The organism is Segatella copri (assembly GCF_002224675.1).
GTDB classification, from domain to species: Bacteria; Bacteroidota; Bacteroidia; order Bacteroidales; family Bacteroidaceae; genus Prevotella; species Prevotella copri_U.
In genome coordinates, this window is record NZ_NMPZ01000009.1 from 57672 (window position 1) to 152268 (window position 94597).

A 94597-nucleotide genomic window follows, 5' to 3' on the forward strand; every position below is an offset into this window, starting at 1 on the left:
GCAGATGATAGGCATCACCGATACCCAATTCATCATCGTAAGGCATCACAATACGGACAATCCACATTGTCATATTGTGTACAACCGCATCAATAACGAGGGCAAACTCATATCAGACAGGAATGATTATAGGCGTAATGAGCAAGTGACCAAGGCTCTAAAATCAAAGTATGGGCTGACTTACGGAACGGACAAGAGCAATACTAATACTCGCAAGTTACACAATGCTGAGCGTGCCAAATACGAGATTCACAATGCAGTCAAAGATGCCTTAAAAGTTGCAGATAGCTGGCAGAAGTTCAAGAGTGGGCTTGAAAAACGAGGTGTTCGCTTGGAGCTTGTCTATAAGGACAAGGAGAGAACCAAGGTACAAGGCATCCGATTCAGTAAGGACGGATATAGCTTCAAGGGTACGCAGATTAGCCGAGGCTATAGCTTTGGCAAACTGAATGCAAGGTTTGAGGGAATGGAGAACCATGTATCACCAAAATCCAACTCTACTCTGCAATACGAGCAAGGCTATCACAAGAGCAACCATGAACCATCCATGTCGGATAGCAGCCAGGACCCTTGGGACGGTATTTCTTCCATCGGCTTGTTCGCTCCGTCTAATGCCCAAACTTATGAGTCATTCCCAGAGGATGAATCCGCCAAGAAGAAAAAGAGGAAACGCAGAAAGGGCTTCAGCCTTTGATGCAAGTCATAAACTTAAAATTAGAATCGAACATGAAAGAAGAAATGTTAGAAGCCATCTACGGCACAGTTGAGAGATTGGAGCAAAAAGTCAATGAACTTTCTGCCTCACTAAAGAATACAGAGGCGGAAAGCACTCCGGTCTCTGTAAGTGTTGATACAAGCAAACTTGAAAAAGCTATTCTTGCTATGGCTGTAAAAGAAGGGGAAGCTATTGACAAATTGGTAAGATTAAGAGAGGCTATCTGTATTTTTACCGACCTTACCAAGAAAGAAGCAAGCAAAGATGAACAGCGAAGCAAACTCTTGTTTGATACCATTAATCAGGTGAAACAAGAGCTGAATGCCACATCAAAAAATGTGCAGGACAAACTTCACGCAATGGATAACACACCTCTGAAGAAAGTAGTGACTCATCGCTTCGAGCCAACTTCAAAGTATGTTCTTCTTTTAATTGGAGGCTTGGCTCTATCTCTTGTCATCTCCATTTGGGGTAATCTCACCCAATGGCAAGAGCATCAAGCTTTGGAGATTGCAGACTTGAAATATCGGGCATTGAAGATGGTTCTTCCATCTGATGATCGAAATGTCCGATACATCGAAAAGAACTTCTCCGTATGCCCAAATAAAGAAGTTATTGAGAATGTGAGAAATCGTGTTACTGCTTATGAGGATTCTGTTCGCCACCATTATGAAATGATAGAAATAGCAGCAATTAAAGATAGCATTGCTAATAGCCTATTTAAAGAGGCGAATGAAATTAAAAAGAAAATTAATCAGAAATAATAGACAACGACCATCTTGGTACAAGCGCATCCTTCGTTTCGACAAGATTAAGACCAACGGCATTCGCATTGTCTACGACAGCGCAAGAGCTTGTCCGTGCATCAATAATGTTTCAGCATACTAACTTTCATTAAACTCTCAACTATTCATCCGTGTCCGTGATGCTACACGTTTGACATTGCGGACACATTTTTACGGCTATGAAATAGAAAATGGTAATTATAGCAGTATTGGTTATTGCATTTGTTACGTCTTATAAATATGCGGCACAGGACAAAATGATGCAGGTATTGATTCTATCAAGATTGAAGAATATACGGCAGTTTTAGAAAACAAAGTCAGCTTGGATTCCATTGCTGGAACATATTGCAGTGTATTACCGCCTAATGTTGAAACAACGCTCACGTTAAATGCTGATGGTACCTACTTGTTGATACGGACATTCAAAGAGAAACAAATTGAACAAAAGATAAGAGGTATTTCCCAAGTGCTTGACGGCAACATATTGATACTTGTACATCCTTCGAGTAATGACAATATATTATATAAGGTGAGAGGGGATAAAAGCGTTTTTTTACAGGATTCGTTTGGCAACGAACCTAAAAAATAGGATAGTAAGAGCTATACTCTGAAGAAGAAAGGATAAAATGCAAATATGCGAGAGTGTAAAATAAACTGCGTCAGGTTATAATTATTATAGCCTGACACAGTTTATTTATATGCTCACTGCCCGTTCAGGAGGACACCCGACACGATTATCCTCTCGCTCTGTTGTATAGAGCGGTTTGAAAATGTCTTCGTCAACCTTGGAGGTTACTTCCTTGTAGAACTTGTTATGCCAAGCTGACTCATCGTCGTACATACGACTCTCTCGCTTGCACATCAGCCCTGAAGGAGAACTGAACAAGTTGAATTGCTTTGTCTTTGGACTCTTTTGGAAATTTCAGTGATACCTAAAAATTTCTTTGCGGTTTTTCGTGCCCTAATCAATATCTCCTAAAAAGACTGGTTATTTCATAACCATAATGTTATGATTTTTTAATTAATTTGCGTAATATTTTTTCCCATTTTTTTTCAGTTACAAATGATTCTGGAAGATTTGGTAAAAAAAACAAAAAAACATTTAAATAATCGATAAACTCATAAATGACGAAGAAAAAAAACAAATTATACTTGATAATATTTTTATTATTTTGTCCATAACAATATTGTTAAATTTTAGTAAAGGTATGTAAGCATGATAACTTACATGCCTACACACCTTTTGTCTATTACTATTCCGTATCGTTATTTTTACTTTTTTTGGATACAGTATTTGCTGTAGAAACAGGTATTTGAGGATTGTTAAGATATTCAATTCCTTTATTATACCAACGATTCAAAAAACCTCTTACTTTTGGAGAGAAGCCAGCAAAACTCTTATTGAAACTTGAGCTAAACTGTGCTGCATTTAGTTTATTAAAACTACTCATCACATTCTTAGCTACTTTTCCCATATTTTTTTCTGCAATATCACCTAAGCCTCCTACGCCTTTTGTAGCTAATGTTGGTACTATAGCATCCGCAGGTTTATAATTTGGACTTCCATCAATATTATAAAATTGAACTTCAGCACCTGTAAGAGGATTGGTTGCTCCAGAACCAGCCCAATTACCAAAGTCGAAAATTTGCGCTGTAACAAAGATATCATTGGCCATTCCATATAAAAGTTTGCCTATACAATTGTCTGTTTGAGCCCATTTTTCCCTAAAGTTCAGTTCATCACAGTTAAAATATGCATTATTGTTGACAATGGTACTTCCAGCCGGTGTACTAATTTGTCCTGCAATATATTCACCAGTATAGGTATCTTTTACATGACCTCCAACGTCCAAATCATAAGAATATGCTCCACTCTTTGCAAATAGAGTTCCCGCTGCAAATAAGTATTTGGTTTCTTTTCCATACTTATTAGTTGCATCTTCTTGACTTGTAACTAAAGGATCATAGAAATATTTTTTATCTGTTTTAAGCCAATCGTTACCATTTGGGTCATTTAAAATAATAGGATTATTCCCAACATAGCAATAAGAAGAAAATTCTGCATACTTTTCTTCTGAATTATCAGTACTAATCCACAAACTAATCCTTGGGTCATAATACCTTGCCCCATAGTAATACAATCCCGTCTCCTCGTCGAATTCCTTCGCATTGAAAAGATAAGGCGTATTCCAAATGTTATTGCGCTCCTCAACGAACACTTCACCAAAAGGAACATACTCGATATGCTGCACCACCTCGCCATCAAGGTTGGTGATGTAACTACTGCTACCCAAATGGTCTGGGTGGTAGTAGAACTGCATCTTCTCGTATGTATCGCCTTCTTGGAAGTTGTTCTTTGCAGCTCTCGCTAAAGCTCGTGTCTGAGCTGCCTCCAAGCTGCCGTCATTGCAGCAGAAGCCCTTGCCATCGACATAATCGTTGTTGTCCTCGCCATTGTACGGTACTGCAAAGGTTGCATAATTATCCTTGATAACCTGCAACTGCTGGACATATTTTTGCTTATAGTCAACAGAAAGTCCATCAGTCTCGCTACCTGCATACTGGATGCGGCGTGGATCTGAGCCGTAAGAGTCGAAGTCACCAATCTTGGAAACGACACGCAGACTACCGATATAGATATGCTTGGTGTAACGTCCGCCTTGGTTGGCAACGAGGTAAGGAGATACATATAGTGAGAACTTGGCAGTGTTCGTGCGACCTCCTGCAAACTCTGAGTTCACATAAACTTGGTCACTCTCACCTGATGTCTTCACCGTACGCTCACCATCAGCATCATACCAATAGTTGGTCACAAAGCCATTGTCGTCGGAAGCAAGGAGACGGTTCTCCTCATCCCATTTGAGTTTACGCTCTGCGGTCTTCTCGTCAGCCACGCCATCCTTCTTTGTACGGCTTGTATTGACATAAATGAGGTTTCCGTTGTCATCATACTCGTAGGCATGACTATTGTTCACATTCTCGCTCTCCGAAGGCGTCTCCTCTGTGCGGTAGTTAACATCCTTTACATTGGCGAGTTGGAACCTCTTGCCTGTCTCTGTTCCATAGGTGTATGACAAATCATAACCTGCATTCAATGTTCCATTGAACTGCACATTGTTCTGTGTAAGGATTTGACGCTTCGATGTGATACGGTGCATATTGTCGTAACCCATCGCAAGAGTGTAGCTTGCGGTCTTGTTGTCAGCACCAGTATAAGTGCCAGTTGCGCTGACAAGACGATAGAGCGCATCGTATGTATAGGCATGAGCCATCTGTCCGCCAGCCTTGCCACTCTGTGGAACTGACGCACCGTTTACCACACTGAGCACATTGCTTACCGCATCATAAGTGTAAGCGTTATCCATAATGGTGTTGCCACCACTGTTCACGGTGAGGTTCTGCAATCTGCGACGCTGTGGGTCGTAGGTGTAGAAGGTCTCAGCACCGTTGCAATATTTCAAGTATGTGCGCTGCTCGAACTTGTCATAGCCAATCTTGCTCACATAGTCGTAGCCGTATGACTTGTAGCCATGAACCTTTTCAAGCTGACCACCGAGATTGTAAGAATATGTTATTTTCTCCTCATCAGGATAAATCATCTCCAACAGACGGTTGTGGCTGTCATAAGTCCATTGCGTCACGTAGGTTGCTATCGCCTGGTTAGGCACAATCAGCGTGCGGCGGGTCTTGGTGACTTCGCCCATCTTGCCATAGAAGTATTCAATGGCACCTGTTCCGTCCTCGCGGAGCATCAAGCGACCGATACGGTTCTGAGAGGCATTGCGACCACCGTAGTAATACTTCACGTTGTTCTCCGGATGATCTGGGTAGTTGATACCCGTCAGACGCTGATAGTCGTAATCGTAGGTGATGAACTTGCCTTCCTTTGCAAGGTTGGCAGTCTGCTTGGTCAGCACATTGCCGAGCGCATCGTATGTGAAGCTGGTGATGCCGCTTGCAGGATGGTTCACCTCAGTACGGCGGTCGCCCATGTCGTAAGTGGAGGTCGTTACATTGCCCTCCGTGTCGGTGACACGAACAAGGCGCTGTATGCCGTCATACTCAAACAAGGTGGTAATCTCACCGTCAGGACCGCTCTTCTGGATGGTCTTCAAGGTCTTGCCACTGCCATTGGTATGGGTAGCCTGTACATTATGAAGCGCATCCGTTACGGTTGTAACGAGAGTATGACTACTATTGTCAACTGTATATGCCGTAGTTGTCGTAGAGTTGTCCGGCAATGTCACTGAGGTAGCACGGTCGAGCACGTCATAAACAGTAACCGTTGGAGAAACATTGTCAAATGACTTGCTGAATGTGGACTTCGATCCGGTTCCTTCCGTTGTAGGATAGAAAGCCTTTGCCACACGTCCGAAAGCGTCATACACGGTTCTTCCGCTGACTATCATCACGTTCTCATCCTTGGCAGAGTTTCCCTTGGATGCACTTGTCACAACACCGTCCTTCTTCACCTGCACGGCTCTTCCGAAACCGTCAACGAATGTAACGGTCTCCAAGTCATCGTTAGGGTGCTGGATGTCGTAGTGCTTGGTCACTGCGTATGCAGGAGCGGTAATGCCACTCTCATTGAATGTAGCCAAAGGCTGATATTCAAAGGCGATGGCATAAGGTACGCCCGTAGCCAACTCATTTGGACCACGCACGCCAGTGATGCGACCGAGGTCGTCAACATCAGTCTCATAGTAGAAATTGTTGAGGTCACGATGCTCCTTGGCTATACCATAGCGATAGTCAAAATTGCCTTGCTCGCTGCGGTAGCCCCACGCATCGTCAATGCGCTCAACATACATGTTCATCTCAGGCTCATAGCGGTACTTGTACCACATACGCTGTCCCTTGCCGTTGGCAGGGAGAGTCTTCTGGATGATGTTGCCGTAAGAGTCATACTTGTAATCAGTCACTGCCTCACCATCATTCAACTGCTGCGTAATCTGGGTGATGTGGTTGGCGTAGTTGGTATTATACTTCGCCGTCACATGGTGATAGAGTGAGCCGTCACCGCCTGTAACAGTCACATCAACAGGAAGTCCGAAGATGTGCTTGCTTGCATTGTCGGTATATTTGATAGCAGTCGCATAATCGAACTTGCCGTTTCCGTCCTCGCCAAGACTGCCCTTGTCGCTGTACTTGTAGGACTTCAACTCACCATGATAGCCATTGAGGTAATACTCATTCCATGCCTCGGATGTAACCACACCGTTTGCCGCTCCCTCATACTGCAAGTTTGCCGTATAGCGGAGAGGTACGAATGCAGATGCACGGTCACTCCAAAGGTTCACGTCACGCTTTGCGAATGTGTACTTGTCACCGTCGGCAGTCATATAATAGCTGTCGTAACGGTTCTTTGTCTCCGTGTACTTGTTGCCGTTGGCATCCTCTACGGATGTGGCGGTAACATTGCCCTGCGTGTAGTAGTTGGCTACATCGTAGTTCTCAACAGCCTGTCTGTAAACAGAATTGCCTTTCTCCGTGTCAAGGTTCTTGGTGATAACCTCACCAAAACCGAGGAACTCACGTTCATGGCGGTCACGCTTGCCGTCCTTGTACTCAAAGGCGGTAGTCATGACAGGTCCATCGTCATGGATACCATCATCAACGGTAAGGGCAGACATTACCCACTTGCCACCAGGAAGTCCGTAGGTAGGAGTGGTATGCGCATAGTCGAGTGTGAAAGTGCCGCCCAAGGAGTTGGTGACAGACTTCAACATGTTTGTCCTGCCAATGGCAGAGCGTGTAACCTTTAACTCGCTTTCCTTCTCAGACTCAACGATGTCAAGATAGCCGTCACCGTCCACATCCTGCAAAGAATATGTAGGGCGGTTGATGCTATGAGAGGTAGAAGCACCAGGATTGGTTGAAATCTTGATGCTTATGACAGGAATGTTGATGGTCAAAGTGAACGCTGCATTTGCTGACTCTGATGTTGATGCAGATTCACTGAGCGCACTTGCACCCTTCCAACTGATAGGCTCGTCAAAGCCGTTACCAGTGTTGAGGGCAACAATGATACCATGGTCGCTCTTCCATACCTTGTCTGGAAGGCCATCGGAGTTGATGTCGATAAGATTGTATTCCTCCTCACTTTCAGAGGTTACGATGCCAAAGCCTGCTGAGAAACTGCCGGAGGCCTTGTTTATCGACTGCTTTGTGCTCTTATTTTGGGTAGTTCCCCAACCAAAATCTTCCCCTGCACCTGCACCAAAATTATAGGAAAGAGACTTACCGCCTTGGATGCGGTCCAGCCCCCAGTCAACAGGCTCAGTGAAGGCATAGCCAAGGTTCAGTTTTACTTTCTTGTCTGAAAGAATCTTGTCGGGAAGTCCATCGCCATTGATGTCAATGAAAGATTCAACTGCCTCATCCGTATTCTTTGGCGCACTGCCAGAAATGGAGAATTGAGCCAGCCATGCAGTCTGCTGGTTCAGTATGGTTGCCTTGCCCTTGGAGATTAGATTTGTGATGCTTGACGCTGAAGCCACAGGGTTACCGCCATATCCCCATGCCTGTGAAGCATTGTCGGAGTTGCTGGAGCCGATGCCCTTATAGATTTCGCCGCTCAGTCCACCAAGAGAGTTGGTGTATTGAATCGTACCACCAGCGATGATGTCCGGGAAACCATCACCATTCATGTCCATCATGGTGACCTCTGTCTTGGCACTACCGCTCGCATCGTTGTGTGTGATACCAAGCGCACCGCCTTGCACTACCGTGCTCTTGCTGGACATCACTTGGCTTACTGCCGCAGCACCAGTACCTTGCAAATACTCACCTGCAAGTCCTGCTACCTCGGTATCGTTCTCCAACGGATTGGAGAGAAGAACATCCTGCTCGGTCAGTCGGGCTGTGCTTGCCTCGGTTGCAGTAAGATAGATGTCCTGTCGCTGACCGACCCACTTGTCCATAGAAGTCTGGTCTGTACCCAATGGAGTGAATGCCATCGTGAGAGGGTCAACCTTGTCGTTCTCGTTTTCAGGCAATTTCAGCAATGACTCGTCAATAGGCTTTGCATATCTGCCCTCTGCCGAGTTATAGACAAAACCTCCCCAGCCACGGTAGAGCATACCGAAGCCAAGATTGTCATTCTCTGCATAGAATCCTGCAAGCACATTCTCTGTTACGAGACCTGCCGCATCTTTCAGAATGGAAACAGAGGCTGAAGTAACAGTTTCATTAGAGATTGCTGCCGGATAGCTGTATTCAAACCAGATGTTCTTTCCTGCAGTAGTTGCAAATCGCAGAGTATCGGCTTTCAAGATGCCATTCTCGATATTGAAAGACTTCTTGCCGATGAGTGCATCCTCTGTCTTGGCGGTCAAAGTAACCTGTCCATTGATGGAATTGTCAGAAAGGGTAAGCACTGGCGACACAACCAGAATTGTATCAGTCGCAGTGGTCAAGTATGGCTTGCCCTCTGCCAAGGCTTTTGCGAAAGTCTTGTAATGTGCAGGAACTGCCATGGTATGCTCAACATTGGCAGAATCCTTGTAAGTTACGGACGCTTGCCAACCTATATTCTTCCAATCAACATTTGAGGTGGATGAAATCTCAAAGCTGAAATTGGTCAGTTTTTCTGTATTCTCCAGACTGATGTTGAGTGAATCGCCATTGAAAGTCTCATTAGCCTTCAGTGTACGAGCAAAGACAGTCTTCTCGATATAGTTCGGGTTGTCGTTCCCGTCACTGTCTTTCTTTTCATTGCTGCCGATGATGCTGAGAACAACATCGTCGGTTGTTACAGGCTTGTGGAAGGCACTGCGAACTTCCACACTTGAACCATTCTCCACATTAGCGGAGGTGTTCACATCGTAGATGGCACCATCCTCAGGTTTGTACTCTGTTGAAGAAAGCCCGTTAGGCAATATATTTGACTCGCCAGCGTAAGTAATGGTAGGTGACCAATTCACCTTATCAAATGAGCCGTTGCTTGTTTCCTCAGAGCCAGACTGGACACGGAAATAGATTCTGTCACCACGCTTGACGGCAACAGATGATACGGCTGCGCTGTATGGACTGTTGTCACCCTTGGCTATCGTCTTGTTCCAAAGTTCATTGCCTCCCTTTTGGATGGCAATTCTTACGCCGTCTGCCTTCTGATACCCGTCAGCATCATAGTCATCTGTTGGTGCAATGAGGCTAACTTGACCAGTTACGCTGACAGTTCCGTCCTTTGGAGCCTGCCATACACGCACTATGTCCTCCATCGGTGAGTTCTTGATGGCTTCCGCCTGCTCATCCTTACTGACCTCCATGACGGAAGTGTCAACCTTGCCACCATAGATAATTGGGCTTGGCGTGTCGGCACTGCTCAATGTAAATGTAGGCACGGCATTGCCAGATCCGTCAAACTCCAAGTGGTTGAAATAGACCTTGCCATTGGAAACGAGGTCAACAAGTCCGTCACCATTGATGTCGCTGAAATACTGAGTGGTCTTGGTCTTAGTGGTTGACTTGTCCGTTCCGACAACGGCAGTCAGGACATCCCAACCGACAACGGCATTCGCACCGAAAGTGTTGGTAGAACTTTTGGTTGTCGAGAAGTTACTGATGCCCTTTACCTTGATAGGCTCACCATATACGACTTCTCCGTTGTCTGTCTTAATCTGTGGACGATAATAAACAGAACCACCGGACTTGTACACCTTGTCAGGAAGTCCGTCACCGTTCAAGTCAACGAGTGCGGAAAGTCCCTTGCTCGTGTCGCTTGAATAGCTGTATGAGCCACCCATGGTATTGCTTTTCCAAGGACTTCCGTCCACGACACCCACACCTGCATAGAACGAACCGCTCACGGAAGAGCTTGCCGTTCCGCCAAGTGCAGTTGGCTTGTCGCTGAAACGCTTGCTGACAGCCTTTAACGGATTGATGAACCCTGCGTCAAGTCCATCATCATGGGTGTTCCATTTTTCGGAATCATCCTTGAAAGGAACATAGCCCTTGTCTGCCTGTACGTCATCATAGTAGTCGAAGTTTTGGAAGGAGACCTCCTTGCCGTTGTTGTCATACTGTCTGACACCAGTGAGCATTTCCTTGTGGAATGCACCTTCCTTATAGTCGAAGGCATAGCTGCGCAGGGTCTCGCCCTGGAAATTCACGGTCACTTTCTCCAACAGCTTGTTGGAGGAGGCGAGGAATCCATAGCGGGCATTGTTGGTCTTTACCTGCTTTATCTTGTTGCCTTCAAAGAGTACAACGGTGTGCGGTTCCTGTCCTGCATTACCTGCGTGAACCTCCTTCAGATATGCAGCCTTGGCCTTCAAGCCGCCACGCACATCCTCATCCACGATGTCATACACATATTCTATATAGTCACCGTGGAGTTCCTCGACACGTTTCAGCTTCCATTCGGCAATCACCTCACGGGTATTGCCCGAAGCATCGGTGACATTGCCCTTTACAACAGCTCCGTCACCACCATAGATGTACTTGACACCCTGCTTGTCTGTAACCTCCCAATAATAGTTGGCAGGACTGTCACCCTTGCGGATGATACGGCTGAAATCACCGCCTTGGCGGGTGTAGAACTGGCGGTCAGCCTTTCTGTTCATCTTCTCGCCACGGTGTGCAACTCCCATCTGTCCGTTGTCATCCATAGTGGAGAGCATTGAACCGGACAAGAGATAAGTCTCCGTCTCTTTTGACATGTCATAACGAGGCACGCCCCACCGGGTGTCAAGCGTAATGCTTGGCACGCTGACGTTCCAACCCTCGCCAAGCCAACCGCTACCGCCCTCGCTGCTGTACTGCAAGCCGAGGCTTGGCTGCATGCCGTTTCGTGCTGGCGGCATCTCGAACGGATACTGCAAGTTGGCAGAGCCACGGTTGTTTGCGCTTGGAGGCGCAATGACATTGAGCTTCGCCGTCGGGTCTGCCGCCTTGATGTCGTTCATCATCGTCGGGGCAAATCCTTCGGTCTGCGGTGACTCCGGGGCCTGTATCACACCGTTAATCATGTCGGTGAAGTGGGTCGTCTTTGAAACGACACACTCTTCCTTCTTGTCCACACGCACACGCTCCAACGCAACCCAATGCTTCTCGGCCGGGTCGTAGTAATAGGTACGGATGTCGTCCTCGGTATAGCCGCTTGGTATTCTCGTGCGGTCATACTTTATCTTGACTGTCGCGCCCTCGCCTGTGAAATGGGTTCCGTGAGGGAGAAAACGGTAGCCATGTCCTCCTGCCGTGACGTTGGTCATGGCAAAGTCAAGTTCAGGAACATTCTCCTCTCCGATGGAGTTCACGGAAAGGCTTCTGTTCCGAATGAGGTCTTTCTGAAGAACGACCAGTTTGCTACCTCCTACGGAGATACTGTCAGAGACACCCTTCTTGAAGAGTTTTCTCACGGCTGTCCCGTCCTTTGCCGAAAGGGACAGTGTGGCGGCAAGCAGTAAAACCAATGCCCACGCCACCTTCTGTATATAATTCTTCATGCGTATCTTCCTTTAAGTTACTTTACTGAGATTTTCCTTGTATGCTCCCCCTTCTCGGAGATTGCCTTTACGACATACACACCCGATGCGGGAACCTTGAAGTCGGCCTGCTTGACGCTTTCGCCTGTCATTTGGCGTGACACTACCAGTTTGCCTGATACGTCAAACACCATCAATGTGGCTGCAGCAGGCTTGTCCTGTGTGAGTTTAGCCTCGTAGATGCCTGTCGTAGAACCGTTGCCCTTGACAGTGAAATTCTCGTCTTCTCCAGAAATGAAGGTATTGTCAGCCTGTCTGTCCGAGCTGCCCACATGGTTCTCCCTTGCCTGTGTTCCGTTAGGCATACTTGCATCACACTCGCTGCCGACATAGACGGTCATCGTTGTCGTACACTTCTTGGGTGTTTCTATCTGCACGTTGCCCCTTGTGGTGAATGAGGTTACAGGCGTACCGTTTACGGTAAGGTCTGTGATATGTGTCTCGCCCTTTCCGTACTTGATGCAGAACCGCCATGCACGAAGTGACCAGATATATTCATGATGCACGGTCTGTCCGTTCAACTTGTATGTGACCTGCATATTGCGGACTGTTACGCTAAGCACATCGCCCGGCTTGATGGTGACATATTTGGTTAGGCTTGTATATCCACCGGTTATGATATGCGCCTTGTCGCCCCGCACGTCGAAGCCATATTGGGTGATCTCGTCCGTGAGGCTTGGCTCCAAACCCACACGGTAGTTTGATTTTGTATCGTTCACCGTCCATGAGATGTCACCGGACAGATAGGTCCTGGTGTCATGTGAGTATGAGGTGTAGAGTGCGTTGCCAGTGGCATAAATCTCGTTGCCTCCACCTTGTGATACGGACAGCGCATAGGCGCCGGGGGCAAGATTCGTGATTCTATGCGTGTCACCGAAGAATGTTCCTCTGGCAATGGTTTCTCCTTTTACTTTTCCTGCAACGGTGTCAACGCTGAGCACATAGGAATAGACTGGTGTACCGATGTTGATGCCGATGTCGATATACCCGTCATTGCGTGGAACTCCATTCTCGCAACTTGACGGCGTCGGAGTGGCATCATAGGAAATGCCGTCATAATAGGCGAATGTGAACACATCGCTTCCGCTTCCGTCTGCATCCCATAGGATATTGCGGAATATGGTCTTGCCCCTCGTCATATCAGGCTTGGAGCATCTTATGTTACTGTTGCTGTTGATGTCGAAATCACCTTCACCGCTTGGGTCTATGAGCATGACGGTACGCTTGCGGCAATAGTCCGAGAACTCCCTGTCCGGTGTGAGGTCATAGCTCAACTCTGCCATATAACCGACATCATCTATTCCTCCTGTCCTCAAGCCTGCCATGTTCAAGGCGGACTCTGCTCCTTCCGTTCGGATAATGCCCACATTTGTGTCTGTGTCAGTTGCATCCGAAAGGGATATGGTTCTTGTCGCACTTCCTGTTCCGTCAACACGCAGATAGATGTTTTTGCCTTCCTTGCGGATGGAGATGTCCGTTCCGTCAACATCCGTGGCGATGTATGAATTTGAGACCGCTCCGTTGATGATCGGATAAACAACTCCAGCATTGGTGAACCGGAATCCATACTTGCATGTGCTGCCACCGATGCTTCCGAAGCCAACGTCAAAAGTCGGGTGACTTGTCGGACAGGTGAACTCAAAAGCACCGCCACCTCCAACAAGGGCTGGGGTCGTGGCATAAGCTCCGGAAGCGGCTTTCTCTTGGATGATATTGTCAGTAAAGCCATTCCTTGACACTTCAAGTCCTTGCGCAGTCCATCTTGCCACTGTACTGTCGGGCTTTGACGGCACGTTGGTCTTGACCATCCATGTACGTTTCATGACATGCCACAGGGAATCTGTAGGTGAGGTATATGTTGCAAGTGCCACATCATCGTCGCCCCAGAAAGTGAAGCCTCTGTCCGGCATCGGATTGCCGTTTTCACGTCCCATGACAAGCAGACGGGAAGCGGATGAAGGGTTGTATGGATTTGCGTCATGATAAGTTCCGTTCTCCTTCAAGGCCGCATACACCGGACTTTCCTCATATGATGTTGCGGAAAGCGGTTGGGAGAGACTTCCTGCCGTGTCGGTTCCAACAGCTGTGACCCTATGGTGGTAGGCTTGGTTCTCCGCCATATCCCAAGTCAGGTTTCCGTCGCTGTCAAGATACGAGCCTTTGAGGGTGATGCCGTACTTTACCGCCAGATAGCTCTCCACTTTTCTGCGCTCATCGGGTGTAAGCATCCTGCTGAAAACAATAAGCTCAGGGGCATATCCCCGGATGGAAGCATTACCGAAGAGCGAGGTCGGGAAATCCGTACCGAAACTGCCAGAGGTGGAAGGGGTTCCGATGAATAATGTGGTGTTGGAGTTGTCTCCCCACAATGTTGTTGAAGGATTGCTTACCTTGAAGTAGGACACAACGCGCAGAGCGCTTTCCTTAAAACCGTTCTCGGACAAAGAATCACTTGGTTGATAAAGCAGGTCTTCACCCGATGCTGAACCATAGTCCAATGGTTCAACACCTCTACCCCTTACGGCTTTGTCCTTGCTCAGAATGGCTCCGTCGCCCTTTCGGCCGTCAAGAGCATAGACAACCATATCCTTGCCGATGGTTGCCAGTTCCGGCGAAAAGACACCGATGACGGTAGCCTGTGAGAGGTCGCCGTGCTTGAGTTTGGCACTCAGACTACGGAATCCGTCTGCGAGCCAGAGACTCGGATTGAAATTGAAGTAATGGACTGAACTGTTCGGAAGAGTAAGTTCAGACTTGACGCCACGGCTGTCCAATAGCATCAGCCGTATGGAATCCCCAGAGAAATCCTGCCAACGGTAATAACCTTGCAGGTCTGAGTTCAATGGCGCAGTCTTGAACCACAGTTCGCTTCCGCTGACTCCTCCGGGCGTTTGTGCGAAACTGCCGAGAGCGAAGCCTAACAGTAACAAAGAAGTAAACTTTCTCATGCGCTGTCAATTTGGAGTGTTTGAAAAATATAAAAACGTATGCCTCTGCCGCGCAGGGAGAGACCAGTGAGAGAGAACGGACTGCTACTACGGAGAAGAATTGTGATATAGGCTTGCTCCGTAAAGTCCTATTGTCACGTGGCAGGCCAACAGGCTTTACCACCAAAATAATGCTGCAAATATACAAAAATAATCTTAATAAACAGATATAATCTTTAAGAAATTTGCTGGTTTGGTGTTTTTTTCTTATGATTTCGGTCGATTTTGCAGAAATCTTTTACATCTGTTGTATGTACTGGAGTCAGTTTGGCAAAAATACACAAATGGTCACGGCTTCAGTTTCTTATGTTAGAATGTAAATCATGGTTTGAAACTGTACACACTCGGGGTACAAACGAAAACAAGATATGCTTGTGTCGGAAAGGTATATATGAGCTGATGGTAGAGTCGTCATCAACAACAATGGACCTGATTTGATAAACTCAGCAGGAATACTTGCTATTCATTTAGCGATGGGGTTATGTTCACAAGTTTGAGATTTCATGTAAAAAAGTCCTAATTTCCATATTTCTCTTCTTGTAAATTATGGGATATTAAGAAAAATATCGTATCTTTGCCCCCGAATTGAGGCGTTCTTTGCATATTGCAAAATACAGAAACGAGCAGAAGTCCGCTCGTTTCCATATTGTTACCTATATAATATAGGCAAACGCCCAACTTCTTGATTTTCAATCAAAGTCCAATTTAGAGCGAGTTAGATTCGTTAACACTTCTCAAAGGAGTTCATCCCCCCATCTTCCTCCCCTATCTCATGGGGGCAGTTTCAGTTTTGAAAACGGACATTAAAAAGTGCGATAACACCGCCCTAACTACCTATTTTTATATAGTTAGGGCGGTGCTATCGCTAAAATTCGAGACCATTTACCGCAAAAACACAAAGTAAACTACCGTTAAAATACAAAGTAAAACGCCGCAAAAATATAAAGTAACTGTAGAAAACACGATTTACGACAAAGCCATATCAAGTGTAGATGGAGTAAAGGTTATACCTTTGGCTACATTAAAAAACTAAGAAAAAAGCTAAATTTTCGATAGAAAACTAAGAAAAAGTTTGTTTTCTATCGAAAATTTGACTATCTTTGTGCCCAAATGAGAAATATTCTAATTACATTAGGCAATATTCCAGTAACATCTTCGGTCATTGCTTCACTATATCCAGATGTAAAGACCAAGTTTGCAAAAGTTGCACAGCTGGAAAAGGCGGGTGAAATCATCCGCCTCAGGCGAAATCTGTTCGTTGTAAATCCACAAGAAACGGGACAACCACTCTCTTCCGGACTTATCGCCAACCATCTGTTGTCTCCATCTTATGTATCTATGCAGACGGCATTGAGATATTATGGTTTAATACCCGAAGCAGTATATACAGTTCAATCCATGACTTTTAAGACAGCAAAGGAATACAATACACCCATAGGCAACTTTTGCTACTATCATATTTCAAGACCCACCTATCCTATAGGAATTACGCAGATAAAGGAAGAAAACAATGTCTATATAATGGCTACTCCAGAAAAGGCATTATGTGATTTGATAGCCAACCTGCCAGGTATCAAACTGAGATACAAGAAGGAAGCATTAGAGTTTCTGGAAGAAAACCTAAGATTTGATATGGACAGATTCTACCAGCTCAATCCCAAGATATTCGAAGAATATGCAAATATAGGGAAAAAGGCAACATCCATACGCACAATATTAAAACTCTTACAACATGAATGAGATATACCAAAATATGTTATCAGCTTATGATCTTTCTACAGATCAGGCTAAAAGAAATGCTACTTTTGAGGTAAACCAGCAAATAATTCTTGCCGGTTTGTACCAAGGCGGCTTCTTCGAAAAGGCAGCTTTTTATGGTGGAACCTGCCTACGCATTTTCCACGGTTTAAATCGCTTCAGTGAAGATATGGATTTCTCTTTATTGAACAAAGATGAAAGTTTTGACTTCTCCCAATACTTCCAACCAATTATCGACGAGTTTGATGCCATCGGGAGAAGAGTGGACATACAGAAGAAGGACAAGAAGAATTTTGGAAAAGTAGAATCAGCCTTTTTAAAAGATACCACCGACGTTTATGACATTTCCTTTCAAACAGAAAAGTCCATCAAAATCAAAATTGAAGTAGATACCAATCCACCTCTCCATTTTACTACGGAGCAAAAACTTCTGATAGAGCCTCGTTCTTTCATGACAAGATGCTTTACCCTTCCCAACTTATTTGCCGGCAAAATGCACGCATTAGTTTATCGAGCATGGAAAAACCGGGTAAAAGGACGCGATTGGTATGATTTCGAATGGTACATCCGAAATAGAATTCCTCTAGATTTCAAACATCTACAGGAAAGAATCAAAGAATTTAATGGATGCGAGAAATCAAAAGAAGAATTCATTGCCGACTTGGAGCAAAGACTAAAATCTGCAGACATCAAACAGGTAAAAGCAGATGTGATGCCGTTTATAAAGAATCCTAAAGAAATGACTATCTGGTCCAACGAATACTTTCTGCAATTGGCAAAAATGATAAACTTTGAATAGTTAAGGTATCTCCCATCCCTATCACATGGGGACAGTATCAGTTTTGAAAACGGACATTAAAAAATGCGATAATACTGTTGCCAGACACTATTGTCGCTGCCTTGAGATTAGACATCGCACCTAGAAGCCCGACATCCAGGCCGAAAATCTTGAAGGCCGCCCGGTCTTCATAACTGGCAAGTGGCTGTCGAGAAAAGGGGCAGTATCAGTCAAAAAAAACGGACGCCGAGAAACAGAACCATCTATCTAGTTGATTATCAATACATTCACATCTTTTAAATACTTTTTTTTCAAAATATTGGCGTTTTTTTTGAAATTTTCCCTTCATATTACTATATTATAAAGGTATAACCAAAAAGAAAGAATAAAATGGCAAATAAAATGTCTTTATGTATCATCAAATACACCTATACTCGATATGTAGGGGTGGATATCGAAAAATATACTCGGGGACTATTCGAGTATGTGAAGGAAGAGTTTGGAGAGTTTCGACCACAAATGTCAGAGCCTGGAACTATACCTGATATGCCAGACTATCTGGACATCGTGCTCTGCAAGAAGGATGGCAGCATCTTCTACGAAAGCGACATTCTACGCCGTGCCGTCAACATTCCGCATGATTGTCAAATGGGTGGATTAGTATTGGAAATCTTTATCCAGAACTGCGATGGCACGAGATACAAAAAAAGACATGCATATCCCAAGCCTTGGGAGAACCATGAAGCTAACGGCAAGTCGGACATGAGAAAACTGAAAATTCATAAAACTATCAGCAAAAGGCATCTTAACAATCAAGAAGGCAAAGACTCTGAAGGCATCAGAATACCTGAACTTAGACCCAAGATTGACCTTCACTTCTTAAGATAGCCATCCTATGACATACGAAGAATTCAAGCAATTGGCTGAACATCCACAGCATCGGGATGTTCCTGCCATCTTCAAGCTCGAAGTTTTAGAAACAGAAGAGCTGGAGGAGAAAAAGCGTTCACACTATCCGAAATACAAGGTGAACACCTATTGTCCGCAAGCTTTCACCACAACTCTGGAGAAGGAGCGTATGATGGCTCAGATGGGTGGAGCTCCTCAGATGCCAGGCATGGGTGCTGCTGTTCCTCAGGTACAGTATTATATTGGCATCAATGGTCAGCAGTATGGTCCATGCGATTGGAACAAGCTCCAGCAGCTCGTTCAGCAGGGTCAGTTCACCCAGCAGTCATACATTTGGAAGAACGATATGGCGCAGTGGGAGTTTGCCGGCAATGTAGCAGAACTCGCTCCATTGTTCCAAGGCACCGCCCCACAGATGCCGGGAATGCCTCCTACTATGCCGGGGATGTAATTTCCCGGCAGCTATAATACAAACAAAAGTAAGAACATTAAATTTGTGATAATATGGAATTATTCAAAAAATTAGTCGGTGATATCGCAAAGACAGTAGGTGAAAGCCTGGAAGAAGTTTCAAACGAAGCCAAAAAGAGTTTCCAAGAGGCTCGCGAAGAGGTAAGAAAGAACATCCAGGAAGCAAAGCTGAATCAATTCAACTATGACGATGATGATGACGATGATGATGACAATTGGGATTATCCCTTAACAAAGTTATCAGATGATGACGATGATATACGAATCCAGTTAGGCCATTTTTAAAAATGGCGTTTTAACCATCGACGAGGGACATACAACTCTCGGCGAAGATGCCTTGGAGGGGTACAATAATATTAGAAAAGTCATTTTCCCTTCAACTCTTAGAGAAATTGACAAATGTTTTATCAAGTGAGTTGTAACATCCTCAATACATGAGCCACCACAAAGATATACGCACATCAGAGAACGTAGAATCTCACTATATTGATAACCAAACAATGTGCATCTCAATCCCAAGGTGGAATCTATGGTTTGAGCTAAAAGAGCATCAAATTGCTCCATAATAGAAAAAATTCCTCCAAAAGGAGTGAGTTTCTCAGATTTTATTTGTATTTTTGCCATGTCATTCAGAGTTTTATTTGTTTTTAAATGCAACACTAAGATAAGTGAAATTTCAGACATGACATAATCCTGAACAACTTATTGTTGCTTAGGTGCTTATAAAAAATATTAAATTATAGTGTTGCGGAAATAAGGAAAAAATGAAAAGAACTATAATTTACGTATTCGGTCCTAAGCGCCTTTCACCTCAGTATTCTTCCAATACAGAGTTGAAACTGCAGGAAGGTGGCTGGCTTAAGATCGGCCAGACTTCGGAAGAAAACGACAATATTGACAAATGGGAATCTGCTATGGTAAGAATCAATCAGGAAGTGCGTACAGGTATCCCAGAGGTTTGTCAGTTGTTTGAAGTTTTTGAATATCCTGAGCAAACAGGAAAAACAGATGATACTATCAGAAGTTTATTAACTGATGATATCTATAATCTAGAATGCTCAAAAGTCCATAATCAGAACATTGATAAATACGAAATTAGAGCTGGACGTGAGTTTGTTTATGGCGTAACAAGAAGCCAAGTACTGAATGCCATAGCCAAGTTTGAGCGTAATCTGATTTTAGACAATTACGGCAAAGAGGGGTTCGACAATCTGATGCAGATGATAAAAGACAACAATAGCGGAGATTCACCGCTTGAGATTAACCAAGACATGGATTCTTCTGCAGAGATTTCAACAAACAAGAAATCAGAGTGGTGTGACTATCTTTGGGACAGTGTTGTTGATAAGATCAAGGGTACTATAGGCTCCTCTATCAGCAATACAAAGGGCAGAGCATACATTAAATTCAATTCACCACGTCGCAAAGATTTCTTCTATGACTGTGGCTACAGCGTTCGTTATGGCATTACCACCGTAACAATCACTACGCTTAATGGTGAAGATGCAAAAAAACAAATGGATGAATTTATAGCCAAGAATGATGTCCTCACCCAATTACCAAACCTGAAGCTTAAACAAGGAACTAAGCAGAAGAACAAATGGGCATGGCTTATTACAGACACTTTGGACAAAACAGATGACGAGTTGGTGAATTGGTTTGCTGATACCATCTTAAAGTTTTATAGCATATTTGAAAATATAGAGGGTCAGTAAAATAACTATTTAATTTAACGACTCTATTCAAAGAACAATTTAACAAGTAGCCCTCTTTTCTAACAGACGCTAATTCAATAATCAAGCGCCAATACTTTTAAAAAAAATATTGGCGCTTATTTTTGAAATTTTCCCTTCATATTACTATATTATAAAGGTATAACCAAAAAGAAAGAATAAAATGGCAAATAAAATGTCTTTATGTATCATCAAATACACCTATACTCGATATGTAGGGGTGGATATCGAAAAATATACTCGGGGACTATTCGAGTATGTGAAGGAAGCGTTTGGAGAGTTTCGACCACAAATGTCAGAGCCTGGAACTATACCTGATATGCCAGACTATCTGGACATCGTGCTTTGCAAAAAGGACGGAAGTATCTTCTACGAAATGGATATCCAAAGACGTGCCATCAACATCCCGCTCGACTTTCAGCTGGAAGGACTGGTCATGGAAATCGACATCACCAACTGTGATGGTACAAAATACAAGAAGACACACCAATTCTTAAAATAAACATCCTATGACATACGAAGAATTCAAGCAATTGGCTGAACATCCACAGCATCGGGATGTTCCTGCCATCTTCAAGCTCGAAGTTTTAGAAACGGAAGAGCTGGAGGAGAAAAAGCGTTCACACTATCCGAAATACAAGGTGAACACCTATTGTCCGCAAGCCTTCACCACTACTTTGGAGGAGGCAGAGAGACTGATGCACCAGGATGTCCAGTACCGCAAAAAGATGAAGGAGGAAGACGACTATCCGCTGGATACCTTCTGCTATTATATCTCGGAGATTCCGCTGGGACTGTTGCACTACGACCGCGAATGTCTTTCTGAAAGAGTGTATGACGGTGAGGGAAAACTGATCGACCGGTCTTACTGCTGTTCGCGTTTCAGCATCTACTATCCCGGAGTCTGCGATTCGCCAGCATACGACCGTCATCCTGACGAGACCTTCCGAGGCAGAAGCGCTGAACAGATCAGATTCAAGAAGGGTGACATCGTAGAAGTATATCGTGGCGATGAGGTGAAACTTGCCATCGTTGTCGGAACTCCGCTTACCACCGAATGGATCTGGGAGAGAAACCAGGCTGCCAAGGATAAAAGGGGATTGGATGAACTGCCATACGATGAAACGGACGACAGCTATACCGTGATAGATGGTCCCGGCTACGAATACCACGACCACGTTCCGTCGCTGTATGTCTTCGCCCCTCACTATCATGTGCCGCTCTATCTTCAGAGACGATTCAAGGGGTATTTGGAAAAGGCTGAGAAAAAGCAGAAAGAAGAGGAGGAGAAAGACAGGATCTTCCGCCAGGCTCACGATTGCTGCTTCAGCAACAAGGAACAAATAGAAAAATCTGAAAAGTGCGGCTGTTTCTTCTGCGGCGAAATCTTCTCGCCATCCGAAATCACGGATTACCTCCCTGATGAGCCGCCTACAGCCGAATGTCCCTTCTGTTATACCGACTCCGTAATAGGTGATGCCTCCGGCTTCCCTATCACCAAGGATTTCTTGAAGAAAATGAGGAAGAGATATTTCTAGGCGATTTTTCAACGTTTTTCACCGAGCTGCCCCCTATCTCATGGGGGCAGTATCAGTTTTGAAAACGGACATTAAAATACCGTTTACCGCAAAAGCACAAAGTAAACTGCCTAAAATAAGTAATGCCCCTCTAGTATGCAGCCTTTCGGCGCGCCAGAGGGGCTTATTATCTTTTATTTGTTATTTTGTACGGAGATAAATCAAATCAAAATACATCAGCCGTGTTTTCATCGGCTCAACAGGAGTTGTAGGTTCTAGACCTTTATTGTGCAAGAACGTCCATTCCTCCTTATCTGACAAAAACAGAAATTTGAAACCATTTCGTTGATAATATTCGAACACTTTCGGATGGTTGACAGCATCAACAATGACATACCGGCATCCAGTCTTATTCAGTGGGTCTATAAACCATGATTTGATGAAATCCAACAATTCGTCTCCCACATGATGTCCACTGAATAAATCGCTTACTGCCAACTGTCCAACCAACACTGCTGGATACTGCGGTCTTCGCTTGGCATTCGGAATCTTTCTATTAAGCTTATTCCGAAGGTTTGAAGGAAGTGAATCTACTTTTACACTCGAATTAGCGACTGTAAATGCGCAGACTATTTCAGATGTATCTGGTTTAACAAAACAATATGATTTTCCAAGCAACTGATAGGCATACATAAAATCACATTGCTCTAACATTTTAAATGTACAGTTTTGAACGTTTTAATATAGCACGTGCCTTGGCTACTTGCTTGGAGAAGTCAATGGAGCCACGCTTTTCCAATGCCTCATCAGCTGCTTCAACGAAACGAGCTGCTGCCTCACCATGAAGGACAGGTATTGTTTTAATTTCTATTGCCATAATCTTCTTGTTTTTAATGTTATGTACTTATTTAATCTGCAAAAATATGCTTTTATTTTCACTTTACCAAACTTTTTGTTAACTTTCTGTTGAATTTTACCAAAAATTCCAAATTCACGCCTATCCTAGGAGTATAATGTATAAACTTGAGAAATCCCCAATCTGTAAAGTTCAACAGATTGGGGATTTACATTTTCTGAAACTCCATTAAAACCAAATAAGACAATGTCTCATAGGGACAGTATCAGTTTTGAAAACGGACATTAAAAAGTGCGATAACACCGCCCTAACTACCTATTTTTATATAGTTAGGGCGGTACTATCGCTAAAATTCGAGACCATTTACCGCATAGAGCGGTACGTTTGTAACCCAATCTCCCTGCTGATAATCATTCATGGAGATGCGATAGGCCTTCTTTGACCGGTTGTCTGCAACAAACTGGCGCAGGCTCTTTGCCTTGACATTCGTCTCGGCTTTCACCTCCAGCGGAACAATCTCATCCTCCTCATCCTGGAGCAGAAAATCAATCTCCTGAGTACTGTTGGTCTTGGCATAATAATACGGTTCATACCTGAGAACGAGCTGCTGCAAAACATACTGTTCCGTCAACGCCCCTTTAAACTCGGTAAAAATACTGTTGCCGTCCACTATTGTCGCTGCCTTGAGATTAGACATCGCACCTAGAAGCCCGACATCCAGGACGAAAATCTTGAAGGCCGCCCGGTCTTCATAACTGGCAAGTGGCAGTCGGGGAGCTTTCACATTATAAACCTTATATATCAGTCCGGCATCCAGCAGCCACTGCAAGGCCAACTCATATTCCCGGGCTCTTGCTCCCTCACGCACCACTCCATAGATAAACTTTCTGTTCTCCTTACTCAACTGGGCTGGCAAGGATTTCCACAAATCAGTAATACGGGGAATAATCTCAGATGGAGCATGCTTCGACATATCTCTCTGATAACTGCTCAGAATATCCTTCTGTATGGTTCTCGCCTCTTTCCAATCACGATTCTGACTAAAGCTTAATACAGCTTCAGGCATGCCTCCCACATAGTAATAATACTTTAAGAGTTCCTGAAACTTGGGAGCAAACATCGTTACCATATTCCAATCTTTCGTTTGCAGCAGCTGCGCCAGATTCTTCTCCCCCATAGCCATCACGAACTCGATAAAGTTCATTGGATAGAGAGAGAGAAATTCCACCTTACCCACAGGAAAAGATTCCCCCTGATGCAGTTCGATACCCAGAAGAGAACCAGCCGCTATGACATGATAGCCCGTCGCATTCTCTGCAAAATATTTCAGAGAAGTAACAGCATGAGGAGCAGCCTGAATCTCATCCAGGAATATCAGCGTTTCGCCCTCTGTGCAGGTTACATTCGTTGCAGCCCCAATAGCTGTAAGAATTCTAGGGATATTGAAGTCCTGTTCAAAGAGATTCTGCAGGATCTTCATCTCTTCAAAGTTCACATACGCCAGCTGCTTGTAATTCTGGCGGGCAAACTCCTTCACCAGCCAAGTCTTTCCCACCTGTCTGGCACCCTCTATAATAAGAGGTTTCCGATATTGTTTATTCTTCCATTTCAGAAGTTCATCGATAGCTAATCTTTCCATAATCCATATCTTTAAATCACATTTTATGAGGGAATAATCACTCTTTTACCCACATTTTATGAGGGAATAACACTGCAAATATACACATTTTATGAGGGAATCCTGCTACTTTCCCACACATTTTATAAAGAAGCACCCACTTTTTAACTGATTTTAAAGAATGATTCCTATCTCATAGGGGCAGTATCAGTTTTGAAATTACATTTTATGATTTAATTATTCACTTGTGATTGTAAATAAATAGCCTCACTCCTCTTGTTGGGAAATTCAGAGAATGCCGAAACGAATGCTGGTATTTCAAAAAATATCAGCATTTTTTTGAAATTTTCTCCCAAGATTACTATATTATATAAGGTATCACCAAAACAGAGTAATTATGACAGAGAAAGAAAAGAAGAGACTGGAAATGTACGAACAGCGATATGCTGAGAGTTGGAAGAAGCGAGAGATTAACGAGGAAGGTACGCTCAAACCTTTCTCCAAGGAAGAACTTGAGCATATCTTCATGCTCAACGACCACCTGAAAGAGCTCACTTCTTCCACTATCGACAAAACGCTTCGGGTATCGATACATCTCCTCGACGAAATAGAAAAAGTCATGTTTCGCTCAACTGGGCTTTCAGCCATTATTTCAACTATCTCTCCATCTTCACGGTGGAAGACATCATGAAAATCAAGCCCGAAAACTTCGAGATGAGTATTGAAATATCACTTTAACAAACAAAGGAAAGGGAAGAATATGGCAGCAAAAATGTCTTTATGCACTATCAGTTATAACTACGAGCATTACGCAGGTATCGATGTGGAAAAACTGTCCAACATTATCTATGAGTATGTCAAAAAGGAGTTTGCAGATTTCAATCCGCAGGTCTCTGAGCCTGGCTCTGACATGGAAATGCCAGACCATGTGGATATGCTGCTCTGCAAGAAGGATGGCAGCATCTTCTACGAAAGCGACATTCTGCGCCGTGCCGTCAACATTCCGCATGATTGTCAAATGGGTGGATTAGTATTGGAAATCTTTATCCAGAACTGCGATGGCACGAGATACAAAAAAAGACATGCATATCCCAAGCCTTGGGAGGACCATAAAGCTAACGGCAAGTCGGACATGAGAAAACTGAAAATTCATAAAACTATCAGCAAAAGGAATCTTAACAATCAAGAAGGCAAAGACTCTGAAGGTTGTCTCCCTGAACTTAGACCACAGATTGACTTTCACGATTTTTTAAGACAATTATCCCATGACATACGAAGAATTCAAGCAATTGGCTGAGCATCCACAGCATCGGGATGTTCCTGCCATCTTCAAGCTCGAAGTTTTAGAAATAGAAGAGCTGGAGGAGAAAAAGCGTTCACATTATCCGAAATACAAGGTGAACACCTATTGTCCGCAAGCCTTCACCACAACTTTGGAGGAGGCAGAGAGACTGATGCACCAGGATGTCCAGTACCGCAAAAAGATGAAGGAGGAAGACGACTATCCGCTGGATACCTTCTGCTATTATATCTCGGAGATTCCGCTGGGACTGTTGCACTACGACCGCGAATGTCTTTCTGAAAGAGTGTATGACGGTGAGGGAAAACTGATTGACCGGTCTTACTGCTGTTCGCGTTTCAGCATCTACTATCCCGGAGTCTGCGATTTGCCTGCATACGACCGTCATCCTGACGAGACCTTCCGAGGCAGAAACGCTGAACAGATTAGATTCCAGAAAGGTGACATCGTGGAAGTATATCGTGGCGATGAGGTAAAACTTGCCATCGTTGTCGGAACTCCGCTTACCACCGAATGGATCTGGGAGAGAAACCAGGCTGCCAAGGATAAAAGGGGATTGGATAAACTGCCATATGATGAGACGGATGACAGCTATACCGTGATAGATGGTCCCGGCTACGAATACCACGACCACGTTCCGTCGCTGTATGTCTTCGCCCCTCACTATCATGTGCCGCTCTATCTTCAGAGACGATTCAAGGGTTATCTGGAGAAGGCTGAGAAGAAGCAGAAAGAAGAGGAGGAGAAAGACAGGATCTTCCGCCAGGCTCACGATTGCTGCTTCAGCAACAAGGAACAGATAGAAAAATCTGAAAAGTGCGGCTGTTTCTTCTGCGGAAAAATCTTCTCGCCATCCGAAATCACGGATTACCTCCCTGATGAGCCGCCTACAGCCGAATGTCCCTTCTGTTATACCGACTCCGTAATAGGTGATGCCTCCGGCTTCCCTATCACCAAGGATTTCTTGAAGAAAATGAGGAAGAGATATTTCTAGGCGATTTTTCAACGTTTTTCACCGACCTTCCCCCTATCTCATGGGGACAGTATCAGTTTTGAAAACGGACATTAAAATACAAGAACTCCGCCCTAAACAACCACGAAAGGGGAGTTAGGGCGGAGTTATCTACAAATATCACTTCTTTTCTTCCAGATGCTTCTTCACGGCATCCTCGATATCAGCCTTGTAATTCAAGCCGTAGAGGCGGTAGAGATCCTGCATGTGGAGCAGTCTTGAGAAGAAGTTCTCCAGGTTGCGCTTATCCTTGGCAGTCCACTGCACCTCAGAAAGGGCGGCAAGTCTTGGCAACAGCTCCCACTCCATCTTCTTGGCATCCTTTACCCACTCGGTCCAGATACAACCCTCGGCACCGATGATGTTCTGCTGCTCGGCAGGAGTCAACTTATCAGAGCAAGGATCCAGATCATATACCCGCTGGATGCTAGGAATACCCTCTATCTTGTTGATGCGAGGATTGCTGAAATAGAAATTCGAAATAGGTGCCACGATGGTTGGATGACCTTCACGGGCTGAACGGATGCTGGCATTCACACTGGTCCAACCGCAAACGGTGATGTCCTTGGATGGAGTTCCTTCCAGAATCTCATCCCAACCCATCATCTTTCTGCCACGGTTTCTGATCTGCTTCTCTATCTCACCCATAAACCAAGTCTGGAGCTGCTCTTCCTTGCTGTGCTTAGGAAGCTCCTGGATGCCGAGCTCTGCAATCTTCTTCTGGCAGTTCTCGCAAACCTTCCAGCGGTTCTTTGGGCACTCATCGCCACCAATATGAATATACTCTGATGGGAAAATATCCATGATTTCATCCATCACGTCCTTGGCAAACTGGAGGGTCTGAGCCTTGCCAGCACACAACACATCCTCGAAAACACCAAAACGGGTAGCTACCTCGTAAGGACCACCGGTACAGCCCAACTCTGGATAAGATGCCAGGGCTGCCAGCATGTGGCCCGGCATATCCACCTCCGGAATCACGGTGATGTATCTGTCGGCAGCATACTTCACGATTTCGCGTGCTTCTTCCTGGGTATAATAACCTGATACGGGAACGCCATCAAACTCGTTCTTGTTGGTTGGCAGGATAGTCTCCTTGCGCTTGGACCCAATCTGGGTAAGCATCGGATACTTCTTGATTTCAAGACGCCAGCCCTGATCCTCGGTAAGATGCCAGTGGAAATAATTGATGTTGTGCATCGCAAAGACATCAATCAACTTCTTGAGATAAGGTACGCTAAAATAATGACGGCCCACATCAATCATGAATGCACGATAAGCAAAGCGGGGAGCATCGGTAACCTCGGCAGCAGGAAGAGAAACGCTCTTCACATTCTTGGTGATAGGCAATGCCTTCATCACACTCTGGATACCATAGAAGATACCTACATGAGAGGTGGCTGAAATGGTGATGCCATTCTTGTTGACCACCAGAGAATAAGCCTCAGACTGGGTATCGCCAGCATTCAGCGCCAGACGAATCTGACCCTTCGCCTGCTTGTCAGTAGTCTTTACCTCGATACCGGTTACCTCCTTGATATGAGATGCCAGGAACTCGGCGTCCTTCTTCTGCTTCTCATCTCCAGCAGCATAATAGATTGTAGTTTTGGCTGTGATGCGGAAAGGAGCACTGCTCATCTCCTTGACTTGCTGAGGCAATGGAACAATCTGCCAACTGCCCATGTTCACATCCTTGGCTGATAATGAAAGGCTAGCCAAAAAAGCCATAGTTAGAATGATTCTTCGTATCATAATTTTGAATGAATAGGTTTTAAATCACTGCAAAATTACGATTTTATACCGAAAGTACGGCATAATTTGAAGAAAAGCATCCTTCACTATGGCTTTTTTAACCTATTTTGGGTCTGGAAACTGCCAGATGGCGGTTTCTAGAAGAGATTCACGATACGGTCGATGTCAACCGAAAGTCCCACAGAGAAAGTGCGACCGGTGGTCATCGCCGAACTCCAATAATACTTCTCTGGTGTATAATCGAAGAGATTATCTACCGTGAAGTTCAGATTGACGGCATCCAGAAATCGCTGCTGAAGCGTGAACTTCCACAACTGATAACAGCTGTCATGCTTCTCGATGTTCGTATCTGGAGAGGACAGGTATCTGCCTGACAGAGCGGCATTGATGCGATAGAACGAACAGAGCTGGCGATCGTAGTCGAGACGCCAGGTGGCGGTATGAGGACGAGGCTGGGAGAACTGGGAATCTACACTTCTGCCACCCATATGGAGATAGCTGTAGTCGAGTTTCACACCTAGTCCCATATCCGAACGGTACTGGGCACTGAAGTCGATGCCGCTCACCTCTACTCCATCCTCGTTGCAATAACGGGAAGCCACATCCGGCTGACCGGTTCCCGGGGTATAATCGGCATAATCCTCGGTAGTGATGCGCTTATCATACTTATTATAATAGCCCATCAGGGTAAGACTATACTGACCGGTCAAGAAACCAGCATTCTTCACCCTGCCGGTATGCTCCAGCGCCAGGTTGAAGTTGTCGCTCTTCTCCGGCTTCAAATCCGGATTACCGTAAATCATCTGCATGCCTGCCATATCAAAGTTCATATACATCTCCTTGAGGGTTGGGGCACGGAATCCGCCGGCATAGTTGGCACGGATGGAAAAGCCCTTCCACTTGGTCATCAGAGCCAGACGACTGGTGGTGGCATGCTGGCTGGATGCAGAGAAGTAATCATGACGAAGACTTGCCACGATGTTCAACCACTGCAAAGGATTGTAATCGAACTGGGCGAAGGCATCGTATGAGTTCTGAGTCTTGGAACCATTGTTGGCAAACTGATAGGTGGTGAGATAATCGTTCAGAAAATCAGCACCTGCCGTCAATGTGTTCTTGCCGAAGATATGGGAATAGAGGGCACGGACGGTGTTCTGACGATTGGTATAATCGTGATCGTGAGTGCGCTCTTTGTTCACGAATCGGGCCTTGTCATACTGGTCAAAGCCGTAAGAAATCTCCAGATTATCATTCTCCGAGAGATTCATCACGGTCTTCAGTCCGGCAGAATAATCCTTATAGTGGTCATCGTAGTTGCTGCGATTACTGATACGATTGAAATAGCCGCCACGACCAATCAGCTTCACCTTGTTAGAGAGCTTGTAGGTAAGTCGCTCCTTCACATTGAAGGTCTCGCCACCATAGATATGGAGGATGTTGGATTCTGTATCGAAAGGACTGGTGAGCTGCACCTCATCTGATGTGGTGCGCTGGATGCTGGTCTGCGAATTCCACTTTCCGGCATTGAAGCTGAAGCTTCCGCCGTGACGCCACTCCTTGTTGAAGTCGTTGTAGCGGGTATTGACATTGGCAGTCCAAGGTTCGCTGTTTTCACGGGAGATGATGTTGATGACTCCAGCTACGGCACTGGCGCCATAGAGCGCCGAAGCAGCACCTTTCACAATCTCGATACGTCCCACATTATCCAGATTCAATCTGCTGTAATCTACGTTATCCATGGTTTCGCCAGCCAATCGCTCGCCATCTACAAGGAAGAGCACGGCGTTTCCACCGAAACCATTCATGTTGAGAGAAGTCTCCTGATTCATGGCATAGCCGAATTCCAGACCCGGCATCTGCTCGGTGAGGAGGTCCTGGATATTGGTAGCATCAGCTATCTTGATATCATTGGCGGTAATCAGACGGGTTACCACAGGAGCATCCTTCAGCGCCTTCGGAGTTCGGGTAGCGGTAACCACCACCTGATCGAGGGCTGTAGCATCCGGTTGAAGACGAAGGACATGCTGCTCACCTTTTCTCTCATCCGCTTTCAGTACGAAAGTCTGAGTCTGATAGCCCACAAAGCTCACCTTCACTCTCACCGCTCCCTCCTTGCTGTAAGGAATGCGGAAATATCCGTCTTCATCAGTTGTTACCCCTCCCTTGGCATTCACCATCTGGACGGTAGCACCCACCAGAGGTGCGCCCGAATCATCGAGCACTCTACCCACGACATCGCCCTGGGTTTCGGCTTTCAGATTCAGGCACAATCCGCAAAGGATTAGGAATAGTGCGAATATCTTTTGTTTCATCGAGTTATATCAAAGCTTATCCTGAAACAATCTTCTTATTTTGTACAAACAAACTTACCAATCATTGGCATAGGCATCTTGCCATACTGCACAGAATAGTTGACGGTCAGGGTTTTGTCCTTCAATGTACCCTGCAAAGTAACAGTGTACTTCTTCTCTGCACCATTCACGGTAATAGTACCTGCATAGTTCTCCTGAGCGAATGCATAAGCACCGTTAGAACCGGAAACCTTTACAGCAGGAACCTCCAGAGCAGGAAGAGCCATCATACCCTCTCCGCAAGCTGGCAATGTAACCTTGACTGTAGCATCATCTACCGCCTCAATCTTCATGGTAAGATTCTCGTATGTAGAAGCCTGACCCATTACGGTCATATCCAGGCTGCCGGTGTATGTACCAGCAATCTCCTTGGCAGCTGCCACTGTATCATCATCATCACTGCTGCAAGAGCTGAATGCTACACACATAGAAACCAAAGCCAACATCATGGCCATCATTGTCTTAAACTTTTTCATTTTTCTTTTCTTTTTTATTTAGTTACAATAATATTTTCTGTTTGAGGGGATTTGCAATCCCCGCTTATTTATCTTCCGGAACATAGATGATTTCACCATTCTCCAGCTGGTAAGCGATGCCCACCTTCTTTCCCTTGTTGCCAGATTTCTTGCTCTGGTCTTCAGAAGGAGTATAGCGATTGATCTTCTGTCCATCCTTGGTAATGATTTCCATATTCTCCTTGCCAGGGTTCTTCACCATCGTAAAGTTATCCTTGCTGAACATTTCCGTCATATTATAGCGCGAAACGAGGGCTACCATCAGGGCGAGGGCAAATACCATCGCCACATCGAAGAGGTTGCTCACTACGCTCATCGGATCATCATCCTCGCCATCATGCGAGAGACGACTTCTACGTCTTTGTCTCATATTCTTTTCAAGATGTTAAGGAGTTACTTTTTCTCATCAATCAGGTCTGCCATAAACTCGAGGTTGCTCATATCCTCAGTGTACCAGCGGTTCTTGGTCTGCTTGGTTACAAAACCGATGGCTGCAGAGAACAATCCCACTACGGTGGTAGCGAAAGCCACCTGCATATTGTAAGCCATCGAAGCAATATCACCGGTAGAAAGACCAACCAGAGCTGGACCCATCGGAATCAAGGTACCCATCAAACCGAGCATCGGACCCATCTTCAGAAGAGTAGATGGAAGAGAAAGATCCTTTTCAACAAACTGGGCATACTGGTCGAGGATGCGGTTCACCTGCGCCTTGCTCTGGCGGTTATCCACGAGTTTCTTCATATAGGAAACGATGACAGCCTGCTTGTTCTTCGGCAAGCGATCGCCCAGGGTATCGATATTATCGAGCGTCAGGGTGTTCATCTGTTCACGAATCTCCGCACCCGACTTGCGCTTTACAAGATACTGTCCGAAGAAACCTCCGAGGAGCAGCAAGGCTCTGAGGAAGAAGAAAATCAACAAAATAATCACAGGAACTAGCATGCCTGTGGAAATCCAAAACAATACGTCTGATATGTAATTCATTATACTCTATATTTTTTAATTTGATAATTGTAAATTGCCCATCCTATCGCCATTCCCACGATGACGATGGCGATGACGCCGAGAAGCGAGAGGGCATCGAAACTGTTGAAGCCTGCCACGGCTGTCCTGCCATTCACCGTACCGATGATGCCCATCAATCCGAGCAGCACCTCTACCAGGAAGAGCAGTTCCAAGCGGATTGGTCGCTCCGGCAAAAGCCATCTCAAGCCATAGGTGAATACCGGTATCAAGATCAGCAGCACTACGGCAAGCACCCATGCCACTACCTGGAACGATACGCCGGGAAGCAGGAAGATGGTCATCACCAGAACACTGAACAGCACTGGGAAAACCAGCAAACCAGGGAAGTACTTCAGGAAGATGAAGAACATCCATTTGCGGCGACTCACATGTTCTGAAGTCTTCACATCTACGTGGTGCACACAGAAAAGCATCGTGAGTGCCACGTCGATACTCAGCAGCACCGCCATATCGAGCATCAGCTTCTGGTCGGCTATCCAGGCCGCAATCTGCGTCTTCGATTGCTCGATGGCAAATGGCCAGGTCATTCCCACGAAGAAGGCTACGAGCACCGAGATGATCATAATCTCCTTCACTCCGTGGAAGGTCTGCTTCAGCACAAAACTGAAGCAAACCAATATCATCATTACTAAAACTAATGTCTCCACTATTAATATTATACTATTTAGTTTAGGGGGATATGTTATCCCCTTTACTATTCTATCATATTCTTTCTTCTTCTGCGAATCAGGATAGCGAGCATCACGAAAGCAACGATGACAATGACACCTACTACGATGCCGCTCACCACTGTGGTGGTCTTCTGGGCATCCTCATTCAGCGTCTCCTTCTTCATCACCATACCCTTGTCGCTGCTGTTCTTCGCAGCCTCAGCATCGCGGATCTGTTCTACATTCTGCTGATATTCCTTGGCAGAAGCAGCATCGGTCTTGCTGGCGATATAGTTGCGCAGCTTGGCATTGTCGCAGACGAAACCGGAGCATGAAGGCTTATACTTGTTCACGGTCTCGGTATGAAGCTTGGCAATGTCCTTGAGCTGCTGAGGAGTAGCCTTCCACATTCCCTTGCGGGCACTCTCCATCATCACGGCGGTCATCTCCATCAGCGCAGCCGGATTCTGCTTGTCGAAGAACTCCTTGGTTCCGAGATGGTACTTGTCCTTGACATATACATTATATATCTCGTCCCACATCTCCTTGTCGATAGCCTTAGGCTTCATCACATTCCAGCCGTAGGTATTGGTTACGATTTCTGCGAATGTGCTGGCACTGCTGGCTCCACCCTTCATCTTCTCCTTGATATAGGCTGGATTGAAGATGGTGGTTCTGCCCTCGATGCCGATAGCCTCCTTCACCTCCTGCATTCTCATATTGCTATGGTTGCGATAGTCGGCGAGATAAGCATCCGGATCCTTACCGGTTACGTTGCGCACAGCGAGGTTCATACCTCCCATGAATTCATATACATGGTCGAGACTCAAGGCACCCCAAGTGTTGCTCTGTCGTGGCTGAACTACCACATCGGTACGGGTCAATGCTGCCTCGAAAGCAGCCTTGCGCACGGTCTCCCAGTTCTTCTCATCACCGTAGTAGGCACCCATATTGTTCATATAGACCTCGGCAATCTGACTCTCCTTATCCCAGCGGTCGCCTGCGGTTACCATCTCCTGGATTCCGGTGCCATAGTTGCCGTTTACGCCACCAAACACTCGATACATACTTACCTCGCGTGCCTCCTTTGGCGACATGCCCTTCTCTACAAGCACTCGTTCCGATTCGGTAACACCAGCTTTCACCAGGTTGTCGTACTTGTCACCCTTGGCATTTGCTGCCATCTCTATCGCCTTGTTGATGAGGAAGAGACGGGATGCTGCCAGGTCGCGGAGCTGACCGGAAGTCTGAACCACGACATCGATGCGGGGACGGCCCAACTGCTTGGATGGGATGAGACGCAGATCGGTAACACGACCGAAAGCATCTCTTACCGGTTCTACACCGAGCATATAGAGAATCTGAGCAATGGTAGCACCCTCTGTTTCGATAAACTCGCTACTCCAGAGCGTGTAGCTCACCTTACGAGGATATTCACCCTTATGTCGCTCACAATACATCTTGATGGTATTGTCGCAAAGTTCCTTCGCCTTCTCCCAGGCATCCTCCGAAGGTGTATTCTCCACATTGATGGAGAAGAGATTCCTACCGGTAGGCAGGGTGTTCGGATTCACAATCAGATCACCACCTGGAGATGGAGCGGTAAAGCCGCCATTCAGGGCATTCATCAGAGAAGACATCTCGTTGAGCGGACTCTGACGGAGCGCCTCCGAATACTTGCCCACATTCTGCAAGGCATGCTCTACGGTAGTAATCGCCTGAGCCAGATGAATCTGCTGACGGGTATATTTTGGTGCCTTCGACATCATCATACCCTTATCTTTAGATTTTTTTCCGGTCTGAGAAGCCTTGCCGGCTTTCGCCATCTTCGCCTTCTTCAGATCCTCCTGATACCATTTCTGGCCCTTCTTGATGGCTTCCATCATCTTGTCAGGGAAGTGACCGGTCTGCTCCATCTTCTCAAAAGCCTCACGACTCATCTGCGGAATCTTTTTCTTATGAGAAACCTTGGCAGCACGGAGCTCGCTTACCGTACGGTGATCTACCTTCTTTGGCTTCGTCTCCTTCGCTCCACCCATCTGGTCTGCCATCTGCATCATCATCTGGATAGGATCCGGAGCTGCCTGCATCGCTTCAACCTTACGTGCCATCTGGAGTTCGGCAGGAGTGATTCCTACATAACGGCAGATGTATTCATCTGAAACCGAGGCTGAACCCAGAAGCTGGGTCACGGTATTGCGTGCCTTGCTCAGATAGAGACGGTCGAAAAGCTGCTTATGCTTCTCCACACCCTCCTGAGCACGACCTTTCAGCTTATCTACAGCCAACATTCCGTAGGCAATAGGATCTGTAGCCATCGCATAGACACTGGTGCGGATATCATCGTTATCGTATGGCACACCCAGAGTATAGAGCTTGCCGGTAATCTTCTCGTTTGCCAACTCTTCTGCAAAATTCTCTACTCTCGCAATTTCATCTGCAGAATAAGGCTTGTTCATCTGCTTGGCATCGAGCCCCAGTTCTCGGGCGATTCCCATCTTCACGGTCAGCGCCTTCACTTTCAGCGACTGTTCGGCAGATGCCTTCTTCTCGTATGACTGGATGGCATCACTCAACTGCTTGTAGGTCTGTCGCAATTCGCTCTCCTTGAAAGGAGGAGTGAGATAGCTCTGGGTCTGGGCATAGGTGCGGCGCTTGGCAATCATCGCCTCGCCCACATTGCCGATAGTATATATATAAAGATGTGGAACCACACCAATCAATCGGTCACTCCAGTCGTTGCTGCCGAGTGCCACCTGCTTTCTCGGAGTATATTCCAGCGAACCGTGGGTTCCGAAATGGATGAGTGCATCGGCACTGAAACCATAACGAGCCCAAAGATAAGAGGCAACATAAGTGTAAGGAGGTGCCTGGTCGGTGCCATGCACAATCTTGAAGGAGTCGCCTCCCACACCTGCCATCACCTGTGGAAGCAGAGCCACATTACCAAACTGCAGTCTTGCCACCGCCAACTTACCATCATCGGTAGCCATATATTTGCCAGGGAAGGAACCATAGAGCTGGTTCATCTCCTTGACCATCTTCTTAGACAAAGCCTTCTGGGTCCATCCGGCAAACTGCTGGGCGGTAACCAGGGCAGGATGTCCAGACTGGAGGAATTGGGTATAGGCACCCTCGGCATAGGTTCCGAAGACGGCACCCTGAGCCTGGATCATCTTTGCCAGTTCCTGAGGATTGGCTGGCAACTTGCCTACATTATATCCTTCATTCTTCAAGCGAACCAGGAGATTGTAGAGCGATGGAACCACTTCCATTCCCGAAGCAGTAAGTGCATTCTGACCCGGACCCTTGAAGTAGAAGATGGCGATGCGCTTGCTGCTGTTCTTCTTGTTCTTCAGATTCACATAGCCCTGCACGCTCTCTACGAAACTCTCCATTCTGTCTGGGATGCCGTAAACCTCCTGCAAGCCCTCCTTGTTGATGCGCTGACCGAAAACCACGTATGGACGGATGGCACCATCAATCTCCGGAGTCACGATGCTCTGCGACATGAAACCGCCGTTCATTCCCTGCTTGTCGTTCTCCCAATCGGTGGTCAAGCGGTTGATATTAAGGGGTGAGAATAGTGGAATATTCTTCTGCTTCAGGAACTCAACGAAGTAATCGCCCAGTCTGCCATGCGCCATATTCACTACGGCATTCGCCTGGATGCTGTCGGCATAATGACCGGCGATAAAGCTCTGAAGCTTATTGATGCGATACACCATGAATCCCTTCTTCTCGAAAGCCTTCTCCATATCAGGAGCCGCACCCATGAAACCAGTAAGCATGATGGTAGGAGCACCTTCTTTATATAAACCGTTCTTTGCCAGGAAGGCATTGTACTCGCGGATGCTGTTGAAGCCCAGTTCATCGCCCTTTTCATCCTTCGGGTCGAAATGAGTCAGGAGATAGTCTGGTCGCTCATTCACACGTTCCGGCTCTGGAGCCATGAACTTCTTTCCGTCGATAAACTTGCGGATGTAAGCGAGCATACTCTGATAGTTCTTCTTGCCGCCGTTCTCGATGTACTGCATCAGATAATCGGCATCGAAGTTATCTACAGATACGATATTGTTGGCTGGGTTGGTAGCTGCATGAGTCAGGGTTGGCACCTTGTAGGAAGCCTCTTCCAACTGCTTGCGCTGGTTCTCGTCGATTCGGAGGCCCATACCATTCACGATAATCATATCGTAATCATCCAGATGATCGAAATCATCGGTCGTGATTTCACTCAGTTTGATCATCGCATTGTCGTTGGCATGCGAAATCTGTCCCAGCGCAATAGCCTGATAGTTGAGGAAAGCGATGCGGGTAGTACCCACCCAGGCAGAGTAAGCCTTCGCCAAACCTCCCAGAACAATCACAGCCAATAAGGCCAGGAAGATGTATTTCTTTTTAATCTTTCTAATTTTTCCTAATCCTTTTCTCATATCTATTCCTTTTTTCATATCTATTCCTTTTATCGGGCTGCAAAGGTATAGCTTATTTAGAATTTGTACAATACCTAGAAATTGTGATTTTCACATTTTTTATACTTAGAAGTTGGTATCAGATTGAAAGGCTTTGCTTTCAATGTACCAACAAATAAGTAGTCTTTTTATGGTTTTACGGAGTTTAGTTTGGTAGTTTCACATAAAAGCCGTAACTTTGCAACATAAAATCAAACAGAAACTTTATAATAATGAAGAAACTGATTCTTAGTGCTGCTCTTCTGGCAGCATCTCTGGCATCCCAGGCCCAGCAGGGTCCGCTGTGGATGCGCTACCCTGCCATCTCACCGGATGGCTCTACCATCGCCTTTGCCTATAAGGGCGATCTCTATTGCGTTCCAGCCAATGGTGGCGAGGCACGCCAGTTGACTACCCATGCTGCTTACGACTCCCAACCTATCTGGAGCCCTGACGGCAAGAAGATTGCCTTTACTTCCAACCGAGAAGGCAGCCTGGATGTTTACGTCATCTCTGCCAAGGGCGGTGCGCCAACCCGACTCACCACTCACAGCGGCAAGGAGACTCCAATCGCCTTCAAGGACAACGACCATGTGCTCTTCTCTGCCAACATCATGCCTACAGCCCAGAGCAATCTCTTTGCTGCCAATGAATTCTCACAGGTTTACGAGGTAAGCACTGAGGGCGGTCGTCCTAAGTTGTATTCCGTTCTTCCGATGGAGAACATCAGCATCAACAAGAACGGTCAGGTGCTCTATCACGACAAAAAGGGTTATGAGGATGCATGGCGCAAGCACCATACTTCTCCTATCACCCGAGATATCTGGATGCTCGACAACGGAAAGTACCAGAAGCTTACTACCTTCAAGGGCGAGGACCGCAACCCGGTATGGGCTGCCGACAACCAGAGCTTCTACTATCTCAGCGAGCAGGATGGGTCCTTCAATATCTACCGCCGCAACATCGCAAGCGGAAAGGATACCCAGATTACCCAGCAGAAGAAGAATCCTATCCGTTTCCTCACTTCTTCTAACGATGGTTTGCTCTGCTATGGTTTCGATGGCGAAATCTATACCGTAAAGGAAGGTGCACAGCCTCAGAAGGTCAGCATCTCCATCACTACAGACAACGATGAACCAAGCCTCATCCGCAAGGTGCAGTCTTGGGGTGCTACCGAGATTGCCCTTTCACCAGATGCCAAGGAGGTGGCTTTCGTGATGCACGGTGATGTATATGTTACCTCTACAGAATACAAGACTACCAAGCGAATCACCGATACTCCCCAGCAGGAACGCAACTTGAGCTTTGCTCCTGATGGCAGAAGTCTGGTCTATGCTTCTGAGCGCAATGGCGTATGGCAGATTTTCCAGGCTAAGATCAAGAACGAGAAGGAGAAGAACTTTACTTACTGCTCTGAGATAGAAGAGGAGCAGCTTACCAAGACCAATATTACTTCTCAGTATCCTGCCTACAGTCCTGATGGCAAGGAGGTGGCTTTCTATGAGGATCGTGCTACCCTCCGCATCATCAACCTGAAGTCGAAGGAAGTACGCACCGTACTCGATGGCAAGTACAACTATTCTTACTCTGATGGCGACATCTGGTTTGAATGGAGCCCAGACAGCAAGTGGCTCATGTGCAGCTACATCGGTAATGGCGGATGGAACAATACAGATATCGCCGTAGTAAAGGCTGACGGAAAGGAAGTTCACAATATTACCGACAGCGGTTACAGCGACAGCAACGGTAAGTGGGTGCTCGGAGGAAAGGCTATTCTCTTCGAGAGCGACCGTGCCGGTTATCGCAGTCACGGTTCATGGGGTGCAGAATATGATGCCTATCTCATGTTCCTCGACCTCGAAGCCTACGACCGCTTCCGCATGTCTAAGGAGGAACTCGAATTAGCCGAGGCCAACAAGGACGAGAAGGAGAAGAAGGCTGACGAGAAGGAGGAGAAGAAGAAGGAAAACAAGAAGAAGAAAGAGGAGAAGACCGGAAAGATTGAGGTGGATAAGGTGAAACCTCTCGAACTCGACTTCGAGAACTGCCGTGACCGTGTGGTCCGTCTTACCGTCAACTCATCCAATATGGGTGATGCCATCATCGACAGCAAGGGAGAGAAGGTTTATTACCAGGCTGCCTTTGAAGGTGGCTACGACCTCTGGTGTCACGACCTGAAGGAAGGCAGCACTACCCTGATGATGAAGGGTATCGGTGGCGGCGGCTTCGTTGCCGACAAGGATATCAAGAACCTCTTCCTCTGCAATGGCAGCAGCATCAAGAAGATTGACCTGGGCAGCAAGGCTACTACCAACATCGACTTTGAGGCTCCATTCAACTACAAGCCTGCCGAGGAGCGCCAGTATCTCTTCGACCATGTATGGCGCCAGGTAGCTGACAAATTCTATGATCCAAAGATGCAGGGTGTGGATTGGGAGTACTACCGCAAGGTGTATGAGAAGTTCTTACCTTATATCAATAATAACTTCGACTTCGCTGAGATGTTGAGCGAGATGCTGGGGGAGCTGAATGCCAGCCATACCGGTTGCCGTTATTATGCTGGCGGCGCTTCTCTTTCTACCGCAGCTCTCGGTGCTTTCTTCGATCCTAACTACGAGGGTGACGGCTTGAAGATTCAGGAAGTCATCAAGCGTGGTCCTTTCGCCGTGAAGAAGAACGAGGTTACCGCCGGCTGCATCATCGAGAAGATCGATGGAGAGGCTATCAAGGCGGGTAAGGATTACAACGCATTGCTCGATGGAAAGGCTGGCAAGAATGTACGTCTCACCATCAAGAACACCAAGGGCAAGACTTTCGACCTGATCATCAAGGCGATTTCGCAGGGTGATCAGCAGGAACTTCTCTACAAGCGCTGGGTGGACAGAAACCGTGCCATCGTGGATAGCGTTTCAAAGGGTAGAATCGCATACGTTCATGTCAAAGCGATGAACAGCGAGAGCTTCCGCACCGTATATAGCGAACTCTTGAGCGACAAGAACCGCAACAAGGATGCCGTAATCGTGGATGAGCGTCACAATGGTGGCGGCTGGTTGCACGATGACCTCTGCACCTTGCTCAGCGGCAAGCAGTATCAGGAGTTTGTACCTCACGGCAAGGTAGTGGGCAAGGATCCATTCAACAAGTGGACCAAGCCATCCTGCGTTCTGATCTGCGAGGACGACTACAGCAACGGTCATGGTTTCCCATGGGTATATAAGGAGTTGGGCATCGGTAAGCTGATTGGTGCACCAGTGGCAGGAACAATGACTGCCGTATGGTGGGAGACATTGATGGACCGCAGTCTGGTATTCGGTATTCCACAGGTAGGTTGCCGTGATATGCGTGGCACCTTCGGCGAGAACACCACCCTCTATCCAGACGTCGAGGTGTATAACTCTCCTGAGGATTACATCACCGGACATGATACCCAGCTCATCAGAGCCGTAGAGGAAATGATGAAGAAGTAAGGAAGAGGAATTATTCCGTCGAAAAAGGTATCAAAAACAGGAATTATTCCGAGATTTCGATTAAATCAATCGATTGATTCAACATCAAAAGAGCGTGATCGCCAAATAAGGCAATCACGCTCTTTCTTTGTTAACATTAAAATATTCGAAGATGAAAGAAATCTAGCAAACTTTCTTCTTTCGCTCACAATAGCGTTCGCATTGAGCACAAATGTCATATCCCAGCATGGCACCCAGGATGAAATCCTCTTCCGGCGTAAGCTGGCATAAGGGTTTGGTAACAATCATGCGGATAGCATCCAGACATTCCTTCTTACCAAAGAAGAGATTCAGACGGTCGTTGCCAACCGGCTGGATGATGTAATCAATGTTCTGACGCTCTAATCTTGTTATGGCAAAAGACTCATATTTCCTGTTGAAGGTGTAGAGCACCAGACGGCGCACGCCCTTCTTATATTCATATATATGATTCATCAGAACCTTCAAATCTACTGGTGTTGCGATTTCCTGCTGCATACTATCCGAATTAATCTAGTTTCTTATCAGGAATCAGAGAATTCTATGATTTAAAAATCTATGAACCCAAAATGACTCAAGATTCTATAGTCAGAGATTTCTATGACTCCTGAAAAATTATTTTTTAATACTAAAGCGCTGGTTTGATAGCCTCAATCCAGGCATCGATACGCTCCTCAGTCTTATCTTCCTCGTTCACCTCGTCGAGTGCGAGTCCCAGGAACTTGTCGTCCTCAACAGCCTCACTGTCATCATAGGTGTATCCATCTGTAGAAACACCAGGCAAAACGGTAGCACCAGCCTCAACAGCGGCATCATAGAGTTCCTTCATGCCGCCGCAGAATGTATCAGGGTAAGACTCGCTGTCGCCACAACCAAACAGGGCAACAGTCTTGCCAGTCAAGCCGGCACTCTTCAGCGTCTTCACGCCATCATACCAGTCATCCTGCATCTCGCCGGCACCCCAGGTAGAAGTACCGAGAATGAGATTCTCATGACTTGCGATAGTAGCATCATCGATGTTAGCTACATCTACAGCTTCCACGCCCAACTTAGAGGCGATGGTTTCGGCAATCGACTGGCATGAGCCAGTAGAAGAGCCATAAATTACGATAGTTGTTTTCATTTGTCCTTAATCTCTTTTAGTTACATTTATTTTCGGGTGCAAAGATACAGCCTTTTCCCTTTATCTGCAATACCTAAAAATGATGGTTTCGGGAAAATACCTAGATATGGGGATAGGAGAAAAGGTTTAGGATGGTTGAGCCTAAAACTTCCGGAATCTGAGGACTTTTAAGACAATTCATCCTAAAACTTTCTTAAATCTTATACTTTTAAGATGATTGAGCCTAAAAAATAGTATCTTTGTACCTAAAATAAAAACATAAATACTTAATTCGATGAAAGATTTTGCAGCGATAGATTTCGAAACGGCCAACCAGCAGCGTACAAGCGTCTGCTCGGTGGGCATCGTGATAGTGAGGGATGGCGAGATAGCAGACAGTTACTACAGCCTCATCAAGCCCGAGCCGGAATATTACTCTTATTGGAACACCCGAGTTCACGGCCTGACCCTGGAAGACACGATGAATGCAGATGTCTTCCCGAAAGTCTGGGCAGAGATAGCGCCCAAGATAGAAGGCCTGCCCCTGGTTGCCCACAACGCCCCCTTCGACGAAGGCTGCCTGAAGGCCGTATTCCAGACGTATCAGATGGAATATCCCGGCTACGAATTCCACTGCACCTGCCGTGCCTCCCGAAGAAAGCTGGGCACTCTCCTCCCCAACCATCAGCTCCAGACCGTAGCCGCCTATTGCGGTTACAACCTCACCCAGCACCACAATGCCCTAGCAGATGCCGAAGCCTGTGCCTGGATAGCAAGAGAGCTGCTATAAATAATAGTCTATATCTTGCCGATAAAGTATAAAAAAGCATAATTTCGGCAGAATATAATATACTATATTTTGCCGCAATCGCTATTTTTTTGTATTTTTGCACAAAATATCAAATACAAGAAAATAATAGGAAAGGAAGAAAATATGATTGTAGGAAGAAAAGAAGAGAAAGACATTCCTTATCAAACAAGCACTGAAAGATCGCATCACCTTTCAGCATACAGGTGTGTCGCCTGTTGACCAAGATAACGACAGAAACAGACTGAAAACACAACTGGAAAGTTTCTATTATGCCCTTCTCAACCAAGGATTGGAAGGTTATAAGATGCCCAAGTCCTGGATGGAAGCGTTCTTCTTGCTCGAACAGTTGCTACAAGACCAAGACAATGGCAAACGACAAGTCATCTTTATCGACGAACTTCCGTGGATGGATACCCCCCGTTCCGGATTTCTTCCAGCCTTCGAGAACTTCTGGAATAGCTGGTGTAGTGGCAGGGACAATATCATGCTTGTGGTTTGCGGTAGTGCTACTTCCTGGATTCTCAGTAATCTATCAAGAAGCAAAGGAGGACTCTACGGACGCTTGACTGCAGAAATCAAGCTCTCACCCTTCACTCTGAAAGAATGCGAAGAGTATTTCGAGCATGCTAACATCCAAATGAGTCAATACGATATCCTGCAAAGCTATATGGTCTTTGGAGGAATACCTTACTATATGGGGTACTTCCAAAAAGGGTTAAGCTTCGAGCAAAATGTAGATAAGATTCTTTTTGGCAATAGACCTAGACTGAAAGATGAGTTTAACAGGCTTTTTGCTGCAATCTTCAACAATCCGGAAGATAGCAAAAAGGTAGTACGTTTATTGGCAACCCGCCATTCCGGTTTCACTCGTGAAGAAATCAGCCAAGCCACAGGTCTCCCTCTGGGAGGAGGTTTGTCTAACACCCTTGCAGCTTTGGCTGAAAGTGATTTCATCACAAGCTATTCGCCATACGGGATGCCCAAAAGTACAACATACTATAAACTGATAGACAACTTCTGTCTCTTTTGGCAGAAATACGTAGAACCCCATGGAAAGGAAAACGGTTTTGTAAGCGACAACATGACTTCTGATGTATTAAAAGCATGGCATGGAGTGGCCTTCGAAGAAGTTTGCTGGCAACATTTCCAGCAAATCAAGCAGGCTCTTGGAGTTGCTGGTGTAAAAACCTCGATCTCTGCATGGAACGTGAAAGGAACAGAGGAGAAAGAAGGCACCCAAATTGACCTGCTGATCAGCAGAAACGACAATGTAGTAAACTTATGCGAGATGAAATTTGCCAGCGCTCCTTATACCATCAGCAAGGAAGAGGAACAGCGCTTGCGCCATCGCATAGAATCCCTAAAAGCAACGCTTTCTCCCAAGCAGTCCATTCATCTCACGATGATTACAACCTATGGGGTGGCGTATGGCAAGCATAGTGGAATAGTTCAAAAGGAAGTTAAAATGGAGGATTTGTTTAAATAAAACAGACGCAGAGTCCTGCTGGCATCATTGCCAGTAGGACTCTACGCTTTTAAAATTATCGAAAATATCCATAAAAGAATACCTTCAAACACCACGAATCACTTATCTTACGAAGAAAAAGTGGCAATATTGCCAAAAAATCTTCGCAGAATTCTTATATTTAAGAAAAAAAGCGTATCTTTGCGAAGAAAAAATGGCAACATTGCCAAAAAATCTTCGTAAAGAGAAATAATATGCAAATAAAAAGAAACTTCTATTTACAGCAACTCATAGATGGAAAACAGAATGGGTTGATAAAGATTATCACAGGAATTAGACGATGTGGAAAGTCATACTTACTCTTCACACTCTTTCGGCAGCACTTGATAGCGACAGGTGTAGCCGACGATCATATTATCCGAATTGCATTAGATGATATTGAGAATACCGAATTACGTGACCCTCTTCGCCTCTACAGAAACATCAAGGCAAGTATGATAGATAGCGATTTATATTACATCCTTTTGGATGAAGTGCAGCTAGTACCTCGTTTTGAAGAAGTCTTGAATAGTCTTCTGAGAATAGACAATGCCGATGTGTATGTGACCGGAAGTAATTCTAAATTCTTATCCAGCGACATCATCACAGAATTCAGAGGACGCGGCGATGAAATTCATCTCTATCCCTTATCACTGTCAGAGTATTGCGAAGGAACCGGTCAGACACCTAGGGATGCTTGGAAAGATTATTATACCTATGGTGGGCTTCCTCAAGTATTATCATTAGAAACAGAGAAGAAGAAACTCGATTATCTGACCAATTTGTTTGAAAGTGTTTACTTAATCGATGTTATAGAACGAAACAAGATTAAGAACAGAGCTGAATTTGAGGAACTAGTACGCATTATTGCCTCAGGGATTGGTGCGCCTACGAATCCATCAAAATTGTCCAACACCTTTAAAAGCGTAAAGAAGGTAAACATCACTTCTGTAACGATAGATCGCTATTTGGGCTATATGCAAGATGCTTTTATCATAGAAAAGGCTATTCGTTATGACATAAAGGGGAAAAAATACATTGGCAGTTTAGCTAAGTACTATTTTTCTGATCTGGGGATAAGAAATGCGCTACTCGGATTGCGCCAACAGGAGGAAACTCACATCATGGAGAATATTCTGTATAATGAGTTGCGACGTCGTGGCTGCAAAGTTGATGTGGGTATGATAGAACAACGCTTTATTGACAAAGATGGTAAATGGCAACGCAAACAGTTAGAGGTTGACTTTGTGGTAAATGAAGGCAGCTTACGATACTATATACAGTCAGCACTAGCTTTACCTGATGAAGAGAAAAGAAAACAGGAAACAGCTTCTCTCCTTAAAATCAATGATACTTTTAAGAAAGTCATAGTTGTGAAGGATGACATTAAACCATGGAGAGACGAAAATGGCATTCTTACCATTGGTTTACTTGATTTTCTGATGGACGAAAATTGCTTAAACCATCTATAGGGAATAAAGCTATAGATAAACACCTGACTACTGATACACCTGTAGCAACAGAAGAGAACACCCAGACTGAGCAGCCAGCTACTGTTCAGGAAACTCCACAGGAGAATACTCAGAAGGAAGCAACTCAGCAGCAGGAGGCTACAGAGACAGAGCAGCAGATAAATGCTGAATAAAAAATTACTAGAGTTCTGTAGAGTTCAATAGAGTTCTATTTGCAGACGAAATATTTAAGAAATTAATAGGGAAAGCATAGAATCCTGCTGGCATCACTGTCAGCAGGATTCTGCGTTTTTTGATACAGAAGCATACACATGGATTTCTATAGAGCAAGCCAAAAGTTTAAATCTATTAAACATTCCCGTTTTTTGTCATTAATGACACTTTTCGGGAATGACTATGATTATAAAAAGAGATTATCATTAAAATCATATCATGACAACAATGACTTTTAAGATGTCAATGGTGCTGTACAGAAACCGATACAGCGCCATCTTATCAGACCATTGAGTAGAGATTCTGCACCTTGTTATGGAGCATAGAAGCATGGAGAAGACCACTTTTCCATTCTTCAGGAATTTGGTCTATTCCAAATTTAGCACCCAGGATAGCTCCTGCTACTGCTGCATTGGTATCCGCATCTCCTCCTGATAAAACTATCTTCAGGATACCCTCTTTGTACGAGGTTGCATGCCAATAAGCCCATAGGGCAGCCCCTAAAGTTCTGAGCGTATATCCCATACTCTTTTCATCATCCAGGCACAAAGAATCCAGACCTTCATGATATGCCAAGTCAACAAATGGAACGATTCGTTCATCATTTTGTTTGGCAATGCCAATCACCTCTTCATAATCCAATATCCTGTCTTCAAAGACAAGAGCATGTATGATAGAAGAAACGATAACGCAAGAGCCCACACAGCGTGGATCAAAATGAGTTAGCTTACAGATATTCTCAGCATTACTAGTCATATTTTCCTTCAGAAGCCCTACCACCGAAGTTCTCATAACAGCCCCATTAGCTGCAGCTTTTTTCTTTCCCATTTTCCAGATAATCTCTGCGGCCTTCTGTGGATTCGAAGTATAGTCGCCAAGAGCCATTACATTATAAGTATGCCGGCCAATTCCCATGCCTCCGTTCATCATCCATTCCTTAAACCTTCTGGCAATATCAAGAATATCAACCTTTTGACAAGCCACAAAGGAATCTAAGATGCATAGCATCATGTCGGTATCATCAGTCCAATCGCCTCTTTGCCAACGACGACGATGATCATCCTGCACGATTTGTGAATAGTCCTCTATCCCATTAGGATAAAGACGATCTACCTCTTGTTTGGACATAAACTCCGTGCTCAGACCCAAGGCATCTCCTACAGCTTGCCCGAAGATGGTACCGAGGAATCTTTCTTTTATAGTTTCATTTTCCATATTTTTTCTATTCATACAACCAACAAATCGTAAAGTCATCCATATCTAGCAATAGTGCTGTACCGATTACACAGCTCCACTTTTTTAACGACAACACTTATTCCCTTTCATGCTCCTTCAGATACAAATTAAACTCATTAAGAATCTGACGAAGATTATCATCAAGCACATTATTATATACACAATAAGCCAGTTCTTTTGGCATTTCCATCCCTCTTGTAGCAACAGCTATTCCTCCAGCCATACACGCCATAGTATCTGCATCACCGCCAAGAGAGATGGCATTACGGATAGCCGAAGTATAACTATCAGCTTCTAGATATGAGATGATAGATTCAGGAACACTCGACTGACAACTAACCCTAAATCCATAATCGGGACGTATTTCTGCAAGAGTACGGTGAAGATTGTACCCTTCAAAATGAGCCTCAACGTAATCGCATATTTGCTTCTTGTCTTTTCCTTGACGAGCCAGGAAGATACAAGCAGCTATAGCCTGCGCCCCCTTTATCCCTTCAGGATGGTTATGAGTCACCTCTGCAGAAATCTTAGCAAGCTGTAAAGCCTCATCCAATGTCTTGGCATAAAAGCCACATGGACTTACTCGCATGGCAGAACCGTTGCCATAGCTGTTATACGGTTCCGTTTTTCTACTAATAATCCACCGCAAGAACTTCTTCCCATAGCCAACAAACATATACTTCCGTCCCAATTCTTTCATACACTCCACGAGCTTCTCATGAGTATGTTCAGGATCAATCGTCAGCCATTTTGCAACAGCCAAGGTCATAACCGTATCATCCGTAAAACGAGGCTCTTTGTATATATCGAAGTCCCCATGCTTCACTGGATGAAATTCATACGCAGCCCCGAAGCAATCGCCAGCGATTGCTCCAATGATACCAGTTGTAGGAAAGGGCAACTCTTCCCTTTTAGTCTTGTGCTTTCCCATTTTACGAAAAAGTGCACTCCATAAATCCGAGAAATTCTTTAGTAACACCATGATTATTTTCCAAATAATGCCTTCAGAACCATCTTACCGATTTTTCTTTCCAATCCTGCCTTTGAGGTTGGAATACCTGTCTCACGAGCAAACTTTTGTTTTGCTTGCGTGATACCTAAAGCCCGATTTAAGGAGAATGACACTCCTGGTATTTTAAACTTAGACATATCTTTATAAATTTTAGAAATTGATAAAAAAGAGTTGCGCCTTCTATCTTAAAGAATAACGCAACTCCTTCTATTTTATTTTAGATTTTCTTTAGCAAACTCCAAATTTCACGAATCCAAAGTACAAGTGAAGAACCAACGATGATGATTACCCAATCCTCAAACTTCAGACCAGTTACATTGAAGAAATTCTGCAAACCAGGAATCTCTACCATAGCAATCTGACCAGCCAAAATGATAGCTGCAATAATCAACAAGCCCTTGCATCCCTTGAAATGAAGCGCACTCTTACCTGTCTCAAATGCTCTTGCACAGAAGAGATAGAAGAAGTGAGTCATCACGAAGATGGTGAAGAATAAGGTCAACTCGTAAGGAGTAAGACCATCAGATGCACCTAACTGAACGTTGAGTAAATCTGTTAACTGCGTAATATTCGAATGCTCAAAGACATAAAGTAATACAAGCAGCAACACAAAGAAGAATCCACCTACGCCCAAGATGTTCTGATACATCGCCTTATTCAGGATAAAGGCATTTCTATCTCTTGGCTTATCTTTCATCACGCTCTCTGATGGAGGCAAAGATGCCAATGCCATTGCAGCAAAAGTATCCATAATCAAGTTTACCCAAAGCATCTGAGTTACGGTAAGCGGACTTTCCTCGCCCATAAATGCGCCAAAAAGAACGATAAAGCAAGCAGCCACATTCACAGTCAACTGGAAGAGCAAGAAACGTTGGATATTCTGATAGAGTGAACGTCCCCACATCACCGCCTTACCAATACTACTAAATGAGTTATCGATAATGGTAATATCAGATGCCTCCTTTGCTACAGAAGTACCATCACCCATAGACAAACCAACATGAGCAGCCTTCAAAGCAGGGGCATCGTTGGTTCCGTCACCAGTAACAGCAACGACTTGGTTCTTTCTTTGCAAAGCCTCAACCAATCGTTTCTTATCCATAGGACGAGCACGAGAGATTATCTTCAAATCCAAGACTCTCTTATCCAACTCTTCATCAGAAAGAGCAGCAAACTCTGGACCAGTAATAATATTCTTATCACCATCCTTTGCTGTCCACAGACCAATTTGGCGACCGATTTCCTTAGCTGTACCAGGAGTATCACCAGTAACAATCTTCACATTGATACCGGCATTCATACATTCTGCAACGGCTGCAGGAACATCCTGACGAACAGGGTCGCTGATAGCCACAACACCCATAAAGGTCAAATTATCAGCCACAACCTTACCATCCTTGAATACGTCAGTCTTACTATCAATTATTTGATAAGCGAAGCCTAGGGTACGCATAGCTTGGTTCTGATACTCAACCAACTGATTCTCAATATCGGTTTTAGAAACATTGTTCTCGATATTCTTGCACAAACCACTTACAATTTCAGGAGCACCCTTGACATAGAGAATTGTCTTGCCTTCAAACAAGGAAGACTTAACAATTGTTGCCATATACTTACGCTCTGTAGAAAAAGGCAACTCCTCCAAAACCTCAGCAGACTCACGTAGATTCAGATAATCAACGCCAGCCTTCTTGAGCCAAAGAAGCAAAGCGCCCTCCGTAGGATTACCCAATACTTTTACAGCCTCAACATCTGAATAATCCAAAGAAGCAGTTGAATTGACAGCGATACCTTCCTCAATCAACAGACTATCCTTATCATTACCCAAACTCAGAGCTGATAGACCATAGAAATTGGTATCATACACTTGCATCTGATTCTGAGTCAAAGTACCAGTCTTATCGGTACAGATAACAGTCGTAGCACCCATCGTCTCACAAGCATGCATTTTACGAACTAAGTTGTTGGTCTTCATCATTCGAGTCATACTATAAGCCAAGCTCAGAGTAACAGCCATTGGCAAACCTTCTGGTACAGCCACAACGACAAGAGTCACAGCAATCATCAAGGTATCCAACGTGTATGTAATCAACTTAGCAATTTGTTCACCTGGCATCAAAGTATCATGGAAATAGACTACCATACCCATCAATATCACGAAATAGCCAATGATTGATGGAACAACAGCTTTCCAACTCCAGTCATCAAACTTTTTTATAACCATCCAGAAGAAGATGCCTGTAGGAACCGCCAATGTCAAAACAATAGGACTCCAACCGAAGAACACCATCAGTTTGAGAACGATAATAAGCGCAGCGAAAATATAACTCAACTTGGTTATCAAGTCTGCTAAACCATCCAACTGCTCATTTAATGGAGTACGAACACTATCATCTATCTGGGCAGCCTCAAAGACTTTACCATTTTCCGTTTTGTCGCCAACTGCCAAAACTTTGAAGATACCATGACCTTCCATCACCTTTGTTCCGCGCATCACATGGTTAGAAGGAAATGTTGCATCCTTATCAAACTCCTGTTCATGAATCGTCTTATGACAAATAGGCTCACCTGTCAAAGATGACTCATCAACATTCAAGGTAATCGCCTCTAAAAGTTCACCATCAGCAGGAATCTCCTCACCTGTATTTAACACGACAATATCACCAACAACGACATCTTTCTTCTTGATAGAAGTTGTGTTTCCATTTCGGATTACCTCTACCATTTCGTCATCATTGACTTGGTTGAGAACCGAGAACTGCTTATCAGCCTTTAACTCAAAGATAAAGGCGATACCAGTGGCAAGCAAGATAGCCACAAAAATACCAACTGGCTCAAAGAATGTCTCTGCACCTTCATGCAATCCCCAGAACTCATAGCAAGAAATGCCGATAGACAACACTCCGGCTATCAGCAAAATGATAATCAGAGGGTCGCCAAACTTCTCTAGGAATTGTTTCCATAAAGGTTCTTTCTCTGGTGGTGTCAAGATATTGGCACCATGTTTACTACGGCTTTCGAGCACTTCGGCATCGGTCAAGCCTGTGTAATGATGTTTTTGTTCCATAATATAATTGTATTTAATTGATTTTTTGCTTATGTGTAATACGCAACACATTCTTCGTATTGTCTATTTCTATCTTTCCCAATTTACTCAGAACACTTTGTCCTAGAAGCAAAGGAGCAGCCTGATTGCGAACAACAGATGCCTTGATGTTATTCAGATGTAAAGAACCGAGTTTTACATCTTTCAAATTGATAACCGTACCTTCAGTTATGTTTCCATCAGCAGTCTGATAGTTCTGTTTCCCGATAATGTCTGAAGAAGACAAGAAGTCGTTCTTTGCCATAAACGTGGCCTCAACAGAAGAAATAGAAACATCAGTAGCACCAGTATCAAAGATGAAATGCAAAGGCAAGCCGTTGATAGCACACTTCACCTTGCAAACACCACCCTCTTTGGTAAATGGAATCTCTTCTACTTTCAATTCGTATGCTGAATCATCCCCATCTGCATCAGCGACTATCTCCAGCAGATGCTTCTCTTCATACTCTTTCATTAAGACCTTAAATTCTTCAGTATTGCGTATATTATTCAAATCTCGATCGCGCTTAATGTGAGCAAAACATCTATAACCATCCTCCAAAGACTGGCGAAGATACGAAAGAGCTTTTTCTTTCTCTCCCATTACAGAGTAAAGACATGCAGCATCATAACAATTACCCTTTTTATCTTTATCAAGTATTGTATTCAAAATCTCTATAGCTTTATCTTTCTGTCCCAAGTAATAATAAGCATAAAAAGAGCATTCAGCTTCTTCTGGTATAGAATCCAAACGAACAACTTGCTTGAAATCAGACTCAGCCTTAGCATTTTCACCTTTCAAACGATATAGAACACCCCTATTCAAATACGCATAAGCCACATTTGGCTGCAAGGTAATTGCCATGGTATAGTCTTCAATAGCTTCTTCAACATTACCAGAATGGTCTTCAAACCAACCTCTTCTATAATAGCCTTCTGCCATATCAGGATTATTTGCGATATATTCCCCCATTACCCTTATGGCTTCCTTTGAACGCCCTGCATTATCAAGAATATTTGCCTTTTGATACAAATAATCTGATTTTACTGAATCCAAAGCAATCGCTTGGTCGCAATATTCCAAAGCCTTGTCATAATCACCCAATTCATCATAACAACTTGATATGTGACTTGCTGTTATGATATTAGATTCTTTCTCCAAAGATTCCTTGTAGTATGCAATAGCCTTGTTATACTTAGCAGCTCTTTCATACACTACACCCAAATCATAGGCCCAACTTTGCTCATTTGGCTCTTTTATTTTTTGAGCCTTTAGTTTTGCCACTGTTTGTTCAAATGCAGAATCAGCTAACTCTTGCAATTCATAAAAGGCTTTTCTATCTTTATCTATACCCAATGCCGTTATCACATCATCAATTGCCTCGTTATATTTCTTCAATCCGATATAGCTCTCTGCACGGAAAGAATACGCTGAAGAGTAGTTCTGGTCCAACTTTACAACGTAATCAAATTGCTTGATGGCATCCCCATATCGTTTCTGGGCATTTGCATTTCTGCCGATACCCATATAGCCCATCACGTCACCAGCTTTCAAAGAAATCATCTTTTGATAATCCTTATCTGCCAAATCATATTTTTCTTGCTCATAATACACTTGTGCCCTTTGATTATAAAGACGGTCATCATCTGGCATAACATTTATCGCCTGGCTATAATCTTTTAAAGCTTGTATGGTATCTTCCAAGTTTAAATATACTTGAGCTCTAGTACCATAAGCAAAAGCCTTATACTCCTTATCCTTGGATGGAATTTTCTTCACTGCAACGTTGGCAGCCGTCAAAGCTCGTCCAAACTCTTCGTTATAATTTCTCACCAAAGCTATCCATGCAAAGGCATAGCCATTGTCAGGATGTTCATTGATTTCCTTGTTCAGGTAATCGAGAGCTTCCTCTGCATTATTGTTATTGATAGCTTCTACCCCCCGACTATAATTATAGCTATCAGGTCGTTTGATGTTATCAGCCAACATGGCTGATGAACACAACACTAAAATTGATAAGATAAATTGTCTCATATCATTTACTCTTTATTAGTTGTCACTTCGTCTTCTCTTCTTAACTTGTCCAACTCTTCTCTAAAGCTACGCTGAACATCAAAGAATCCTGCTAGCATCGCCGCAAGATAATTCTCAATATTTGGAATCTGCGGAACCAACAAGCACTGGCGCTTGGTATGAACAGCAAAATGCTGCCCTTCCAGGTCTATTGAATAGACCATTGTCAAGAAAGAATTGATATTTATCGTATTGATTGCTTTGCGGATATGGCATATATCATCAAGGTCATCCAAATCGACAGTACCCCACCCAACATCCCATATTCCTATCATCAAACATTCCTTCCAAGTATCTATACGGAAATTTTCTCCTTGATAAGTGAAGTACATTGTATATTCATTCTCTTCGTCAAACTGCACTTTGCAGTTCAACTTACGCAAGATTTCTACACACAAGTCTCGTGTACTTATATTTTGGTTCTCTTCCATATCATTTTTGTTTAAAGGTAACACTTCTGCACTCACTGACATATTTGGTGCATTAGCAATGCTGTCCATTTCTTTCTCTGCTCTATCTTTCTTATTTTTGTAATTTAAGAAATAACAGAACAGGACTATTGTAATGAGTATTGATAAAAATTCTATCATATCAAAATATTTTTATTCCGAAATAAAAGACTATTTTTTATTTACCCACGGCATTACCTTGTCCTAAACTATTCATTCTTGTAGATTCCAAAAGAGGGAGGTTACTTTCTGTCGGAATATAAATGACCGTCTTGTCACTCAAATCAGACTGCTGACGAACCCAAAGATACTGAATATAGGTTGGGGTTATGCTTCCATTTTCTATTTTAATTGCTTCAGCCGCACCTTTAGCTCTTTCAACCTCTGCCTGAGCATTCAGCTTTTCTGCTTCAAGATTAGCACGAGCTTCTTCTATTTTAATCTTACGATTTTGCTCTGCCTTGGCAAACTCAGCCTTTCCTTCCATTTCTTGTGACCAAACATTATACCATGGACGAACAAAAGCCATTACTACAAAAAAAGCAACTATGCCACCAATGACTTTTACCACCAACTTGACAAGAGATGGAGTTATATTGTAATTTGCACCCATTTTGTTTCTATTTTTTATCAGAAAACTTCATTTTCACTACTCTGCATTGTACTAAAGTTACCATTCTGTTGAGGTATCAACTCATAGTTAAGCCCTTGATAATCCAAAGTAACTTGCGAATCCTTAGAGAAAGACTCATTAGCTACAAAACCACCAGTATTTCCTCCTGCCATTTTTTTATTTGGATTCCAACCTCTTCCTCCATAAAAGAACACCTGATAAGTCCCATTAGGAATAGAAAACTCATAAGAATCTCCGGCTAAGAGATAAGCATTTCGAACAATATTCCCATTATGCTTAATGATTACGACCACGTCACATTCAGAATTTACAGAAGTAGAAACTGTTATTGTAGAGGAACTACCATACAAACTTGCATTATCATAAGGTACAGCACCCGTTTGCAAATGATTATCGATGTAAGGATTTTCCTCAACTGTAGATGTTACTGTAGATGAAGACCTATAAGCATCTTCATAATTACGGTTATTGGGATTTGGTTTTGTCACATTGCCACAAGAGCTAAACAAAGTAGAAACCAATATCAAACCCAAAGTCATTTTTCTTAAATACATATTTCTATTTTTACTTATTAAACATTTATTTTAGTCTGCACTCTGTTGAAAGCCATATTAAATTGAGCCATTCTAACTTTCTCTGCCCCTACGATGGCCATTTCATAGTCACATTCTTTATCTCCCATTTTGCTTGCTACGACAAAGAGTTCCAAGCTCATTAGCAATACGAAGAACACTGCATAAAATGCACCTGCAACTTTTCGGGTTGTTATGATAGAGACCATCGCTTCCAATTCCTCCAAGAATCCCACATTAGCCTGACATTCCTTTCGAGTATATTCTTCCATAGTCAACTTTTTCTGTGTCAATTCTCTTTCTTGCAAATCCAATTGCTTGATTTTTTCATTGTTAGCCATAACAATAGCTTGTTTTGGATTAGCAACCTGATTGGTTGTCACAGAAGGATTATTCACCGTTTTAATTTTTCCATTCACGACCAGCTTTTCTTGGCTATTCGTCACCGACTTCTGAAGAATCCAAGGATGAGCATTTATATCCGCCTGCATTTCTGTATTCAACTTATCCAAAGAGTCTTTCTCTGTATGGATGGCATTTAACTTGCTTTCGATAATTACAACTCTCTTTTGAGTAAGGTCAACTGTCTGTTGCTCTATGGTATCTGCCATTTGCTTGTCTATGTCTTTTCCAAACATAGTCTGGTCAAAAATCGTAGAACCGACCACTGCCATCACGATAGCTATCACAAATCTGAAAGTAGCTAACATCTTTGTTGGATGTATTGCCAATAATATCTGTCGTTCTATCATTACAATGATTGTCACAAAGACCAAAGACACCAATGCACAGCCCCAAATAGGAAGACCGATATATCTTTGAGCGAAACAGAAACCAATGATGCTCCATACTATCATCAAAATAAGTAACGCAGAAGTATATTTACTCAACTGACTTTTACTTGCCTCGGAACACTGTCCCAAAACATTTGCATTCCAACCTGTCAGTTTACAACCAAACTTAATCCACCAACTCATAAGGCATTCATTTTAATAGTTCGACATTTTAAGAAGCAATGGCTTGGTTTGCTACGCCAACATTACAGTTTGGCATCTGAGGCATTTTTGCCTTGGCATTAGAGCCACTCATTGCTATAGTTGCAATACCTCTCAAGAAGCCACAATCATACGACTGCAATGGAATAGATGCTTCATTGGCATTGTTTCTGAAATCAGCCTCCAACTTTCTCAACTCTTCTTTGTGAGCATTTATCAACGACATTGTCTTCCCGATTTCAGCAACGGTGGTCAACAAACCTGCAGCATTACAGGTATCGATACGAACCAGTAGGTCTTGCTTCATCACATCATAGTTGAGATTGATTTCTCTGAACACCATGAGTATCTTATTACGAATGAGACTCATATTTAAATCACGAAAAGCCATGTCACTTTTGACCATAGCATCAGCAAAGCCTTTATCCTCATAATTCTTATGAAGATAACCATAGATAACATCTATAGGCCAACCTGTTGCATAAGAAACAGTCAAAGACTTATTCTCTCTTGAAGCCTCTTCCTTTACTGGTGCAACACTCTCAACCACCTCCTTTGCTTCAGAAGGTTCTACTACTGGAAGTGAAACTGTAGCTGCGCTCTCGTTGTCACTTTTCTTGTTAAAGATATTAAAGATACCCATAATCTCTTGAATTTTTAATTGTTATTATTTTTATTTTCTGGTGCAAAGGTATTGCTTTTCTTTCAACAAGACCGAGAACCCCTAACGTTACACTCACTATACACTCTTTGACACTAACATTTGCATGCAAGGTTATAAGTCATTCTTTATTGCCTTAATTTCGACTGATAATCAACGCTTTGCTTCAAATACATCATCAAAAGCATCAAACCCAAGAACACCATAACAAGCGAAATAGCCCCTAAATCAGCAAAGGAGTCATATAACCCATGAACTATAGCAGGAATACTGACTGCAAGAACATATAATCCTCGTCTATACTTTGGATAGAGATGAGCAAACGACAAGAAATAACCTGCAATACCGCACCAACAAGCATGAAGGAACGGCAAGCTTGTCAATCTTGCAATGTTCAGGAAGAACGAAACATCATACGTCTGCTCAGCATTTACCGTCATCTGATATTGAACTCCTTCAAAAACTCCAAAAGAGATTCCTGCCATCAAGCCATAAAACACCATCGTTTGAGGTATTAACGGTTCCTTTGCATTCCTTAATATAATAAGGAGCGGTATCATCTTTCCGAATTCTTCCGTAAGTCCAACTCCAAAGACATACCCAAGAATATTAAAAGGAAAATGCACACCTGTAAAAGCATAGAAAGGATTGACTTTAGGTAAACCTAACAAATCCCATGCAACAAACACACAAAGTTGAGTCAAAAAGAATACATTCAAAGTTGTCTTCAACTTGACCTGATGAGTTTTGAAACAAGCATAGAAGAACAAGCCCCAAATTATTGAGAAGTACAATGAGACCTCATAAAAAATGAAAAATCCTCCTAATGGTATGGTCATGATAATCATTGGCAACAATCCCACTAAAGCCAAGATTAAGAATCGCTGATCTGAAAGGAATTGCTTGGAAAACAACTTGGCTTTCGGGAATATTAACTCCGAACCTATCGCAGACAACTGTGCTAATACATTTCCTTTGTTTGGGACATGACTCTTTAGGTTAGCTTGTTTCAAATAAAAGCCAACCGTCCGTTCAAGACTATCACCATCGGCAATAGCCTTGTCCTGCTTTAGCACCTCCCCATTGTTGACATACGAGAGCAAAGTTTGCTCATCGTATGGTCCAAAGCGATGATTGTTGCGGATTACATAAATGACCATCTTATCCAAAGAGTTTATCCATTAACTTATTCCAACCCAATTTTATCAAACCAAACAACAAGATTCCACAAATAATTATGAGTGCCAAAAACACTTTTGTTGTCCAATCTTCATCTCCACCAATAAGCCCCCAAAAGATACCACCCAAAAACATAATATTAATTATTTACAAGTTGTACTACTATCAATCTACCTCCCTGACTCTTATCAAGCAATATCTGCCTACCATCTGTCAAAGGCACATATTCCCCAATACCAATAGGCTTTTTATCCGTCGCATCATACATATCTGGCAAACGGCGATTAATGAGAATCCATTGATTATTAAAGAAATGGAAGTCACCTACAGGTTTTTTATCCTCATCTGTCGTTTTCTCATTTGCAGAAACAAGACGATTAGAATGCCACTTATACAAAGTCTGCTTATCATACACCATCAATCTGTAATTCTCAGACATATACTTTCCGTGAGAAGGTGCATAATAGAAATTGAGAATAGGCAATTGCCCTTTATATTCTGTTCCACAGAAAGGACATCTTGGCTTGGTAGTATTGTCAAAGACATACCAATGCGCCTCACATTTCGGATTTTGACAAGGTTGAACCAGATCACAAGTTTTAACCAAAGCATCTTCCCATTCGGCAGCACTTGGACGAGCAGAAGGATTATGAAGTCCATCTATAAAAGCTCTATCAAATAACTTTTTCAAATACGGACCACAAATTGTATATGGTAGTTTTGTAGGGTCACCTTGTGGCAACTGACTCTTATCTAGATCTTGAGGTTTTACACGATTTGTCTTATCTGTCGGATGCTCTATAAATAAAGCCTTTTCTCCCATCGACAACTCTTCATCTTTTGCAGGATCTATATCCCATACTTTGCCACCTCGCAGAGGATGACGATTTAGCAAGTACATATATATGAGCACAGCTAAAGCATGACGGTCTGTTGCGATACTCGGAAGTTTTTTATTAGGATCGCCAATCTTCAAGCCTTTGGTTTCCATAACCTCAGGTGCTATAAAATCAGGTGTACCTAAAACTCCTGCATCATATTTTCCAGGAACAACCAATTCGTCAGCATCAATAATACAAGAATTACCAGAAATAGGATCTACAAGCACATTTTTATACGATAAATCAGAATGAGCAAGACCGGCAGCATGCAACCTTCTGACAGCACGAGCTAGTTTTAAACACATGTGTAAATCAGAAAGCCAAGTACCCTTTTGGTCTGCTGGGACAAAACGATTTCTCAATTTTGCAGATGCAAACCATTTACCTTCTTTTTCCTTACCATCAAAGGGCCCACCTTTAAAGAAATACTTACTTGGATAAAAGGGTAAGACCACACCGATCTTTCCATTCCATTCAACAAGTCGATCTGGCATAATTAAATAGTCTTTCCAATATTTACCCTCTACAGTCTCAAATATTCGTTTATGGTAAGGGCCTACAATATTTTCCAAACGATTTTTATCACTTGGTGAAAGAGTCTTTCGATAAAAAGCGACAACGTATGTCTTGTCTATTGAAAAATAAACATCCTTGACACCACCTTGAGCTTTGATTTCATCATAAAACTCAACGGTTGTGCCATCAGATGCCTTTAATATTACTTTATTTGCCATAATATACTTTTCTAATACAATATTGCAATCGTTCTATCATCATGGTTACCTGGTGACCAGAAGTCTAGCCAGTTAAGAAGTTGTTCTTTGGCTGCTTCATTATCATCAGACAAATCCACCCCTTTTTCCTTTAAATCATTCCAAAGTGCATCCCATTTATCAGGATTATTCAAGTTTGCGTCTGTTTCAAACTTTGGGTCACTTACGCCATCTGTCATCAAGAACAATGCAGTAAAGTCTGGAACTATATAAAAGCGAAGACGCTGGTATAAAGCTGTCGCATCCTTGAATATCTCTGGCATTGTCAAAAATCGAGTTTGACCAGCAAACTCTCCCTCATCAGGTACACCAAGTAATTTTATGGTATGCATCTCTTTATCATAGAGACATATTGCACCATCGCCAACCCAAAAAGATGCAACAAACCAACCATAACTAAACTTCTTGCAAATCGTCAACAATAAAGTCGTAGCATAAATCTTTGTTGGTTGATTTTGTGCAGCAGCCTCAGCATAAATTGCTTTTTGAGCACGAAAGGCAGCCGTACCAACAATCTTGTAGATATAATCCCCAACCATTTTACGAGCCTCGCTTTCGCTGTCTTCCTTAAACTGGTCATATGTATCTATCTCTTCTTCAAATTTCTTACTATCCAACAATTGCTCCTTGCAATAATCGACTGCCGTTTCACAAGCTATTCGAGAACCTTCACGAGAAAAGGGAGCAGAACCAGCTCCATCAGCAACAGCCATAATATACCATCCATTTTCAAGATGAGCCATTTTGAAATGGTCATCACGAGGTTTTGCTTCTTGGGCATGCGAACGGCCACGCTTGCTGGCAGCTACAATATCCTTTTGAGGAGCACCGTCATCCAGAGCCTCAACCTTCACATATTCACATTGTACATCTTCATTCTGATAACGTGGTTCAGGCATATTTTCCCAATCCACAGGTAAATTCTTCCACAATTTACGTGGGTCTTGATTGATGACAAAAGGAATCTTACGTTCTAAGACGGGTCTATCTTCTGGCAAGAATATACCTTTATATTTATAGCATAGCGTCAATTCAAATGTTGATTCAGCCGTTGCTGTACCACCATTACGTAATGGCTCTAAAGTTGGTAAACCACTAATAGTAAAACTATGTCCATCCTCCGCCACAGTTATCGTTAAACCATGCATTTCTTCTGATATGCCGCTTACTTCAACAAGCACCATATTTTCATCAGGAACGTTCACTGTCTGTGAATATTCCTTTCCTTCTTTAGCATTCGGTATCGAAAATACTAAAGACCTTACTTTATTTTCTGCAACTAAAATATTGTCCATCAGATGTTCTTTATATTGATTCCACAATTTGTCTGAAAGGAACTTCAAGAAGTCTTCCACCTTCTCGTCGTTCTTCCCTTGACAAACTATATCTATTATCTTTTCTACATTCATAGCTTTATCCTCTTCCTCTTGTTATATCAGCTCCACCTGCAGCAATCTCACCCAAAGAGCCTTCCATACCACACCAAGGGCAAGCTGTCGTATTTCCGTCTGAACACATAATATTACCACATTCACAGACCACTACACCTAATTGTGCGCCACAACAAGGACAGGTTGGTACACCACGCAAAGCAGTAGTATTGATACTCTGGTTAGAATTTCCATCAGACAAGCTATTATATGTTTCTTCATCTATAGGATAAGCACCAACCAACTTAAACTCATTCTTCAATAAGCCAAGGTTTCCGTAATCCATGTCCTTGTACTCAGCCATTCGTTTTGCATATTTTACGAGATAAGTTTTCTTGGTATTGGAGCATTTGCCTACCAACACTACAAAATTCTCATCTATGATACAAGGCTTAGAAGTATCTACCTTTTCAAGATTTATACCAGATGTAGGTGCCAACTTTACGTCATCATCACCCATATCCGTCACAGAAACGCTTGTTGCCTTGATGGAAGCAGTAACCCATTTGAAGAATGACTTGAACGAAATTTCATCAGTATTATTCAAACGAAGCACATTATCTGATATTTGTCCCAGCAACTGCGTATTCGCATTATCACCGATAGATATTGCTACAATATTAGCTGAATGACGATACTTCTGATTCCAACGAGTGAAAGCTGAAGTTGGATCATCTGTAGGAGTTCCATCTGTAAAGAGGAAAATGATTGGTTTCCAATCACCTTTTTTCTCCAAGGTTGTCTTCACTAACGACTTGTCCATATCATCCATCAAAAAGTTAAGAGCAGCACCTAAAGACGTACCTCCACCAATAGGAAACGTTGGAGGATAGAATTTATACAATTCCGTCAAAGGCGTCACACTTTTTGCTTTACCAGCAAAAGCTATCACTGATATATATGCTGTTTCAAGAGCATACGGATCGGTACGCAATTCTTGAACTATCATTCTCATACCATCCTGCACTTGCTGGATTGGCTCTCCTACCATTGACTCTGATACGTCAACTAGGAAATATATAGGTAATCTTCTCATTGTTAAAATATTATTAAATTGTCAATTTCATTGCATTATTATCAATATTTGAATCAACATATTACGTAAGTTTTACTGTCAATGTTCTATTGTCTAATTGGCATTGCTTTAGTGGATGTCTTATTACATCCGTATAAATCTCAAATATCACATTCAATGCATTCAGACATCTCTTTTCCGTGTAATTGCCAACCAAAAAATCATCAATCATCCGTGAATAATCATCTGTTTGATACGTAGACATAATAAGTTCCATAACCTTTTGCAATTCCCAAAATGCTTTTTCATATTCTCCAGAATGAACCAATAACTTAAAAGCATTAAGAGAATGAATCATCAATTCTGCGGAAGACATACAAACTTCTCGTTGTCGAATAAAACATATAAAATTGTCACATATAGGATTTGCAACTTTTATTGTTTCGTTCCGAACACTAACAGCTTCTTGCTTGTTTTCTGTAGTTACTTGTTGATTTACTCTCAACTTATTTAAAAACTCGAAAATTTCATCATCAGAAATTATGTCGCTATATGTTATTGGCTTTGTCAAGTATAAATCTTGCAGAGATTTTGCACGACTCAAAGCAACATACAATTGTCCCGGAGCAAAAATATGACTTTTCAAGTCTATAATAACCTGATTATAAGTTTGTCCTTGTGCCTTATGTATCGTAAAAGCATAAGCAAGCTTTATTGGAAACTGATTCGTACGTTGTACAAAAGGAGTCTTTCTCACTAATTTATGCTTTTGCTCATCATATATCATCTCATAGCGATACTCTGTCTTTTGACTTGCTTTGTATCTATCATTGGGATTTGGGCACATGATTGACATCTTATTTTTATCAAGAAGAATAGTAAAATAGTCACCATTAAAATCTAGAATAGTACCAAAGTCCCCATTAATGTATCCCATTCGCTTACTACTTTTGGTAAGAACAACTCTTGCACCTATTTTAAAGATAAGTTGCGAATCATAAGCTGAAGGTACTATAATTTCTCGAATATCTTCCTTTGAAGGTAATTCACTATGTTTCAAGGTTACAGTTTCATCACTATTTCTCTTACGAATAACATACTCCGCATCTATCGTAGTCTTTACCCCTGGCAATTCCTCTAGCTTTTTTGTATTTACATTTCTCACTTCTTCATTCGAAGAGGCAATATAGACAGCATCTTTTGGTAAATCTTTATCATCAACAACTCTTCGATTTATTTCATTGATTACCTGAACTTTTCGTTTCTCGCTCATTGGCTTTCTGAATTCATCCAATATCTTAACAAACTCAGAATCATTTTGCTGACGATAAGATTTTGCTAATTCAAAAAGTTTTACATTATCTAGTTCTTTTTGTATAATGTGACTATTAAAGAAATAGATTCCTCCATATTCCCTTTTCAAATATTCATATACTGCATCATCACTTACTATTGGTGGAAGTTGGAATAAATCTCCAACTAGTACAACAGCAATGCCGCCAAATGGCAAAGTATTTTCCAATGCCTTTTGACAAATTTGATTCATCATTTCAAATAAGTCTGCACGAACCATTGATATTTCATCTATGACAAGAAGTTTTACTCCTATCAATGAATGACGAATAGAAGCAACTTTACCTGATGTTATATTTTCTGGATTCTGATATCCCTCATCTAAATTATCAAAAGCACCATAAAAGAAAGAATGCATAGTCCTTGCACCTTTATATAATGATGCCGCTAGATTTGTAGGAACAAGCACCTGACAGCCTTGAACCTTTTGGGTGATTCTATTAATTAGATAAGTCTTTCCGCATCCTGCCTTCCCATGTACAAAAGTTATGCCAGAGGGAGAACCCATCAAATAGTTATATACCTCTTCTTGTGTACTACATTTTGGCTCTATATAAGAAACATTATCTGCTATATTCATAGGGTGCACTACAGAATCCCCATTCGTTTCGGGAAGAATTATCGGCTTATCAATTTGAATAGGACGCATATTAGTCCCCTCTCCCTTGTTTTCTGTTTCCTGGGGAGAGTTTAAACGAATTTTAAGCAAACTTAATACATTTTTTAAAAAGCTGTTCATACACAATAAACTTAGTTATTTTTATAAACTATCATCGGAAGAGGACTCAGATAGACCTTACCAGGTCCTATCACCTTCATCAAACTCAATCCCTCTCCTCGCAAAACATTACCAACAGACCAACCTGCCTGAATCTGTGAAGAAGAGAAACCTTTGAAAGCTACGATATGATTTTCATCAATTTCTATCGTTTCACCAATGCCCAGAATCTTTTCTATTGGGGAACCAAGGGAATCAAGAAAAACAGTAGCATTACCATCTATCTTTTGGAAAAGTCCTACTCCACCCACTAATCCTTGAAGGCTTATATTAAGGTTCAAGTTTATCTTATTCGTGGATGCAACATAATGTCCACGACGACAGATTAAGTTTTCTCCTTGCAATCTAATAGGAACGAGAGCACAACAACTACCTGAAAGTACCATTTTTTTCTCCATATTTGTTGGATTATAAAAGCGGATTATCAATATTGATTCACCTGACAACGCAGATTTCAAGACACCACCCAAAAGGCTTCCCAATCCACCATTGCCAGAACCACTTCCATTAAACTCCACATCACGTTGCAAAGCCTCATCAACATAGACAATACTTCCACGCTCTGCATAAAACGATTCTTCTGGTGACAATGTCACTTCAAGAGTCTTATACTCATATCCTACTATCTTGCAATTCATATCACTTTATACCACTAAATTTACTTCTGTTGGAGGTGCAGGCAGTTCTACCGGGTCAGTAACACCCATCGTCTTACCACCTCCTATGATATTGATTGATACCCATTGGAAGAACTTCTTGAATGTATTACTATCCATTGTGTCAAGTGTAAAGACATTGTTAGTAAGCTTCTTCAAAGGTTCTGTTTTTGCCTTAGGTCCTGCAGCACAAGCCACAATATTTGTGAACTGATGTGCTTTGACCTTTGGTATCACATTATCGTATGCCAACAAATCCGAAGGTTTTCCATCTGTCAAGATAAACAATAATGGCATCCAATCGCCTTTTTGCTCTTTAGATCCCATATTCACCTCTGCATCATATCGTTGACACAACAATTCCAAAGCTGCTCCCATGTGAGTTGGTCCAGCTTCAGGACAAGCAATCTCCGGCAATTGAAGGTTCTCCAATTCGGTCAAAGGAAGAATTTGCTTGACATCCTTATCGTATGTTATAATACTGATACAAGCCGTTTCCAAAGCGTATGGATCCAATCGCAAAGATGCTATCATATCCGACAGTCCCACCTTCACAGACTCTATAGGTTCACCTTTCATGGAACCAGAAGTATCTATCAATATATAAACAGGTAATCTTCTACTCATAATTTGTTTAAAGATTAAATTATAGATGATGCTCTTACGAAAGAGCACCATCCTTAATAAAATTTATACTACGATATTAACCTCTGGTGGTGGAGGTGGCAACTCACTCATTGTTGTAGCTTCGCAAGCAGTATCCTCAACAGATTTACTACTTGTACTGATTGAAGCTGAGACCCATTTGAAGAAAGCCTTGATAGTCGCACTATCGGCAGTATCTAGCTGAACCACATTTTCTGTGATTTGCTTCAACGTATTGGTATTAGCACCTTGACCAGCAGCACAAGCTACAACCATACCACACTTACGCTTCTTGAATTCCTCAAGTCCCTTTGTAATAGAGTCGGTCGGTTCACCATCTGTCATAATGAAAACCAATGGTCGCCAATCTCCCTTTACCTCAGCTGTGGTCTTTGTAATCTCACTATCTATCTTCTGCGATAGTAGTTCCAACGCACCACCTAATGCTGTGCAACCACTTGCATCAATGTTTGGCTGTTGGAATGCCGCCAACTCTGTAAGAGGTGAAACCTGCTGTGCAGATGTATTAAAAGTGATAATACTGATATACGCTGTTTCCAACGCATACGGATCACTTCTCAACGTGGAGATAAGCGTTTGAACGCCATTTTTCACTGCCTCGATAGGTTCACCATACATAGAACCCGAAGTGTCGAGGAGTAGATATACAGGTAATCTTCTCATTTTATAAACATTTTACTTTGAATAATCTCTTGCCACACGAACAATGGTTTGTCCGATAGTTCTATCTTCAAACGCATCACCGATTGCTGCAAATTTCCATTCACCATTGCGTCGGTACAACTTACCCATTACAAGAGCACGCTTACCTACACATTCTGTCTTAGTCGCTACATTATATTGAGCAAACACTTGCTTAGGTGGTCTTTCAGGTGTACCCTCAAACATACGAATAGAAGCATATGGAATTCCTGAGAAATCACCACTATATTCATTATTATTATATATGTTCAAAAAGAACACGATAGAGTTCACATTATAGCTGACACGATTCAAGTCAACAGTAATAATCTCATTGTCAAGACCATCATCTCCATTTTGATCACCTGTTAGGTCATCACCTGTATGATGAAGAGCACGATCATTTGAATCCAACTTGCCTTGAGGTAGTTTGCCATTGAATTGATATAAAGGAGACCAAATATGGTCAACCACATTACCATTAGCATCAAACATCATACAACTAAGATCCAAATCAACATCTACAACAGATGTAGACAAACCAAAGAAAGTTTTCTTAATGATAGCTCCCCAGTTACAACCAACACAAAAGTTGGTCAATTTCGCACCAGTCTCTTTTTCAAGATTAATGCGTTGTCCTTTTTCAAGTTTTATTGCCATAATTCTCAAGTTTAAATAATTAATCTTTACTGCCAGGACTATAATTGAATCCCCATCCATATTGTTTGTCACAATCACGATGTCCATCATGAAATGTTACCAGTTTCTTCACTGTAATAGAATTATCACCAGCAAAATCTAGCTGGGCTATTGCACAGAACTTTTTGTCACTGTACTGTTGCCCCATTTTCACGATGACATCTTGATTGCCTGGAACTTTGACTTTTACAACAGCATTCGTCTCCGACCATTTAGCTACGCCTTCATAAATAAAGGTATAAACTATAATGCGCTTGATTTCATTGATACCTACAGGATTCACAAGAATGGTTTCTCCTGAAGAGGCACCACCTCCACGATCATCGCCTTGATGCCATATATAAGGAGCCATATCATAGCAACCTTGGCGAGTCACATGATGACGATCACCTCCTCTACCATGAGAAAATTGCAAACCATCTATCAGCATTTTCTTGCCATTACGCAATTCATAATAACAGCCTAAATCCAGATCAATGGCATTACCAAAGAGATTTTTGAAAAATCCCCCTTTACTCCAGTCAAGATTGATAACAATCTCACCTGCAGAAGGTTTGCCCGCTGTAGGCTTTTCCAAATTAATACGATGAGTATCACCGCTCTTTTCTAGAATGATTGCCATAATTACATAAATTTAGAAGCATACTTTCTGCAAATAGGTTCTAGTCCATCTTTATGAGCCTCACCTACTGCCTGGAATTTCCATTCAGAACCACGACGATACAAACGACCAAATTCAACACCTTTATCGGTAGAGAAGTCTTCATCCAAATCATAACGGCAAATAACCTCTCCATTTATTGCATTCTTAATCTGAATATATGCATCACGAACCTGACCAAAATTATACTTCATTCGTGGAGCATTCACAGGGTCATTTGCATCTGATGGACTCCAATAGATACTTGCTGTAAAAAGGATTTCTTGCACCTTAGCCGAAGTTTTTGTCAAATCCACTTCAATTTCCTCATTTCCCTCTCCAGTATCATCGTCATCATCACCTAAATCGTCAACGGAGCCAAGGACACTTTTGTCCACAGAACACGGACGTACTTCCCCATTTACTTCTATAGTATTTGGTGAACCATAGAATACGAAATCATATTCGTTTTCTATCTGCCCATTGCTACCCAACAGGAAAGTTGATGCATCCAAATCATATGCAGGGTCTGCATTTGGATTCACCTTCCATCCCATCTCTACCTTCAAACGAGTCAAACCAGATTCGATTTCAACTCGTTGACCTTTAATCAAATTAATAGCCATAAGCGATTATGCAAATTGTTTAGCATATTTGTTTACGAGAGCCTGCAGACCACCTTTATTACCATTACCAATAGCCTCAAACTTCCATTCTCCATTATGACGATACAGACGACCAAACTCTACAGCTGTCTCTATAGAAAAGTCCTCATCCAAATCATAACGAGCTATCTCTGTATTTGTCTTTGCATCATAGATACGAATATAAGAATTTCGTACTTGACCAAAATTCTGGCGACGTTCATCAGCTTTATAAATAGTTGCAGTAAAGATTATCTCTTTAATGTTTTGACTAACCTTTGTCAAGTCAACATTCAGGGTTTCATCATCACCACCATCACTATTTCCACCAGTCAGATCATCGCCTGTAGATTCCACAGAGCCATCTGGAGCTTTCTGATTTCCATAGAATACAAAGAATTCCTGTTGTGGAATCTGACCATTCTCACCCAACATGAAAGCAGAAGCATCCAAGTCGAAATCATAACCAGAACCCTCATTTGGATCCCAACCGAGTCCTACACCTACTAATGACAGCCCCTTATCCATACTAATGCGCTGTCCTTTTTCAAGATTGATCATATTCTCAAATATTTAAATTGTTATTATTATCTGTTTGATGGTGCAAAGCTAATCATTTTTCTCTATACCTTATTAAATATGCAAACGTTGCAAGCTAGCAAGAGTAAAAAGTCTAATAAACAAGTTGCAACCTTACAAGGCTGAGATTCTTTGCCATTCATCAGAATCCGTTAATTGTTTTATTCCCTCATCTATACCATCCTGATAAGTCATCAAATCTGCCGAGATTCTTACTCCATAGTTACCATACATATTACGCTGTATTATATAGTCTTCTGCATGGAACAAAACATCATTCAATTTCAATATCTGTTTTTTCAATAATGCAATCATTGGCGCACGAGTTGCATAATCCAAGATATTAGGAGCTTTATCAGCCTCACCGCCAAACTTCTTATAGATGATTTGATATTTCTTCATAATAGCAGCCATTCTTTTTTGATATCTTTCAAGTTGTTTGGCAGTTACAGGCTTATTAAAGTTGATACCTCCACTCATAGACTCTAACAAAAACAAAGCATATAATGCCTTTTCCCTTCTGTGGATTTTCTCCAACTTGACATCTGCCTCAGGAAAATAAATTTGCTCTTTTAAAGTATCAATGACAACAGAACTCTTCACACCCTTACGAAGCATTAGAATATCAAAGATCTGCTTATAAAAACCACGGAAAATAAAACGGCCAGTTTCTTCTTGCAAATAATTCAGTCTTAGATTATGATAGTTCTCAGCCAACAAATCCAATATCTTACGAATAGTACCAAGAGCTTCATCCTCTATTTCTACAAGCAAGAAATTCGACACCATTCTATCATTAACAAAAGATTCCCCAATCTTTATCATGAAAGAAGGATTTACTAGTCCAAACTCTTTCACATTCAATTTCGCAGCCAATAGGTCTTTACAAAAACGTTCTGTTGACAAGCTACGCAACTGCTTAATAATAACTTGCAGTCGTTCATAGCTTACCTTAGGATATAAGAAATCTGCAATCTGATACAAATCCGTTTCAGAAATACTTTGATAATGTTCCGCTATTTTTGGCAAATAAACAAAATCAAAACCCGCTAACCGTATCTCCGAACAGATTTCCCGATAACTATTTTGAATTTGCTCATTGATTTTCTTATCAAATTCACTTTCAACATAGAGAATTTGAGTATCTTCAAATTTTATTTCAGATGTATCAATGGAAAGTACAGTTACCGAACTTCCCATATTGATAGTCATACAACAACGTAAAGCTAGAATCAGCAAAGCCTCTTCCCTTGCACAATAATTGTCAGACATTGCCGTTTGATTGAAATCACCAATCAAATCATGCTTAAGACTATCATCAGCCAAAAGAAGTTCGTTCAAAGCCGCCGCAAAAGTATAGGAGGCAGCAGCTACTTCATCTTCCTTCTTGATTCCATATTTCTCACGCAAAGAATCAAGAAAGATAATCTCTCTTGCATCAATGATACCATCAGCCTCTATCAAATCAGAAACTATTCTCATTATACTTGCACGTTCAGACTGCCTCATGCCTTTCCTATTTAATGACAGAGGCTCCCAACCTGCCAGATTATTATTAAGGTATATATACAAAGAAGCGCGGAGCCAGTCTGTTGCCCGTTCCACGCTATTAAGGCCTTCGCATTGCCCTGTCTGTCGAAACGAACAACGCTGGAAGCCCCACGCCGATGTAAGTATATAGCACCACCTATCAACTCATTGCCGAAATGCTATGAGCCGACAAGGGCTGTATATATAATACATCCCAAGGGGCGTCCCCGTTGCTTTGTTCTTGACAGACATTTGGAAGTTGCGAAGTTCTAATAGCGTCAAAACCAAAGCGTACAGTTACGCCTTTTATGTATATATGTCCATCCCACCTTCGCCCAGTTGGAGCTTCCAGTAAGGATATGACTCCGCAAAAGTAACAATTATTATCGAATCTACAAAATTTTTAGCCATAAAGTTTCGAAAAAAGTTGTGTGAGGGGACACAAATGGGAAGAAGAAGTAGTCTTACTTGGCAAGGAGGTTTAGATTTTGGGGAATGTTTCCACATACTTTCCTCATTTTCCACGCCATCTACTTTTGGTACACAAAGCATAATCACCTGACAATCAACCCATATCATTTTCATTCTTCTTTTTTGCACACTGATTGTGACTATGAATTGCGGGGGCGATAATGAATCCACAAAAAAGAAAGAAAGTAAGTAACATTAAACAGAAGTTGGCACTCCTATCCAGCCACAGGCTACCACTGAGGATTCTACACAACAGGAGACTACTCTACAGCAGGAGGCTACAGAGACTGAGCAGCAGACAAATGCTGAATAAGAATTCACAAGGGCTCTGTAGAGTTCAATTGAATTCATTTTGCAGACGACATATTAGAATAATAAGAAAAGCATAGAATCCTGCTGGCAGTGATGCCAGCAGGATTCTGCGCTTTTTGATACAGAAGCATACACATGGATTTCTAAAGAGCAAGCCAAAAGTTTAAATCTATTAAACATTCCCAGTTTTTGACATTTGTGTCATTTTTCGGGAATGAACACACGAAAAGCCATTGACATCTTACTTTCTGGGGCTTACGTTACAAGATTTTGAATGCAAAAGCCCACAAAGGAGCCGACTTATTCCCGATTTTTGTCATTATGACACTTTTCGGGAATAAAATTCTTTTTTTCCGATAAATAGCGTACCTTTGCATTCCCGAAAGTTGACACTAATGACACTTTTCGGGAACGACTATGATTATAAAAAGAGATTATTAGTTTGCAATGCCTGATGATGACAAAAGAGAGCAAGAATGTGCTTCATTAAAAAGAATCGACGATTCCTTTAAGAAGATAATCATAATGCGCGATGACATAAAACCATATCATGACAACAATGGCTTTTATATTGTCGGATTAATGGATTTCTTGCTAAAGCCAGATTTGATGGAACAATTATAGAAATCGGAGAAAGAATCCATTCGTCATGAGTGGACTCTTTCTTTTGAAAATCATAGCTTACCTATTATTATATGGTTGGGTACCTTACATTCCCCAACTTTTCGGGGAATGTTTCCACATACTTTCCTCATTTTCCACACCATCTACTTTTGGTACACAAAAACGCAAATACCTGATAATCAATATATATAATTTCCGCCCATCTTTTTTGGCACGCAGATTGTGACTATGAATAGCGGGTTCGACAACGAATCCACAAAAAAGAAAGAAAGTAAGTAACATTAAATAGTAACATTTAAAAAATATACGATTATGAAGAAGTTTATGTTTGCAGCTATCGCAGCTATGGTAATGGTTTCAGTAAGCAACGTTTTTGCATCAAGCAGAATGGTAGGTAACGCAGAGATAGCACCAGTTGATACCGTGGCTCCAGATGCTCCTTCAGATACAACAGAAATTGGCACTCCTATCCAGCCACAGGCTACCACTGAGGATTCTATCCAGCAGGAGAATACTCAGGAGGAGACAACTCAGCAGCAGGAGACTACAGAGACAGAGCAGCAGACAAATGCAGAGTAAGAATTCAATAGAGCTTTGTAGAGTTCAATAGAGTTCATCTTGCAGACGACATATTTAAGAGAATTAATAGGGAAAGCGTAGAGTCCTGCTGGCTGTAATGCCAGCAGGACTCTACGCTTTTAAAATTATCGAAAATATCCATAAAAGAATGCTACAATCAACACACCACTTCCTCCATTCTCACCAACTTGCCAGCAACAAACTGCATGATGATTTTATGGAGCGTTGTACCTTGGCGCAGAGCCTCAACCCTTGGAGCCATGGCATATCGCTTGATCTGTTCCTCTGCCTCTTGCCATTGTACTTCTGCCTTGGAAAATTTGCCATCCTCAGGCTTTGCCTCATAATCTTTCTTTGGCAACACCTTCAATTCCAATATATAACTATGTTTGGTTGCATAATGGGTAAGGTTTGGCAAAAGAAAAAAGTCACAATAACCATGATTCAATTCCAGCTCAGGAGCGGTATAATAGTAATTGTTCAAATTCAGATATGCCATGAAGAAACCTTGAAGATTGCGCTCCGACTCGATACCGTCACGAACAGATGAGACATCCTCATACGCCTTTGCCATTGCCTCCAAAGCATCACGCCACTTCCCCTCAAGAGCCATGTAAGTAAACAGTATCTTCATCTGAGTTAAGTCCACAAACTTTTCCTCCTGGTATTGCTCCAACAAATAGCCATAATACTGCTTACGAACATTATTGTTTGGAATACCCAATATCAGCATATCACCGAAAGTATCCTTTATAGTAAGCATGCCATAATAGAACAGCAGACTGGTGAATGTTTGAGGATTAGTCAACCTACTGGCAGGGAATGTATTTTCCAAGCTTGTCACTATCTGCCCCGTCTCGGCTATCGTGCGAATAATGCCTTTGCGATCGCCATCCAACTTATCCAACTGAAGAAGTTTCTTCATTTTGTTGTAGTCAGTCATCGTGTTTGGATCTATCATCTGCTTTGGAGCCTCGCCTCTATCCATGTAGTTTCGGAGATAGTAGATTACCATATCACAATTGAACACTTTACTCTGATTTTTCAAGGCATCCTCAGAAAAACAATAATTGTCGTACCAAGGTTTCATCTCGTCTATCATCACCTCGATATCACTTGTTGCAGGAATTCCCCCCACCTCTTTATAATAAGCAAACATCTTGCGTACTTCTTCCAAAGAAAAGCCTAACATCTGATTGAACTCCGGCTTGGTAGAGATATGCCAGCCAATATTGAATCCACTTGTCACATCGTCCAGGGTAACAGGACTGACACCAGTGATGAAAATACGCTCAAACATACCCTTGAACTTCTTGAAGACATCACGATAGAAGCCATCGGCATGGGTGATTGCCCAATATACCTTCTCGCCCTGTTCATTGAGCACGGTATTGGTGAAATTGTCGTATTCATCGATTATCAGATAGAGAGGAATGCTCTTGGTCGCAGTCTCATCTTGAAGCAAAGCCAGTTTCTCCGTAGCTGAATCCGTTTTAAAGAACTTCTCCTTAAAATCTGTCAGATAAAACTCTTGGTAAATTCGCATGAAGCCATCCAATTTGACACGCAAATACATATCGAAGTTTTCCTCCAACTTGTCAATACTACCACCTACATACGAGAAATCAAGGTGAAGAACCTGATACCTTCCCTGTAAGGGAGTAGGATGCTTACCTACCCATAAATCACCGAAAAGAGTTTGGAATTTCTCTTTTTTGCTACAGTCATAGTAAGCATGGAGCATACTCAGGAATATGCTCTTACCGAACCGACGTGGACGAATAAAGATGATGTTGCTAGGCTGGTTTTCCAACAAAGGCAAATACATCGTCTTATCCACATAATATTGATTTTGTTCAATAACAGCCTCAAAGTCATTGATACCGTAAGGCAAACGTTTCACATTCTGCTTCATAATTGCTCCTTTTCTAGTTGAGTAAGTGGTTACGACAGAAATCTATCAGATATAGCCAATATCATGCTTCATTCTGTCTCAGGATACACTATCTTCTGCAAAGATAAACAAAAAGCATGAAACCCGCAAAAGATTTCGTACTTTTTATATGTTTTTGGATGACCTTTATGAGTAAGCAACGTTTTTGCATCAAGCAGAATGGTAGGTAACGCAAAGGATTCATCGCGCGCATACTCATAAATAATTTTTCTCAAAAAAAGTATCAAAGTCTCATTATTTATATAAAAAATAATGTTATATATCTAGTTCTCAGATTATTTTATCGAATGAGACTTCTCAGAAAATGGCGAAAGAAGTATCATGGAAGTATCATAAAATTATGGAAATGCATCATAAAAATACTAATAAGAAGCAGAAAAATGCTATTAATAGGCGGAAATAAGCTACTAAAACAGATAAAAAATTCTTGTTTTCAGACAATAAATACCCTTTTTTCTCGTTATAATAGAAATGTTTCATTAAAAACATAACCTATATGGATGAAAAGGAACTTTTGAAAAAGGCTTTCGAATACGGAAACGTTCCTAGCCTCATCACCTATTGCTTCACCGAACCATGTCCGATGAAAGACAAGTGTATCCACTATCTATCCGGCCTCTACAAAAACGAGAAGACTGATAGAGGAGATGCCATTTTCCCAAATGCCCTGAAAAACGGGAAATGCAAATACTTCGCTCCGCTGCGTGTCGTGAAAATGGCATGGGGATTCGACAAACTATTTGCCGAAATGAAAGTGAAAGACGCACCTGCATTGCGCGCCGAAATGAGAGACTACCTCGGTAGCAAAGGACAATACTACCGATACAAACTGGGACAACTGAAACTCCTCCCGGAACAGCAGAAATATATCAAACAGCTCTTCGCCAGATACGGATATAAAGACGTTGAGTTCGAACACTTCTCTGAAGAGATTGACTTCACAAACATCTAATCTTTCCAAGAATTTATTGTTCTACTTTTTCCGTTCATCAGTTGTTCCCTCTATGCCCATTAGTTGATCCTACCATGCCCGTTACACGGGCATCCATAGCCCACCAAGTGGGCATTCACAGAACAAGGGCTGGGCAACAAGTGCCCATAAGGCGGGCAATGAGTGCCCAAAAATCGTGACCAGTTTTGGGCAACACAGAAAAGAGTTTATAGTTTACAATTTATAGTTTACAGTTAACACTTAACCATTAACCAGAAATACAATGAAGGTAACTATCGTACATACAAATAATAAAAAACAGCTTCTCGTAAGTACCAAGACGATGGAGAAGCTGATGGAACGATTCGCCAGAGATGATAGCAAACTGACTATCACCCATTTCCGTGAACACGTTCCGTATCTTAGCAACAACTATGAAGGCTACAAGGATATGCCGAAATGGATTCACATCTATCCCGCAGCTGAATTCGTCAAAGACGAAAACAACAACCTGAAGATGAAGGCTTTCAACGGCATCCTGCTGCTGAAATTTGGCAACATCACCGATGTGGATGGTGTGGAGGGTATTAAGCGCTCGGTAGCCATTCTGCCTTCTACCCTTGCTGCCATCACAGGTGCCGACGGAAAGACTATTATCGTTCTGATAAAATTCCAGGGCGAAAATGATTCCCTGCCTACATCTGAAGCGGATGCCGAGCATCTCTACCGCATCGCTTACCAGCAGATTTTCCCTGTATATCAGGCTATTGTCAAGGCTTCGATTCTTGTAGATGGTCCGAAACCTTCTATCGAGGCTGGCTCTACCCTATCCCAAGAGCCTTCGATTCACAACAGTTTCATGATGACGATCGATGCGGAGCCTTATTTCAACGGCAAGGCGGTGGCGATGAAGATTGATAGTCATGCACGATCTCAAAGCCCAGCTCCCAGCACGGATAATCATCAGCTGACAATTCCTGACTTCAGGGCTCCGGAAGGAGGAAAGAAAGTTGACAAGAACAGTATTCGCGAGAATATCGTGAACATGATGCAGCTGCTGAAAAGCAGATATGATTTCAGATACAACACGGTGATGAAATTCGTGGAATACATACCGAAGGACAAGGGATGGTATGGCTACCAACCTGTGGATCCGAGAGTGCAGAAGCGTATGACGCTGGAGGTGCAGCTGGCTGATATCCGGGTGAGCATCAAGGATGTACGTAATTTCCTTGAGTCTGATTATATCAAAAATTATAATCCGATAGATGAATATCTCTTCCAATGCTACGACAAATGGGATGGAAAGGATCATATCCGTGCCTTGGCCCGCACGGTGCCTACCGCCAATCCTCACTGGGCAGACTGGTTTTACACCTGGTTCCTGGGCATGGTAGATCAGTGGCGCGGCTATTCACATCGTCAATACGGCAACTCGGTGGCTCCGCTTCTCATTTCCAAACAGGGTTACAACAAGAGTACTTTCTGTCGCCGACTGCTACCGCCGGAACTGCAGTGGGGGTATAGTGACAATCTTATTCTGTCGGAAAAGCGTCAGGTTTATCAGGCGATGGCGCAGTTTATGGTTATCAATCTCGATGAGTTCAACCAGATTTCGCCACAGGTGCAGCAGGGATTTCTGAAGAATCTCATCCAGTTGCCTACGCTGAAATACAAGCCTCCGTATGGCAGTCATGTCATGGAATTTCCTCGTCTCGCCTCGTTCATCGCCACGAGCAACATGAAGGATATTCTCTCCGATCCATCCGGCAACCGAAGATTCATCGGTGTGGAACTGACGGGGCCTATCGACGTGAGCGTGCGTCCGAACTATCAGCAGCTTTTTGCCCAGGCACTTTCTGCCTTGCGCAATGGCGAAAAGAGTTATTTCGATGCGCAGCAGGTGAAGCTGATCATGAAGAGCAACAGCCAGTTTGAGGTAATCCAGCCGATAGACCAGTATTTCCTACTCTATTTTGAATTGGTTGAGGATGAGAAAGAGGGTGAGTATCTTACTGCCGCCGAAATTTTCGACTATCTGAAGAAGCAGATTGGTTCATCGCTCAAGGTAAACAGCCTGATGGGATTCGGCAGAAAACTGGCGAATATGAGTGAGTTGAAACACAAGAGATTTGCAGATGGAATGAAGTATCTCGTAAAGAAAAAGTGAAATAATGATACTTCTATGAGACTTTAATGAGACTTCCCGGCACCAAAACCGAGAAGTCTCATTCTTTTTATCTTATTATCTATCAAGTCTTTAAGTCGATATTTTTAACTAAAAATGAGACTTTGAGACTTTTTCTTCAAAAAAAACTTTTTCACGTAAGAGAAAAGTATTATCCTTTAGATAGCATAAAGGAAGGTGCGGATGAACCAGTAGCAAACGATACCTGCGATGTAACCTACGAAAGCAATCCAGGAGATGTGCTTCATATACCAGCCGAAGGTAATCTTCTCCAAGCCCATTACTACCACACCAGCGGCACTACCGATAATCAGCATAGAACCACCGACACCGGCACAGTAGGCCAGCAACTGCCAGAAGACACCATCCACAGCCATATCGCCAGCGGCTGCCACAGGATACATTCCCATACATCCGGCTACCAGAGGCACATTGTCAACAATACTTGAAAGCACACCGATGATACCAGTAACCAGGTAATGGTTGCCATCGAATACGACGTTCAAGCCCTGACCCAAAGCGGTCAATACGCCAATCTCAGCCAGGCAGGATACTGCCATCAGGATACCGAGGAAGAAGAGGATGGTACTCATATCAACACGAGAAAGCAACTTGGTTACTCGCTTCTGAGTGCCCTCAGCATCAGCTCCACGATGCAAACCGCGATAGAAAACTTCGGTAGCTGTCCAGAGAACGCCCAATACCAGGAGGATTCCTACGAATGGAGGCAAGTGGGTGATACTCTTGAAGATAGGAACGAAGATCAAACCGCCTACTCCCAACCAGAACACAGCCTTGCGCTGACCTTCGGTGAAATCGCTGACCGATGCATTCTGCTGGTCAGAAACCTCAGGCATCACGAGTTCGCCCTTCAACATGGTCTGAAGGATGAGGGCAGGAATCACCATGGAAACCACAGACGGGATGAAGATTTCGGCTATAACGCCGGCTGCGGTAATCAGTCCCTTGTTCCAGAGCATGATGGTGGTAACGTCGCCGATTGGTGAGAAGGCACCACCCGAATTGGCTGCGATGATGACGAGGGATGCATAAACCATGCGATCCTTGTGGTCGGTGACGAGCTTTCGGAGAATCATGATCATCACGATACTGGTGGTCAGATTGTCGAGGATTGCAGAGAGGAAGAAGGTAAGGATAGCGATACGCCAGAGGAGCGCACGCTTCGACTTGGTCTTCATCACCTTGCGAACCCAGTTGAATCCGCCGTTCTGGTCAACGATTTCCACGATGGTCATTGCACCCATCAGGAAGAAGAGTGTTGTGGCGGTATCGCCCAGATGTTCCTGGATGATTCCGGTCACTTTCTCCACCATTCCAGCAGCGCCGCCTGTATAATCAGGGTGCATCAACTGGAGATACTGCATTGGATCCACCATGTAGAGAGTCCAACAACCTACCAACATCAACAGGGCTATCGCAGCCTTGTTAACCTTAGTCAAGCTTTCGGTAGCTATGAGTGCATAGCCGAGCACGAAAACGACAATAATAGAAATTGTAAGTGTAGTCATTACTTCTTATTTTTTATTAGATATTCTTTTTTCCTTTAGATATGATTTGGTACTCACAATTGCCAAACGGTTGCAAAGATACAAAAAGAAAAGCAATAACCACCCTTTTCTATATTATATTTATATGAAATCGTTTACTTACTTACGGTTTTAACCTGATAACAACCGATTTCGACCTGTATGGTTGAAGCATTTCATAAATTTACACATGCTTGCAAAATTCGGGGAATCCAAAAATGACATCAGTATAACTAGTAAAAAGTTAATTAGTAATAAAGTTCTTACTAATATATCTCTTACCTAAAAGATTATTACTACCTTTGCATTACATAAAACATGTAACATAAAACATGGAATAGATATAAAACGTTATGGAACAGCTGAATAACCCATTTGTTATCTACGGATATAAGGGAGCAGAATACTTCTGCGACCGCAAGAAAGAGACGGAAGTCATCATGAAGGCTTTGCAGAATGAGCGTAACATCGTCCTCATCTCTCCTCGACGCATTGGAAAGACGGGACTCATACACCATGTCTTTGAGAACATCAGTAAGCAGGAGCCTGAAACGCATTGTTTCTATCTCGACATCAATGCCACAAGAAATCTGAGCCAATTCATCCAATTATTGGCAAAGACGGTTATCGGGAAGGTTGATACTTTCTCACAAACTGCCATGCGCAAGATTACCACTTTCTTTGCCGGCTACAAGCCTACGATGTCGTTTGATGAGATGACGGGAATCCCTACGTTCTCGATTACGGTTTCACCAAGCCAGCGCGAAGATTCCCTTAAACATATCTTCGAGTATCTGAAACAATCGGAGAAACGAATCTATATTGCCATAGACGAGTTCCAGCAGATAGCCGAATATCCCGAAGATGGCACAGAGGCCCTGCTACGCTCCTATATCCAGTTTTTGCCGAATGTATATTTCATCTTTGCAGGCAGTAAGCAGCACATGATGACCGACATGTTCCTGTCGGCAAAGCGCCCATTCTATCAGAGTTCGCAAATTCTCAACCTTCCTCTCATCAACCAGGATGAGTATCATCATTTTGCCAACAGATGGATGGGGACCCGGAATCTGACCATGGATCCTGATACCTTTGCCTATCTATATAATAAGGTGGATGGTCAAACCTGGTATATTCAGGATATTCTGAACCGACTCTATCAGAACGGAAAGGAAATAACGACAGCGGAAATAGATGATGTAACCCTGGAATTGGTGAACGAGCAGGAAGTGGCATTCGTGAATTACTACGATTCCCTTACAGACAATCAGGCTGCCCTTCTATCTGCCATTGCCCAGGATAAGGCTGTCACCTCCATTCTTTCGCAGGATTTCATCAGCCGCCACAACTTGCCTGCAGCCAGCAGCGTGAGTCTTGCTCTCAAGACGCTGATCAATAGAGAATTCATCTACAAGTACAATGGCAGCTATATCATCTACGACCGCTTCTTCGGGATGTGGTTGAGGAAGAACTGCGCAGCCTCCCTGTAGAAGCAACAGCTCATATAAACACATCATTAAGTATTCTTTTTAAAGCATCATCAATATGAAACATCATCATTATATGAAATATCTATTTGTGCTTCTCCTCTTCCTTCCTACCAGTCTCATAGCGCAGAACAAGGAAGAGAAGATGCCTGGACATATCACAAAAATACAGAAACTGGAGGATGTGAACGTAACAGGGAATCGTCCTCACTTCATCAGACTTAAGGGATATTATCGCAGTTACCAGACCAACGACTCTGTAATGAAATACTTCAACGACGGCATCGTGGAGTATTACATCAACCTGAAGAATGGAAAGACGGATCTCAATGCCTATTCCAAAAGAAATCTTCACAACAGCCGACTCGTTTCCGAAGACAAGAAACGAGCATTCATGGTCAGCGACGAAGGAACCTTCCGACCTTGGCCGGAAGGGAAGACACTTATTGAGCAATATCGAAAGAAATATCAGCTGAAAGATTCACTGGGCTCTCAACTCGTCCTGCTCAATCAGCAGACAATAGGCAGTATTCAAACAGACAGCAGTCGGAATATCTGTCAGATAGAAATCAACCAGCTTCCTACCTACAAGAATCTGACGCACCAGCTTTTCGGTTATACCCAGACAGATATCTACGACCATGTGGTGGAAACCTATCAGATAAGTCCTGAAGATTACTATTCCTTCAAGGACCTGCTCTTCCAGAAATCAGACAACAGCTATCTTTTCTCTCATAAGAAAGACAAGCAGCAGCAACTCATCCATGTGATTACCGAGCTATATATCACGGAAAAGGAGTATGTAGAAAAGAAGCAATCCATCAAACCGGATTCTTCTACTCCCAAAGAATCAGCTGCCGCCATTACCGATTTCTGCATCAGAAACAAGATACCTTCCTTGCCTGAAGCAACAGAGCAGGAGATGCAGCAGTTGACTCCCTATAATCCTGCAAACATGAAAGAAATAAAGGAGTAAGGGAGCTAAAAATATTGCCTGATGAAATCGCTTACTTACGGATTTCTTCCAAAACCCGTTCTATTTTGCGTATCCAGTGCTCATCGATTCCCACTTTTTCGGCATAAGACTTGAAATTCATCACCACGTCTTCCACTTCTTCTATGATATTAGAAGCATTTCTGATATCCTGTCTTTGTGCAAAAAGCATCAAATCCTGCTTCGTTATATTCTTTCGCTTGCCAAGAATCGTAAGTTCATGGTTACGATAGAAATGCGAATCAGGATCGGCGGAAAACACGATGTCGTAAGCTGGCGATATATGCCATTCTCCATTGGGATACATCACAAATGAGAAGTTCTTGGTATGGTCATCAACATTCTCTGCAAGAACATTAAACACCATTCTTCTATACTGCTGGGTTTGCTCTTCTGCAGACAATTTCAGTTTTCTACCCACCACAAACAAATCTTCGTAAGTATCAGCCAAGGAACTCATGGCAGCTAAAGTCTGAGTATATATTTTTCTGCCCTCTACCCTATCAAAGCGCTGGGTAAGGAAATTCTGGGTTCCTTCAATCTCAACCAAACGAGAAGGCATCATGTTGATACCGGCATCCTTGGCCATCAGATAATAAGCCATCTCTACCCTGGTAAACGGAAGTTCATTTTTCCTGCTTGTATCAAACTTCAATATATAGTGCTTAAAGTTAGACGGCAAATCGGCTTGGCCAGAACGAATAATACCTGTAGCCTCATCCATACCGATAATAGCCTTAGGACGCTGACCGCCAGCGGAAGTTCCCACCTTGTACAAATCTTCCATAATAAGACTGTTGCTCATATCAATGTTCACATCCTGCCTGTCCAGAAATATCTTATTGGCAAGTTCATAAAGTGAAGCCAACTCGATATTTACAGATGCATCCTCCTGGATATGAGCAGGCTGAAATTCCAAGGCACCCATTGCTCTCTTACCGATAAAAGACAGTCTATCCACTGCATTTACCATTTTGGATTGCAGATGATTGGCTTCCATCCATTTCTCGAAGACCACATTTCCCCAATGGTCAGGCAGAGAATCTGCTATGAACTCAGGCAAACCGGCATATAGTTTTTCTCTGTTTCCTGACATAGGGAAAGTTCTTTGTACATAAACAGAATCCAACGGCGCAACCAATGGTGCAATATTCCATCCATACTGCATAAAATCCTGGTCGAATTGAAAGACAGAGCAGCCCCGCTTGTCATCCCAAGACAACAAGCCTACATTCTTATCCCACAAATTCACCTGCACAACATTATCTTTCATGTCTTACCCTTTCCTTCTTTTCATTCATTTTCTTCACTTGGCTAGGCAGAATTGGCAGTGGCGGCAAGAGTTTCTCTGCTTCCTGCAGGAATCCAATGCTCCTCAACAGAGAAAGAATAGTGCCAAAGCCTATGTTCTTAGCTTCGCCTTTTTCAAACTGGCTAATGGTGAAAATGCTCACACCAGCCTTTACAGCCACCTCTTTCTGAGTGAGATTGCTGAACAGACGATATTGCTTGAATCGTCCTCCTAATTCAGATATAATCTCAGAATTAGACTTTGCCTCTATACCATATTCCGTAATCATGCTGCAAATGTAGTTATTTCTTTATTTATCGCCAAATATAGGGTTAAATATTTAAATATCTTTAGTTATTGCAATAAAATATGTTACTGAAGATGCTTTGCGGATATACCATAAAGAGAAACGCCCAAGGTTACTGGCAAATTCTTTTTTCTATCTGTACACAGATTTCTTACGCAGCCCTTCTTGAAATAAGCAGGAAAATGAATTTCACCATTACCGCTACTTGCCATAACAGCTACACCTATATAATATTTATGATTGCGCTCCAGCTTCAACGGTTCTTCTATCCAAACAGATAAATCCTTCTTATCTGAAATTTCGGATAATCGGACGTACAAAGGTCGATGCTGTACAGGCACAAAAACTGTTCCCTTTACTTCATAAATGATTAAACGAATTGTGCATAAAGCAAAAGTACATTTTTGTACTCGCAACTTGGCAGTTTTCACATAATAGTCTTTATTTACAACAAATAAGGGACCCGTTTCATATTTCGTGCTTCTAACGTTATGAAATGCAACATCACCTGGTGCCCGAACTCCTTTCCCAAGAATGCCTTCCTGCTTTTTACCGGAAACAACAGTTACATCAGACAAATCACAGGTCTTTTCCTTCAACGTAAGTTGCAGCGAAGTCTTTTTGCTATATACATCATAAGGAATTTTACTGGTCTGATAACTGATATGACTAATCACAAGTTCCTGTTTCATACCATCGGGCACCACCAGAGAGAAATTTCCTTCCTTGTCAGATACCGCATAAATACTATCTACATATACGCTAGCGAATTCAACGTTCTTACCAAATTCATCCACAACATGTCCTTTTATAGTCTTATTTGCAGCAATACATGCCAAAGACATGAACTCACAGACAATCAGAATAAATATAAATCTCCTCATATTCTTTGCTTTAAAATTTTATGTTTATATGTATAGCATCGTCCTCCCAATTCTGATATAATCTCAGAATTAGACTTTGCCTCTATACCATATTCCGTAATCATGCTGCAAATATAGTAATTTCTATATTTATCTCAAAACATCAGGTTAAATGTTTAAACTTTTTTAGTTGTTACAATAGAAAATGTTACTAAAGATGCTTTGCAGATATACCATAAAGAAAAACGCCCAAGGTTACTGGCAAATTCTTTTTCCTATCTGTACACAGATTTCTTACGCAGCCCTTCTTGAAATAAGCAGGAAAATGAATTTCGCCATTACCGCTACCTGCCATAACAGCTATACCTATATAATATTTATGATTGCGCTCCAGCTTCAATGGTTCTTCTATCCAAACTGATAAATCCTTCTTATCTGAAATTTCGGATAATCGGACGTACAAAGGTTGATACTGTACAGGCACAAGACTTGTTCCCTTTACTCAAGTTTCGCATGTAAGCCCCCACACGCCCTGAAAGGGCAGAAGCTCCTAGCCCTGAAAGGGCATCGCCCTGGGTGCTTATGAATGCAAACCTGTCGCTCTGTAAGGACAAAAGCTTTCAAATACCTGGCAATATACAAAGCTTTTGCCCTTCTATTGAGAACTTGCCCTTTCATATTTTGCCTACATGTTTCAAAAAGATGCATATCTATCTTCAAACGTTGATGTCCTGAAACAGGACATCAACCTTCATTTGTCTTAATCCATGAACTTGATCATGTCCTGGTGTCTTGGCTTTGCCTCCGGCGATTCGTCAGGATAACCCAGGGCGATGCAGTAGAGCAGTTTGTAATTCTTGGAGAATGCCATACGGTCGAGGTAAGGCTTGGCTGACGGCGAATCCAATATCCAACGGGCAGAACTGCCCAGGCAGCAGGAGCCGATGCCCTTTGCCCATGCTGCAAGAATGATATTCTCGCCAAGCAAACCGCAATCAATCTGCGCCATATCATAAGTCGTATCGTAGGCGATGCAAACCACGCATGGAGCATTCACGAAGATGTTCTTGAAGCCCTTGCGCTCGGCTATCTTAGGATTATCCTTTACCACGGCTTGGGTTATCGAATCGATGATGGCAGGAGAATCTATCACTCTGATTTCATACGACTGCAGGTTCTGACCGTTTGGCGCATGGATGCCGCATTTCAGAATCTCGTTCAGGGTATCGCGGCTGATTGCGGAATCCTTGTAAGCACGGATGCTTCTGCGACTCATCATCAAATCGGTTACCACACTTGCAGAATCAACGCTGGTCGTTGCTTCCGGCTGTCTGTTCTCATTGCAAGCAGTTAACATCAGTGCAGCTGCCAATCCTAAAAAAAACTTCTTCATATTATTCATGATTAAACTTATATGATTAAACTTATATTGATAATTAGTATTTATCTATGTAGCGTTATTAGTATATAACGTGCAAAGATAGCAACAAATATTGATATCCAAGAAGATACGTTATGCTTTTTAAGAGTTTTTATCGGTCTCTCTGCCATTCTTTTAACAAGTATATATCATAGCCAAACATTTTCCACCTATTTTGCTAGAATCTCCCAAAAACTTCGTATCTTTGCAATAGCTTTATGCAAGATAAGCTGTTTATAAAATCATCAAACGTAGAATTATGGAAAGAAAAAGTCATTCTATAAATATAAATCGCATTGCACAATATGCCATGTATGCATATTGCATTTTCGCATTGTTTTCGCTGGCATTTTCTGTTTGCAGACAAGCGGACTTATCCTTCAGAACAAGTCCCATCCTGATTCCATTAAGTCCCATCCTGGTTACCATCAAGCAACTGGTCTTGCAGCTCGCCCCTATAGCTTTATGGGGAATATTCCGCTACACGCTACCGGCAGGCGTAAAATTGCTACGACGCTGCAGCGAGTTGATGGTACTTTACTATGTGCTCTCATTCATCCTGGGCCAATGCTTCAATCTTCATCTCGTAAAGATGATGCAGAACGGACAGATTACCCAAATGGCTTCCATACTCACCTGGACAGAAAGCACGACGGGCCTGATTTCCGTCATCGCCTCCCTGGTAGCCGGCTGTCATCTGTGCAGCAAGCACAGGGGCAACATGCGCAAACTGGGCATAGCCCTTGTCCTGGTTTTCATCGCATGGCTGCTATGCTCGAATCTCCTCCCTGCGGCAGTGTTTTATCTGGCAGGCAACACCCAGCAGGCAGCCTTCACCTGCATGAATCTCATCAGTATGATAACCACAACATCGGCTTATATATACGCATACTATAGAATGTATCGGGCGATAAAAACTATAGGATGTATCGGGTAATAAAACTAAATAAATACAAATTCTCGGATATACAGTTTTACAGAAAGTGTTATCAGTTCTACAGAAAGAAATTTGCAATGCACTGCAAATTTTACCAAGGAACACAAGAAATTTGCAATGCACTGCAAATTTACCGAAAAACTTTCGTATATTTGCAGCGCATTTCATTTTTAGCAATCAAGATAGAATGCAAAATGAATAGCAAAGTGAATAAATAGAACATAAAGAGAATATGTGCTCGACTGGCTTATGGAATGCTATGATTCGACTAAAAAATAAGACTCACATAGAAAAGCAATGATGGAAAAGAATCAGATTTTTGAAAATATCATGAGCCGTACATCGGTGAGAAGCTATACAGACATGCCACCGCTCGCCATTGTGGTTTGCGGATGTCTGGACAAGACACTGGAAGGCATCGAGCAGGAGTTCTGGATTCAAGACTGTTCGGCTGCCACGGAGAACATCCTGCTCATGGCTCACGGCTTGGGACTTGGTGGAGTATGGACAGCCCTCTATCCCCTGAAAGAACGATACGAGGGAATGCAGCAACTGCTGCATCTGCCCAAGACGATGATTCCGCTCAACACCCTTATCATCGGATATCCGAAGAATCAGGTGGCAGCAAAGGATAAGTGGAAAGAGGAAAATATTTCCTATAATAAATTGGATGGAGAAAAATTCATAATACAAGAGAAAGAAGAAGAAATAGGAAAAGAAGAAAAATAATAATAAGGAGTATGAATATCAAGGAGAATTATCAACAATATGTAAGCCGATATGCTTCTGAGGTGGCTGCCCTGAAGCGTAAGAATACGGGATTTATAACAGAAGAGCTGCTGGCTTTCGGCGGCATCCTCGCCTTCCTGATCTGCTATTTCGCATTGGATGGAGATACGCAGAACTATCTGTTGGGGGCGGTGTTGTGCCTGATTGCCTATCTGGGTATCAGAAGACTTGACGACAAAAATAAGGAGAAGATAGAGCATCTTTCGGCTTTGCTCAAGGTTTATCAGGACGAAATCAAGGCTTTGGAGGGCGATTTCTCACCTTTCGAGACGGGCGATTCCTATCAGAATCCGCAGCATCCTTATTCCTTCGACCTCGATGTCTTCGGCAAGAGTTCGCTGTTCAACCGCATCTGCCGAACCATCACATCGGGCGGTTCGGAGGCACTCGCCAGGAATCTTACCCGGGATACGCCTCTGAATATGGAAGATATCAAAAGAAGAAGAGAGTTGCAGAAGGAATTGGCGGGAGAAGGCGAAAACTGGCGAATGGAATTCCTGGCACTTGGCGAAAAGAACAGAAGCCAAACTGCGGATGGCAAAATGGTGAATGGCAAGATGAAGAAGATTGATTCTGCTGCGGTGGTAGATGCGATGCAGAAGGTTTCGAAGATGGAGGTGCCGGCATGGTTTGGATCACCGGTTTCGCTCGTTATCGGATGGCTGCTGATTATCGGAGTCATCGGTTCCGTGATTTTATCGATATGCGATATGGTTTCGGTGAATTTCGCCCTGTGGTGGGTGTTGGTTCAATACATGGTGGTGTTCTTTGTCTGCAAGCAGACACTTGACAAGATAGACAGCAATGGCGGCAAGCTTCGACATCAGCTCATCGCCTATGCCCAGATACTTCAGCTTATCAACAGGCGCAATTTCCATAGCGAATTAGGCAAGGAGATGCAGAATTCCCTGGCAGATGCCCTGCCTTCCTTTGCCCAACTGGAAAAGATATTGAAGGGGTATGACAGAAGAGGCAACTTCCTGGGTCTTTTCTTCACCGATGCCTTCATGCTGAGCGATTTCTTCCTGGTTCGCAGTTTCCTGAAATGGAAGAATACCTATATGATGAAGATGGAGGAATGGATGCATATCATCAGCGAGATGGATGCAATGGTTTCGATGGCGGATTTCAGATATAATCATCCGGAGGCGGAAGAGGCGGAATTTGTTTCTGGAAGTCCGGAAGCAGATACCGAAAGCGATGTTTCTGAAAATGCAGGAATCGGAAGTCCGGAAATCGTGTTCGAGGGAAAGAATCTCTATCATCCTTTCCTGGGTGCCAAGGCGGTGAAGAACGATTTCACCATCAAGGACGACAACTATTATATCATCACCGGAGCCAACATGGCGGGAAAAAGTACCTTCCTGCGTTCGCTGGGCGTGAACTATATCCTGGCGATGGCGGGTATGCCGGTATTTGCGGATCAACTGAAGATTTCACGTTTCAGATTGTTCTCGAGCATGAGAACCACCGATGATTTGACGCACGGCATCTCTTATTTCAATGCAGAATTGATTAGATTGGAGGAACTTCTGAAGTTCTGCAAGGAAAGTGCAGAGGGAAAGTTCTACAAGGAAAGTATAGCGGGCAATAAGGAATCACTCCGAACGCTGATTATTCTGGATGAGATTCTGAAGGGAACGAATTCATTGGATAAGCTGAATGGTTCGAGAAAGTTCCTCGAAGCCATCGCCAAGCAGCCGGTGAGCGGCATTATTGCTACCCACGATTTGGAACTCTCCAAGATGGAGAATGATGCATCAGGCAAATTCCACAACTATTGTTTCGAGATAGATTTGGGCACGGATGTTACCTATACTTATAAGATACAGAAGGGCGTGGCAAGAAACCAGAATGCCACCTTCTTGCTGAATAAGATTCTGGAGAAATATTAGAATAAAAAGAGAAACTCCCGATAATTTGATCAGTTTCAAATTATCGGGAGTTTTCCTTTTAAATTAACGAATCTAACTCGCTCTAAATTGGACTTTGATTGAAAATCAAGAAGTTGGGCGTTTGCCTATATTATATAGGTAACAATATGGAAACGAGCGGACTTCTGCTCGTTTCTGTATTTTGCAATATGCAAAGAACGCATCAATTCGGGGACAAAGATACGATATTTTCCTTAATATCCCATAATTTGCAAGAAGAGAAACATAGAAATTAGGACTTTTTTACATGAAATCTCAATTTGTAAACATAACCCCATCATAAAAAATGAATAGCAAGTATTCCTGCTGAGTTTATCAAATCAGGACCATTGTTGTTGATGACAACTCTACCATCAGCTCATATATACCTTTCCGACACAAGCATATAGTGCTTTCATTTGTAAAATGATGTAATCCTAAGCAATAAACTTTAGCAATCTTCGTTCTTTTATTAAACCCCAAAATAAGAACATATGTATGTATCATCAAGACAAGGATATAAACCTCCTGTAAAATCAACAGGAAAAGTCAAAGAATATACACATTTTGCTTCTTTGAAGTATTGCAACGGTGCGGAGACGTCCTACACCTACGACCCACAGCGTCGCAGATTACAGAACCTCACCGTGAACAGTGGTGGCAACGCCATTATGGACAATGCCTATACCTACGATGCGGTGAGCAATGTGCTCAGCGTGGTAAATGGTGCGTCAGTTCCACAGAGTGGCAAGGCTGGCGGACAGATGGCGCATACCAATACATACTCTAACAGTAGCTAAGGCTCGGAATATTTCGACCAAGCTTACGTATGCAGGAGCTGTTTTGACAGGAGCTGATATACTCCTTTCTGGAGAGATTAAGCCTTCACATTTAATAAATGGAGCTATGCTTGGTGTTTCAACAACTGGTGTTGGAACTATTATTGCTGGAGTATGGTTTATAGCAGGCTATGGTACAATGAGAATTAATTATATTTTTACAGGAGAAGCTAAAGGCATAAGTGATATTTATCTTATATAAGAAAATTAACGCAATGAAATGATCAAAATATTTAAAGACAATGAAAAGAATTATCGATAGTACATTAGTAATACTTTCTTTGATGTTGATCTTCGGTTGCAAGGAAAGTAAGGTGGGGCAGGGAAACCCTACCAAAGACAGCATGTCTATTGACACCGATAGTGTGATTTCGGGCAAAGTCTTTAACAAGCAAGATATTGCATCGGAAGATACGCTTAACGCTGTTATAAGAACACAATCTCCCAAGTCCAAGGATTTCGATTTTGAAGTATTTATTATGCGAGGGGAGAAAACTGTACAAATTATACCTTTCTCTTATCCAAAGGACGATACTTTTGACCCAAATGGTGGCCGGAAGGATAGCTGTCTGATGGCTGATGTGACGTTTGATGGCAATAAAGATCTGTTGGTATATTTGGGACAATTCGGAAATCAAGGTGTGGAATATTGGGATGCTTATGTCTGGAATGAAGTCAAGCAGAAGTTCTTGTTTGTTCCATCATTCCATGATATTCCCAATCCTACGCTTAACGAAAAAGAAAAGATTATAGAATCTTTCAGCCGTGGTTCTGCCGTTGATTATGAGTTTGGAAAATGGAAGTTCGAGAAAGGAGTGTTTGTACAAAAAGAACTTCTGTCACACCCTCCGAGAGAGTGTGAGTAGTGTTATTCTCCGTTCATCACCACTTCATGGCCTCCTTGGGAAGCAACAACTTCGTGCTTTTTCTAAAGGTATGGATTCAAAAAACAGACGCAACAAGTGATAAAAAGATAGGGAACGCAGTGCGTTGCCTATCTTCGTTTCTATTACTTGCCGATGCAGACAGTGAAGGAAATACACGTATGGAGGGAGTTCTTAACATCCAACAAAATGCTGATAATACAGAAGTTTGGTATTTGTTGCCTTTCAAAGATTATAGAGCAGTTGTCTTGGCTACATTCTATAGTGACGGTGAGAGTATCTTTAAAGATGTGACAGATAATTATAAGAAGACTTATCCTCACATTAAAAAGGTCGAGCTACAAGCCATTTGTGCTATAGAGAAATTGAAGCCGGACAAATAATTGATAGAAGTAAGTTACATTTATATCTGAATAAATTGCAACATTGTGGCATTAACCTCTACATTCAAAAGGAACAGCTTATATTGTTGGACGATGAAGGGCATCCGTCCCTTTTTGCTCCTATAATGATAGCCACGCTTTCGACCTGTGCGCAATTGGAGCGTGATAATATCTCATTCCGATTACAGTCAGGAAGGAAGCGGTTTATATCTTTGTCGCAATAAAAATAAAAAGAAGTATGAAAAAGATAGTTTTTATTTTACTCATTTTTTGTAGTTTTCTTGTAGTATGGGGATGCTATAAGAATAAAACGAAATGTGTTCCACAGAAAGAAGCAACTTCTGATTCTTCTATGAGAAGTAATGACGACACTCTAAGCCTTATGATAGAGCATGAGGTTGACGATGTTGATTATGGAGTGATTATAAAACGTGGCGACAAGACCATTCATCGCTTCGGATACAAATATCCTGAAGATGATGATCTTGTACCAAATGAAGAACGTATTGATAGTTGTCTGTTGACTGACTTGAATTTTGACGGTATAAAAGAAGATGTGCTGTTTTATTTGGGTAGCTTTGGTGCTTCTGGCACTGAACATTTTGATGCATATGTTTGGAATCCTAATACTGAGCATTATGACAAAATTGAAGAATTCAAAGATATTCCAAACCCCAAAATCAGCGACAAATACAAGTGTATTCTTTCAAGAGTGTATGTTTCTTCCGCAGAGAACGAATATGCAAAATATGTATGCTCCAATGGACATCTCATTAAGGTTGCCGAATTGAGACAATATTGGAAAGGGAACATTTATCCAGAGCGAGACAGGGCTGTTTATGAAGAGCATTTTGTTAAAGCTAATGTTTGGAAGAGAAACTTGAAACTAAATCAAATTAGCGATTTCTGGAAACCGGTCGTACCGTTTTGATTATATCCAATTGGAGTTGGTGGGGTCATATAAAAATAAAAGGAATTATGGGCAAATATCGCTTTCCATAATTCCTTTCTAATATTTTTTCTTTTTAATGAATTGTAGATATTACCTTTTTCCTATTATTAAAAATATATATGCGTCCGTTCTCTATGCTTGTTACCTTTTTTCCAGACAAATCATATATCTGTTCTCCCTTTTGTGGGCTTATTGTAATGTTATCGACTCCTGTTGTCGGGAAATCATCCGTTTAAGGGGTAAATACGGTGCAACGAGTTAAGCGATTAAAAATACACAATCATAGCAATAAAACTATTGATTTTACGTTCTTTTCAAAAAGGGTTTGTGCAATAGTGGCTTAAAGGCTAAAAGCACTACCTTTGAATGCTGTTAAATATGGTAATGTTCAAAGTCACAATTTGTGATATTGGAAAAATGAATATAAATATGACAGATAAAATAGAAAAAAAGGAGAGCAGCGAACTGTGTATATCACATAGGTGCATCCATTAAGGACTTAGGCAAAAAGTGTTTTGGTTTCTCCAAGATGGCAACAAAATAGTTCAAAGAGCGAATCGCCCCACTTTGGGGCTATATTTGGGCTACAGGAGGCATTTTCACGTTGCATAAACAACTCGTTCGCCAACTGGTTGTCAGAGTTAGTTAACGCCGAGGATTGCATAAAGGCTTTCCAAGACATATGTTTAATTCAAATTTAATCCACTTTTAAAGTGGAGTCATGGATAAAATCATATAGAATAAAGATGAAGGAATTAGTGGGTATTATATTATTGACAGTTTTGGTAGTATTTGGTTCATGCAACTCCAATACTAATGTGTCTCTTGTGGGAACATCTCCGCAACTATTTGGTGTACGCCAAGTAAGCTCAGGTAATCCTGGCTATAGAAATAGAGAGTTGTTCATAAACGAATTGGAAAAAAAGTGTAAATATCCTATTGAGTTTCAAAAAAATAATTTGGAAGCATACGTTGCTGTTGAATACACGACAGACCAACGAGGATATATTGTTAAAAAAAAAGTGGTTGCTTGCGACAATAAAAAATTCAAAAAGATAACATTGGATATATTCGACGAAGTTAAAACTCTTAAAATAGCCACAACAGAGAAAATAGATACAATCTACTTCCAATACAAGATACAAGGTTCACCAACTTTAATCCATTCAAAAGTAGATGTCAAGATTATCGGCTATGGCAGCAATAATAAATCAATTTTAATGAAGTAACTCGATTTATCATAATTCACTACTGTCCAATAAAAAAGGCAATTCAAATACACGTTCTTCTTCAAGTGGGAATGGTTTTGGTTCTTTTGGAAGTGGAAGCAATAGTAGTAGTCAGGATTTTAATAGATGATTGTTTATGAAGAAACTGTTAATAATAAAGCCAAAACAAAATAGGTTAGTGATAGTGACCTTTGTAATTTTCATTTTTGTCTAACATAAAAAATAATGAGTATGAAAATTAATTTTATTTTTTTGCTAGGATGCATGATTGCATGTTTATTGTTTCTTTCTTGCTCTGTTGGGGATAAAAGTAATAGTCAAGTAACGGAAGCAAGTGCTTTAACTAGTAATGTGCAAGAGAATAAATCCGAGCAAGAGACCAAAACAGCAAAAGAGACCAACTCTGTACAAGGAAACCTTGGCTTGGAACTCTCGCAGACGCATTTTACGAATAAACCTCAAGTTGTTACGTTGACTATAACCAACAATTCACCATGGACTTGTATCGTTGGTTATGAGTACTTTATCGAGAAGGAAAATAAAGGTTGGAAAAAGATTCCATTGAAGAATGCTGCCTTTATAGAGATAGGTCTTGGCATCCGACCAAACACTGCCAGAAAATTTCAAATTGATCTGGGCAATGTACGTCAGAAATATACGAAAGGGACATATCGCATTGGGAAGAAAATGAGAATAGAGACAACAGAAGGCTACAGAGATACAACGGGTTACTGCTCGTTCAACGTCTTATAATTAATGCCACTTTGCGCACTAAAAGGTGTGTGAAGTGGCATTGTTGTTTATGAAACTATTGTAAAGAAGTTTCCTCAGGATTAAAATATAATAATTCTTGTGGAACGATAGAATATAGAGGGGAGAAATTAATCTAACTCGCTCTAAATTGGACTTTGATTGAAAATCAAGAAGTTGGGCGTTTGCCTATATTATATAGGTAACAATATGGAAACGAGCGGACTTCTGCTCGTTTCTGTATTTTGCAATATGCAAAGAACGCCTTAATTCGGGGACAAAGATACGATATTTTTCTAAATCTCGCATAGCTTACAAGGAGAAAAACTTGGAAATTAGAACTTTTTACGTTAAAATCCATATTTGACAAGCAGATTTTGAAGAAAATATTTGGAGTTTCCAATAAAAAAGAGTATTGTTTGCAGCAACAAATCCCACCACGCCTCTCAACGATGCGTACCACGGTGGGA

The 94597-nt window shown here is 42.6% G+C and carries 78 protein-coding genes and 2 pseudogenes (1 of these 80 running past the window's edge); 35 read left to right on the plus strand and 45 right to left on the minus strand.

The window, feature by feature from the left end; genetic code table 11:
- The 3 genes from CFT61_RS07170 to CFT61_RS17235 all read left to right on the plus strand — a co-directional run.
- On the plus strand, window positions 1–694 hold the 3' portion of the coding sequence (locus CFT61_RS07170; protein WP_089543783.1) for a relaxase/mobilization nuclease domain-containing protein. Its footprint begins 257 nt before the window's first position; 694 of the gene's 951 nt are visible here — the last part of the coding sequence; the start codon falls outside the window, past its left edge; its stop codon occupies window positions 692–694.
- A gap of 32 nt (window positions 695–726) precedes the next feature.
- Window positions 727–1479 (plus strand): hypothetical protein, encoded by a 753-nt coding sequence (locus CFT61_RS07175; RefSeq protein WP_176425534.1) that lies wholly within the window; start codon window positions 727–729, stop codon window positions 1477–1479.
- A 430-nt stretch (window positions 1480–1909) separates the two neighbouring features.
- The gene (locus CFT61_RS17235) at window positions 1910–2089 is read left to right on the plus strand and encodes a hypothetical protein (protein WP_233524809.1); all 180 of its coding nucleotides are present in this window, start codon (window positions 1910–1912) and stop codon (window positions 2087–2089) included.
- A 105-nt stretch (window positions 2090–2194) separates the two neighbouring features.
- Here CFT61_RS17235 and CFT61_RS16915 read toward each other — a convergent pair whose 3' ends face one another.
- The 3 genes from CFT61_RS16915 to CFT61_RS07190 all read right to left on the minus strand — a co-directional run bounded on the left by CFT61_RS16915 (window position 2195) and on the right by CFT61_RS07190 (window position 14935).
- Window positions 2195–2362 (minus strand): hypothetical protein, encoded by a 168-nt coding sequence (locus CFT61_RS16915; protein WP_176425535.1) that lies wholly within the window; start codon window positions 2360–2362, stop codon window positions 2195–2197.
- A gap of 391 nt (window positions 2363–2753) precedes the next feature.
- Complete coding sequence (locus CFT61_RS07185) at window positions 2754–11948, minus strand: SpvB/TcaC N-terminal domain-containing protein (RefSeq protein WP_089543784.1); 9195 nt, start codon at window positions 11946–11948, stop codon at window positions 2754–2756.
- 17 nt (window positions 11949–11965) lie between these two features.
- Window positions 11966–14935, minus strand: coding sequence for a T9SS type A sorting domain-containing protein (locus tag CFT61_RS07190; RefSeq protein ID WP_089543785.1), 2970 nt, complete (start codon window positions 14933–14935; stop codon window positions 11966–11968).
- Between the two features lie 1149 nt (window positions 14936–16084).
- Between CFT61_RS07190 and CFT61_RS07200 the strand changes: the two genes are divergently transcribed.
- The 5 genes from CFT61_RS07200 (at window position 16085) to CFT61_RS07220 (ending at window position 19175) form a co-directional block, all read left to right on the plus strand.
- On the plus strand, window positions 16085–16714 hold the full coding sequence (locus CFT61_RS07200; protein ID WP_089543787.1) for a type IV toxin-antitoxin system AbiEi family antitoxin domain-containing protein: 630 nt from the start codon (window positions 16085–16087) through the stop codon (window positions 16712–16714).
- On the plus strand, window positions 16707–17531 hold the full coding sequence (locus CFT61_RS07205; protein ID WP_089543788.1) for a nucleotidyl transferase AbiEii/AbiGii toxin family protein: 825 nt from the start codon (window positions 16707–16709) through the stop codon (window positions 17529–17531). The genes CFT61_RS07200 and CFT61_RS07205 overlap by 8 nt, the downstream gene beginning before the upstream one ends.
- 369 nt (window positions 17532–17900) lie before the next feature.
- A complete protein-coding gene (locus CFT61_RS07210) occupies window positions 17901–18398 on the plus strand; it encodes a hypothetical protein (RefSeq protein ID WP_254918900.1) in 498 nt (165 codons plus the stop codon).
- Between the two features lie 7 nt (window positions 18399–18405).
- Window positions 18406–18870 carry a DUF4339 domain-containing protein gene (locus tag CFT61_RS17240; RefSeq protein ID WP_254918901.1) on the plus strand — a complete coding sequence of 155 codons (465 nt, stop codon included), beginning with the start codon at window positions 18406–18408 and terminating at the stop codon, window positions 18868–18870.
- A gap of 53 nt (window positions 18871–18923) precedes the next feature.
- Window positions 18924–19175 (plus strand): hypothetical protein, encoded by a 252-nt coding sequence (locus tag CFT61_RS07220; RefSeq protein ID WP_089543789.1) that lies wholly within the window; start codon window positions 18924–18926, stop codon window positions 19173–19175.
- A gap of 105 nt (window positions 19176–19280) precedes the next feature.
- On the opposite strand, the pseudogene CFT61_RS07225 reads toward CFT61_RS07220, so the two are convergent.
- Window positions 19281–19514: pseudogene (locus CFT61_RS07225) on the minus strand (IS1380 family transposase); the annotation flags it as partial.
- A gap of 140 nt (window positions 19515–19654) precedes the next feature.
- Between CFT61_RS07225 and CFT61_RS07230 the strand changes: the two are divergent.
- The 3 genes from CFT61_RS07230 (at window position 19655) to CFT61_RS17245 (ending at window position 22161) form a co-directional block, all read left to right on the plus strand.
- The gene (locus CFT61_RS07230) at window positions 19655–20605 is read left to right on the plus strand and encodes a hypothetical protein (RefSeq protein WP_089543790.1); all 951 of its coding nucleotides are present in this window, start codon (window positions 19655–19657) and stop codon (window positions 20603–20605) included.
- Window positions 20606–20786: 181 nt separating this feature from the next.
- Window positions 20787–21125, plus strand: coding sequence for a hypothetical protein (locus CFT61_RS07235; RefSeq protein ID WP_006849431.1), 339 nt, complete (start codon window positions 20787–20789; stop codon window positions 21123–21125).
- A gap of 7 nt (window positions 21126–21132) precedes the next feature.
- Entirely contained in the window at window positions 21133–22161 is a 1029-nt protein-coding gene (locus CFT61_RS17245; protein WP_254918902.1) for a hypothetical protein, read from the plus strand.
- A gap of 180 nt (window positions 22162–22341) precedes the next feature.
- Here the strand turns inward: CFT61_RS17245 and CFT61_RS07250 are convergent, their stop codons facing one another.
- The 3 genes from CFT61_RS07250 to CFT61_RS07255 form a co-directional block, all read right to left on the minus strand.
- Window positions 22342–22854 carry an N-acetyltransferase gene (locus tag CFT61_RS07250; RefSeq protein WP_254918903.1) on the minus strand — a complete coding sequence of 171 codons (513 nt, stop codon included), beginning with the start codon at window positions 22852–22854 and terminating at the stop codon, window positions 22342–22344.
- A gap of 1 nt (window position 22855) precedes the next feature.
- Window positions 22856–23017, minus strand: coding sequence for a hypothetical protein (locus CFT61_RS16925; RefSeq protein ID WP_171479883.1), 162 nt, complete (start codon window positions 23015–23017; stop codon window positions 22856–22858).
- A gap of 325 nt (window positions 23018–23342) precedes the next feature.
- Entirely contained in the window at window positions 23343–24635 is a 1293-nt protein-coding gene (locus CFT61_RS07255; protein WP_089543791.1) for an ATP-binding protein, read from the minus strand.
- Between the two features lie 376 nt (window positions 24636–25011).
- On the opposite strand from CFT61_RS07255, the gene CFT61_RS07260 reads away from it, so the two are divergent.
- The 3 genes from CFT61_RS07260 (at window position 25012) to CFT61_RS17250 (ending at window position 26908) form a co-directional block, all read left to right on the plus strand.
- Entirely contained in the window at window positions 25012–25305 is a 294-nt protein-coding gene (locus CFT61_RS07260; protein WP_089543792.1) for a hypothetical protein, read from the plus strand.
- Between the two features lie 69 nt (window positions 25306–25374).
- A complete protein-coding gene (locus tag CFT61_RS16930) occupies window positions 25375–25911 on the plus strand; it encodes a hypothetical protein (protein WP_176425536.1) in 537 nt (178 codons plus the stop codon).
- Complete coding sequence (locus CFT61_RS17250) at window positions 25880–26908, plus strand: hypothetical protein (protein WP_254918904.1); 1029 nt, start codon at window positions 25880–25882, stop codon at window positions 26906–26908. The genes CFT61_RS16930 and CFT61_RS17250 overlap by 32 nt, the downstream gene beginning before the upstream one ends.
- A gap of 138 nt (window positions 26909–27046) precedes the next feature.
- Here the strand turns inward: CFT61_RS17250 and CFT61_RS07280 are convergent, their stop codons facing one another.
- From CFT61_RS07280 to CFT61_RS07310, 7 genes are all read right to left on the minus strand, one after another.
- The gene (locus CFT61_RS07280) at window positions 27047–28678 is read right to left on the minus strand and encodes a beta-N-acetylhexosaminidase (RefSeq protein ID WP_089543793.1); all 1632 of its coding nucleotides are present in this window, start codon (window positions 28676–28678) and stop codon (window positions 27047–27049) included.
- Window positions 28679–28815: 137 nt separating this feature from the next.
- The gene (locus CFT61_RS07285) at window positions 28816–30990 is read right to left on the minus strand and encodes a TonB-dependent receptor (RefSeq protein WP_089543794.1); all 2175 of its coding nucleotides are present in this window, start codon (window positions 30988–30990) and stop codon (window positions 28816–28818) included.
- A gap of 35 nt (window positions 30991–31025) precedes the next feature.
- On the minus strand, window positions 31026–31505 hold the full coding sequence (locus tag CFT61_RS07290; RefSeq protein ID WP_089543795.1) for a calycin-like domain-containing protein: 480 nt from the start codon (window positions 31503–31505) through the stop codon (window positions 31026–31028).
- A 64-nt stretch (window positions 31506–31569) separates the two neighbouring features.
- The gene (locus CFT61_RS07295) at window positions 31570–31914 is read right to left on the minus strand and encodes a DUF2149 domain-containing protein (RefSeq protein ID WP_089543796.1); all 345 of its coding nucleotides are present in this window, start codon (window positions 31912–31914) and stop codon (window positions 31570–31572) included.
- A 23-nt stretch (window positions 31915–31937) separates the two neighbouring features.
- Entirely contained in the window at window positions 31938–32531 is a 594-nt protein-coding gene (locus CFT61_RS07300; RefSeq protein WP_089543797.1) for a MotA/TolQ/ExbB proton channel family protein, read from the minus strand.
- Entirely contained in the window at window positions 32531–33220 is a 690-nt protein-coding gene (locus CFT61_RS07305; protein WP_176425537.1) for a hypothetical protein, read from the minus strand. The genes CFT61_RS07300 and CFT61_RS07305 overlap by 1 nt, the downstream gene beginning before the upstream one ends.
- A 47-nt stretch (window positions 33221–33267) precedes the next feature.
- The gene (locus CFT61_RS07310) at window positions 33268–37656 is read right to left on the minus strand and encodes a cobaltochelatase subunit CobN (protein WP_089543851.1); all 4389 of its coding nucleotides are present in this window, start codon (window positions 37654–37656) and stop codon (window positions 33268–33270) included.
- Between the two features lie 251 nt (window positions 37657–37907).
- On the opposite strand from CFT61_RS07310, the gene CFT61_RS07315 reads away from it, so the two are divergent.
- Complete coding sequence (locus CFT61_RS07315; RefSeq protein WP_089543799.1) at window positions 37908–41141, plus strand: S41 family peptidase; 3234 nt, start codon at window positions 37908–37910, stop codon at window positions 41139–41141.
- Between the two features lie 162 nt (window positions 41142–41303).
- Here the strand turns inward: CFT61_RS07315 and CFT61_RS07320 are convergent, their stop codons facing one another.
- Entirely contained in the window at window positions 41304–41657 is a 354-nt protein-coding gene (locus CFT61_RS07320) for a DUF2023 family protein (protein ID WP_089543800.1), read from the minus strand.
- Window positions 41658–41787: 130 nt separating this feature from the next.
- Window positions 41788–42282 (minus strand): flavodoxin FldA, encoded by a 495-nt coding sequence (gene fldA / locus CFT61_RS07325; RefSeq protein WP_089543801.1) that lies wholly within the window; start codon window positions 42280–42282, stop codon window positions 41788–41790.
- Between the two features lie 274 nt (window positions 42283–42556).
- Here fldA and CFT61_RS07330 point away from each other — a divergent pair, with 274 nt between their 5' ends.
- The 4 genes from CFT61_RS07330 to CFT61_RS07345 all read left to right on the plus strand — a co-directional run bounded on the left by CFT61_RS07330 (window position 42557) and on the right by CFT61_RS07345 (window position 46221).
- The gene (locus CFT61_RS07330; protein ID WP_089543802.1) at window positions 42557–43051 is read left to right on the plus strand and encodes a 3'-5' exonuclease; all 495 of its coding nucleotides are present in this window, start codon (window positions 42557–42559) and stop codon (window positions 43049–43051) included.
- Between the two features lie 226 nt (window positions 43052–43277).
- The gene (locus CFT61_RS07335) at window positions 43278–44558 is read left to right on the plus strand and encodes an AAA family ATPase (RefSeq protein WP_089543803.1); all 1281 of its coding nucleotides are present in this window, start codon (window positions 43278–43280) and stop codon (window positions 44556–44558) included.
- A gap of 233 nt (window positions 44559–44791) precedes the next feature.
- Entirely contained in the window at window positions 44792–46048 is a 1257-nt protein-coding gene (locus tag CFT61_RS07340; protein ID WP_089543804.1) for an ATP-binding protein, read from the plus strand.
- Complete coding sequence (locus CFT61_RS07345; RefSeq protein WP_089543805.1) at window positions 46030–46221, plus strand: hypothetical protein; 192 nt, start codon at window positions 46030–46032, stop codon at window positions 46219–46221. The genes CFT61_RS07340 and CFT61_RS07345 overlap by 19 nt, the downstream gene beginning before the upstream one ends.
- 322 nt (window positions 46222–46543) lie before the next feature.
- On the opposite strand, the gene CFT61_RS07350 is transcribed toward CFT61_RS07345, so the two are convergent.
- From CFT61_RS07350 to CFT61_RS07455, 23 genes are all read right to left on the minus strand, one after another.
- Window positions 46544–47476: an ADP-ribosylglycohydrolase family protein gene (locus tag CFT61_RS07350; RefSeq protein ID WP_089543852.1), complete on the minus strand. Its 933-nt coding sequence runs from the start codon at window positions 47474–47476 to the stop codon at window positions 46544–46546.
- A gap of 97 nt (window positions 47477–47573) precedes the next feature.
- Window positions 47574–48479 carry an ADP-ribosylglycohydrolase family protein gene (locus CFT61_RS07355; RefSeq protein ID WP_254918905.1) on the minus strand — a complete coding sequence of 302 codons (906 nt, stop codon included), beginning with the start codon at window positions 48477–48479 and terminating at the stop codon, window positions 47574–47576.
- 2 nt (window positions 48480–48481) lie between these two features.
- Complete coding sequence (locus CFT61_RS16935; RefSeq protein ID WP_167639501.1) at window positions 48482–48646, minus strand: hypothetical protein; 165 nt, start codon at window positions 48644–48646, stop codon at window positions 48482–48484.
- An 80-nt stretch (window positions 48647–48726) separates the two neighbouring features.
- Window positions 48727–51576 (minus strand): cation-translocating P-type ATPase, encoded by a 2850-nt coding sequence (locus tag CFT61_RS07360; RefSeq protein ID WP_089543806.1) that lies wholly within the window; start codon window positions 51574–51576, stop codon window positions 48727–48729.
- A gap of 13 nt (window positions 51577–51589) precedes the next feature.
- Window positions 51590–53629: a tetratricopeptide repeat protein gene (locus tag CFT61_RS07365; protein ID WP_089543807.1), complete on the minus strand. Its 2040-nt coding sequence runs from the start codon at window positions 53627–53629 to the stop codon at window positions 51590–51592.
- Between the two features lie 5 nt (window positions 53630–53634).
- Window positions 53635–54258, minus strand: coding sequence for a hypothetical protein (locus tag CFT61_RS07370; RefSeq protein ID WP_089543808.1), 624 nt, complete (start codon window positions 54256–54258; stop codon window positions 53635–53637).
- Window positions 54259–54295: 37 nt separating this feature from the next.
- A complete protein-coding gene (locus CFT61_RS07375; RefSeq protein ID WP_176425538.1) occupies window positions 54296–54730 on the minus strand; it encodes a hypothetical protein in 435 nt (144 codons plus the stop codon).
- Window positions 54731–54747: 17 nt separating this feature from the next.
- Window positions 54748–55305 carry a hypothetical protein gene (locus tag CFT61_RS16560; RefSeq protein WP_142990587.1) on the minus strand — a complete coding sequence of 186 codons (558 nt, stop codon included), beginning with the start codon at window positions 55303–55305 and terminating at the stop codon, window positions 54748–54750.
- A 17-nt stretch (window positions 55306–55322) separates the two neighbouring features.
- A complete protein-coding gene (locus CFT61_RS07385) occupies window positions 55323–56300 on the minus strand; it encodes a DUF4407 domain-containing protein (protein WP_089543810.1) in 978 nt (325 codons plus the stop codon).
- Window positions 56301–56328: 28 nt separating this feature from the next.
- Complete coding sequence (locus CFT61_RS07390; RefSeq protein ID WP_089543811.1) at window positions 56329–56961, minus strand: hypothetical protein; 633 nt, start codon at window positions 56959–56961, stop codon at window positions 56329–56331.
- 146 nt (window positions 56962–57107) lie between these two features.
- Entirely contained in the window at window positions 57108–58139 is a 1032-nt protein-coding gene (locus CFT61_RS07395; protein WP_089543812.1) for a PrsW family glutamic-type intramembrane protease, read from the minus strand.
- A gap of 158 nt (window positions 58140–58297) precedes the next feature.
- Complete coding sequence (locus CFT61_RS07400) at window positions 58298–59773, minus strand: helix-hairpin-helix domain-containing protein (RefSeq protein ID WP_089543813.1); 1476 nt, start codon at window positions 59771–59773, stop codon at window positions 58298–58300.
- A gap of 11 nt (window positions 59774–59784) precedes the next feature.
- Entirely contained in the window at window positions 59785–61221 is a 1437-nt protein-coding gene (locus tag CFT61_RS07405; RefSeq protein ID WP_089543814.1) for a PP2C family serine/threonine-protein phosphatase, read from the minus strand.
- A gap of 4 nt (window positions 61222–61225) precedes the next feature.
- On the minus strand, window positions 61226–62278 hold the full coding sequence (locus CFT61_RS07410) for a TerY-C metal binding domain-containing protein (RefSeq protein ID WP_089543815.1): 1053 nt from the start codon (window positions 62276–62278) through the stop codon (window positions 61226–61228).
- Window positions 62279–62339: 61 nt separating this feature from the next.
- Complete coding sequence (locus CFT61_RS07415) at window positions 62340–64349, minus strand: ATP-dependent DNA helicase (RefSeq protein WP_089543816.1); 2010 nt, start codon at window positions 64347–64349, stop codon at window positions 62340–62342.
- Between the two features lie 11 nt (window positions 64350–64360).
- Window positions 64361–65026: an AIM24 family protein gene (locus CFT61_RS07420; RefSeq protein WP_089543817.1), complete on the minus strand. Its 666-nt coding sequence runs from the start codon at window positions 65024–65026 to the stop codon at window positions 64361–64363.
- A gap of 6 nt (window positions 65027–65032) precedes the next feature.
- Window positions 65033–65671, minus strand: a complete 639-nt coding sequence (locus CFT61_RS07425; protein WP_089543855.1) for a vWA domain-containing protein — start codon at window positions 65669–65671, stop codon at window positions 65033–65035.
- 63 nt (window positions 65672–65734) lie between these two features.
- Window positions 65735–66373, minus strand: coding sequence for a vWA domain-containing protein (locus CFT61_RS07430; protein ID WP_089543818.1), 639 nt, complete (start codon window positions 66371–66373; stop codon window positions 65735–65737).
- Between the two features lie 12 nt (window positions 66374–66385).
- A complete protein-coding gene (locus tag CFT61_RS07435; RefSeq protein WP_089543856.1) occupies window positions 66386–67051 on the minus strand; it encodes a TerD family protein in 666 nt (221 codons plus the stop codon).
- 19 nt (window positions 67052–67070) lie between these two features.
- Complete coding sequence (locus CFT61_RS07440) at window positions 67071–67712, minus strand: stress protein (RefSeq protein ID WP_089543819.1); 642 nt, start codon at window positions 67710–67712, stop codon at window positions 67071–67073.
- A gap of 2 nt (window positions 67713–67714) precedes the next feature.
- Window positions 67715–68356: a TerD family protein gene (locus tag CFT61_RS07445; protein WP_089543820.1), complete on the minus strand. Its 642-nt coding sequence runs from the start codon at window positions 68354–68356 to the stop codon at window positions 67715–67717.
- Between the two features lie 6 nt (window positions 68357–68362).
- Entirely contained in the window at window positions 68363–68935 is a 573-nt protein-coding gene (locus CFT61_RS07450; RefSeq protein ID WP_089543821.1) for a TerD family protein, read from the minus strand.
- Between the two features lie 132 nt (window positions 68936–69067).
- Window positions 69068–70462 carry a hypothetical protein gene (locus tag CFT61_RS07455; RefSeq protein WP_142990588.1) on the minus strand — a complete coding sequence of 465 codons (1395 nt, stop codon included), beginning with the start codon at window positions 70460–70462 and terminating at the stop codon, window positions 69068–69070.
- Between the two features lie 1740 nt (window positions 70463–72202).
- Between CFT61_RS07455 and CFT61_RS07470 the strand changes: the two genes are divergently transcribed.
- Window positions 72203–72469: a hypothetical protein gene (locus tag CFT61_RS07470; protein ID WP_089543825.1), complete on the plus strand. Its 267-nt coding sequence runs from the start codon at window positions 72203–72205 to the stop codon at window positions 72467–72469.
- 157 nt (window positions 72470–72626) lie between these two features.
- Here CFT61_RS07470 and CFT61_RS07475 read toward each other — a convergent pair whose 3' ends face one another.
- Window positions 72627–74384 (minus strand): ATP-binding protein, encoded by a 1758-nt coding sequence (locus CFT61_RS07475; protein ID WP_089543826.1) that lies wholly within the window; start codon window positions 74382–74384, stop codon window positions 72627–72629.
- Between the two features lie 535 nt (window positions 74385–74919).
- Here CFT61_RS07475 and CFT61_RS07480 point away from each other — a divergent pair.
- Both CFT61_RS07480 and CFT61_RS07485 read left to right on the plus strand, forming a co-directional pair.
- Entirely contained in the window at window positions 74920–75375 is a 456-nt protein-coding gene (locus CFT61_RS07480; RefSeq protein WP_089543827.1) for a DUF6078 family protein, read from the plus strand.
- 262 nt (window positions 75376–75637) lie between these two features.
- On the plus strand, window positions 75638–77524 hold the full coding sequence (locus CFT61_RS07485) for a VapE domain-containing protein (RefSeq protein ID WP_089543828.1): 1887 nt from the start codon (window positions 75638–75640) through the stop codon (window positions 77522–77524).
- Between the two features lie 176 nt (window positions 77525–77700).
- Here the strand turns inward: CFT61_RS07485 and nhaD are convergent, their stop codons facing one another.
- The gene (gene nhaD / locus CFT61_RS07490) at window positions 77701–79071 is read right to left on the minus strand and encodes a sodium:proton antiporter NhaD (RefSeq protein WP_089543829.1); all 1371 of its coding nucleotides are present in this window, start codon (window positions 79069–79071) and stop codon (window positions 77701–77703) included.
- Window positions 79072–79442: 371 nt separating this feature from the next.
- Here nhaD and CFT61_RS07495 point away from each other — a divergent pair, with 371 nt between their 5' ends.
- The gene (locus tag CFT61_RS07495; protein ID WP_089543830.1) at window positions 79443–80579 is read left to right on the plus strand and encodes an AAA family ATPase; all 1137 of its coding nucleotides are present in this window, start codon (window positions 79443–79445) and stop codon (window positions 80577–80579) included.
- A 73-nt stretch (window positions 80580–80652) separates the two neighbouring features.
- Window positions 80653–81552, plus strand: coding sequence for a hypothetical protein (locus tag CFT61_RS07500; protein WP_089543831.1), 900 nt, complete (start codon window positions 80653–80655; stop codon window positions 81550–81552).
- A gap of 31 nt (window positions 81553–81583) precedes the next feature.
- Here the strand turns inward: CFT61_RS07500 and CFT61_RS07505 are convergent, their stop codons facing one another.
- The 4 genes from CFT61_RS07505 to CFT61_RS07525 form a co-directional block, all read right to left on the minus strand.
- On the minus strand, window positions 81584–82843 hold the full coding sequence (locus CFT61_RS07505; RefSeq protein WP_089543832.1) for a type II toxin-antitoxin system HipA family toxin: 1260 nt from the start codon (window positions 82841–82843) through the stop codon (window positions 81584–81586).
- Window positions 82833–83150 carry a helix-turn-helix domain-containing protein gene (locus CFT61_RS07510; RefSeq protein WP_089543833.1) on the minus strand — a complete coding sequence of 106 codons (318 nt, stop codon included), beginning with the start codon at window positions 83148–83150 and terminating at the stop codon, window positions 82833–82835. The genes CFT61_RS07505 and CFT61_RS07510 overlap by 11 nt, the downstream gene beginning before the upstream one ends.
- 83 nt (window positions 83151–83233) lie before the next feature.
- A complete protein-coding gene (locus CFT61_RS07515; RefSeq protein ID WP_089543834.1) occupies window positions 83234–84052 on the minus strand; it encodes a carboxypeptidase-like regulatory domain-containing protein in 819 nt (272 codons plus the stop codon).
- 739 nt (window positions 84053–84791) lie between these two features.
- Entirely contained in the window at window positions 84792–85424 is a 633-nt protein-coding gene (locus CFT61_RS07525) for a nitroreductase family protein (protein WP_089543857.1), read from the minus strand.
- A gap of 286 nt (window positions 85425–85710) precedes the next feature.
- On the opposite strand from CFT61_RS07525, the gene CFT61_RS16570 reads away from it, so the two are divergent.
- The 11 genes and pseudogenes from CFT61_RS16570 to CFT61_RS07580 all read left to right on the plus strand — a co-directional run bounded on the left by CFT61_RS16570 (window position 85711) and on the right by CFT61_RS07580 (window position 94130).
- Entirely contained in the window at window positions 85711–86388 is a 678-nt protein-coding gene (locus tag CFT61_RS16570; RefSeq protein ID WP_142990589.1) for a hypothetical protein, read from the plus strand.
- Window positions 86389–86685: 297 nt separating this feature from the next.
- A complete protein-coding gene (locus tag CFT61_RS07535) occupies window positions 86686–87117 on the plus strand; it encodes a nitroreductase family protein (protein ID WP_089543837.1) in 432 nt (143 codons plus the stop codon).
- 11 nt (window positions 87118–87128) lie between these two features.
- Complete coding sequence (locus CFT61_RS07540; protein ID WP_089543838.1) at window positions 87129–89072, plus strand: MutS-related protein; 1944 nt, start codon at window positions 87129–87131, stop codon at window positions 89070–89072.
- 593 nt (window positions 89073–89665) lie between these two features.
- Complete coding sequence (locus CFT61_RS07545; protein ID WP_254918907.1) at window positions 89666–89890, plus strand: hypothetical protein; 225 nt, start codon at window positions 89666–89668, stop codon at window positions 89888–89890.
- 43 nt (window positions 89891–89933) lie between these two features.
- Window positions 89934–90131 carry a hypothetical protein gene (locus tag CFT61_RS07550; RefSeq protein WP_089543839.1) on the plus strand — a complete coding sequence of 66 codons (198 nt, stop codon included), beginning with the start codon at window positions 89934–89936 and terminating at the stop codon, window positions 90129–90131.
- 40 nt (window positions 90132–90171) lie between these two features.
- Entirely contained in the window at window positions 90172–90795 is a 624-nt protein-coding gene (locus CFT61_RS07555) for an XAC2610-related protein (protein ID WP_089543840.1), read from the plus strand.
- A 53-nt stretch (window positions 90796–90848) separates the two neighbouring features.
- The gene (locus tag CFT61_RS07560; RefSeq protein ID WP_142990590.1) at window positions 90849–91196 is read left to right on the plus strand and encodes a hypothetical protein; all 348 of its coding nucleotides are present in this window, start codon (window positions 90849–90851) and stop codon (window positions 91194–91196) included.
- A gap of 35 nt (window positions 91197–91231) precedes the next feature.
- Window positions 91232–91405, plus strand: a pseudogene (locus CFT61_RS17255) (recombinase family protein); the annotation flags it as partial.
- A 29-nt stretch (window positions 91406–91434) separates the two neighbouring features.
- On the plus strand, window positions 91435–92127 hold the full coding sequence (locus CFT61_RS07570; RefSeq protein ID WP_089543843.1) for an XAC2610-related protein: 693 nt from the start codon (window positions 91435–91437) through the stop codon (window positions 92125–92127).
- Between the two features lie 767 nt (window positions 92128–92894).
- The gene (locus CFT61_RS07575; protein WP_194252904.1) at window positions 92895–93377 is read left to right on the plus strand and encodes an energy transducer TonB; all 483 of its coding nucleotides are present in this window, start codon (window positions 92895–92897) and stop codon (window positions 93375–93377) included.
- Window positions 93378–93608: 231 nt separating this feature from the next.
- On the plus strand, window positions 93609–94130 hold the full coding sequence (locus CFT61_RS07580) for an immunoglobulin-like domain-containing protein (protein WP_142990591.1): 522 nt from the start codon (window positions 93609–93611) through the stop codon (window positions 94128–94130).
- Window positions 94131–94597: the final 467 nt, after the last annotated feature.

Excerpts from the sequence above, each read along its gene's own strand:
- CFT61_RS07175 (WP_176425534.1), top strand. The coding sequence starts at position 727 with ATGAAAGAAGAAATGTTAGAAGCCATCTACGGCACAGTTGAGAGATTG.
- CFT61_RS16915 (WP_176425535.1), bottom strand. The coding sequence starts at position 2,362 with ATGTGCAAGCGAGAGAGTCGTATGTACGACGATGAGTCAGCTTGGCAT.
- CFT61_RS07185 (WP_089543784.1), bottom strand. The coding sequence starts at position 11,948 with ATGAAGAATTATATACAGAAGGTGGCGTGGGCATTGGTTTTACTGCTT.
- CFT61_RS07190 (WP_089543785.1), bottom strand. The coding sequence starts at position 14,935 with ATGAGAAAGTTTACTTCTTTGTTACTGTTAGGCTTCGCTCTCGGCAGT.
- CFT61_RS07200 (WP_089543787.1), top strand. The coding sequence starts at position 16,085 with ATGAGAAATATTCTAATTACATTAGGCAATATTCCAGTAACATCTTCG.
- CFT61_RS07205 (WP_089543788.1), top strand. The coding sequence starts at position 16,707 with ATGAATGAGATATACCAAAATATGTTATCAGCTTATGATCTTTCTACA.
- CFT61_RS07210 (WP_254918900.1), top strand. The coding sequence starts at position 17,901 with ATGGCAAATAAAATGTCTTTATGTATCATCAAATACACCTATACTCGA.
- CFT61_RS17240 (WP_254918901.1), top strand. The coding sequence starts at position 18,406 with ATGACATACGAAGAATTCAAGCAATTGGCTGAACATCCACAGCATCGG.
- CFT61_RS07220 (WP_089543789.1), top strand. The coding sequence starts at position 18,924 with ATGGAATTATTCAAAAAATTAGTCGGTGATATCGCAAAGACAGTAGGT.
- CFT61_RS07230 (WP_089543790.1), top strand. The coding sequence starts at position 19,655 with ATGAAAAGAACTATAATTTACGTATTCGGTCCTAAGCGCCTTTCACCT.
- CFT61_RS07235 (WP_006849431.1), top strand. The coding sequence starts at position 20,787 with ATGGCAAATAAAATGTCTTTATGTATCATCAAATACACCTATACTCGA.
- CFT61_RS17245 (WP_254918902.1), top strand. The coding sequence starts at position 21,133 with ATGACATACGAAGAATTCAAGCAATTGGCTGAACATCCACAGCATCGG.
- CFT61_RS07250 (WP_254918903.1), bottom strand. The coding sequence starts at position 22,854 with ATGTTAGAGCAATGTGATTTTATGTATGCCTATCAGTTGCTTGGAAAA.
- CFT61_RS16925 (WP_171479883.1), bottom strand. The coding sequence starts at position 23,017 with ATGGCAATAGAAATTAAAACAATACCTGTCCTTCATGGTGAGGCAGCA.
- CFT61_RS07255 (WP_089543791.1), bottom strand. The coding sequence starts at position 24,635 with ATGGAAAGATTAGCTATCGATGAACTTCTGAAATGGAAGAATAAACAA.
- CFT61_RS07260 (WP_089543792.1), top strand. The coding sequence starts at position 25,012 with ATGACAGAGAAAGAAAAGAAGAGACTGGAAATGTACGAACAGCGATAT.
- CFT61_RS16930 (WP_176425536.1), top strand. The coding sequence starts at position 25,375 with ATGGCAGCAAAAATGTCTTTATGCACTATCAGTTATAACTACGAGCAT.
- CFT61_RS17250 (WP_254918904.1), top strand. The coding sequence starts at position 25,880 with ATGACATACGAAGAATTCAAGCAATTGGCTGAGCATCCACAGCATCGG.
- CFT61_RS07280 (WP_089543793.1), bottom strand. The coding sequence starts at position 28,678 with ATGATACGAAGAATCATTCTAACTATGGCTTTTTTGGCTAGCCTTTCA.
- CFT61_RS07285 (WP_089543794.1), bottom strand. The coding sequence starts at position 30,990 with ATGAAACAAAAGATATTCGCACTATTCCTAATCCTTTGCGGATTGTGC.
- CFT61_RS07290 (WP_089543795.1), bottom strand. The coding sequence starts at position 31,505 with ATGAAAAAGTTTAAGACAATGATGGCCATGATGTTGGCTTTGGTTTCT.
- CFT61_RS07295 (WP_089543796.1), bottom strand. The coding sequence starts at position 31,914 with ATGAGACAAAGACGTAGAAGTCGTCTCTCGCATGATGGCGAGGATGAT.
- CFT61_RS07300 (WP_089543797.1), bottom strand. The coding sequence starts at position 32,531 with ATGAATTACATATCAGACGTATTGTTTTGGATTTCCACAGGCATGCTA.
- CFT61_RS07310 (WP_089543851.1), bottom strand. The coding sequence starts at position 37,656 with ATGAGAAAAGGATTAGGAAAAATTAGAAAGATTAAAAAGAAATACATC.
- CFT61_RS07315 (WP_089543799.1), top strand. The coding sequence starts at position 37,908 with ATGAAGAAACTGATTCTTAGTGCTGCTCTTCTGGCAGCATCTCTGGCA.
- CFT61_RS07320 (WP_089543800.1), bottom strand. The coding sequence starts at position 41,657 with ATGCAGCAGGAAATCGCAACACCAGTAGATTTGAAGGTTCTGATGAAT.
- fldA (WP_089543801.1), bottom strand. The coding sequence starts at position 42,282 with ATGAAAACAACTATCGTAATTTATGGCTCTTCTACTGGCTCATGCCAG.
- CFT61_RS07330 (WP_089543802.1), top strand. The coding sequence starts at position 42,557 with ATGAAAGATTTTGCAGCGATAGATTTCGAAACGGCCAACCAGCAGCGT.
- CFT61_RS07340 (WP_089543804.1), top strand. The coding sequence starts at position 44,792 with ATGCAAATAAAAAGAAACTTCTATTTACAGCAACTCATAGATGGAAAA.
- CFT61_RS07350 (WP_089543852.1), bottom strand. The coding sequence starts at position 47,476 with ATGGAAAATGAAACTATAAAAGAAAGATTCCTCGGTACCATCTTCGGG.
- CFT61_RS07355 (WP_254918905.1), bottom strand. The coding sequence starts at position 48,479 with ATGGTGTTACTAAAGAATTTCTCGGATTTATGGAGTGCACTTTTTCGT.
- CFT61_RS16935 (WP_167639501.1), bottom strand. The coding sequence starts at position 48,646 with ATGTCTAAGTTTAAAATACCAGGAGTGTCATTCTCCTTAAATCGGGCT.
- CFT61_RS07360 (WP_089543806.1), bottom strand. The coding sequence starts at position 51,576 with ATGGAACAAAAACATCATTACACAGGCTTGACCGATGCCGAAGTGCTC.
- CFT61_RS07365 (WP_089543807.1), bottom strand. The coding sequence starts at position 53,629 with ATGAGACAATTTATCTTATCAATTTTAGTGTTGTGTTCATCAGCCATG.
- CFT61_RS07370 (WP_089543808.1), bottom strand. The coding sequence starts at position 54,258 with ATGATAGAATTTTTATCAATACTCATTACAATAGTCCTGTTCTGTTAT.
- CFT61_RS07375 (WP_176425538.1), bottom strand. The coding sequence starts at position 54,730 with ATGGGTGCAAATTACAATATAACTCCATCTCTTGTCAAGTTGGTGGTA.
- CFT61_RS16560 (WP_142990587.1), bottom strand. The coding sequence starts at position 55,305 with ATGTATTTAAGAAAAATGACTTTGGGTTTGATATTGGTTTCTACTTTG.
- CFT61_RS07385 (WP_089543810.1), bottom strand. The coding sequence starts at position 56,300 with ATGAGTTGGTGGATTAAGTTTGGTTGTAAACTGACAGGTTGGAATGCA.
- CFT61_RS07390 (WP_089543811.1), bottom strand. The coding sequence starts at position 56,961 with ATGGGTATCTTTAATATCTTTAACAAGAAAAGTGACAACGAGAGCGCA.
- CFT61_RS07395 (WP_089543812.1), bottom strand. The coding sequence starts at position 58,139 with ATGGTCATTTATGTAATCCGCAACAATCATCGCTTTGGACCATACGAT.
- CFT61_RS07400 (WP_089543813.1), bottom strand. The coding sequence starts at position 59,773 with ATGGCAAATAAAGTAATATTAAAGGCATCTGATGGCACAACCGTTGAG.
- CFT61_RS07405 (WP_089543814.1), bottom strand. The coding sequence starts at position 61,221 with ATGAATGTAGAAAAGATAATAGATATAGTTTGTCAAGGGAAGAACGAC.
- CFT61_RS07410 (WP_089543815.1), bottom strand. The coding sequence starts at position 62,278 with ATGAGAAGATTACCTATATATTTCCTAGTTGACGTATCAGAGTCAATG.
- CFT61_RS07415 (WP_089543816.1), bottom strand. The coding sequence starts at position 64,349 with ATGAACAGCTTTTTAAAAAATGTATTAAGTTTGCTTAAAATTCGTTTA.
- CFT61_RS07420 (WP_089543817.1), bottom strand. The coding sequence starts at position 65,026 with ATGAATTGCAAGATAGTAGGATATGAGTATAAGACTCTTGAAGTGACA.
- CFT61_RS07425 (WP_089543855.1), bottom strand. The coding sequence starts at position 65,671 with ATGAGTAGAAGATTACCTGTTTATATATTGATAGATACTTCTGGTTCC.
- CFT61_RS07430 (WP_089543818.1), bottom strand. The coding sequence starts at position 66,373 with ATGAGAAGATTACCTGTATATCTACTCCTCGACACTTCGGGTTCTATG.
- CFT61_RS07435 (WP_089543856.1), bottom strand. The coding sequence starts at position 67,051 with ATGGCAATAAAACTTGAAAAAGGACAACGCATTAATCTTGAAAAAGAG.
- CFT61_RS07440 (WP_089543819.1), bottom strand. The coding sequence starts at position 67,712 with ATGGCAATCATTCTAGAAAAGAGCGGTGATACTCATCGTATTAATTTG.
- CFT61_RS07445 (WP_089543820.1), bottom strand. The coding sequence starts at position 68,356 with ATGGCTATTAATTTGATTAAAGGTCAACGAGTTGAAATCGAATCTGGT.
- CFT61_RS07450 (WP_089543821.1), bottom strand. The coding sequence starts at position 68,935 with ATGATCAATCTTGAAAAAGGACAGCGCATTAGTATGGATAAGGGGCTG.
- CFT61_RS07455 (WP_142990588.1), bottom strand. The coding sequence starts at position 70,462 with ATGAGGCAGTCTGAACGTGCAAGTATAATGAGAATAGTTTCTGATTTG.
- CFT61_RS07470 (WP_089543825.1), top strand. The coding sequence starts at position 72,203 with ATGAAGAAGTTTATGTTTGCAGCTATCGCAGCTATGGTAATGGTTTCA.
- CFT61_RS07475 (WP_089543826.1), bottom strand. The coding sequence starts at position 74,384 with ATGAAGCAGAATGTGAAACGTTTGCCTTACGGTATCAATGACTTTGAG.
- CFT61_RS07480 (WP_089543827.1), top strand. The coding sequence starts at position 74,920 with ATGGATGAAAAGGAACTTTTGAAAAAGGCTTTCGAATACGGAAACGTT.
- CFT61_RS07485 (WP_089543828.1), top strand. The coding sequence starts at position 75,638 with ATGAAGGTAACTATCGTACATACAAATAATAAAAAACAGCTTCTCGTA.
- nhaD (WP_089543829.1), bottom strand. The coding sequence starts at position 79,071 with ATGACTACACTTACAATTTCTATTATTGTCGTTTTCGTGCTCGGCTAT.
- CFT61_RS07495 (WP_089543830.1), top strand. The coding sequence starts at position 79,443 with ATGGAACAGCTGAATAACCCATTTGTTATCTACGGATATAAGGGAGCA.
- CFT61_RS07500 (WP_089543831.1), top strand. The coding sequence starts at position 80,653 with ATGAAATATCTATTTGTGCTTCTCCTCTTCCTTCCTACCAGTCTCATA.
- CFT61_RS07505 (WP_089543832.1), bottom strand. The coding sequence starts at position 82,843 with ATGAAAGATAATGTTGTGCAGGTGAATTTGTGGGATAAGAATGTAGGC.
- CFT61_RS07510 (WP_089543833.1), bottom strand. The coding sequence starts at position 83,150 with ATGATTACGGAATATGGTATAGAGGCAAAGTCTAATTCTGAGATTATA.
- CFT61_RS07515 (WP_089543834.1), bottom strand. The coding sequence starts at position 84,052 with ATGAGGAGATTTATATTTATTCTGATTGTCTGTGAGTTCATGTCTTTG.
- CFT61_RS07525 (WP_089543857.1), bottom strand. The coding sequence starts at position 85,424 with ATGAAGAAGTTTTTTTTAGGATTGGCAGCTGCACTGATGTTAACTGCT.
- CFT61_RS16570 (WP_142990589.1), top strand. The coding sequence starts at position 85,711 with ATGGAAAGAAAAAGTCATTCTATAAATATAAATCGCATTGCACAATAT.
- CFT61_RS07535 (WP_089543837.1), top strand. The coding sequence starts at position 86,686 with ATGATGGAAAAGAATCAGATTTTTGAAAATATCATGAGCCGTACATCG.
- CFT61_RS07540 (WP_089543838.1), top strand. The coding sequence starts at position 87,129 with ATGAATATCAAGGAGAATTATCAACAATATGTAAGCCGATATGCTTCT.
- CFT61_RS07555 (WP_089543840.1), top strand. The coding sequence starts at position 90,172 with ATGAAAAGAATTATCGATAGTACATTAGTAATACTTTCTTTGATGTTG.
- CFT61_RS07570 (WP_089543843.1), top strand. The coding sequence starts at position 91,435 with ATGAAAAAGATAGTTTTTATTTTACTCATTTTTTGTAGTTTTCTTGTA.
- CFT61_RS07575 (WP_194252904.1), top strand. The coding sequence starts at position 92,895 with ATGAAGGAATTAGTGGGTATTATATTATTGACAGTTTTGGTAGTATTT.
- CFT61_RS07580 (WP_142990591.1), top strand. The coding sequence starts at position 93,609 with ATGAAAATTAATTTTATTTTTTTGCTAGGATGCATGATTGCATGTTTA.